This is a genomic window from Paenibacillus baimaensis (assembly GCF_025567575.1).
On sequence record NZ_JAOQIO010000113.1, the window covers coordinates 1 to 115,343 of the forward strand.

Annotated in this window: 94 protein-coding genes and 2 pseudogenes (1 of these 96 running past the window's edge); 72 read left to right on the plus strand and 24 right to left on the minus strand. The window is 47.6% G+C overall.

Translation table 11 applies throughout. The features are described 5' to 3' along the window. The first annotated feature begins 214 nt into the window (after positions 1-214). The 3 genes from OB236_RS33195 to OB236_RS33205 are packed head-to-tail and all read left to right on the plus strand — an operon-like array spanning position 215 to position 2,917. The gene (locus OB236_RS33195) at positions 215-1,021 is read left to right on the plus strand and encodes a GDSL-type esterase/lipase family protein (RefSeq protein ID WP_262687873.1); all 807 of its coding nucleotides are present in this window, start codon (positions 215-217) and stop codon (positions 1,019-1,021) included. A gap of 11 nt (positions 1,022-1,032) precedes the next feature. Further along, positions 1,033-1,944 (plus strand): ABC transporter ATP-binding protein, encoded by a 912-nt coding sequence (locus OB236_RS33200; RefSeq protein WP_262687875.1) that lies wholly within the window; start codon positions 1,033-1,035, stop codon positions 1,942-1,944. Next, positions 1,937-2,917, plus strand: a complete 981-nt coding sequence (locus OB236_RS33205) for an ABC transporter permease (protein ID WP_262687876.1) — start codon at positions 1,937-1,939, stop codon at positions 2,915-2,917. The genes OB236_RS33200 and OB236_RS33205 overlap by 8 nt, the downstream gene beginning before the upstream one ends. Positions 2,918-3,069: 152 nt before the next feature. On the opposite strand, the gene OB236_RS33210 is transcribed toward OB236_RS33205, so the two are convergent. Continuing rightward, positions 3,070-3,966 carry an SDR family oxidoreductase gene (locus tag OB236_RS33210; protein ID WP_262687877.1) on the minus strand — a complete coding sequence of 299 codons (897 nt, stop codon included), beginning with the start codon at positions 3,964-3,966 and terminating at the stop codon, positions 3,070-3,072. Between the two features lie 104 nt (positions 3,967-4,070). Next, positions 4,071-4,493 carry an Rrf2 family transcriptional regulator gene (locus OB236_RS33215; RefSeq protein ID WP_262687878.1) on the minus strand — a complete coding sequence of 141 codons (423 nt, stop codon included), beginning with the start codon at positions 4,491-4,493 and terminating at the stop codon, positions 4,071-4,073. Between the two features lie 207 nt (positions 4,494-4,700). Between OB236_RS33215 and OB236_RS33220 the strand changes: the two genes are divergently transcribed. From OB236_RS33220 to OB236_RS33285, 14 genes are all read left to right on the plus strand, one after another. Further along, the gene (locus tag OB236_RS33220) at positions 4,701-5,144 is read left to right on the plus strand and encodes a MarR family winged helix-turn-helix transcriptional regulator (RefSeq protein WP_317259405.1); all 444 of its coding nucleotides are present in this window, start codon (positions 4,701-4,703) and stop codon (positions 5,142-5,144) included. Positions 5,145-5,303: 159 nt separating this feature from the next. Continuing rightward, positions 5,304-5,930: a nitroreductase family protein gene (locus OB236_RS33225; protein ID WP_262687879.1), complete on the plus strand. Its 627-nt coding sequence runs from the start codon at positions 5,304-5,306 to the stop codon at positions 5,928-5,930. Positions 5,931-5,987: 57 nt separating this feature from the next. Next, positions 5,988-6,938, plus strand: a complete 951-nt coding sequence (locus tag OB236_RS33230; protein WP_262687880.1) for a ring-cleaving dioxygenase — start codon at positions 5,988-5,990, stop codon at positions 6,936-6,938. Next, positions 6,935-7,546 carry an alpha/beta hydrolase gene (locus tag OB236_RS33235; RefSeq protein ID WP_262687881.1) on the plus strand — a complete coding sequence of 204 codons (612 nt, stop codon included), beginning with the start codon at positions 6,935-6,937 and terminating at the stop codon, positions 7,544-7,546. Before OB236_RS33230 ends, OB236_RS33235 begins: the two co-directional genes overlap by 4 nt. Positions 7,547-7,711: 165 nt before the next feature. After that, a complete protein-coding gene (locus OB236_RS33240) occupies positions 7,712-8,116 on the plus strand; it encodes a winged helix-turn-helix transcriptional regulator (protein ID WP_262687882.1) in 405 nt (134 codons plus the stop codon). A 207-nt stretch (positions 8,117-8,323) separates the two neighbouring features. Next, positions 8,324-8,863 (plus strand): NAD(P)H-dependent oxidoreductase, encoded by a 540-nt coding sequence (locus OB236_RS33245; protein WP_076233905.1) that lies wholly within the window; start codon positions 8,324-8,326, stop codon positions 8,861-8,863. A gap of 195 nt (positions 8,864-9,058) precedes the next feature. After that, entirely contained in the window at positions 9,059-10,030 is a 972-nt protein-coding gene (locus OB236_RS33250) for an ABC transporter permease (RefSeq protein ID WP_408638549.1), read from the plus strand. Positions 10,031-10,078: 48 nt separating this feature from the next. Beyond that, positions 10,079-10,957, plus strand: a complete 879-nt coding sequence (locus OB236_RS33255) for a carbohydrate ABC transporter permease (protein WP_076233907.1) — start codon at positions 10,079-10,081, stop codon at positions 10,955-10,957. A 32-nt stretch (positions 10,958-10,989) separates the two neighbouring features. Continuing rightward, on the plus strand, positions 10,990-12,513 hold the full coding sequence (locus tag OB236_RS33260) for an extracellular solute-binding protein (protein ID WP_262687884.1): 1,524 nt from the start codon (positions 10,990-10,992) through the stop codon (positions 12,511-12,513). Between the two features lie 118 nt (positions 12,514-12,631). Beyond that, positions 12,632-14,938, plus strand: coding sequence for a helix-turn-helix domain-containing protein (locus OB236_RS33265; RefSeq protein ID WP_262687885.1), 2,307 nt, complete (start codon positions 12,632-12,634; stop codon positions 14,936-14,938). Positions 14,939-14,996: 58 nt separating this feature from the next. Then, the gene (locus OB236_RS33270) at positions 14,997-16,172 is read left to right on the plus strand and encodes an enolase C-terminal domain-like protein (protein WP_262687886.1); all 1,176 of its coding nucleotides are present in this window, start codon (positions 14,997-14,999) and stop codon (positions 16,170-16,172) included. Positions 16,173-16,391: 219 nt separating this feature from the next. Beyond that, complete coding sequence (locus tag OB236_RS33275; RefSeq protein ID WP_262687887.1) at positions 16,392-17,105, plus strand: polyphosphate polymerase domain-containing protein; 714 nt, start codon at positions 16,392-16,394, stop codon at positions 17,103-17,105. A 2-nt stretch (positions 17,106-17,107) separates the two neighbouring features. Then, positions 17,108-17,848, plus strand: coding sequence for a DUF4956 domain-containing protein (locus OB236_RS33280; RefSeq protein ID WP_262687888.1), 741 nt, complete (start codon positions 17,108-17,110; stop codon positions 17,846-17,848). A 28-nt stretch (positions 17,849-17,876) separates the two neighbouring features. Next, on the plus strand, positions 17,877-19,682 hold the full coding sequence (locus OB236_RS33285; protein ID WP_262687889.1) for a CotH kinase family protein: 1,806 nt from the start codon (positions 17,877-17,879) through the stop codon (positions 19,680-19,682). 94 nt (positions 19,683-19,776) lie between these two features. On the opposite strand, the gene gdhA is transcribed toward OB236_RS33285, so the two are convergent. Then, positions 19,777-21,156 (minus strand): NADP-specific glutamate dehydrogenase, encoded by a 1,380-nt coding sequence (gene gdhA / locus OB236_RS33290; protein WP_076233914.1) that lies wholly within the window; start codon positions 21,154-21,156, stop codon positions 19,777-19,779. A 682-nt stretch (positions 21,157-21,838) separates the two neighbouring features. Here gdhA and OB236_RS33295 point away from each other — a divergent pair. After that, entirely contained in the window at positions 21,839-22,861 is a 1,023-nt protein-coding gene (locus OB236_RS33295; RefSeq protein WP_262687890.1) for a fatty acid desaturase, read from the plus strand. 89 nt (positions 22,862-22,950) lie between these two features. Here the strand turns inward: OB236_RS33295 and OB236_RS33300 are convergent, their stop codons facing one another. Next, a complete protein-coding gene (locus OB236_RS33300) occupies positions 22,951-24,411 on the minus strand; it encodes an alpha-amylase (protein ID WP_262687891.1) in 1,461 nt (486 codons plus the stop codon). Positions 24,412-24,531: 120 nt separating this feature from the next. Then, on the minus strand, positions 24,532-25,410 hold the full coding sequence (cidR, locus tag OB236_RS33305) for a cidABC operon transcriptional activator CidR (protein WP_262687892.1): 879 nt from the start codon (positions 25,408-25,410) through the stop codon (positions 24,532-24,534). A gap of 144 nt (positions 25,411-25,554) precedes the next feature. On the opposite strand from cidR, the gene OB236_RS33310 reads away from it, so the two are divergent. The 5 genes from OB236_RS33310 to OB236_RS33330 all read left to right on the plus strand — a co-directional run bounded on the left by OB236_RS33310 (position 25,555) and on the right by OB236_RS33330 (position 28,954). Next, positions 25,555-25,923: a CidA/LrgA family protein gene (locus tag OB236_RS33310; protein ID WP_262687893.1), complete on the plus strand. Its 369-nt coding sequence runs from the start codon at positions 25,555-25,557 to the stop codon at positions 25,921-25,923. Positions 25,924-25,928: 5 nt separating this feature from the next. Then, positions 25,929-26,606 carry an LrgB family protein gene (locus OB236_RS33315; RefSeq protein WP_179097579.1) on the plus strand — a complete coding sequence of 226 codons (678 nt, stop codon included), beginning with the start codon at positions 25,929-25,931 and terminating at the stop codon, positions 26,604-26,606. Between the two features lie 405 nt (positions 26,607-27,011). Beyond that, on the plus strand, positions 27,012-27,170 hold the full coding sequence (locus OB236_RS33320) for a hypothetical protein (protein WP_262687894.1): 159 nt from the start codon (positions 27,012-27,014) through the stop codon (positions 27,168-27,170). A gap of 396 nt (positions 27,171-27,566) precedes the next feature. Then, on the plus strand, positions 27,567-27,764 hold the full coding sequence (locus OB236_RS33325) for a hypothetical protein (RefSeq protein WP_144026538.1): 198 nt from the start codon (positions 27,567-27,569) through the stop codon (positions 27,762-27,764). Then, a complete protein-coding gene (locus OB236_RS33330) occupies positions 27,761-28,954 on the plus strand; it encodes a winged helix-turn-helix domain-containing protein (protein ID WP_262687895.1) in 1,194 nt (397 codons plus the stop codon). Before OB236_RS33325 ends, OB236_RS33330 begins: the two co-directional genes overlap by 4 nt. A 124-nt stretch (positions 28,955-29,078) precedes the next feature. On the opposite strand, the pseudogene OB236_RS33335 reads toward OB236_RS33330, so the two are convergent. Then, positions 29,079-29,360, minus strand: a pseudogene (locus OB236_RS33335) (hypothetical protein); the annotation flags it as partial. A 381-nt stretch (positions 29,361-29,741) separates the two neighbouring features. Here OB236_RS33335 and OB236_RS33340 point away from each other — a divergent pair. Together OB236_RS33340 and OB236_RS33345 are read left to right on the plus strand one after the other, a co-directional pair. After that, complete coding sequence (locus OB236_RS33340; protein ID WP_262687896.1) at positions 29,742-30,245, plus strand: DinB family protein; 504 nt, start codon at positions 29,742-29,744, stop codon at positions 30,243-30,245. Between the two features lie 100 nt (positions 30,246-30,345). Beyond that, a complete protein-coding gene (locus tag OB236_RS33345) occupies positions 30,346-31,236 on the plus strand; it encodes a GNAT family N-acetyltransferase (RefSeq protein ID WP_262687897.1) in 891 nt (296 codons plus the stop codon). A gap of 57 nt (positions 31,237-31,293) precedes the next feature. Here OB236_RS33345 and OB236_RS33350 read toward each other — a convergent pair whose 3' ends face one another. After that, entirely contained in the window at positions 31,294-31,740 is a 447-nt protein-coding gene (locus OB236_RS33350; RefSeq protein WP_262687898.1) for a GreA/GreB family elongation factor, read from the minus strand. A 379-nt stretch (positions 31,741-32,119) separates the two neighbouring features. On the opposite strand from OB236_RS33350, the gene OB236_RS33355 reads away from it, so the two are divergent. Next, positions 32,120-32,323, plus strand: coding sequence for a sporulation protein Cse60 (locus OB236_RS33355; RefSeq protein ID WP_076235850.1), 204 nt, complete (start codon positions 32,120-32,122; stop codon positions 32,321-32,323). A gap of 528 nt (positions 32,324-32,851) precedes the next feature. After that, entirely contained in the window at positions 32,852-33,439 is a 588-nt protein-coding gene (locus OB236_RS33360; protein WP_262687899.1) for a GNAT family N-acetyltransferase, read from the plus strand. A gap of 184 nt (positions 33,440-33,623) precedes the next feature. Here OB236_RS33360 and OB236_RS33365 read toward each other — a convergent pair whose 3' ends face one another. Beyond that, positions 33,624-34,439, minus strand: a complete 816-nt coding sequence (locus OB236_RS33365; RefSeq protein WP_262687900.1) for a DUF6492 family protein — start codon at positions 34,437-34,439, stop codon at positions 33,624-33,626. Positions 34,440-34,627: 188 nt separating this feature from the next. Between OB236_RS33365 and OB236_RS33370 the strand changes: the two genes are divergently transcribed. The 9 genes from OB236_RS33370 (at position 34,628) to OB236_RS33410 (ending at position 46,789) form a co-directional block, all read left to right on the plus strand. Continuing rightward, positions 34,628-36,625: an elongation factor G gene (locus tag OB236_RS33370; protein WP_262687901.1), complete on the plus strand. Its 1,998-nt coding sequence runs from the start codon at positions 34,628-34,630 to the stop codon at positions 36,623-36,625. A 53-nt stretch (positions 36,626-36,678) separates the two neighbouring features. Then, the gene (locus OB236_RS33375; protein WP_262687902.1) at positions 36,679-37,596 is read left to right on the plus strand and encodes a DMT family transporter; all 918 of its coding nucleotides are present in this window, start codon (positions 36,679-36,681) and stop codon (positions 37,594-37,596) included. Positions 37,597-37,672: 76 nt separating this feature from the next. Next, the gene (locus tag OB236_RS33380) at positions 37,673-39,535 is read left to right on the plus strand and encodes a cache domain-containing sensor histidine kinase (protein WP_262687903.1); all 1,863 of its coding nucleotides are present in this window, start codon (positions 37,673-37,675) and stop codon (positions 39,533-39,535) included. Continuing rightward, positions 39,513-41,009: a response regulator gene (locus tag OB236_RS33385; RefSeq protein ID WP_262687904.1), complete on the plus strand. Its 1,497-nt coding sequence runs from the start codon at positions 39,513-39,515 to the stop codon at positions 41,007-41,009. Before OB236_RS33380 ends, OB236_RS33385 begins: the two co-directional genes overlap by 23 nt. 193 nt (positions 41,010-41,202) lie before the next feature. After that, a complete protein-coding gene (locus tag OB236_RS33390; protein WP_262688026.1) occupies positions 41,203-42,132 on the plus strand; it encodes an ABC transporter permease in 930 nt (309 codons plus the stop codon). After that, positions 42,126-42,986 (plus strand): carbohydrate ABC transporter permease, encoded by an 861-nt coding sequence (locus OB236_RS33395; RefSeq protein ID WP_262687905.1) that lies wholly within the window; start codon positions 42,126-42,128, stop codon positions 42,984-42,986. Before OB236_RS33390 ends, OB236_RS33395 begins: the two co-directional genes overlap by 7 nt. Positions 42,987-43,070: 84 nt before the next feature. Further along, the gene (locus OB236_RS33400) at positions 43,071-44,576 is read left to right on the plus strand and encodes an extracellular solute-binding protein (protein WP_262687907.1); all 1,506 of its coding nucleotides are present in this window, start codon (positions 43,071-43,073) and stop codon (positions 44,574-44,576) included. Between the two features lie 71 nt (positions 44,577-44,647). Continuing rightward, positions 44,648-45,892: an FAD-dependent oxidoreductase gene (locus OB236_RS33405; RefSeq protein ID WP_262687908.1), complete on the plus strand. Its 1,245-nt coding sequence runs from the start codon at positions 44,648-44,650 to the stop codon at positions 45,890-45,892. Positions 45,893-46,054: 162 nt separating this feature from the next. After that, complete coding sequence (locus OB236_RS33410; RefSeq protein ID WP_262687909.1) at positions 46,055-46,789, plus strand: SDR family NAD(P)-dependent oxidoreductase; 735 nt, start codon at positions 46,055-46,057, stop codon at positions 46,787-46,789. 21 nt (positions 46,790-46,810) lie between these two features. Here OB236_RS33410 and OB236_RS33415 read toward each other — a convergent pair whose 3' ends face one another. Together OB236_RS33415 and OB236_RS33420 are read right to left on the minus strand one after the other, a co-directional pair. Further along, positions 46,811-47,122 (minus strand): hypothetical protein, encoded by a 312-nt coding sequence (locus OB236_RS33415; RefSeq protein ID WP_076235840.1) that lies wholly within the window; start codon positions 47,120-47,122, stop codon positions 46,811-46,813. A 216-nt stretch (positions 47,123-47,338) separates the two neighbouring features. After that, positions 47,339-48,712: a sugar porter family MFS transporter gene (locus OB236_RS33420; protein ID WP_262687910.1), complete on the minus strand. Its 1,374-nt coding sequence runs from the start codon at positions 48,710-48,712 to the stop codon at positions 47,339-47,341. 272 nt (positions 48,713-48,984) lie between these two features. Here OB236_RS33420 and OB236_RS33425 point away from each other — a divergent pair, with 272 nt between their 5' ends. The 4 genes from OB236_RS33425 (at position 48,985) to OB236_RS33440 (ending at position 54,619) form a co-directional block, all read left to right on the plus strand. Beyond that, positions 48,985-51,561 (plus strand): DUF2339 domain-containing protein, encoded by a 2,577-nt coding sequence (locus tag OB236_RS33425; protein ID WP_262687912.1) that lies wholly within the window; start codon positions 48,985-48,987, stop codon positions 51,559-51,561. Then, positions 51,524-52,825, plus strand: a complete 1,302-nt coding sequence (locus OB236_RS33430; protein WP_262687913.1) for a DUF3999 domain-containing protein — start codon at positions 51,524-51,526, stop codon at positions 52,823-52,825. Before OB236_RS33425 ends, OB236_RS33430 begins: the two co-directional genes overlap by 38 nt. A 52-nt stretch (positions 52,826-52,877) precedes the next feature. Beyond that, positions 52,878-53,690: a hydroxyethylthiazole kinase gene (thiM, locus tag OB236_RS33435; RefSeq protein ID WP_262688027.1), complete on the plus strand. Its 813-nt coding sequence runs from the start codon at positions 52,878-52,880 to the stop codon at positions 53,688-53,690. A 155-nt stretch (positions 53,691-53,845) separates the two neighbouring features. Next, the gene (locus OB236_RS33440) at positions 53,846-54,619 is read left to right on the plus strand and encodes a TPM domain-containing protein (RefSeq protein WP_262687915.1); all 774 of its coding nucleotides are present in this window, start codon (positions 53,846-53,848) and stop codon (positions 54,617-54,619) included. Between the two features lie 76 nt (positions 54,620-54,695). Here the strand turns inward: OB236_RS33440 and OB236_RS33445 are convergent, their stop codons facing one another. After that, entirely contained in the window at positions 54,696-55,058 is a 363-nt protein-coding gene (locus OB236_RS33445; protein ID WP_076235835.1) for a winged helix-turn-helix transcriptional regulator, read from the minus strand. A 158-nt stretch (positions 55,059-55,216) separates the two neighbouring features. Between OB236_RS33445 and OB236_RS33450 the strand changes: the two genes are divergently transcribed. From OB236_RS33450 to OB236_RS33475, 6 genes are all read left to right on the plus strand, one after another. Continuing rightward, positions 55,217-56,437 carry an MFS transporter gene (locus OB236_RS33450; protein WP_076235834.1) on the plus strand — a complete coding sequence of 407 codons (1,221 nt, stop codon included), beginning with the start codon at positions 55,217-55,219 and terminating at the stop codon, positions 56,435-56,437. 78 nt (positions 56,438-56,515) lie between these two features. Next, on the plus strand, positions 56,516-57,358 hold the full coding sequence (locus tag OB236_RS33455) for an aldo/keto reductase (RefSeq protein ID WP_262687916.1): 843 nt from the start codon (positions 56,516-56,518) through the stop codon (positions 57,356-57,358). Between the two features lie 224 nt (positions 57,359-57,582). Then, a complete protein-coding gene (locus OB236_RS33460) occupies positions 57,583-57,987 on the plus strand; it encodes a Fur family transcriptional regulator (protein WP_076235826.1) in 405 nt (134 codons plus the stop codon). Continuing rightward, positions 57,957-58,712, plus strand: coding sequence for a winged helix-turn-helix domain-containing protein (locus tag OB236_RS33465; protein WP_262687917.1), 756 nt, complete (start codon positions 57,957-57,959; stop codon positions 58,710-58,712). Before OB236_RS33460 ends, OB236_RS33465 begins: the two co-directional genes overlap by 31 nt. A 145-nt stretch (positions 58,713-58,857) precedes the next feature. Next, the gene (locus OB236_RS33470; RefSeq protein WP_076235824.1) at positions 58,858-59,103 is read left to right on the plus strand and encodes a glutaredoxin family protein; all 246 of its coding nucleotides are present in this window, start codon (positions 58,858-58,860) and stop codon (positions 59,101-59,103) included. A gap of 66 nt (positions 59,104-59,169) precedes the next feature. Next, positions 59,170-59,745 (plus strand): peroxiredoxin, encoded by a 576-nt coding sequence (locus OB236_RS33475; RefSeq protein ID WP_262687919.1) that lies wholly within the window; start codon positions 59,170-59,172, stop codon positions 59,743-59,745. Between the two features lie 168 nt (positions 59,746-59,913). Here the strand turns inward: OB236_RS33475 and secF are convergent, their stop codons facing one another. After that, positions 59,914-62,067 carry a protein translocase subunit SecF gene (gene secF, locus OB236_RS33480; RefSeq protein WP_262687921.1) on the minus strand — a complete coding sequence of 718 codons (2,154 nt, stop codon included), beginning with the start codon at positions 62,065-62,067 and terminating at the stop codon, positions 59,914-59,916. Positions 62,068-62,630: 563 nt separating this feature from the next. Here secF and adhE point away from each other — a divergent pair. The 8 genes from adhE (at position 62,631) to OB236_RS33520 (ending at position 76,086) form a co-directional block, all read left to right on the plus strand. Then, positions 62,631-65,276, plus strand: a complete 2,646-nt coding sequence (adhE, locus tag OB236_RS33485) for a bifunctional acetaldehyde-CoA/alcohol dehydrogenase (protein WP_262688028.1) — start codon at positions 62,631-62,633, stop codon at positions 65,274-65,276. 41 nt (positions 65,277-65,317) lie between these two features. Beyond that, entirely contained in the window at positions 65,318-67,579 is a 2,262-nt protein-coding gene (pflB, locus tag OB236_RS33490) for a formate C-acetyltransferase (RefSeq protein WP_262687922.1), read from the plus strand. 20 nt (positions 67,580-67,599) lie between these two features. Beyond that, complete coding sequence (gene pflA / locus OB236_RS33495; protein WP_262687924.1) at positions 67,600-68,352, plus strand: pyruvate formate-lyase-activating protein; 753 nt, start codon at positions 67,600-67,602, stop codon at positions 68,350-68,352. A gap of 92 nt (positions 68,353-68,444) precedes the next feature. Continuing rightward, on the plus strand, positions 68,445-70,820 hold the full coding sequence (locus OB236_RS33500) for an ATP-dependent DNA helicase (protein WP_262687925.1): 2,376 nt from the start codon (positions 68,445-68,447) through the stop codon (positions 70,818-70,820). A 430-nt stretch (positions 70,821-71,250) separates the two neighbouring features. Beyond that, on the plus strand, positions 71,251-73,005 hold the full coding sequence (locus tag OB236_RS33505) for an ABC transporter ATP-binding protein (protein ID WP_262687926.1): 1,755 nt from the start codon (positions 71,251-71,253) through the stop codon (positions 73,003-73,005). A 254-nt stretch (positions 73,006-73,259) separates the two neighbouring features. Continuing rightward, the gene (locus tag OB236_RS33510) at positions 73,260-75,227 is read left to right on the plus strand and encodes an ABC transporter ATP-binding protein (protein WP_262688029.1); all 1,968 of its coding nucleotides are present in this window, start codon (positions 73,260-73,262) and stop codon (positions 75,225-75,227) included. A 349-nt stretch (positions 75,228-75,576) separates the two neighbouring features. Continuing rightward, on the plus strand, positions 75,577-75,780 hold the full coding sequence (locus tag OB236_RS33515) for a cold-shock protein (RefSeq protein ID WP_076235817.1): 204 nt from the start codon (positions 75,577-75,579) through the stop codon (positions 75,778-75,780). A 75-nt stretch (positions 75,781-75,855) separates the two neighbouring features. Next, positions 75,856-76,086, plus strand: coding sequence for a cold-shock protein (locus OB236_RS33520; protein ID WP_076235816.1), 231 nt, complete (start codon positions 75,856-75,858; stop codon positions 76,084-76,086). Between the two features lie 118 nt (positions 76,087-76,204). Here OB236_RS33520 and OB236_RS33525 read toward each other — a convergent pair whose 3' ends face one another. Next, on the minus strand, positions 76,205-76,420 hold the full coding sequence (locus tag OB236_RS33525) for a CsbD family protein (protein WP_076235815.1): 216 nt from the start codon (positions 76,418-76,420) through the stop codon (positions 76,205-76,207). Positions 76,421-76,608: 188 nt separating this feature from the next. On the opposite strand from OB236_RS33525, the gene OB236_RS33530 reads away from it, so the two are divergent. The 3 genes from OB236_RS33530 to OB236_RS33540 are packed head-to-tail and all read left to right on the plus strand — an operon-like array spanning position 76,609 to position 80,166. After that, complete coding sequence (locus tag OB236_RS33530) at positions 76,609-78,357, plus strand: ABC transporter ATP-binding protein (protein WP_262688030.1); 1,749 nt, start codon at positions 76,609-76,611, stop codon at positions 78,355-78,357. 52 nt (positions 78,358-78,409) lie between these two features. After that, positions 78,410-79,084 carry a response regulator transcription factor gene (locus OB236_RS33535; protein WP_076235814.1) on the plus strand — a complete coding sequence of 225 codons (675 nt, stop codon included), beginning with the start codon at positions 78,410-78,412 and terminating at the stop codon, positions 79,082-79,084. Continuing rightward, complete coding sequence (locus OB236_RS33540) at positions 79,081-80,166, plus strand: sensor histidine kinase (RefSeq protein WP_262687928.1); 1,086 nt, start codon at positions 79,081-79,083, stop codon at positions 80,164-80,166. Before OB236_RS33535 ends, OB236_RS33540 begins: the two co-directional genes overlap by 4 nt. A gap of 19 nt (positions 80,167-80,185) precedes the next feature. Here OB236_RS33540 and OB236_RS33545 read toward each other — a convergent pair whose 3' ends face one another. Together OB236_RS33545 and OB236_RS33550 are read right to left on the minus strand one after the other, a co-directional pair. Beyond that, positions 80,186-81,739, minus strand: a complete 1,554-nt coding sequence (locus OB236_RS33545; RefSeq protein ID WP_262687929.1) for a diguanylate cyclase — start codon at positions 81,737-81,739, stop codon at positions 80,186-80,188. A gap of 219 nt (positions 81,740-81,958) precedes the next feature. Then, positions 81,959-83,215, minus strand: coding sequence for an NAD(P)/FAD-dependent oxidoreductase (locus tag OB236_RS33550; RefSeq protein ID WP_262687931.1), 1,257 nt, complete (start codon positions 83,213-83,215; stop codon positions 81,959-81,961). Positions 83,216-83,491: 276 nt separating this feature from the next. Here OB236_RS33550 and OB236_RS39880 point away from each other — a divergent pair, with 276 nt between their 5' ends. Beyond that, positions 83,492-84,913: a M23 family metallopeptidase gene (locus OB236_RS39880; protein WP_317259406.1), complete on the plus strand. Its 1,422-nt coding sequence runs from the start codon at positions 83,492-83,494 to the stop codon at positions 84,911-84,913. A gap of 27 nt (positions 84,914-84,940) precedes the next feature. On the opposite strand, the gene OB236_RS33560 is transcribed toward OB236_RS39880, so the two are convergent. Then, the gene (locus tag OB236_RS33560) at positions 84,941-85,513 is read right to left on the minus strand and encodes an MFS transporter (RefSeq protein WP_262687932.1); all 573 of its coding nucleotides are present in this window, start codon (positions 85,511-85,513) and stop codon (positions 84,941-84,943) included. A gap of 282 nt (positions 85,514-85,795) precedes the next feature. Between OB236_RS33560 and OB236_RS33565 the strand changes: the two genes are divergently transcribed. Together OB236_RS33565 and OB236_RS33570 are read left to right on the plus strand one after the other, a co-directional pair. Continuing rightward, positions 85,796-86,998 (plus strand): MFS transporter, encoded by a 1,203-nt coding sequence (locus tag OB236_RS33565; RefSeq protein ID WP_076235808.1) that lies wholly within the window; start codon positions 85,796-85,798, stop codon positions 86,996-86,998. Between the two features lie 23 nt (positions 86,999-87,021). Continuing rightward, positions 87,022-87,924 (plus strand): aldo/keto reductase, encoded by a 903-nt coding sequence (locus OB236_RS33570; protein ID WP_262687933.1) that lies wholly within the window; start codon positions 87,022-87,024, stop codon positions 87,922-87,924. A gap of 132 nt (positions 87,925-88,056) precedes the next feature. On the opposite strand, the gene OB236_RS33575 is transcribed toward OB236_RS33570, so the two are convergent. Beyond that, the gene (locus OB236_RS33575; RefSeq protein ID WP_262687935.1) at positions 88,057-89,529 is read right to left on the minus strand and encodes a PAS domain-containing sensor histidine kinase; all 1,473 of its coding nucleotides are present in this window, start codon (positions 89,527-89,529) and stop codon (positions 88,057-88,059) included. A gap of 475 nt (positions 89,530-90,004) precedes the next feature. Here OB236_RS33575 and OB236_RS33580 point away from each other — a divergent pair, with 475 nt between their 5' ends. Both OB236_RS33580 and murI read left to right on the plus strand, forming a co-directional pair. Beyond that, on the plus strand, positions 90,005-90,730 hold the full coding sequence (locus tag OB236_RS33580; protein ID WP_262687937.1) for a 3D domain-containing protein: 726 nt from the start codon (positions 90,005-90,007) through the stop codon (positions 90,728-90,730). A gap of 156 nt (positions 90,731-90,886) precedes the next feature. Next, positions 90,887-91,666 (plus strand): glutamate racemase, encoded by a 780-nt coding sequence (gene murI / locus OB236_RS33585; protein ID WP_076235804.1) that lies wholly within the window; start codon positions 90,887-90,889, stop codon positions 91,664-91,666. Positions 91,667-91,807: 141 nt separating this feature from the next. Here murI and OB236_RS33590 read toward each other — a convergent pair whose 3' ends face one another. The 5 genes from OB236_RS33590 to OB236_RS33610 all read right to left on the minus strand — a co-directional run bounded on the left by OB236_RS33590 (position 91,808) and on the right by OB236_RS33610 (position 98,646). Continuing rightward, positions 91,808-93,388 carry a response regulator gene (locus OB236_RS33590; protein ID WP_262687938.1) on the minus strand — a complete coding sequence of 527 codons (1,581 nt, stop codon included), beginning with the start codon at positions 93,386-93,388 and terminating at the stop codon, positions 91,808-91,810. Positions 93,389-93,417: 29 nt separating this feature from the next. Then, positions 93,418-95,202 carry a cache domain-containing sensor histidine kinase gene (locus OB236_RS33595; protein ID WP_179097653.1) on the minus strand — a complete coding sequence of 595 codons (1,785 nt, stop codon included), beginning with the start codon at positions 95,200-95,202 and terminating at the stop codon, positions 93,418-93,420. A gap of 210 nt (positions 95,203-95,412) precedes the next feature. Continuing rightward, positions 95,413-96,792 (minus strand): ABC transporter substrate-binding protein, encoded by a 1,380-nt coding sequence (locus OB236_RS33600; RefSeq protein ID WP_262687939.1) that lies wholly within the window; start codon positions 96,790-96,792, stop codon positions 95,413-95,415. Between the two features lie 65 nt (positions 96,793-96,857). Then, a complete protein-coding gene (locus OB236_RS33605) occupies positions 96,858-97,688 on the minus strand; it encodes a carbohydrate ABC transporter permease (RefSeq protein ID WP_262687940.1) in 831 nt (276 codons plus the stop codon). Positions 97,689-97,692: 4 nt separating this feature from the next. After that, a complete protein-coding gene (locus OB236_RS33610; protein WP_262687942.1) occupies positions 97,693-98,646 on the minus strand; it encodes a carbohydrate ABC transporter permease in 954 nt (317 codons plus the stop codon). 190 nt (positions 98,647-98,836) lie between these two features. Here OB236_RS33610 and OB236_RS33615 point away from each other — a divergent pair. After that, positions 98,837-99,414 (plus strand): annotated as a pseudogene (locus OB236_RS33615) (histidine phosphatase family protein). A gap of 88 nt (positions 99,415-99,502) precedes the next feature. After that, positions 99,503-101,155, plus strand: a complete 1,653-nt coding sequence (locus OB236_RS33620) for a glutamine--tRNA ligase/YqeY domain fusion protein (RefSeq protein WP_262687943.1) — start codon at positions 99,503-99,505, stop codon at positions 101,153-101,155. Between the two features lie 167 nt (positions 101,156-101,322). On the opposite strand, the gene OB236_RS33625 is transcribed toward OB236_RS33620, so the two are convergent. Then, positions 101,323-102,420 (minus strand): CdaR family transcriptional regulator, encoded by a 1,098-nt coding sequence (locus OB236_RS33625; protein WP_262687944.1) that lies wholly within the window; start codon positions 102,418-102,420, stop codon positions 101,323-101,325. A gap of 181 nt (positions 102,421-102,601) precedes the next feature. Here OB236_RS33625 and OB236_RS33630 point away from each other — a divergent pair, with 181 nt between their 5' ends. Further along, complete coding sequence (locus tag OB236_RS33630) at positions 102,602-103,744, plus strand: glycerate kinase family protein (protein ID WP_262687945.1); 1,143 nt, start codon at positions 102,602-102,604, stop codon at positions 103,742-103,744. A gap of 150 nt (positions 103,745-103,894) precedes the next feature. On the opposite strand, the gene OB236_RS33635 is transcribed toward OB236_RS33630, so the two are convergent. Next, complete coding sequence (locus tag OB236_RS33635; protein WP_262687946.1) at positions 103,895-107,740, minus strand: S8 family serine peptidase; 3,846 nt, start codon at positions 107,738-107,740, stop codon at positions 103,895-103,897. Positions 107,741-107,994: 254 nt separating this feature from the next. Between OB236_RS33635 and cls the strand changes: the two genes are divergently transcribed. The 7 genes from cls to OB236_RS33670 all read left to right on the plus strand — a co-directional run. Continuing rightward, positions 107,995-109,482 carry a cardiolipin synthase gene (gene cls, locus OB236_RS33640; RefSeq protein WP_262687947.1) on the plus strand — a complete coding sequence of 496 codons (1,488 nt, stop codon included), beginning with the start codon at positions 107,995-107,997 and terminating at the stop codon, positions 109,480-109,482. A gap of 87 nt (positions 109,483-109,569) precedes the next feature. Next, complete coding sequence (locus tag OB236_RS33645; RefSeq protein ID WP_076235794.1) at positions 109,570-110,229, plus strand: serine/threonine protein kinase; 660 nt, start codon at positions 109,570-109,572, stop codon at positions 110,227-110,229. Positions 110,230-110,345: 116 nt separating this feature from the next. After that, complete coding sequence (locus OB236_RS33650; protein ID WP_076235793.1) at positions 110,346-110,810, plus strand: Dps family protein; 465 nt, start codon at positions 110,346-110,348, stop codon at positions 110,808-110,810. Positions 110,811-110,972: 162 nt separating this feature from the next. Further along, positions 110,973-112,112 carry a glycoside hydrolase family 88 protein gene (locus OB236_RS33655; RefSeq protein WP_262687948.1) on the plus strand — a complete coding sequence of 380 codons (1,140 nt, stop codon included), beginning with the start codon at positions 110,973-110,975 and terminating at the stop codon, positions 112,110-112,112. Positions 112,113-112,189: 77 nt separating this feature from the next. Next, positions 112,190-113,443: a PQQ-dependent sugar dehydrogenase gene (locus OB236_RS33660; protein ID WP_262687950.1), complete on the plus strand. Its 1,254-nt coding sequence runs from the start codon at positions 112,190-112,192 to the stop codon at positions 113,441-113,443. A 101-nt stretch (positions 113,444-113,544) separates the two neighbouring features. Continuing rightward, positions 113,545-114,750 (plus strand): class I SAM-dependent methyltransferase, encoded by a 1,206-nt coding sequence (locus OB236_RS33665; RefSeq protein WP_262687951.1) that lies wholly within the window; start codon positions 113,545-113,547, stop codon positions 114,748-114,750. Positions 114,751-114,974: 224 nt separating this feature from the next. Further along, a protein-coding gene (locus tag OB236_RS33670; RefSeq protein ID WP_262687952.1) for a methyl-accepting chemotaxis protein crosses the window boundary here: on the plus strand, positions 114,975-115,343 show its beginning. It continues 1,614 nt past the right edge of the window; 369 of the gene's 1,983 nt are visible here — the first part of the coding sequence; its start codon is at positions 114,975-114,977; its stop codon lies off the right edge, out of view.

Here is a 115,343-nt window from a genome sequence, read left to right on the forward strand (position 1 = left end):
GATACTGTTTCCATATAAACAAATCTAATCCCGTTTACATTTCTTAATGCGAGATTCGAGTGGAATAAACCCGGCACGGCGGACAAGTTTACATGGACGGTCATTTGATGATGCCGTGCAAAACCCCACTAACTTTCAGCCAGCTTTCAGCTTCATATGGTATGTTCAAAGCAGCATATAAACGTAAGCAGCGGAGGGTGGGGGCAGGGCTCGGATGAGAGAAAAGGCGATTCGATGGACAATGATCATGGGCTTGGTGTCGGGGCTGTTGTGGGTAGGCGGGCTTGTATTTGCGATGCATGATTATTTCACAGGTGCAGCGACCGCACAGCCTCCACCAGCACCTATAGAGCAGCCAGCAGCTGCGATTTCGGTACTTGCTCCCGTTGCAGTTAAGGAGGGCACCTTCCGGGTGCTGGCACTTGGCGACTCTTTGACCAAAGGGACAGGGGACCCGGAGCGGAAGGGATATGTCGGACATGCTGTAGCGGATATGAAGGCCAAGTCGGGTAAAGAGATTGTGTTGGAAAATCTCGGGATAGATGGGCAAACCTCTAATCAATTAGCGGCGTCTCTTGGACAAGCTCCCATTCAGGCCCAGGTCAAAGCGGCTGATATTATTCTCGTCAGCATAGGCGGGAATGATCTGTTCCGCGGTGGGCAGGCAATGGGAGATTTGTCTGAGACCCGAATCAAAGAAACCGAGGACGCGTATTTGCCTCAGCTCGATGGGATTTTGAAGCAGCTGCGGGAGCACAATCCTACGGCGAGAATCTTCCTCATTGGTTTGTATAATCCATTCAGCGAATTGAAGGATAGCGTCACAACGACCAAAATCGTGAGGGACTGGAACTATAAATCATCAGAAATTGCTGCCAAATATACGTTAACCGTGCTGGTGCCGACCTTTGATTTATTTCAATTGAAGGTACAGGATTATTTGGCCAAAGACTTGTTCCATCCGAATGCAGCCGGCTACCGTTTAATCGGGGACCGATTGGCTTCATTAATTACGTGGTAGGGGGTGGGCATATGGACGAGATCACATTGTCGGTAAAGGGTCTGAGAAAGGTGATAGGAAAGCGAGAAATTATTCAGAGTCTGGACTTCGATCTGAGGCGAGGCGAAGTATTCGGTTTCCTGGGACCCAACGGCGCTGGCAAAACGACCACGATTAGAATGCTTGTCGGTCTGATTCGGCCCACAGCCGGGTCGATTCAGGTGTGCGGCTACGATCTGCATACCCAATTTCCGGAGGCCATGCGGAATCTGGGCTGTATCGTTGAAAACCCTGAGCTGTATACGTATTTAAGCGGATGGAGTAACCTGCAGTATTTCGCGCGGATGATGGAAGGGATTGACGATGCGCGAATAGCGGAAGTGGTGAAGCTGGTCGGATTGAGTGCCAGAATTCACGATAAAGTGAAAACCTACTCGCTCGGGATGCGCCAACGGCTTGGGATTGCTCAGGCACTGCTTGGGAATCCGAAAGTGCTCATTCTGGATGAGCCGACCAATGGTCTGGATCCTTCAGGCATCAGGGAGATGCGTGAATTCATTCGTTATCTGGCGGAGAAGGAAGGCTTGAGCGTGCTCGTTTCTAGCCACCTGCTGAGCGAAATTCAGCTGATGTGCGATCGTGTCGCGATTATATCCAAGGGTCGGATTGTTCGGGTGGACAAGGTACAGAGTCTGCTGTCTCAGCAGGAGCGGGTAAGCTGGAGACTGTATCCTATGGATAAGGGCTATCAGGTGTTGAGCGGGCTGACCGATTCGGTAGAAACGCGTGGGACGCTCTTGATCACTCCCTATATAGAGCAGGAGATCGGTCGCTGGAATCAGATTCTCGTGGCGGCTGGAGTGACGGTAACCGAGATCAGCCGCAAGCTGCCGTCGCTTGAGGATCTGTTCATTGAGCTGACGGGGGGACAAGGCATTGACTAATCTGGTATTTAACGAGATGTTAAAGCTTACCGGCAAAAGAAGACTGCTGGTCATCGCGCTCATTTTGGGGATTCTGATCTCTGTATTTACGTATGCACAATATCGGCAAGCTGAGGAAAACCGTAAAAGGTTCGGGGATGTCAATTGGCGCGTAGCGATGGAGCAGCGTATTGCCAGCTGGCAGAATCGGATTACGAGCAGCCGAACGCCAGAGGCTACGCGCAAAGAGCTGGAGATTCGCATGAATCAGCAGAAATATTATTTGGAATACAATGTGAATCCGTCTGAGCCGGGTGCCCCGACGTTTGTCCGAGGTTTTGTAAAGAGCGGTATAAATCTGCTTCTGCCTTTGATGATGATGATTATTGCCGCTGATCTGGTTTCCTCCGAGCACAGCGCAGGCACGATGAAGGTGCTGCTGACGCACTCAGTACGCAGATGGCGCATATTGCTCAGTAAATATTTGGCCCTATTGCTGTCAGTGTCGCTGATAATCACGCTATTCGCCTTGCTGTCAGCCGTCATTTCCGGGCTCGTGTTTGGTTTTCAGGGGTGGGGGGCTCCGGTACTTACCGGCTTCAAGGTAAGTGGCGGGCAACTGGATGCATCAGGGATGCATTTGGTGCCGCAATGGCAGTATATTTTAATGGAGCTGGGATTGGCGTGGTTCGTATCGGCTGTGGTAGCTACAATTACGTTCATGTTCTCCGTTCTGGTGCGCAGCACTGCGGCGGTTATGGGCATCATGCTGGCCTGTCTCATTGCGGGGACGATTCTGAGTACGATGGTCGCCTCTTGGGAATCGGCTAAATATTTATTTATGGTTAATCTGCAATTGATCAGCTATTTGGAGGATGCTGCTCCTCCGGTCGAGGGGATGTCACTGGGCTTCTCACTGCTCGTGCTCTTGATCTGGGGCTCAGCTGCTTTGGTCATTTCATTCGTTTCGTTTACGAGACGGGATGTTTATTAGTAATCAGACAGTCCAAAGCAAACTATTTATCAGAAGAGAGTAAGATTGATGTCCTGATAACTGCTAATCATTTGGCAAATAACCCTGCAGCACCACGAGTCATGTGGGATGCAGGGTTATTTCTGATGGAATTGTCGCGCCGGATAAGGTTCTTATTCAGCACCCGTAAAGGCTGACTTGTTATCCGTTAAAAACTGTTTAAGGGTTATTGGAGATTTGCCTGTCAGCTGTTGAACTGTTGTAGATGTTTGCGCATATTCACCTCGGGCGGAGGCAGTATCAAAAGAAGCATACGCCTGAGCCAACCCGCTTGGAAGGCCGATAGATTCGAATATTTCAACTAATTTAGCTGTTTCCAACGGAACAAATTGAATGCTCTTTCCGCTGATTTCGCTGGCAATTTGTGCGAGCTCGCTTCCGGTAATGGCTTCCGGTCCTGTTACGTCTACTATCTGATTGTCGGTCGTAGTGGAAGCAAGTGCCGCGGCTGCGCTCCAGGCACAATCGTGGCGGGTCACATAAGCGGTTGCGCCTTCACCTGTTGCTGTACCAAGAATACCGCTTGCGACTGCCTGCTGCAGCGTTGGAATCAGATTCTCGCTGTATAAATTGTTACGCAGGATTGTGTAGGAGAGACCGCTATTCTTGATCAGCTCCTCTGTAGCGTAATGATCGGGTGCAATCAGGCAGGCCGAGCCTGGTTCGGAATTGGGAATCGATGTATATACGATGTGTTTGACACCTGCCTGTACAGCAGCGCTTAAGGCATCCTTATGCTGCTTAACGCGTTGGCCCGGAACTGCAATAGCGTCCGTGCTGATTAACAACAAACGCTGCGCCCCGTCAAATGCCTCGCTTAAAGTTTCCGGTTGATCGAAATCAGCTTTACGGACGATAACACCGCGGGCCGAAAGTGCCGAGAGCTTCTCGGGGTCGCGCGTAGTCGCGATAATCGGTCCCTCATAATTGGCGAGCAGCCAGTCGATAGCGATACTTCCTAAATGTCCACTTGCGCCTGTAACTAACAGGGTTTCTTGGTTCGTGCTCATTGTGAATTCCTCCTCATTATGGTCGTTCTTTAACAGCTATCCTGCAAGAGTGGTGTAACCGATTTGGTTACAACTAATTGAAAAAAAATAGCTCAATGATGAGCTTATTTCTCGTTGACGAGCTGGCGAGCCAGTTGTTGAACGGTAACCTCAGCCAGCTCGCGTTCCAATGCCAGTTGGGCTGTGACCATAGTGGCACGAAGCGCGGCTTCGATGTTGGCACCAACCGGACAATCGGGATTCGGATGCTCGTGAAAGTTAAACAATTCGTTATGATCCACGACTTCAACTGCCCTGTAAATATCCAACAGTGTAATTTGCGCCGCATCCACACGAAGCATAGCCCCGCCTGTTCCAGCTCGAACTGTGATCAGACCGGCTTTTTTAAGCTTCCCCATAATTTTACGGATAATGGCCGGATTCGTGTTCACGCTTCCCGCTATGACGTCGCCTGTAAGCGAAGGCATGACCGAAACGAGCGATATTATGTGTACGGCAATGGAAAATCGTGAGCTAATTTTTTTCATTAGGTTCACCCTCTTGTTGTAATCATTATAGTTACAACAGATATAGAAAGTCAAGAGCCTTTACATGGACGGTATCAAATAGATGGAACATTATTTTTCATCACTTTGATTTCAAAAATAGAGGCTTGACAATTACCTGCAAATAAAGTATCTTTAAATTAAGATAATAACTACAACGAACGACCGAACAACAAAGAGGTGAGAAATTTGGAAAGTTTGAAGAATGATTCGCTGGATCTTTTTATAGCATTATCCAGAGCGAGCCAGTGGGTAAATGCCCACGCGGATCGGGATATTCGCCAGCGGGGTCTGAACAGGACCGAGTTCGGTGTTCTGGAGCTCTTGTACCACAAGGGAGCGCAGGCTATTCAACAAATTGGCAGTAAGGTGCTGATGAGCAGCGGTAATATTACTTACGTTGTCGATAAGCTTGAGCAAAAGAAACTCGTTTCACGGAGAGCTTGCACCGAGGATCGCCGCCTCATCTTTGCAGAAATTACCGAGGCAGGCAAGCAGTGGATAGAAGAAGTATTCCCCGGACACACTGAGGTTATCGAACGAGCCGTGGACGGATTATCCGCTGAGGAGAAGCAGGCTGCCGCCCAATTGCTCAAAAAACTCGGCAAGTATGCGCAGGAAAGCTTTAAATAGAATTTTATACAGTCAGCAATCGTGATACGATCAGGAGTGGCAGATAGCAGCATAACAGGCTTGGATTGTTTATCTGCCGCTTCAATATCTCTAAATTAAGAATCTTAGTTTTTTATCATTTACATAGTCAATAACCAATCATACCGAGGAGGCATTATCATGAGCGATTTTATTAATTTATTGAAAGCACGAAGATCAGCGACTAAATTTATACCTGGGGTGGACATTACGGATTCTGAGCTGGAGGAAATTTTTAGTCTCGTGAAATTCGCACCCTCCGCTTTTAATTTGCAGCATGCTCACTATGTAGTCGTGAAGGATCCCGAAGTTAAAAATAAGGTGTACGAAGCCGCCTACAAACAATATAAAGTGCAAAGCGCCTCCGCAGCTATTGTTGTTCTGGGCAATAAAGAAGCTTACAAGGATGCCGGAAAGATCAATGAAGGTTTGTTGCATCTCGGTGTCATTAATCAACAGGAATACGATATGACCGTAGAGTCGGTTCACAGCTTTTATGAAGGAGGAGGCGAAACGTTCAAGCGTGAGGAAGCGATTCGCAATGCCGGTATTTCCGCGATGCTGATGATGCTGGTCGCCAAGGAGAAGGGCTGGGACACCTGCCCGATGATCGGTTTTGACCCGAAGGCTCTGAGTGAAGTGCTGAATATTCCAGATACGCATGTTCCGGTTTTGTTGATTACGATTGGAAAAGAAGATACCTCGAAGCTGCGGCCGCGCGGCTATCGTAAGCCTGTCGGCGAATTTGTCAGCTTCAACAAGTTTTGAATCGAAATAAGCAGGTTATAGAAAGATAATCTAAATGAAGATAAGGAGCTGGAGAAGATGAGCCAACAAACGAAAGGTATTCATCACATAACCGCATTTGTTAGGGATGCACAGCAAACCGTTGATTTTTACGCAGGAGTGCTTGGACTACGTTTGATCAAGAAAACAATTAATTTTGATGCGCCAGAGGTATATCATTTGTATTTTGGCAATGAATTGGGAAATCCGGGCACGATTATCACGTTCTTTCCGTATGCAGGATCGCGTAAAGGGCGAATTGGCGGAGGTCAGGTAGGTTACACAACCTATGTGGTACCAACAGGTACATTGAATTATTGGGAAGCACGGCTGAAAAGCTTTCAGGTCTCGGTAACGAAAACGGAACGGTTTGGCGAGGTATATGTGCAGTTTGCCGATAAAGACGGACTGCGGCTTGAAATCGTGGAGCGGGAAGCGGGACCGTTAAGTCAATGGTCGATTGGTGGCGTCCCGGCGGATAAGGCGATCAAAGGGTTTGGTGGTGCGATTCTGTACAGTATGGCACCTGAGCAAACCGGGAACCTGCTGGTTGAGGTAATGGGACTCACAAAAATCGCGGAAAATGAGACGTATACCCGCTATGAAGCGACAGGCGATCTGGGTAACCTTATCGACGTCAACATCAATCCGATGGAGCTGGGTGCCGGAGGAGCGGGAACCGTTCATCATATCGCTTGGCGCGCCAAGGACGATGTGGATCACGGACTGTGGAGAAGCCATGTTGAGCAGCACGGGTTTCATCCGACACCCATTGTAGATCGACAATACTTTAATGCGATTTATTTCCGGGAAACCGGCGGTATATTGTTTGAGATTGCTACAGATCCACCGGGCTTTACACGAGATGAGGAGCCGGAAGCACTTGGTGAGAAGCTGATGCTGCCCGAATGGCTGGAAGCCCATCGTTCACAAATTGAAACTAATCTGCCCCCTATTCAGGTACGGGCGTTGGAGGGGAATAACCAATGAAACATGTATTTCGACAGGGCTCAGACCCGAACGCGCCCGTGATGGTTTTGTTCCATGGTACGGGTGGTACAGAGCATGACCTGCTGCCGTTAGCGCAAAGCATCGCACCGACCTCGTCCGTACTTGGCATTCGGGGCAATGTGTCGGAGAACGGAATGAATCGGTATTTCCGCAGGCTGGCCGAGGGTGTGTTTGACGAAGAGGACTTAATATTGCGTACGCAAGAGGTCAAAGACTTTCTCGATCTTGCCGCCGCAGACTATGCACTGGATCACCGTAATTTCGTCGCTATCGGTTATTCCAACGGTGCCAATATCGCAGGCAGCCTGCTGTTCCATGTTCAGGATGTTTTCCGTGGAGCGATTCTGCATCATCCGATGGTGCCGCTGCGTGGACTGCAGCTGCCCGATTTATCGGCAATTCCCTGCTTCATCGGTGCGGGCAGGAATGATCCGCTTTGCACGCCTCAAGAAACCGAAGAGCTGGAAGGGCTGCTGAGCGGCGCGGGCGCTCCTGTAACTCTTCATTGGGAAAACGCAGGTCACCAGCTCACCAAAACCGAGGTGGCCGCTGCCGCGGTGTGGTACAACTCGCATTTTGCAGGATGAAAAATAAATCGGTGAAATCCGCTCCGTTCAGTGAGCGGATTTTTTTGAATCGATTGGCAAGAGCAATTTCTTTACAAAATCGCATAATTCCGATAGCATAATACTCAATAAGAAAGTACGCTGTCTAACTTTGATTAGGTGTTCATTAGAAGGGAAGTGTCATATTTGGAGGCTTCAAATGCCAGATACGAACTGAATGGCAAAAACTTTCAATGTCCGATAGAGCTTTCAGTCTCCGTCATTGCCGGCAGATGGAAACCATCGATCTTATTCAAGCTGTTGGATGGAAAGAAGCGATATGGAGAGCTGAAAAAACTGATTGAGGGCATAAATCATAAAATGCTAGCCGAACAGCTGCGGGATTTAGAGGAGGCTGGCCTCATTTCCAGACATGTTTACCCAGTTGTTCCTCCCAAGGTGGAATACGAATTGACTGCTCTTGGCGAAGGATTAAGAACGGCTATTATCTCCTTAATGCAATGGGGCGAGCAATTCCGGTTGGAAGGGACAGCTATACGCGAAAAGTCACCTGACCAGGATGAGCCAACACCCGTTTCTATACGTGCATAATCGGTCCCACACAGGGGTTTAATTACACGATAACGGCAGTCTAAGCATGATCATCATGCACGGACTGTCGTTTTTTTGTATGCGCTCGATAAGTTCCATTCTTTCCGTTTGGTAAGTATTAACCCAAAAAGTGCGTACTTACTAATTTAAAGCAGATAATATATGATTAGCTTGTTGAAAAATATAGATGAATTGGAGCGAATCCCAATGAAAACTTTAGTTATAGCAGCACATCCTAACCTTGCTTCGTCCCGTATTAATAAGGCGTGGATTGAAGAACTGCAAAAGCACGACAATGTGACCGTCCACTCCTTATATGAGGTCTATCCCGATGAAGCCATAGATACGGCTCGTGAGCAGGAACTGCTGAAGGCGCATGATCGTATTATTTTTCAATATCCGCTCTATTGGTACAGCACGCCACCACTGTTGAAAAAATGGTTTGATGCTGTGCTCCAATATGGCTGGGCTTACGGTCCGGGCGGCGACCATTTGCAGGGCAAGGAAATCGGAGCAGCGTTGTCCACTTACGGCACGAGCGAATCGTATCAGCCGGATGGCTCTAATCGTTTCACGCTGCCGGAGCTCGTCAGACCTATCGAAGCGCTTGTACATTTTGTCGGTGCCAACTACGTGCCGCCTTTCACGCTTAGCGATGTTACGAACGTAACCGATGAGCAGCTGGCGCAAAGCCAGGTCGATTATGTTCATCATATTACAACCGAGTCAGCGGCTTTGAAAGCATAATATTCAGTCTAGAATCATCGATAACCGCTGCGATAATCCGTTCCGAACAGGGAGCGGATTTTTTGCGTTTTCCTGATTTTCCGCGGTGTGACGGGTTTTTTTGAATTGAAAAAAAGTCTAATTGCGGAAATGTTTGCGTTCCACTAGGATGTGATTACTGCTGGTGCACAAAGCTGATGAGAAAGGGGGTGTAGTATGGAAATGAATCAAGATGTGACGTCTGGAATGAGACCGGCTGCCCCAAAGACGATGAGGAAAAGTCGTTCGCGAGTGTGGGCCATTCTGATGCGAGATAAGTTTTTATATTTGCTGGCGCTGCCGGGTATCCTGTATATCATTATTTTTAAATATGTTCCCATGTGGGGGATCGTTATCGCTTTCCAGGATTATTCTCCGTATCGGGGTGTGATGAACAGCGCGTGGGTGGGATTCGAGCATTTCAACCGGTTTTTCTCCAACCCGGACTTTATGCTGCTGTTTCGTAATACGATGGCGATTAATATTTTGAATTTGGTGTTTTACTTTCCGCTGCCGATTCTGGTGGCCCTGCTGCTCAATGAGGTGGTGGGTAATAAATTCAAAAAGACGGTGCAATCGATCGTCTATCTGCCGCATTTCCTGTCGTGGGTTATTATAGTCGGGATTACCATCCTGATGCTATCCAGAAGCGATGGTGTTATTAATAATATGATCGTGGCACTCGGATTTCCCAAGGTAGATTTCCTGACGAATCCTAATTTGTTCTGGGGATTGTTAACGGTGCAGTCGATCTGGAAGGAAGCGGGTTGGGGAACGATTATATTTTTGGCGGCAATGGCGGGGCTTGACCCTCAGCTGTATGAAGCGGCTCGAATGGACGGTGCCAAGCGGCTGCGTCAAATGTGGCATATTACGCTGCCAGGTATTCGTAATGTGATCTTGATCCTGCTGATCCTGCGTATCGGGAATATTATGGATGTCGGATTTGAGCAGGTATATTTGATGAAAAATGGAGCCGTGTCCGAGGTGGGGGATGTATTTGATACGTATGTGTATCGTCTCGGAATTCAGCAGGGGCAGTTCAGCTTTAGTACGGCGGTTGGTTTGTTCAAGTCGGTGATAGGGCTTGTACTCGTATTAATTGCGAACAGTCTGACGCGGCGGTTTGGTGAAGAGGGCGTTTACTAGGTCCTTTGTTTATTAGTGGGCGCTTATCCAGTAAGGCAGGGGGATACTATGAGGAAAAGCAAGGAAGATCTCCTTTTTCCGATATTCAATTATTTCTTGTTAACATTGATTAGTCTGATTACGATTTTTCCGCTCTATTATGTATTTGTCGTTTCGTTCACAGATCCTTCTGAATATGTAAAGGGCGGGATGCAGTTTTTCCCTAGCAAATGGACGTTGGTCTCCTACAAGTATTTGCTATCTACGCCAGCCTTCATGAACGCAACGTTTGTCAGCGGTTTTCTGGCAACCGTAGGAACAGCATGCAGTCTCATTGTGACAGCGGCTCTGGCGTATACTCTTTCTCGCAAAAGAATGCTGGCACGACGGCTCATTATGCTGCTTGTGTTATTCACGACACTGTTCAATCCGGGACTGATCCCTCCTTATTTGCTGGTACGGGATTTGCATTTAATTAATAGCCTGTGGTCGTTGATTATTCCGGTATTGACCAGCGGGTGGTATATTTTGCTGATGAAGGGCTTCTTCGACAGCATCCCTGATAGTCTGGAGGAAGCTGCACTGATTGACGGCTGCAATGATATTGGGGTCTGGTTCAAAATTATTTTACCGTTGTCGCTTCCGGCGATGGCTGCATTCGGTCTCTTTTATGCGGTCGGGTATTGGAATACGTTTTTCTCGGCGGTATTGTATATGAGCGATGCATCCAAATGGCCGCTTCAGGTATTACTGCAAAATATGCTGATTGATTCCTCAACAGCAGCGGGTGGTGCGGCAGCTCAGGAAATGATGAATGAGCAGACGATTCCCCCGGAAACCTTGAAAATGGCAGCGGTTGTGATTGCAACGGTACCGATCCTGCTCGTTTATCCTTTTTTACAAAAACATTTTGCCAAGGGTGTTATGGTAGGCTCGGTTAAGGGATAAGATAGCCAAACATATATGGGAGGGTTTATAGAGTGAAACAACAACAGCATGTTATAGTTAAAGGATCGACGCTGCTTCTGGCAGCGAGTATTGCCTTGACGGGCTGCGGTGTAGAAGGCGGCAAGACAGAGTCTCAGGGAGCGGCCACACCAAGCAAGCCGACAGACGTGTCGATTATGACCAACTTCAGCACGCCGGAGCCACCGGGTCCCGATAACGTGATCGTACAGGAAATTGGCAAGCGCACGAATACGAAATTGAATATTCAATGGGTGTCTCCCAACAACTATACAGAGAAAACGAAGGTAACGCTGGCCTCCGGTGATATTCCCGATTTGATGTTTGTCGATCCGTTCGATCCGCTGGTGCTGCAGATGGCCAGAGACGGGGCATTCTGGGAAATTACGCCTGATATGATCAAAAGCTATCCGAACCTTGCGGCCTACCCTAAGGAGGTATGGACCAATTCCAAGCTGCAGGATGGCAAAAATTACGGTATTCCGGCTGTACGTCCTTTAGGCGGCTGGTCGTACCCGAATATTCGTAAGGACTGGCTCGATAAGCTGGGACTTAAAGTACCTGAAACCATTGATGAGCTGTTCCAGACGATGAAAGCTTTTACCTTTAACGATCCGGACGGCAACGGCAAACAGGATACGTACGGATTGGCCGGCAATGTTGGAACGTTCCTGTTTGAGCCGCTTTTCAACTCAACACAGGGCAAATGGAAGATGAAGGACGGCAAGCTAACCCACATTTATCTGGAAACGGAAACACGCGATGCGATTGCTTTTCAGAAAAAGCTGTATGACGAGAAGGTCATTCCCGAGGATTTTGCAGTTCTGAAAACAAGTCAGTTTGAGGATATGGCGAAGGCTAACAAAGCGGGTATTTGGACCGATACAGTAGAAGCCTCATGGCGTCCAACGGAAGAGCTGAGAAAGACAATTCCGAACGCCGACATGATGCCGATTACGTATTTGATCAGCCCGAGCGGCAAAAAGATGGTGTACCAGTTCCGCGGTCTGAACGGGATTTATGTCATCCCCAAAAAAGTGTCTGATGCGAAGCTGAAAACGATTTTGCAGCTGATGGATTACGGCTCCTCCGAGGAAGGTGCGAACCTGGCCTGGTACGGACTTAAAGATGTGCATTATACCGAAAAAGATGGCATCAAGACAGCAACCGAGCAAGCGAAAAAGGATATCGTCTCGCAAAGCGCACTTGGCAAAATCTTCAGCCGCGACGAGAAATATTTGTGGGCGTACCGTACGGGCATGCCGAACGATATCTTTGAGCGCAACAAAAAAATTATCGACGAACGCGCCAAATACGCGATTCCGGATATCGGCTATGGCTTGTACTCGGAAACCGCGATCAAGCTGGGTGCGGAATTCGACAAGAAAACCGAGGATCTGAAGGTCAAGATCATTATGGGCAAAGAACCGCTTACCGCATGGGATGAATGGGCGCAGAAGCTGTCCAAGGACGCAGATTTCCAAAAAATTATTAAAGAAACCAACGATTCCTATCAATCGAGAATGGCCAATAAATAGGTAATGTATCGTATCATCATCATTTAGCGTGCTGGACTATTTATTGTCATAGGATATGACCAGGCTCATGGGAGGCATCTCTCATGGGCCTTACCCCTACTAGAATACAGGTGAATGGATGATACGAATCAAGTGGCGTAAACGAACAGATACCCGAACCTACCGAGGTCACGTTTTCCAGCGAAGTTTGATCCTGATTTTGCTGGTTACGATCATTCCAACCATACTCATATCAGTCAGCAGCTACTATATAGGGGTTCGGTATATTGAACGTGAGGTTGAAAGAACCCACAGCCTGCAGCAGGAATACACCATCAAACAGGTTAACGATGCGCTAAGTCATCTTCAGGTCAGTATGAATCAGTGGGCGCTTAATCCGATTATGAGCGAAAAGCTGCGAGGCATCGATTTTAAGGACAATTACGCGCTGACGATGGAATTCTATCAGTCACTGACCGTTATGAACAACAGCAGTGCGCTGATTGATCAAGTTTATGTGTATCTGGACAATCCGTCCAGACTCGTCTCCGACAGTCAAGGCATTCGCAAGCTCAGTACGGAGGAAAATGAGCTGTACCGTAAATTGATGACGAGTAAGGAGCGGCTTTTCTGGAGGAGCCTGGATGCTGCGGGAAAACCGGGCATGTTTGTTATTCACAAGCTTCCGGTTATCGGGGAGCCGTTCGGTGCAATTCTTGTCCGTCTGAACGAAAAGCAGCTTATGAACATCGCAGGTTTCGATGAAAGCCTGGGCGGGACGATTTTTATCCGTAATCTGGATGGTTATTTGTTATCCCGTGACCATTTCTCCCCCAGAATCAAAAGCTTGAATGAAGCGATTGAGCAGGAGATTCAAACGAGGACAGAGCCTTCTTCTTTTCGCTGGAGCTGGAACAACGAGCCTTTTTTTGTGTCAACCTCTACGATTCCATTAACCTCCTGGCAGCTGGTTTCGGCGGTACCGTTATCTGAATTCGTTAAACCAATTGTGATCGTATCCAGACTCATACTAGGAGTTGGGATTGTTGGGTTTATTTTGATATTATTCAGCTCGTGGTATGCTTCGGTTCGACTTTATCAGCCGATTCATCGCTTGGTCCGTACTTTCATCTCGCCTTCAGGCTTTGAGCCGCTGCTCGTTCCCAAGGATGAGATTACCTACATTGAGGATCAATGGCGGCACCTGAACAGCGAAAGCCATATGCTGCAATCGCGGCTGGAGGCGCATTATTCGACCTTGAAGATCGGCTTCCTGCTGCAGCTGGTACAGGGCCACTTATTACTGCTCAACGAGGATGAAATCAGACAACGGCTGGAGCAGTATGGCTGGGAAACGGAAAATAAGCGGTTTGTCGTTGTTGTCGTGCAGCTGCTTGGGTTTCAACAACTCAAAGGGGCATTTCGTGATGATGAGCAGCCTCTGGTTACTTTTGCGGCAGCGAACATCATTGAAGAGCTGACCCAGCACGACGATGTGTGTGTCATGAATCTGCACGATCTGTCCGTGGGCTTGTTTATTATGTTTCCTGACCGTATCTCCTCTTCAGAAATATCGAACCGCTTGAATGAAATGGCTGCTGAAATCGGTCAAAGCCTGCATCGGATTCTAAAGATGGATACGGTTGTAGGTTTAGGTAAAACGATGTCCTCGATCAGTCAGGTACCGAACGCGTGGGCAGAGGTGCAGCAAGCGCTGCGGCACAGAAAGCTGCATGAATCGAATCAAATTATAGATTTAAATGAACCGATGAATGAAGACAACAGCGCGGCCAAATACCCGTTTACGGTTGAAAATGACCTGATTCATTCGCTCTTTATCGGTCTTGGCGATGACAGCCGCAGGCTGCTGAACGTCTTTTTTCAGGAATTGAAAAAAAATTCCGAGCTGGAGCTGTTCCTGCAGCAGGGCAGTCTTAAGCTGCTCGGTTCTATTCAATCCTCGATTATGCAGTCGGGAATTATTCAGGCAGGCTCCTTGTATGATTGGGGCCAGCTGTACGCAGAGCTGTTAGCGCTGAAGGATATTGATGCGATGTGCACCTGGTTTGACGACAAAATCATCCAGCCGCTCATTACCGAGCTTGCGCATAACCAGAATCATAAAGCCCGACAGCTGATCGAAATTGCGATCGGTATGATTCGTGCCGAATATCATACAGATATTTCACTGGATCTGTGCGCGGACCGTCTCGGGGTTGCTGCGTCCAGCTTGAGTAAAATGTTTTTCCAGGTGACCGGCTTGCACTTTGTTGATTATATTACCAAGGTCCGATTGGATCATGCCAAGCACTTCCTGATGCACTCCGATCTGAAAATGCAGGAAATTGCCGTAAGGATCGGCTATCAGCCTGCTTATTTCAATCGAATTTTTAAGAAGATGGAAGGAATGACACCAAAGGACTTCCGCGAGCTCCACAAAGTTTAAAGCTGAATGACATGTTAATACATCCTATGAGAAGTGCAGTGAAGGGAGCTTTTTGACATTGAAGGTTTTAGAGCAGCTAAGTCAGATACAGCATCACATAGAGTCGATTGAGGTTTACCGTTATGATGTGGATGTACAGCGTAATTTTAGCCACGGTTCTTGGAGCAATCGCATCCACGGTTTTATCCGAATCACGGCCGCAGGACAATTCGGCTGGGGAGAAAATATTATTGCAGTGAATCAGGATCAGCTGGATTTGAAAGCGTGGCTGGATTCGTTTCAACCCTTAATCGGTATGCGTATTTCAGATGGCATTGCGTGGCTAATGAGCCATTTGCAGCAGAATGGGTCCAAAGCGACCGAAATGCTGGAGACGGCTTTGGTCGATCTGGCCGGAAAGCTGCTGGGTGTGCCAGCCATTGCCTTGTTGGGTCTGGAAGGGACCGAGGCTGTTCCCGGTTTGTATTGTATTCTGGAGAATGATACGGAAGTCGTGAAGGAGAAGGCACGGCTGTCGCTTGAGCAAGGCTATCGCACACATCTCAAGGTGAAGCTGTTCGGGGATATCGAGCTGGATAAGTCGGTTGTTCAAGCCGCTAGATCGGTCATTGGAGAGGAAGCCTTTCTTGTTGGTGATGTAAATGATGGCTACCGCAAGAAGCAAAGCACTGACAGTCTGGATGATCTTACGGCTGCGATGCTTCAGCTGTATGCGGTTGGGTTGAACGCTTGTGAGGACCCGGGGAGCTTGACGACTGAACAGTGGGTAGAGCTGCAAAATCGGGTTGGCGGGCTGCAGCTGCTTCCAGATGCGCCGCTGCGTCCTGCTGTCACAGCGATTCAGTCGGCTGCTCCGGGTATGGGCGGCATCTACAACATCCACCCGGGCTGCGCAGGCTCATTGATTCACGCCGTCGAATTGGCAAGAACGATTCAGGGCTTTGGTGCCAAGCTGATGATCGGCGATGACAGTCTGGTCGGACCTGCCTGCACGGTGTGGCAGCAGCTGGCGATTGGACTCGGGGCGGATTGGGTCGAAGCCTTGGAAAAGCCTGGTGAGTCTGAGGGCTTCGAGTCCTGCGTTCTGACACAAGCTACCTCGCGCAGTGCAGAGGGTCGAGTGTGCGTCACAGAACCGGCTGCAGGCTTTGGCTTGTTTATCGATCAGGAGCGACTGTTGGCAGTATGTAAGGACTACTATCACATTTCTCAAGAGCAAACGGCACAACAGTAACATACCCTCATGTAACAAGAGCGAAGCGTGGTCACCTCCTTGGAGGGACTGCGTTTTTTTGTGCACTCATTTATGTACGTAGAATTTTAATTTATTAAGGAATTGTAAATATTCAGTTCGTATTCAGTCACTGCTTAGAATCAGTTCAGGTAAGCAAGTTAAGATGTGTTTGTAAGCAAGAGTGCTGTGCAGGTGAGCTTGGATAGAAAGGGGTGCCGCATGAATAAGCAGCTGAAATATCGCCATGAACTGAAGTTTTTCATCAATCAGCATCAATTTTATTTGATCCGTCAGCGACTTAAAAGTCTGATGAGCCAGGACAGCAATGTGGGTGCAACAGGAGAATATCACATCCGCAGCCTGTACTTTGATGATGTGAGCAATAAAGCGCTGCATGAGAAGCTGGGTGGTATCCGGGATCGGGTCAAATACCGGATTCGGATCTACAATGTGCAGGACAATGTGATTCATTTTGAGAAAAAAATCAAATTCAATGATTACATCGCAAAAGTGAAGGAACCGATCAGCAGAGCAACGTATGAAGCTGTCATTGCGGGAAATTTTGAAATATTGAATGAACCTGACAAGCCTTTATTCATGGAATTGTATCAGGAGATGAAGCACAAGCTTCTGCGCCCCAAAGTGATCGTCGATTATGTACGGGAGCCGTATGTCTGTCCGAGCGGTAATGTACGCATTACATTCGATAAAGAATTAAGGACCGGTCTGCACGCTACAGACATATTCAATAAGGATCTGCAAGCGGTTCGGGCCATCGATGAGAATTTGATCATCCTGGAGGTCAAATACGATGAATATATTCCTGAGTATATCCGGGCAGCCATTCAGCTTGAAGGGTTGAATCGGCAATCCGCTTCCAAATATGTGATGTGCCGCAAGTTTCTGAAATTTAATACGTGGGAGGATTATTAATTATGGATACTGCAATTGCTGCAATAACGGAAACTGCTGCTGCCGCTTCTTCTACAGGTACGACGGCTACTACCTTTACCGATTTACTTAAAAAGTCGGTCGTCAAAAACTTCGTTTCTGATATCGATCTTACCAAAATGATACTTACTTTGGCGGTTGCCTTTTTTATCGGGTTCTTTATTTACCTGCTTTACAAACGGGTTTTCAGTGGTGTGCTGTATTCCAAGAGCTTCAACATTTCACTAATCGGGATGACCATGGTTACGGCAATGGTGATTATCGCGGTCAATTCGAATCTGGTGCTGTCACTCGGGATGGTCGGTGCCTTGTCCATCGTTCGTTTCCGTACACCGATCAAGGACCCTACCGATCTAATTTTCCTATTCTGGGCAGCTGCAGCAGGTATTGTATCAGGAGCCGGCTTCTACACCCTCGCTTTTGTTGGTTCAGCCATCATCGGTGTCATGATGTTTCTATTTATCAAAAAAACGTCCTTCGAAACTCCATACTTGCTGGTGATCAACTGCGATGGAGATGATACTGAGAAGCAGGTCCATACGGTTGTAGAGAAATTGGTGAAAAGATACAACGTGAAGCAAAAAACCGTAACTAACGGCAATATCGAAATTACGCTTGAGCTGCGCTTGAACGATAACGAAGGTGCTTTTGTCAATAAAGTTTCGGGATTGGACGGCGTCAGAAATGCCGTACTGATCAGCTACAGCGGCGACTACGTGTCTTAAACGGAATGACTGGAAAGGAGGTTGTATGATGAAAGCCAAGTGGATAGAGCTGCTGCTAGGTATCAGTCTTGTATTCGGATTAGCGGGCTGCACGGTAACAGACAGCATTTCAGGTGTGAGCAGCAGCGCCGTATCTTCTGCAGCGGTCAGCAATCAGCAGAACCAAGTGACCCATGTATTTCCCAAAGACCACGTGGTTGATGTGAAGATTACGATGGCTGCAGCCGATTTTCAGGATATGCTGGACAATGCCAGTCAGGAGGAGTTTAAAACGGCCTCTGTGGACTACAACGGACAGCACTTTGACAATGTAGCGATTCGAACCAAAGGAAACCTCAGCTTGAGAAGTGTAGTAAGCTCCGATTCCGACCGGTACAGCTTCAAAATCTCGTTCGACGAATATATATCGAGCCAGCAGCTGTACGGCATCAGTAAAATCAATCTGAACAACAATTACAGCGATGCCTCTTATATGCGCGAATTTTTAACCTATGAGCTGGCCGAACGATTAGGACTGCCGACTCCCGGATATTCCTTTGTAAATGTATACGTAAATGGGGAGCTCAAAGGCTTTTATTTGGCAGTGGAGCAAATCGGCGATTCGTATCTGGAACGTAATTTTGGCAATGCTTACGGTGCCCTGTATAAAGCCAACGGCGGTAACGGCAGCGAATTGACATGGCTGGAAACGATGGATGCCTATAAAGGACTGGATTTGAAATCTAAATCCTCGAACAATAACGTTATTCTCGACATGCTCAAGGAGCTGAACACAGGAACGGATTACAGTAAGGTGCTGGATGTCGATGAGGCGCTCAAATTCATAGCGCTTAATGTTCTGACCGCGAATATGGACAGCTATCTCGGTACCAACAAGCATAATTATTATTTGTATGAGAACAAAGGAATATTCTCGGTATTGCCTTGGGATTACAATATGGCGTTTGGAGGTCTTGGAGCATCGGGTATTCTCATAGACGAGCCAACCCAAGGCACACTTTCGGAGCGGCCTCTGATCGATAAGCTGCTGAGGGTGGGTGCTTACAAGCAGAAGTACCATCAGTATTTGACGGAAAGCATCGAGGGCTACTTATCGGGTGAAGCATTTGCAGCCCGTGTGCAGGAGCTGTCCCAGCTGATTTCAAGCTATGTGGAACAAGACCCAACCGCTTTTTACACCTATGATGAATATCAAAAGGGCGTGACTGAGCTGACCAGCTTTGCAGCTCAGCAGGTTGCCACGATTGCCAAGCAGTTGGATGGCACCTCGCCTTCCTCGGGTAATGGAAGCGGCAGCGGCGGTGGTATGGGAGGCGGCGGCGGTATGCGTGGTGGCATGGGCGGCAAGCCGGGTGCAGGCGCGGCAAATGTGCAGGATGCCGTAATAGCTTCGCAGACCACTCAGGCGGGGCAGGCCGTATTAGCAGCGCAAGCCGTCCCGTCAGTGCAATCGGCAACAGAGGTACAACCCGCACAGATGGCAGGAAATGGCCAAACGAGTCAGACTGCTCAATCACAGGCAGCAGGTGCAGCTAACCAAACCAATCAAAATGGTCAGACCAATCAAACAGGTCAAACGGGCCAAGCAGGGCAAATGGCTGATCGTCAGGGCGCACCAGGTGGTATGGAAGCAGGAGGACAAGGAGGTCTTCCCGGCGGTATGGGCATGGGTAGAGGTGGACAAGGGGGACCTGGAGGCATGGGAGGCGGTCCCGGTGGGCAGGTCAACCAACAAGAAGGCACGGTAAGTGAGGCTGTAGCTGCAGGCACCGCATTCGTTATTCTTTTATTATCCTGCGTCTTCGTTGCTCGCTATAAACGCAAACGGCTGTGAATTCAATGAATACACTATAAACAGCAAAAAAACAAGGACAACCGCTATGGGTTTGTCCTTGTTTTGTATGTGTAGCAGCAACAGACGCTATGAATTAAATAATACCTTGTGCAATCATTGTGTCTGCAACTTTAATGAATCCGGCGATATTAGCACCAACAACGAGGTTGCCGGGATATCCGTATTCTTCAGATGCTTCTACGGAATTTTTGTAAATGTTCTTCATGATCATATGAAGCTTGTCATCCACTTCGTGGAAGCTCCATGAATATCTCATACTGTTTTGCGCCATTTCAAGTGCAGATACCGCTACGCCGCCAGCATTGGCCGCTTTAGCAGGTCCGAACAGCACATCAGCTTCCAGGAATACGTCGATCGCTTCAAGTGTACAAGGCATGTTGGCACCTTCACCAATCGCTTTAACACCGTTGGCAACCATCAATTTCGCTGCAGCTTCGTCAATTTCATTTTGCGTGGCAGAAGGAAGGGCGATATCACACGCGATGGACCAAATATTTTGACAGCCTTCAAAGTAAGAAGCTGTTGGGTGCTCCAGTACATAGTCGGAGATACGCTTTCTCTCGACTTCTTTCAATCGGCGAACGGTATCAAGCTTAATGCCGTCCTTATCGTAGATATATCCATTGGAATCGCTGCAAGCTACAACCTTGGCACCTAATTGCGTAGCTTTTTGGATTGCATAAATTGCTACGTTACCGGAACCGGAAACGACAACTGTGCTATCTTCAAAGCTTAAGCCCTTGGAGTTCAACATTTCATTAACAAAGTATACTGCACCATAGCCGGTAGCTTCTGTACGAGCCAGGCTGCCTCCATAAGTAAGGCCTTTTCCTGTAAGAACACCCGCTTCATTGCCGCCGCGAATCCGTTTGTATTGTCCAAACAGAAAGCCAATTTCCCGGCCGCCTACACCAATATCTCCTGCAGGTACGTCGGTGTCAGGTCCGATATATTTGTTCAGCTCTGTCATAAAGCTTTGGGTAAAACGCATAACTTCGCCGTCGGATTTACCTTTGGGATCAAAGTCGGAACCGCCTTTACCACCACCAATGGGCTGACCGGTCAAGGAGTTTTTGAAGGTTTGCTCAAAGCCGAGGAATTTGATAATGCTGGCATTAACGGAGGGGTGAAATCTCAGTCCACCTTTGAAAGGTCCAATTGCACTGTTAAATTGTACGCGGAAGCCACGGTTTACTTGTACTTTACCTTTGTCATCTACCCAAGGTACGCGGAAAGAAATCATGCGCTCCGGCTCGACGATTCTTTCGAGCACACCATGTTCCATATATTTCGGATGCTTAGCGATGACAGGAATGAGGGATTCGAGAATTTCTTTAACCGCTTGATGAAATTCGCTCTCATTAGGGTTGCGGCTTACAACAGTTTCAAAGACGCTTTGCACATAATTGCGTGCTGTTACATCAGCTTCGTTCGTGGATTGAACAGTAATCACAGGGTCTAACCACCTTCATCGAGTAATTTCGTATTCCAAAGTCTACAGAATATATTTTCACATAATTTGAGTTCGGCGGCAACAATTATTTACAAAGCGTGTTATGTATGCATGGAACAAACCAACTGATTTTGGCACTCTGATTATTTGAAAAATGCAAAAGAACTGCAGAATTAAAGCATACGGGCAGATGATTTCCATAATTACAGACCGGAGACAAGCTTCTGCAAAATGTGACAAATATTGAACTCTTGAGGTTGGGGGAGTAGGTTCTGACTAATAATTTTGGAGGAATGTATATTGCGCTTATATGCAGTTAGGTTATAATTAAAGATGCTTACTAATGAGATGCCAACTCCGAAGGTCCCCCTCTATGATGGCGATATGCCACTCTAAGATGAAACTCTTTTAACTACCCACATGGTATTGGAATGAAAAGCAACAGAACTTGAAATCGTAAGCAACAGAATGGGAAAGTCAACGATTGAAGCTTGCAATCCCCAATCATTATGCGTATAATCAAGTTGAAAATGATAATCATTATCAATTGAATTGCGCTTCAGCAATGTACGGCTGTTCGATCCTATAAATAAGAAGTTGAAACTAAAACTGAGCTTCTACGTATACGACAACAGGTACACATATATCTACCATGGATTCGAAGAGAGGAAGATTTATTACAATGCTTCATAAGGAACAAGGCAGCTGGCGCAAAGACATCGCACCCTACGAAAGATCGCATCTCAAGCACAGTGTGTGGCAACTCCTGAATACCGTTATTCCTTTTTTCATTCTTTGGTATCTTGCCTATTTAAGTTTATCGGTTTCTTATTTTCTTACCTTACCGATAACGATCGTTGCAGGCGGTTTTCTCGTACGGATTTTCATTATTTTTCATGACTGCTGCCATAAATCTTTCTTCAAAAATAAACTTGCTAATGAGATAGTCGGAACGATAACAGGGATCTTGACCAGTGTTCCTTTTCGCCAATGGAGACACACCCACTCCGTACATCATGCGACCAGTGGTAATCTGGATAAGCGGGGCACGGGAGATATTTGGACGATGACCGTGGATGAGTATTTGGCTGCCTCGTTATTGAAGCGGATCATTTATCGTATATACCGCAATCCGTTCGTGATTCTTGGTATCGGTCCAACTTATATCTTTCTGATAGATTATCGCTTTAACCGTAGAAATATTAACATGAAGGAACGAATCAACACTTATATAACCAACATCGGTATATTCGGTTCAGCCGCTCTATTGTGCTGGACACTGGGCTGGGAAGCATTCCTGCTCATACAGGTTCCGATCTTTCTGGTTTCTGGTACAGCCGGTATCTGGATGTTCTACGTTCAGCATCAGTTCGAGGAAACCTACTTTGAGAATAACGACAAATGGGATTACGTAAAAGCGGCTATGCAAGGAAGCTCTTTCTATAATCTACCCAAAGTGCTGCATTGGATCACCGGAAATATCGGCTTCCATCATATTCATCATTTGAGTCCGCGTGTGCCAAACTACTATCTGGAAAAGGTTCATAATGTGAATCCGGTATTGCGGGATGTCGAGACGATTACACTGCGCACAAGCCTGCAGTTGCTTCGCTTCCGAATCTGGGATGAGCGGGATAAAAAGTTTATCACCTTCAAGGACATTAAACATCTGGCTATCAGTCGAAAAGTAGCAGAGGAAATGTAATCATACTGCCATTATTGCTCTTATAACGATTATAGATATGAAAAAGGCACCCATCGGGTGCCTTTTTCATATTGGCTGCATCCGATGAATTAACCCTCGTCAGCAAGCGCCCATACCGAGACACTGCCTCCATTCACCGGGAAGCTGGCAAACCCATCCGCTCCGATCGTAATTTTATCACTCCGCGTGTTGGTGAAGTCAATCCATACTTGACCCGCACGCTCCGGTCCGACACACATTCGTTTCTCGCCGTTGTCCCCGTTGGAGATGACCACAGCACAGCCTGAGCGCTCAATATCCGGCACGCCCCGGCGTACCCAGCCAATAGTATTCGGATGATCGAAGTAGTCCTCCTGGTCGCCATACGCTTTATGGTAGCGTGCATACAGCAGGGGATCGATGGCAGCTTTTTTGCTTGCAATCGATGGTTCACCGCCAATGCCATAATAATCACCGTAAAATACACACGGATAACCGTCTTTACGAAGCAGGATGATCGCGTAAGCGCTTTGCTTAAACCAGTCACCCACCCACGATTCCAGCGCCTGACCTGGCTGTGAGTCATGGTTATCGACGAAAGTAACTGAATTTTGTGGATGTGTGGCCACTAAGGAGTTTTTAAAAATCGTCGTCAGATTAAAAGCCTTGCCTGCTTGTGCAGCTTCATTAAAATTATAATGGAGACATACATCGAATAACGATATCCTGCAATCTACTGTGTCCATAAATTCCTGACATGCACCCGGATCCGAATTCCAGAATTCACCTACTATGTAAAAGTCGTCACCGCGTGCCTTCATGATTTGGGTCACAAAATCCTTAATAAACTCGCGGCTAATATGTTTAATCGCATCGAGCCGGAATCCGTTGCATTGCAGCGTATTAGCCAGCCATTGGCCCCACTTGATCATTTCTTCCTTGACCTTCGCATGGTTGTAGTCGATATTCGCGAACATTAAATAATCATAATTTCCGTAGGCATCGTCCACGTGCTCGTTCCACTTTTTATTTTCACCGAGAATCCGGAAAATTCCACTTTTATTTTGCTTGGCGTCAAAGTCGGTTCCGTTAAAATGCTCAAAGGTCCATTTGAAATCCGAATATTGATCGCCGCGGCCAGGAAAAGTAAATTTGGTCCAGCCTTCGATATCAAAGGGCTGGGAAATTTCCTCAGTCCGATTATCACCGTCAACCTGTATCACTTTAAAAACTTCCTTTTCGTCAGCACCGGCTTTATGGTTCATCACAAGATCGACGTATACGGCAACACCGTGCTCCTGACAGGCTTTGATCGCTGCTTCAAGCTCTGCTTTTGACCCGTATTTGGTACGGACCGTACCCTTTTGGTCAAATTCCCCCAGATCGTATAAATCGTACACACTGTATCCCGTATCCTCGACCGATTGGCCTTTGGTGACGGGTGGAATCCATACGGAATCGATCCCTCTTTCCTTCAATTCCGGGGCCAGCTTGGCCAGGTTGTTCCAATGGTTTCCGTCGGATGCCAAGTGCCACTCAAAAAATTGCATCATTGTGTGATTGCGTTCCATCCAGGTTTCCTCCCTAAGCTACGTACATATCGCGAAATCGATCTTTTAAGAGATTACCCATCCGGTTGTTCAGATAAACACGATACAGCCAAGGAATCGAACTTCTTCTATGAATGGTGCTTAAAAAAGACTTTGGGTGAATCGAATCCATTCCCGTGCGGCTAAAGAGAGGTAGCTGTTTTTGCGCCAAATCATCACCAAATGCCAAGGAATGGAGGGCTCAATCAAGGGGATCGCTTTGACGTGGGCAGGATCAAGCCTTTTGCAGATGGTTTCTGGTAACAAGGCAATACCGAGATTGGCCGCGGTCATCTCATGAATAAAATCCCACTGCGAGCTTTCATACAGCACATGAGGGTGGAAGCCACTGCGGACACATTCAGCGATGATCTGATCATGCAGGGCAAAATCCTTATGGAAAAGGATGAATGTTTCCTTGGACAGTTCCGAGAGAGCAACCTCATTACGCTGTGCGAGCCGATGGGAAGGATGGACGATCAGCTTCAAATTTTCCTGAATAATCAAGTGGGAATCGAACAGCTCCTCGTTCGTCGGCAGCAGCACGACACCCATATCGAGATGGCCGTTAGCAATTTCAATCTGCAGCTTCTTGGAGCCCTCTTCGACCATTTCTATCGTCACGCCCGGGTAAAGCTCGCGAAAACGGCTCATCACTTGAGGGAAAAAGCTCGACCCGACCATAGGCGGCAGTCCGATACGAATATGACCTTTATGTAAATTCGTCAGGTCACTCAGCTCTGATGTCAGGTTTTTGAACGAGCTTACGATATGCTGCGCCTGGGAGAGTATCGCTTGCCCCGCATCTGTTAATTCGACGCTCTTGCCGACTCGGGAAAAGAGGGTCAGGCCGAGCTCTTCCTCCAGGCTTTTGATCATCTTGCTCAATGTGGGTTGTGTAATATGCAGTGCCTGGGCGGCTTTGGTGAAGCTGTTGTACCGAGCCAGTTCCAGCACATACTGCAGCTGCCTGATATCCATCGGTGTACCTCCTGACTATAGATAAATGGAATGATAGGCATTCAATACATTCATTTTACCAATGACAGATGTTGAAGTACACTTTAAAAGTGCAGTGAATCGTGACATATTCACAGCACCTTTTGATGGAAGGATGGATTCACAATGAACAAGCTCCTGAAAAGTGTGCTTCAGATTGGTTTTTTTATGCTGGTTTCGATAGCTATGAATCAACTGGTAGTGCTGATGCATTGGCCGATTCCCGGCAGTATTTTGGGGATTGTGGTCGTTTTTATAGGTTTGCAAACGAAGCTGATCAAGCTGGAGTGGATTGATGCAGGCGCGAGCTGGCTGTTGGCAGAGATGCTGCTTTTTTTCATTCCACCTGCCGTCAGCCTGATTCAATATGAAGATCTGATCATGTCCAGCGGATTGCGGATTCTGCTCGTTATGCTGGTTAGCTCCATAGCCGTTATGGCAGGGGCAGGCTTCCTGGCACAATGGATGGTCAAAGACAAGAGGAGAAACCCATGATGCTTATACTGGCGCTAGGATGTCTGATCATAACGATAGCTGTATACGGGTTGTCCAAACGGCTGTATCGCGCTGTTCCCAAAGTGTATTTGTCACCGATCCTGCTCACTCCGACTGTTGTTATGATTGTGCTGCTGCTCACAGGGGTTCCTTACGAAACGTATCATATCGGAACTGAATGGCTGAGTGAGATGATCGGACCGGCGACAGTAGCCATGGCAGTACCGCTGTACAAGCATTTAGCGATACTTAAAAAACATGCGCTAACGATTATGGTAAGTGTCTGCTTTGGTTCGAGCCTGGCTATTGTATCCTCGGTGTGGCTGGCCAAGGAGCTGCATCTTCAGAATCAAATTATCGACAGTCTGGCTCTGCGCTCCACGACGACACCTATAGCAATGGCTATGACGGAGATGCTGGGTGGTACACCGGCAATCACGGCTATATTCGTCTTGATGACAGGCTTGTTTGGCATGATCGTGGGGCCGCTAATCATCCGGCTATGTCGGATTGAGCATGAGATAGCTCGTGGTGTGCTTTTCGGGACAAGCGCACACACGGCAGGTACCTCCAAAGCGTTCGAATTCAGTGTGGTCTCAGGCTCCATCTCTAGTGTAGCGATGATTGTGACAGCTTTCTTTACGCTCGGTACTGCACCCTTGGTATTGTTATGGCTGCTGTGACACCTGATTTGAAAATAACAAAAACAAACATACGTTCCTGAATTTGTGATATCATAGAAGGGTATAAGTTCACTCGGAGGAGGCGTTCGCTATACAATTGCTATGGTGTGCAAATTGCAGCTATGCTCATGATGCTGAACTATGGAAAGTGAAAGGATATAAGTATGGCTCATGTCCGAAATGTGGTCAGAGTGAATATCGATTCGCCAACAATTGGATAGTCCTCGCTGATTTGAACGGCTGGTTATTACCGATTAACGGAAATAAATACGAGGTTCGTCAATTAAATCTCGATTTCAATGAGTAAAGTGTAAGCGTATAGTTTGAAGACTTTAGCAATTGCCGAGATGATCTGATAGTTGTATTCCCTAACGGCTTTTTTTATTCAATTAGGGGCAGATCAGCGTGATCTTGGTGATCAATGGTGTTTATGTAGATTTATTAGAAGCAGGGCTGGAAGAAGAAAAAAAAGGTGTTTGTTCATTCCATAGCGAGAAAACTTATGGAATCTCATTTTTGAGAAATCAACGTCATAAAACCTGTAAGACAAACCGTAAGACGTAATTTTATTTTTGTCTCACAAGAAAATATCGTGAATTCGTAATATAACAGATTCGGAAACTGCCCAATTGACCCTATTCAAATTCGTCCAAATACCGGCTCAATCAGCGATTTTACTTCTGTGGAACAATGGCAAAAAAACAGCTCTGTTCGCATCATTTGCAGAAGAGCTGTTTTTTGTTTTTCTCGGGATTGCTTCGAATATCTACCCAAGTCACTGAAAAAGAGGGCTGGACATCTGAACAAAATAAAGATTTTTGTACATATGTCCAGCTGGGCGTTGAGCTAACTGGCAGTTATTTTTCAATAGCTCTTGTTTTTATGCTCGAGACAATGGTAACATTTAACAGGAACATGTGTTTGTTTTTTTGTATTTTCCAACGGATAGGGGGAATAGGCGTGGTTGAAATCATTGAAAAAGAGCAATTTTCGGTTATTGGAAATTTAGGAAAGGGGTTTGCTAATGAAGCTCCCCAATGGATACCATCATTATGGAAAGAAGCAAATAGTAACTTTATTGAGATAAGCAACCTCGCCATCCATCATCATGTGCAAGCTACTCCCGTTTGTTTCGTTAAGGAGCCGATGTGTACATGATCCAATTGACGAACCGCCAGGCACGACAATTTCTGCTATTGAAGCACGGACTGTTGGGCGAATATCAATTTACCGGAAAGCAGGGAGTATTGGATTTTGTGCGGCAGGTTGGCTGTATTCAATACGATCCCATCGATGTTTGCGGAAAAAACGCCGAACTGGTGTTGCAGTCACGAATCAAAGGTTTTACCAAGAACATGCTCGCCGAGTTGCTGTATCAAGATAGAAGCCTTGTCGATTATCCCGACAAGAATTTGGCCATTATTCCTGTCGAGGACTGGCCGTATTTTGAGCGGTACAGGCAGGCCGCCCGACAACATGCCAAGCGCTATCCCGAAATGGAAGCGTTGATAGAGCAAGTACGGGCTCACATCCAAAATCACGGTTCGCTAAGTTCGGATGATCTAAAATTGGATGGAAATTTCACTTGGCAATCGGCCATCCACTGGAGCAGCGGAAACAATTCATCCCGGTCGGTGCTGGAGCAGATGTACTCGACAGGCGAGTTGATTATACATCACAAAAAAGGAACGCGTAAATATTACGATATCGCCGGGAAGTACATACAGCCAAATCTGCTGAATGCACCGGAGCCGCTGGAGGGCGAGCATGAGCATCACAAGTGGCGGGTACTGCGTCGAATCGGCGCTGTTGGCCTTTTATGGAATCGCGCATCCGATGCCTGGCTGAACATATGGGGATTGAAAGCGGAGCAGCGCAACGAGGTTTTCCGCCAACTGTTGTACGAAGCTCGCATTGTTGCTGTTGCCGTGGAACAATTGAAGGATATACTGTACTGCCGCGCGGAGGACTTTCCGCTTATTGAAGCCGTTCTGCAAAATCCGGCGCCGAAATGGCGCTGCGAGCTGATCGCCCCACTAGATAATTTCATATGGGACAGAAAACTGATCAACGTATTGTTTGGATTCGATTACACCTGGGAGATTTACACGCCTGCAATCAAACGGAAATTCGGCTATTATGTGTTGCCTCTAATATACGGAGAAAGCCTCATCGGACGAGCCGAGGTAATCGCGGAGCGAAAAGCCGGGACGCTCGTTGTTAAAAACATCTGGTACGAGAACGACATAAAGCCAACAAAGCAATTGCGAACAGCCTTGAACAATTGCTTTCAAAATTTTGCATTATTCAACGGATGCGAGACGATTTCGACAGAGTCTATGAACTAATATTTCAAGTCCCCCGGTAACATTTGCCAACAAGTTTCCGTGTACGAAACAGGTAAGCCGACCGCGTCCGGTAGCGCCGTTGTATGTGTACATGAGTTTCTAGTGGGGGGTTCAAGCGCGGGGGCTAAATTAAACCAGCTAATTTTTGGTCTGTATCTTGGAAATCTGATTTGCTTTTTAGTAATGCATAAATCCAATGTAAAAGCTTATTAACACAAGCGATGATGGCTACCCTGAAGGGTTTACCTTCATTTCGTTTCTTATCGTAAAATTCTCTTAATCTTTTATTTCGTGGGATAATTTCTTCTGTCGTTTTCTTTTTACGAGCATCACGTATCCCGCATACTACTGCCATATATAAGGCGTGTCTTAGAAGTCTGCGTAAACCGCGGGCTCTTTTAGTTATCGGACAATGTCCGATTGCCGACGATTATGTTTCTAATCATAACAAGGGATCAAGTAGTGAGAGCTCATCTTGTTTCTGAAGGGCCAAGAAATAGGTGTATAGGTCTGAGCAATTTAACCATGTTATCAGCCGCTATAAACTAATAAGCCTATGTTTTATTGGATTAGTCCACGTGTGCCGTTAAGCTAACGGGCAGGCTAGCGTAAACAAAATGATCAAAAGTATTAACCATACGTAGATAATTACATTTCGGGATTAGCGGAATGATTTTCGGAGCTTCGTTTGGTTAACGGGGGTAGTTTAAGTAAATGTAAATATTTACTTGCGAACTAGCGTTCGGTATAATAAACTTGATTCCATTACAAAAAGGAGATGTTGGATATGTATAAACACATTAAAGATTTTGCCGCAACTTGGCAGAATGAAACGGAAGCAACAATGCGGACACTGGAGATGCTGACCGACGAGTCTCTTGGCCAACAGGTAACAAGCGATCATAGAACGCTTGGACGTGTTGCATGGCACCTTGTACAGACATTGCACGAAATGCCATCTCGGACGGGACTGTCTTTCGAAGGACCGGGCGAAGATATGCCGGTACCAGCTTCGGCAGCAGACATCGCGTCAGTCTATAAGAGGACCTCACAAGCGCTCCTTGATGCTATACAGTCCAGTTGGAAAGATGAGAATCTGCTTATCATGAGCGATATGTATGGTGATCAATGGTCAAACGGCTTAATGCTGGATATTCTCGTAAAGCATGAGATTCATCATCGTGGTCAGATGACAGTCCTGATGCGTCAGGCAGGCCTTCGTGTGCCGGATCTTTACGGCCCGACAAAAGAGCAGTGGGCCGAGTACGGAGCGCTACCTCCAGTAATTTAGAGTAAGATAGTTATCAGCTTTGTAAAGAAGCTATGGAACTGATGTTGGAATGATGATGAAAGGTGAATGCCCGAACTGAGGCATTTGCGCGGAGGAGCCTATGAACGATTTAAAGCTAATACAAGATTACAAGCAGCTGTCCGAATACCGGCTAAGCTTTAACGAGCTGGCTGCTCAGGTCTTTCATATAGATTTTGAACAATGGTACCAGCGGGGCTGCTGGGATGATACCTATACGTGTTATTCTTATATAGACGGAAATACCGTTGTTGCCAATTTATCTGTGAGCAGGCTGGAGCTTGTTTTGAATAGTCAACACTACAAGGCGATTCAAATCGGCACTGTCATGACGCATCCGGATTATCGCAGCAGAGGCCTCTCCAGAAAGCTATTGGAGTTCGTGCTGTCCGAATATGAAGCAAAGTGCGATTTGATGTATTTGTTTGCGAACAAAAGTGTGCTTGATTTTTATCCGAAATTTGGTTTCAGTCCCGTACATGAAGCCAGTTTTACAGTTCCTGCTTCTAATCAGGAGCCTAAGCGCTCAAGTCTGCGAAAGCTGGATGTCAATGTTGCCGCGGATTGGGAGCTGATTCAGACCCTTGCGGCAGAGCGCCAACCGATCTCGCAGCAGTGCGGAGTGATAGGGGCGACAGGAATCTTTTTGTGGTATTGTCTGAATGTTTTTGGTGAAGATATTTATCTGATTGAGGACACACAAACCCTTGTTATTGCTCAATATGAGGACAAGGAGCTGCATCTATTCGATGTGATCAGTAAAGAGCCGGTTGAACTGACAGCCTTGCTGGCTACTGTCATTAGCAGCGCGATCAGCAGCGTTCACTTTCATTTTACGCCGAAGTTTAACGATATCGAGGTTGCAGCTACGCCTTCCCTTGTTGAGCCGGATACTACACTTTTCATACGTTCCAATTGTGCTGGCATGTCATTGCCAAATCCCCTGCGATTTCCTCTATTGGCACAGGCCTGAGTAAATGGTAAAGCAGCCTTCTGGAATAGCAAGGCTGCCTGATTGGTTGTCTTTTATTTAATTGATGTCACCACTGTTCACATATTTGATGTCTTCGACTTTTACCGAAATGACCCCGGAGGGTACGGCTAGCTGATACGTCTCATTGATTTGAGACATAAGTAATTGAATCCCCATGGGAGACAAAAACGAGATCAGGTTGTGGTTAGGGTCGGCATGTTGGGGGAAAACAATGGTGAAGGATTCGATCCAATCATCGTTTACATACCGCAGCTCCAATCGGCTTCCGATCAAAGCAACGGAGTTTAGACGGTCTTCGTTAAGATCAGCGACGATTTTTTCGAGAGTTGAAGTATAATCTGATAATATCCGCTCAAACGCACTGCGCTTGTGATTGTTTTCCGGAAAATAATGATTCAAGAAATTGGTCTTTTCTTCATCAAAATAAACAAGCTGATTGATCAGCTGCAATCGTGAACCAACGAGCAGCGGACTACGGTTCATAGTAGATCTCGCCTCCTTCACGACTCACGAACTCTCTTGGATGGTTACAATCCATTTTCACACAAATCCCTCCCATATAAATAGAGGTCTCCCTTACGGAGACCTTGAGAACAGTATACCAAGTATTATATGTAAATCCAATCGATTCCTTTTTGCAAAAGGACAATTATTTAATTCGACATTCAATAACTTAGTTTGACAGCCGACCCGTAGGGTGCTAAGATAGCTTAAAGTGAAGGCATTCCGCAAGTATTGCGGAATGCCTCATTGTATTTTCACACCCCTCTTACATTAAATGTAACCGAATACAGGGGTGCGCGTCATGGAGTCACTTCTTGTGCTGCATGGCTGTAAAACCATTTGAAAAGGAGCTGCTGCAATGATCCAAGTTAAAGAATTTCTCGATACGGATAACTCTTATGCCGAGAACAAAGCTAACGAGTTTTTGGCCGGTTTAAAAGATGATCAATTGATTAACGTATGTTACGGTTCGGTCATCAAGTCAACACTTTCTGGTGTAGAGCACCAAAGAAGTGCGATTCTGGTCGTTTACAAGACGAACGAAAAAAAGCGAGTGACATAGAAAAGCCACTCGCCGAATAATGAGGTGGGCTGTGCAATGAATAAGAAACCATTTCTCGATTTCAACAAATTAAGCAAAGACAAAACCCGTTCATTTTTACTGTTAGTATCTGTATGCTCTACCGTGGTTCTGTAGTTTTCGCCATTTATGTTGTCCTTACAATTATTTTCAATAAATAGTTAATCAACAGGAGGCTGGTTTAAATGGAACCCTTAGTGTTATCGCATGGTGTACTTGCATCGAGAGTGATCTACAATGAACCGTAGTGAATCATCCAAAGCCGCAGGAACTATGTAACGCTGAGTCGATTCTACACGCGGCTCCTTTGCAGAAATTTAACATTGCCACTCAAATAGACATACCTTGATTCAAGGAGATCATGCCCTGTTGTTGAAGGGAGATGGTCTCTTTTTTTACGAGGCTGTCTCAGAAATTATAAATGGTACAATGGAAAGTTGATAAATTGGATCTATAGATAAGACCAATCTCTTGATATGATTGAAGAAAATGATTCAGGAGCGTGATCACTTGTTGGAAAAGGTGACTTTAACGGGGAAACGGGTCAAGCTGGTTCCGCTTGAGCAAGGGCACGTGCAGGGTTTGTTTGACGCCGGAAATGATCCGCAAATCTGGACATACCTTCCGAACAAAATGAATACACTCGAGCATATGAATGAGCTCGTGCTGGAAGCTCTGGAGGCGCAGGAAAATGGACTGCAGGTGCCTTTTACGATTATGGATGTGCAGACCAACGATATCATGGGATCGACACGATTTTTGAACATCTCGCTGCCCAACAAGAACCTGGAAATAGGCTGGACCTGGTATTCACCGAAAGTATGGCGAACCCATGTGAACACCGAGTGTAAGTATTTACTGCTGCGATATGGCTTTGAGGAGCTTGGACTGATCCGTATACAATTCCGAGCAGATGTGCGAAACGTAAGGTCCAATACAGCGATTCTCAGAATTGGCGCCAAGCATGAAGGTACCCTAAGAAAGGATCGTGTTCTTTATAGCGGTTTTATTCGAGATACTCAGCAATACAGTATCCTTGATGAGGAATGGCCAGAGGTGAAAGTGCGACTGGAAACTCAGCTCCTGAGAGTATATTGAGATTGGACTGAACAGATTGACAAGGTGGATGACGAAGGAAGGCACTTGGATTACCCTCTATGGGTAGCCTGAGTGCCTTCCTGCGTGTATCAGACTCTGTAGATAGCCAAACTGCAAGGTTACATTCATGAAGAGACGATGCTCCGGGCCATGTGTTCATGATTACAGGCTAGCCAGCTTGATGTTATCGCTTCGATTTTTTCGTATAACACTTCCGCTTGTGAAAGGAGATGGATCTGTAGGTCCTGGCCAGCTTCTTGATCCTTTTTTGGGGAATTCCAGCCGGATTCATGCTTAGGCTCTTGTTCAGTGCTTTTTTCAGAATGACACGTTTGGGGGAGCTGGCATACAGAAAATTCCCGTACGTCTCGAATTCGGAAAAACCAAACTGCTTTGATTTATTAATACTGCGGATGATCGCGGAATGCCAGCTGGTGTTGTGTCGGGCGGCGATCTTCTTTTTGAGTCGGGACAGCTTCGCTTTTTCAAACAACATATAGTGGGTGACGAAGGAGGACGGTCTGGGTGCACGCTTCCCCAGCAGCTTTCGATAGGTATTAAAGTATTCAGGCTGACTCCAGTTACGGCAATAAAATATTTGTTTGCCGCCTGATCTGAACAAATGTGGTCGTATAAGCACGGTGTCTGCGTCGATAACGAGATAAAATTTTTGGGAAACCTTCGAGCTGCCTCCAAATTTTAACAGCTGCTGGAACAGCCAGCCGGATCGGTCCCATTTACGGGAGCTGTAATGGATATTTTTTTTGGTTATCGGCAGGACGGTATTTTCATGAACAAAGATACAATTCTTCCGTGCGCAGAGGCTTTTGATCCGTTCGCTGTCCGGGGATACAATCATAATTTTCCCGATGGGATGCATCACATATTTTCTTACACTGTCAATAACGTAAGGTAACGTAGCTAAATCCTTATCAATGGCAGGGATGAGCACATCGATCTTCGTGCGGCTGCGCCGCTGAATCCGGGTTGCACTGGACATTTGGTCAACTCCATCGGCTATTGGTTTTGGGCGAAAGCGCTTGTGAGCCGATAATTATTGGACTCCACGCCACAGCCCTCTATGAATTAAGAGTATGTGGATGCAGCAGGTGGCGTTCCGAATAAGTCATGCAACTTTGGCCCAATTGCGCTAAAATGAAATCAAAGATGTTAAGGAGCCAAATATCTATGTTTAAGGAACAAGAGGCGAGACGTAATATTGGGATATTTGCTCATGTGGATGCAGGGAAAACGACGACGACGGAGCAGATGCTATATCAGAGCGGCCGCATTCGCACGCTGGGCAGCGTAGATACAGGAACGGCACAGACCGATTCGCTGGATGTGGAGCGGGAGCGGGGTATTTCTGTAAGGGCTTCCGTTACACGCTTATCCTGGCAGGGGGTTTCGATCAATCTGGTGGATACGCCAGGGCATGTCGATTTTCTATCCGAGGTCGAACGGTCACTGCGTGTGATGGATGGTGCGGTTTTGATTATTTCAGCCGTGGAGGGTGTGCAGTCGCAGACGGAGGTCATCTGGCAGGCTCTGCGTGATATGCGAATGCCTACGATTATATATATGAATAAAATGGATCGGGTAGGTGCAGATCCGCTCGCTGTTATGGAGCAAATTCGATGTCTGCTCACTCCCGGTGCAGTACCGATTCAAGCTCCAAATGGGGTTGAGGATACCTTTGTCGGTCCGGTTGATCTGCTGGATGTGAGCAGGACCGAATGTGAGGCATGGGCAGACCCTTACAGGAAGCTACTTGTCGAGTATGCAGCTGAGCAGGATGATACATTGATGCTGCAGTATATGGATACGGAGGATGTGCGTACCGCAGGGCTGCTGCCTGTCCTCCTTGATTCGGTACAACGTTCGCACTGTGTGCCTATATGCTTTGGGGCTTCGAATCGGGGCATGGGTGTAGCACAGCTGATGGACATGATGGTGCATCTGCTGCCAGCTCCTGCAGGTGTCAATGAGGCGGAGCTTTCCGGAATCGTCTTCAAGCTGGAAAAGGACGCGACGATGGGACGTATCGCTCACGTGCGCCTCTATAACGGGGTGATCCGCAATCGCGATACAGTGCCTAATCATACGCTTGGCATTGAGGAAAAGGTTACACAGATTCGTAAAGTAGAGGGACAGAAGACGATAGATACAGGGATTTTGCAGGCGGGCGATATCGCTTCTGTATACGGCTGGAGCCGGGCAAGAATTGGCGATATTATAGGTTCTCCGAAGGGCGTGCCGGGAGAGCAGCGGTTGGCGGTTCCACTGCTCACTGTGCAAGTGCATTGGCGCAATGAAGCCGAATATCCGGCAGTCGTAGCTGCCATGCAGGAGTTGGCTGATGAAGACCCTTTGCTGGATCTGCAGTGGCTGCAGGATGAGCGGGAGCTGCATCTCAAGGTTATGGGACGCATTCAGATGGAGATCATTACACATCTGCTAAGCAGCCGGTTCGGACTCGTTGTCACGCTGGGCGAACCATCGGTGATCTATAAAGAAACACCCGTACATGCGGGGGAAGGTTTTATGGCTTATACGATGCCTAAGCCCTGCTGGGCCATTTTGCGATTTCGGATCGAGCCTGGAGCCAGAGGTAGCGGGCTGCGGTACAGCTCGATAGTCAGAAATGAGCATCTGCTGGAACGGTATCAGAATGAAGTGGCACGGCGAGTGCCGATTGCTCTGGAGCAAGGATTGAGGGGATGGGAGGTCACGGATTTAATCATCACGCTGGTCGAAGGCGAGCATCATGTATGGCATACGCATCCGCTGGATTTTGTTATTGCGACCCCGATGGGGATTATGGACGGATTAGCCAACACCGGCACGAAGCTGCTGGAGCCGATGCTACGGTTTCGCTTGTCCTCACCGGAGGAATACGGCGGCAAGCTGATGAATGAGCTCGTGCTGATGCGTGGTCAGTTTGATACTCCCGTGCTGCGGAATGGACGGATGGACATAGAAGGTATACTTCCTGTCGCGACATCGCTTGATTTCCCTTCACGGCTCGGCTCACTGACCAAGGGGCGAGGGACGTTATCCGTGTTTTTTGCAGGTTATCAGGATTGTCCACCGGAGGTAGAGGTGGAACGTCAACGAAGAGGGGTTAACCCGCTCGATCAGTCCAAGTATATTCTTGCTGTTCGGAATGCGCTTACACAGCTGTAAAGAAGCCAAGAGAATGACATCCATTCAAGATGAAGGAACGAGGCGCTTTTTGCATGATACAGTCCTATGTACTGCTGATTTTGTGCGTGATCTGTTGGGGCAGTAACTTCGTATTTGGCTCGATGCTGGTTCATGAGTTTCCGCCGCTATTGTTGTCGGCTTTTCGATTAACGGCGACTTCGATTTGCCTGCTCAGCTATGCTTGGGGTACACGGAAGCTGGGTAAGCTGTCCCTTCGGGATTGGAAGCTGCTGGTTCCGCTCGCTATTTTCGGAACACTGCTCAACCAAACGGCGTTTTTTACCGGTCTTCAAACTGTTGATGCGACGACAGCTTCGTTGATTTTATCGTTGGCTCCGCTGACGATTGCTTTGCTGGCAAGGATTTTTCTGAAAGAATTAATTACCAAGCAAATGCTGGTGGGCTCTGTGATTGCGATTACTGGTATTTTCTTTGTGGTAGGCAGATCAGATGGTCTTCAGATTTCCATAGGGATGCTGTATGTTTTTATAGCGATGTTCACCTTCTCCGTGTCCGTCATTATTATGCGTAAGCTGACGGAGCGAATGGGGGCGTTTACCGCTACTGTGTATTCGACGGTTATCGGCTCGAGCCTGGTCATACCGGTAGCACTGATCAAAGAACCGCTTCATCAGGTGAGCCCGCATCTGTGGGCTTGGGTGCTGTTGTTTGCAACAGGCATTGTGATGCAGGGTGTTTGCTCGGTCATTTGGAATATCCAGTTAACGCGGGTAGGGGCGGGCAAGGCATCGGTGTTTTTGAATTTACAACCGTTTGTCGCAATGCTTGTGGGATTCCTGCTCCTTGGCACTGCGGTGTCTATCGTCCAGGTCGTCGGTGCCCTGCTCATTGTGGGTGGAGTGGTGCTGGCGACACTGCAAAGAAGGGTTAAGATTGATGGTGTCGGCAGGACGAGGGCTAAACCGGATTCTGTAAACAAGCTGATGTAGTGTATAGTGACTAAAATCAAGGAGTCAAAGTGGAAAATCTAATAATTAACGGGAAAACAGGAGAAAACATAACTTCATGGTGGGAGTGAGTTCCTTGAATCGGTTGATTCGATCCATCCAGCCCAACTCGTTAAAGTATCGCCTATTCTTTGCGTTCCTGCTTCTCATCATTTTGCCTTTTTTCGCTTTGCAGGTAAGGAACCATACACAGGTTGAACGCTTGTATGAATATCGGATCAGTGAGCAAAGCCAAAATCAGCTCGATCAAATGAAGCAATCCTTCGAACAGATCAAGAGCCAAATGCTGTTAGCCGCCCTGCAGTTGGAGAAGGAATCTACAGTCCAAGCTGCACTGAAGAAAGAAACGGATCCCGGAGCGATGCTCCCTTCTCAGTCGGGAATTATAGCTCCTGCCGGGTCGGGTAAAGAGGACGGTATCGTGGAGATTCTAACGGTATTCAAAAACAGGATGCTCCCGGTCGGTGAGCATCTCCACTATTCGCTCACCGACCTGCGCGGACATCTCTATGTTTCCTATGAACCGAAATCGAATGCGACCTATGGAACCTTTATGGAACAGCCTGCAGTGAAGAATCTGTTTGCGGGTCAGGAGCCGTATGCCTGGGTTACCGATGCAACTAATGATATGCAAACGAATGCTTATGAAAGCTCTCCGCTTATATCACTATATATGGTGTTCAAGGATGAGGACAATCATGCCGTAGGCTTACTGCGTGTTGGCTTTGCTTATCAGGGATGGCTGAAAAAGAATATGAGCAACTTCCTGATCCAACAGGACTATTACATTTTGAATGAAACCGGCCGGGTTGTATACGAGAGCAGACCTGACGGCATGCTTCCGGAGGATATCGGAGCTATCGTGAAGCGGCAGCAGGATAGCCTCGGCCGGAAGTACGAGGTGCATGAAGCCACTTCGTCGATAATTAACAGCAGCTATATCGGCTCTATGAATTGGTATTTGATCGCCCAGTTTCCGCTCGAGGTATTCTTCGGGGATATTCGTTCTATGAACCAGCAATTTTTCATAACCTTCGGGTTATTTACACTGCTATTTATCATCATTACTTTTTTTATCCTATCCACAATAACCAGGCCGCTTATGCTGTTGAAGAAGAAGATGTCCGAAATCATTGTGAAAAATTTCCTGACCTCCATTCCAACCGACAATTATAAAGGAGAGATTCTGGAAATTGCTGTAACGTTCAACAATATGGCCAAGGATTTGACCCAACTCGTGGACAGATTGAAGGTAGAGGAACGTCAAAAGGAAGCGATCCGGTTTCAAATGCTGTTGCAGCAGATGAATCCTCATTTTCTATTAAATACCCTCAATACGATCAAGTGGAATGTTTTGTCCAAAGGAGATCAAGCTAGCGCGGATATTTGTATCTCACTGGGCAAGCTGCTGGAGACAAGCTTAAACTCGGAAGCGGATCTAATTCATTTGCATGACGAATTGGAATTGATTGAGGCTTATGCCGCCATCCAAAATTTCCGTTATGACCAAAGGTTCGAGGTCCGTTACGAATATGAGGATTCCCTGCGTTATGCTTTGGTACCTAAGCTATCGCTTCAACCACTGGTAGAAAATGCGATACAACATGGCTTGGCAAAAATGAAAACGGGAGGGTGCATTCTGATACGGATCTATACGCATGTAAATAACCGTTTAATTCTGGAGGTCGAGGACAACGGCGCCGGTTTGTCTTACAAGCCTTCTGCCGACCCCCTAAGAAAGAGAAGTCGGATAGGTTTGAAAAATTTGAAAGAAAGACTGCAGCTTTTGTTCAGAACCACCGCTGATTTGGAATTGATCGAATTAGACAGGGGAACATTGGCACGTATGAGCCTCCCGCTTCTCATTTCGCCGCCCTATGAACATGGAGGACAAACACATGTGGAAGACCATAATCGTTGAGGACGAACCATTCGTTAGAAGGACGATTGTCCAATTGGTGGACTGGCGCGCCATGGGCTTTGAAATTGTCGGGGAAGCGGATGATGGGGAGATGGCGTTAGAGCAAATAAAGGCGCATCAACCTGATTTAGTCATCACCGATATCCTGATGCCAGGGATTAACGGCATCGAGTTGCTGCGTCTTGCGAAGGCTGAAGGCTTCGAAGGCGCATTTGTCATGCTGACCTGCATGAATGAATTTGAATATGCACGGCAAGCGTTGGAATATGGGGCAAGCGGCTATGTGCTGAAGCTGTCTATGAGCCAGGAGTCGATAAGTCTCACCTTGGACAAAGTAAAAGCTGAATTATCGCGAAAAGAACGGCAGCGATCAGAAGTAACCTTTAACCAAGCCTATACTGAGGCTTGGCATGCTTTTACGGCACATGGAGGCGAGTTGCAGAGCTTTGATTGGAAGCGGGAACCTGTATGGAGAGACCGCATGTACCGCTATTTATGTATTTGCTCAATACTTCACGGCAGCCGGGCACTTGACCAAGCACCGTATACGGATTGGTTTGGGATGACGAAGGACTCGATCCCGTCTGTACATTCGTTTACTTATTATGGGGTAACGAGTGTTTTCTGTTGGAGTGATAGTCCGCTAAAGCTGCAGATGGTTAAAGGTATATTGCCGCAAGGACCAGCGATTTGTTCGGGATTTGTCCCTGCTGAGCAATTCCCGGCAGTTTGGTTTGATGTACTTCGTCAGTTGAATTCGCACTGGTACAAGGGTCGTCCAGGACTTTACTGGCTTAACCCCGCAACCTTGATGCAGCCTGATTCGTCTCCATTCAACTGGAAGCAGGAAATGGAGCTGTATCATCATCTGGAAGAAGGGAAAATAACAGCAGCCTTGAAGCTGCTTCGTGAAGCTTGGACCGAAATGGAGCAAAAGCAGCCGCATTGGGTGAAGGTCAAAGAAATCGTTAGCCGTTTGGCTAATTGGCTCCAACGGCAATACCCTTCCATGCCGAAGGAAGCCCTGCGGCAAATGGCTGATAACGCCGGGCATGAGGAACTGCTCACGGTTGTGACCGACACCATTCAATTGCATTTGAAGGATCAGGCTAAGCGTAATCTTAGCCTTACGGACCATCCGGAGGTTAATGAGGCTATCCGTTATATTCACGAGCATTACGAAGAGAACGTGACGCTGAAGATAGTAGCTCAAGAGATTAACATGGATGAGAAGTATGTAAGCGGATTGTTTGCCAAAAAAGTAGGAGAGCCGATGATACAATATTTGCAGCGCGTCCGGGTGGATAAAGCGAAGCAGCTGCTGACGAAAACAGGGTTGACGGTGAACGAAATCGGCGAGCGGGTCGGCTTCGTGAACGCCAATTATTTCTATAAAATTTTTAAACGCAGGTCTGGGCTGACGCCGAACGATTACCGAAACCTGTATGGCGGCGAAGGCCAGACTGAAGAATAGGAGGAAGCCCAATATTCCGGTGACGGATATTGGGCTTTTTTTCCCTTGTACGGAATAAGTGGATTTTGTTCACTCTTTAAGAGGAGTTTGTTCATTATCGGAAAGCGATTGCACTGGTAATGTATGAAGTAGTTATTCCATCTTAAGGAGGTCGGGAATCATGAAACCCACTACAATCAGATCTGCGCCAACGATGTCCGCCTTGTCTCTACGGCTTCTACACCATGTTAAACAGCTGATGAGATTTAAAGCGCTGTATCTGATGATGCTGCCCGGCGTCGTTTACTATATCGTGTACCGGTATATTCCGATGTACGGTGTCGTCATCGCGTTTAAAGATTTTGACATTTTGGAAGGGATTCTGAGTAGCCCATGGGCTGACCCTTGGTACAAGCATTTTAAACAATTTTACGAATCGCCCTATTTTGCCGAACTGCTAGGCAATACTGTTTTAATTAGTATCTATAAGCTGGTATTTGGCATCGTTCCGCCAATTCTGCTCGCGCTGCTGCTGAACGAGTGCCGGACATACTGGTTCAAAACATTGATCCAAACCTTAAGTTACATGCCGCATTTCCTTTCGTGGATTATCATTTACGGAATTTCGCTGGTGCTCTTCTCGGAAAGCTCCGGTCTCATTAATTATTGGATTGTTAACAACGGAGGTAGCGCGATTCCGTTCATGACCTCCACAGAGTGGTTTCGAAGCCTTCTGGTTGGATCGGAAATTTGGCAGAATCTAGGATGGGGGGCGATTATTTATTTGGCTGCAATGACCGGCATAGATCCGACGCTGTATGAGGCGGCGCGTGTCGATGGAGCTTCCCGCATACGAATGATTTGGCATATTACTTTACCAGGTATTCGGCATGTCATCATCATGCTGTTGATACTAAAACTTGGCCATGTCATGGATGCAGGGTTTGAACAGATCTATATTTTTTACAATATTCACGTTTATCCGGTAGCGGATATTCTGGATACATGGGTATTCCGGACAGGCTTGGAACAGCTCAATTTCAGCCTGGCTTCTGCGGTGGGATTGTTTAAATCGGCGATTGGACTTGTGCTTGTGCTTGGTTCGAACTGGCTCGCCAAAAAATGGGGGCAAGGCATATGGTAAGAGGCACAGAAGACAAACTGTTTAATACTTTCATTTATATCATCTTGGGCCTTGTGGGTCTGGCGGCCGTCGTCCCTCTACTCTACGTAGTTTCCGTTTCTCTTACTCCGTATGGTGAAGTACTCCGAAACGGAGGCTACGTGCTGATCCCTAAAGCAGTCACCTTCCAGGCCTATATGAAGATACTGAGCGCCTCTGATATTTGGAGCTCATTCCGAGTTACGTTGTTCATTACCCTTGTCGGTACAGCTATTAGCTTGATTGTCACGATGCTGCTGGCCTATCCGCTCAGCCGTAAAGGGCTACCGTACCGCAAATGGTTTCTATTTATGATTGTATTAACGCTATTATTTAGCGGCGGTATCATACCTACCTATTTGATTGTCAAAAATACGGGGCTGCTGGACACCGTATGGGCGCTGATTCTTCCGAATGCGATCTGGAGCTTTAATGTGCTGATCATGAAAAGCTTCTTCGAGAATTTACCGGAAGAACTATTCGAATCAGCAAGGATTGATGGGGCAGGTGAATTCCGGATTCTTTGGCAGCTTGTTGTTCCATTGTCAATGCCTTCAATTATAACCATAGGATTATTTTATGCAGTTGGCCAATGGAACCAATTTTTCCAAGCTATTATGTATGTGACAGACCGCACGCTATTTCCGCTGCAGGTGGTGGTCAGAGAAATGCTGATGCTTTCCCAGCAAGCGATGGAAAATTCGGAAAATATGGTGCCGACGGTTACAATGCAGATGAGCGCTGTTGTGGTGGCCAGCCTGCCAATTATACTCGTGTATCCGTTCCTGCAAAAGCATCTCACCAAAGGCATGCTGCTAGGCTCAATAAAAGGTTGATCCCTGGGTAGGGTATCACGGGATTCTTAATCCCTTTCATATCAATCAACTCATTCATAGACGAAAGTAGGGGTAAGTATGAAAATGAAATTTTGGAACGCTTCAACAGGCATGTTCCTGGTGGGATCCTGCCTGTTGGCGGGCTGCTCAGGTGGAAGCCAGCCAGCTAAGGAAGGTGCTGCGGATGCGAAGAGTAAGGAGCCTGTGAAAATCAGCATGAGCTTAGAAGGAGCCGGTCTGCCGTCGCCTCAGGAGGACTGGATCAAAAAAGAACTCGATAAACGGTTGAACACCGATATTTCCGTAACCACGATTCAGGGTATGAATGACTATATGAATCAAATGAAAATACGCTCGGCGGCGGGGAATATGCCGGATTTGATGATGGTAGATCTGGCAACTCTCAATGACTTCGCCCAGAAGGGTCTGCTGCTGGATTTGACCCCCCATATGGACACAGATTTGAAGCAGGCCAAAGATTTTATGGGAGTTAACCTGCTGAAAAAGGGGATGGTTAACGGGAAAAATTATGCGATTACTCGAATTGCCGATGTACCGTTCTCTTCCTATTGGATTCGTCAGGACTGGCTTACTGCCTTGAATTTGAAAAAACCGACGACGTTGGAGGAGCTATATGCGGTCGGCAAAGCTTTTACCGAACAAGATCCCGATGGCAATGGCAAAAAGGATACTTATGGCTTTACGGGAGTGGAATTCAACACATTTGCCCCGATTCTTGGAAGCTATGGGTTGGGATTGCCCGGCAGCACCTACGTGAAGGACAACAAGCTTTTTAATGCCTACTACGACCCGAACATGCCGGCCGCATTGGAATATTTGAAAAAGCTAGTTACAGAAAATTTGGTCGAACCGCAATTTATGACCAATAAAGGCACGATGGCACGTGACCAAGCGATTCAAGGAAAAGCGGGCATTGTTTTCGCGGGCTGGACGGAGATAGGCAAGCAGGAGTTCATTGATCAATATAAAACAGTCAACCCGAAGGCAGACTGGGTACAGATGGAATCGCCTAAAGGTCCGAGTGGACAATTTGATTCCGCTTACGATATGGAGAAGCCTTCCAGATTACTTGTCATTCCCAAATCGGTCGATAAAAATCCGGAGAAATTGAAAAAGATTTTTGAATTACTGAATTACGTATCAGGAAAAGAAGGCAACCGGCTTGTCATGTATGGCATAGAAGGCAGGCATTATACCGTAAACGGGGATAAAATAGAATTGACTGAGGCGATGGCTAAAGAGGGTAATTATTTCCATTTGTATCAGATGACAGGTCGCCCTAATGAGGAATATTTGAAAGTTAAGTTTCCGAAGGAGGAAGCCTATATGAAGTTCGCATTGAAGCTTCCGCGTTTGAACAACATCGATAGTTCCATTATCCCTCCAGCTGGCTACAATGCCACGGATGCAGATCGCTACGGCAAGGAGGAAATTGTGAAGTTTATATATAATAAGCGTCCGTTAAGCGAATATCCGGCTTTTCTAAAAACGATGGAGGACACCTTCAAATACAAATTGCTGATGGATGAGGCGCAAAAACGTGCTAAAGAGCTGGAGTTTATCAAATAAGTAGGCTTGCTCATATGGTTTGAGGCGTGCTTCTAAAGGATTACAAAAAAATAGAGATGGAGTGTGGAATCATGACAAATTATACATTTCAAAAGGATGTAAGTGTTTACGACAGTACGGATATTTTGGTGGTGGGTGGAGGACCCGCTGGAGTGGCTGCAGCGATTTCGGCTGCCCGCCTGGGCAAAAAAACGATCCTGCTTGAACATACGGGACAATTGGGCGGAATGGGGACATTAGGCAATGTGAGTGTTTTTATGGGTGTCGGCAATGTGGTTGGGATTTACAGGGAGATCATTGCAGAAACGATGCCGGACCGGCTCCCCAAAACCCATACGGAATCCATCAAGCCGCAATTCGATCCTTTTATCATTCGTCATTATTTAAACCAGAAGCTGGCAAAGGAAGGCGTGAACGTATTGTATCATGCCAGCTTTGTAGGGGTAATCAAGAAGGACGGATTAGTCAGCGGCGTTGTAGTGAATACGCGGGAAGGCTTAATAGCGATTGAAGCAGGAATTGTAATCGACTGCACGGGAGACGCCAGAGTGGTGATCGATGCAGGTGCGCCTTATACAACCGGACGTGATGAAGATGGACTTACGCAGCCAATGACGCTGATGTTCATGATGCGAAACACAGGTAAGCCAGTAAAGCTTTATTTACCGGAGGATGGTTACTTTTACGAGCAAATATCTGAGCTTCCGCAGGGGCGTCGATTGTTTTGGGAGCAGGGGGATGAAGGGACTCTGCTGGTGAATATGACGCGTGTCAAAGGTAACGGAGCCAAGATAGAGGATATTAATTATGCAGAGAAAGAAGCGCTGCGCCAGGTGTTCTCGGTAGCTAATTACCTTCAGCGCAATGGATTTGAGAATTACGCATTAACTCACGTTCCAGGCCAGATAGGTGTCAGAGAGACGAATCAAATCAAAGGGCTGTATACCTTGACAGAGGAGGACGTCACCTCCGGTCGACGGTTCGATGATGTCGTAGCACAGACTAACTACGAAATCGACATCCACAGCCCGGACGGTAAGAAAGGCACGGATGAACGCCATGTCAGCGGATACGATATTCCATACCGTTGCCTGGTTCCTCAGGGAGTTTCTCGGCTGTTGGTAGCGGGAAGGTCAATCTCGGCCACGCATGTGGCGATGTCTTCGATGCGTGTGCAGGCGACCTGCTACGCAATGGGGCAAGCGGCAGGCGTAGCCGCGTCTCTAGCACTTGATGATCAATGTGAATTGGCCGATGTAGATATTTCCAAACTGCATTCAATACTGAAGGATCAGGACGTTATATTCTTGAAATAATCATGCATGCTGCTGTGCAGTACCACGATGAGATGAAGATGTAAGGGAACGAAGCTGAAGAAATTCTTCGGCTTTTTGTTTATTTATTAACATACCATTGATTTTGTCATGGATGCAGCGATACAATAATTATAAAATTTTAGATAATTAGGGGGTAACCTAGTGAAGGATCAAGTAGCATTAATTACAGGTTCTGCAACCGGAATAGGTAAAGCCGTCGCACTTCGTCTTGCCAGAGAGGGTGTCCATATAACGATCAATTATTCCAAATCGGACAAGGAAGCCGAAGAAACCCGGCAAGAAATTGAAGCGCTGGGCGTCAAATGTCTGTTATTTAAGGGTACCGTATCGGATGATTCGCTGGTGAGGCAGATGGTGCAGGCCACGATCAATGCTTTCGGGAGACTGGACATATTGGTGAATAATGCCGGAGTGACGGATTTTGTCAGCCATGATGATCTGGAAGGTCTCAAGGAAGAGTATTGGGATCGAGTGATGGATGTTAATGTGAAGGGGATGTTTTTCTGCTCACGTGCTGCATCGGCTGAGTTAAAGAAGAACAGAGGCTGTATCATCAATATCACATCGGTTGCAGGGCTTACTGGGCTTGGCAGCTCCATTGCGTATGCGGCTTCCAAAGCGGCGGCCAACAGTGTGACCAAATCATTGGCACGTGTGATGGCACCTGAAGTGCGTGTGAACAGCATAGCGCCTGGCATTGTGCAGACAAGATGGGTCGAAGGTCAGGAGGAGCATGTGAAGCGCTTGGGTGAAGGAACACCGCTGGGTAGAGTTGCCGCTCCTGAGGACGTGGCTGACGTGGTTTATGCGGTCATCGCGCACTCTCATTTTGTCACCGGTGAAATTATTAAAGTTGATGGCGGTATGTATATCTAGGAGACGGATCCCTTTTGCGTGCTAGTCGTATTTCTCATCGTCAATTCGGCTTCTGTTTTCAAGGATGAACTCTAGTTCGGTCTCGAAATTCAGCAGAAGCGGATCAGGCAGCACTTCGAGGATTTCCTTCACAACAGGTAATCCCATAGCTTCCTCAAGCGTTTGGGGCCGCTGCTCCAGCTCGTCAATCCAATCACGGACAGTCTCGATCCATACATAAAAAGAAGCTTGGAATTGATCTGCCGTTGACTCGGCTTCCTCACTATCCGACCCAGCCATCGAGTTCCAGTTTCTAATAACGGCAGCTAGTGCTTGCTTGATCTTCTCATTCATAGTGAGTCCTCCTGACATTTACCTGCGTTACACTAAATTATCATAGAGCAGCCTGAATGCAAAGCTAGAGTTCACAGCTTGGCAGGATAGGCTGCTCTTTTCTTATAACATAAGAATTTATAAGTTTTCAGCGGAGCTGAAGGATTCTTATGTTTCAAGAAAACCTACCTCTGAACCGTGGTCGCTCATCTTTGAATGGCCTCGATAGAGGTTTTCTTATGATTTGCTTTTCCACAGACGTTCAATTTGTTCAAGAGATTTACCTTTCGTTTCGGGAACGACTTTAGCACAGAAGATGACCCCTAATAATGAAATCACAGCAAACATCCAAAATGTTGCGGATGTTCCGATACCTTCAATAAGAGATGGGAAGGTTTGGGAAACAAGATAATCAGCCACCCATAAACATAGGGATGCGATGGCTGTAGCGCGGCCTCTGATTCGTGTAGGGAAAATTTCCGAAATCATGACCCATACGACCGGGCCCAACGAAATGGCAAAAGAGGCGACGTACAGAAGAATGAACAATAAAATCAGGTACCCAGGCACAGTATCGGAATGAAAGCCATAACCGACTATAAACAAGCAGATCGTCATGGAAATGGAGCCGATGAGCAGCAGCAGCCTCCGCCCGACTTTATCAATGAGCCAGAGTGCAATCAAGGTAAACACAAAATTGACAATGCCCACCCACACCGTTTGGCTTAGAGCGGTATCCGTCCCGGCACCCATTTGCTTGAAAATTTCCGGAGCATAGTACATGATCGCATTAATTCCGGTAATCTGTTGAAGAATGGCCAGAACGACTCCCACCAATAGTGGTATCCGAAGGGCAGGGCGAAACAACTCCCTGAGTGATGCTGTATCGTTGTCCTTCAAGTTCAGAATTTCCTGGAGGTCCGATTTTGCCGCTTCCTTGCCATTCATACGTTCAAGGACCTCCAGTGCGCGAACTTCCTGCTTTTGTTTCATCAGCCAGCGCGGTGTTTCCGGTATTAGCAGTAGGAGAAGCAAATAAATCACGCCCGGAGCAATGCCAAAACCAAGCATCCAACGCCAGCCATAAGCAATATCCCACGCTTCATCACCGAGTCCCGCAATAGTCGCATTAATAAAAAACGTCACGAATATGCCTGTAACAACGGCGAACTGGTAAATCGATACTAGACGTCCACGGTTTCTGGCTGGTGCGATTTCTGCAATATACAACGGAGACAATGTGGAAGCCATACCAACGCCCAGCCCTCCTATTATTCGGGCTATGATCAATCCGGTTACGCTGTTCGGTATTGCAGAACCAATCGAACCGACTACAAACAGGAAGGCGGACAGCATCAGTATTTTTTTGCGCCCGAATGTATCGCTCAATACTCCTGATAAGGCGGCACCTATCGCAGCCCCGACGATTAAACTTGAAACCATCCATCCCAGCATGCCTGCATGCAAATCGAACCGCTCTTTAATGAAGCCAATCGCGCCAGAAATAACAGCTGTGTCGTATCCAAACAGGAAACCGCCTATGGCCGCGATAATGGAATATAGTGTCGCAAATTGCGGAAAAGATTTACGCTTGGGGTTTGTAGTGGTCAACATCATATCTCCTTTACAATGGAAATGCCTGCAAATTGAAAACAAGAAGTAGTTTATTCTAACCCGTATTTCATCAAAATATTTGTATCTATATGACAAAGTAACTGCAATAATCAGCGTTTTTTTATTTATTGTTATACGATCGATCTACTAGGGTAAGAGCTCATAGAGCTGTGTTGCGAAGGGTACTAGATGAATTTAGTACTTTTTTTATGGATCTATTGTAGTAAAATGGAAATCAATCGAATATCACTGAGAACGGAGGGGAATTCATGGACGAATTTAAAGATCGGATGGTTTCGATCAAAGATAACCAGGCTGCGTTGATGAAGGAGTATCAGGCTTTAATCAATGAATACGAGTCTCATGATTTGATTCATGAAAACCAGATGCTTCGTCAGCAATACGAGGATTACAAAAGCCGATTATCTGAGCTGCAGGAGAAGTACAGGCATAAGGATGAAGAAAATGCCAAACTGCGAGTTTCCCTGAATGAGCAAATGCTGGATGAAAAGCTGAACCTGATCAAAGTGTCCCGTGAAAAGCTCAATACCTATTTCGCTGGCGCCGATCATGCTCATATGAATCGGTTGGCAGCCTTTGAAGCCGAAGCCAAGAAAAATGTCGACCAAATGATGCAGAGGGCCAACACAGAGCTGGGTGAGGAGAAGCAGGAAATCCTTAACAGGATTGTGCAGCTTTCCAGCGAGCTTAATGAGCAAATCACCGCCCATCGCGAGCGGCTGGCTGAGCAGGAGCGGCAGCGGCGTCAGGACGTTAAGGGCGGGTTTGACCGCTTGGAGGCTGAAGGGGTCAGCGAAGAGGTGATGCAGAAGCGCATCAAGCAAAACCAGTTTGAAATGAAAATCGGCTTGAATTGGATCAATAAGCTCGGTATTCTGTTAATTATTCTCGGAGTGGGCGCTGCTTTTCGATACACCTATTCCACCTGGTTTAATGACTATATGAAGGGCAGTGTGTTTTTCCTGCTGGGAGCGCTGCTGCTGGTAGGTGGAGAATGGCTGTTTCGCAAGCAAAAGCAAACGTTTGCGCTCGGGTTACTGGGCGGCGGGATTTCGATTTTGTATGGCTCGATCTTCTACAGCTATTTTTTACTTCATATTATAGATCTTTACGCCGGATTAACGCTGTCTGTGCTCGTTTCCTTAACGGCCGTGCTCTTATCGCTGCGTTATCAGTCGCAAACGGTATGCGCATTGGGTCTGGTTGGCGGCTTTTTGCCGCTGTTTTCTTACGCTGGAGCGATTGGTTTGGAGGGAAACGCCATCTATGCCGCGATGGGTTATTTGTTCCTGCTGAATCTCGTTATTCTGCTGGTTTCATTCCGTAAGCGGTGGACGATTATCAGCTATATCAGCTTTGCGTTTAATGCCCCCTCCATGATCGCTCTGGTGCTGTACGCACCAAGTGAAGCTGTAGGCATGCTCTACTCCGTGCTGACCTTTGTGATGTACGTGGGTGTCACCTTGGCTTATCCATTTCGATATCAAGCAAAGCTGTCGATCGGAGACGTATGTCTGCTGGCGCTTAATACATTAATCAGCTGTGGCATTCTGTATGGCCTGATGGGCAAAGCTGGATTGCAGGATTACATGGGCTTGCTGGCGCTGATTTTCTGCTTGATCTACATTGGCTTGGGCCGATTTATCGAGAAGGTCATGCAGCAGGAAAAAGCGACGATGATGCTGTTCTATGCGACCTCGCTGACGTTCGCCGTCCTGATGATTCCGTTTCAGCTGGGTGTTCAGTGGCTGGCGATGGGCTGGCTTATCGAAGGTGTCATTCTGATCATGTTCGGCCGCATTAACGGTTTGAATAAGCTGGAGGGAGCGGGCTGGGGTATATTCCTGCTGTGTCTGGGTTCCTTTTACTTATGGGATGCGGCGCTGCTTGAAGTACTGCTGTCCAAAGGCCGGTATTTTGATATCAAATACAGCTCTGTGATGATCGGCATGCTGCTGGTTATGCTGTTCTATGCTGTTGGTATCCATCGTGGGCAAGGCAACCCTCAAGAACCTTTGCGGTCGGCACACCCTATCGTCCGTCATGGTTTAACAGGCTTTAAATATTTCACGCTCGCGAATCTGTGGGTATTTCTGTTGATCGAGAGCAATAAGCTGTATGAGCATTGGGTGCCCTATAGATGGGTTCAATATGACTTTTACGAGCTGCTTATGGCGGCGATGATCACGATAGGGCTTGCTTATGGGCTGAGTCGAACGGCTGTGCTTTATGATAGGATCGTCAAATATTTCAGCTGGTTTCTATACATGATCGGGTATATCCTGTGTCTGGTTATTACAGTAGGAGAACCTGTGCTGCAGCCAAGCTATATGGATAATACGGCAGCCGACTATTTTGCCTTGGTACTGCTAATCGGGTTTCATGTGCTTGTATTTTTCAGTGCACGCGATTTCCTGCTTGCCGCACTTCGCCGCACGTATACCAATTCGGAGCTGTATCCGGTCATACTCGGTGTATATTTGCTCGGGATTACGACCGCGTTCCTTGATGTCCAGCTTCGTTTAGGCGACATCAGCCTGATGTTCAGCTTCCTGTACCTGCTGCTGGCTATCAGCTATATCGTATATGGATTCCGTTACAAATATGTATATATTCGCAGGCTCGGCCTCGGGTTGACGCTGTTTGCAACTGCCAAGCTGGTCTTCTACGATCTCAGCTTCATGTCGTCCGGCGGCAAGATGGTAGGCTACTTCTGCTTCGGTCTTGTACTGTTGGGTATTTCCTATGGCTATCAAAAGGTATCGAGTAAGCTGGAGGTGCCGCCTAATGATCACAATCCATCACAGCTGGCTCCCAAAGAGTAGTCTCATCAAGGTCATGGTCATCACGACTTTGGTGATCAGCGTGCTGCTCTGCCTCAGCAGCACCGGGTTCGCCGCGGAAGCTGCCAACCCTAGCAATTGGCGGTATGCGAAACCGATTGAGCTGCAGGGGAGCGGTAAATATGGGGCGCTGTTTCTGGATGACGAAGTGTATAAAGGCGCACGTGAGGATCTGGGCGACCTGCGGATTATGGATGATAAGGGACAATTCGTCCCTTATTATGTGGACAGTGGTGCTGCCAAGGCTGTGAATACACAGGTTGTCTATAAATCGAATGTGATCGATACGGTCAAGAAGAATAACGATACCTTGATCGATTTTCGAATTTCTCCGATTGATGCTACCAAGGATATACAAGGCAATGGGGTAGTACTGAGTCTGCCCGAGCAAGCCTTTCTCAAACATCTGGAGCTTTACGGTAGCTACGACGGCAATCAATGGGAGCTGCTGCACAAAGATTATGTGTATCGGACCGAGCAATTGGAGAAAAATACAGTGGTGCTCGACAAGACGGTGAAATTCACTTACTATCGTGTAAAGATTATCGATAATGTTGAAAATCTGGCATTCCCGCAGCTGCAGCTGATACACCGTACACGTGCAACGAGCTGGCAGGAATTTGCCAAGACAACCTCGCTGCTCTATGACACGAAGCAGGAACAGGGACAGACGTTATTGCAGGTTCGCAACGATAATCGGCTGCGGATTACGAAGGTGCAGTTGGAAGCGCAAGGAAGCTTTCGACGTTCCTATACGGTACAGACGGCAGATGGGCAGGATGTTCCTATCGAGGGAAAGCGGGAGCTTTATCGTCTTGACTTCAAGGATGTGCAGCTGCAAAATACGACGATAGTCGGGGCTGTGCCGATCACGAATCCAGCATTTACGATCAAAATCAATAATCAGGATAATGCGCCAATCCAGCTCACCGGCTTGAAGGTAGACTATGTGATCGATAAGCTGGTATTCGAGCGCCAAGAGGGACGAACGTACCAGTTGGTGTATGGAAATAGCGGCGCAGGTAAGCCAAGCTATGATATCGCCAGCTTCCGAACACAGATTGAGCAGGAGAATCCGACTCTTGCCAAGCTGGCGGTACAGACCGAAGCCCCTGAGGTAGCTCGTGGAGGGCAAGCGAATTCATCATGGTTCCAGACCAAAGCAGGATTTAATATGATTATTATTGCCGTATCCGTGCTGCTGGCTGTTATACTGGGTATGAAGCTAAGCAGGTCCAAAAGATAGTAGCAATTGCCATAAACCTACACATCGATCAAGGAGGAACAGGGAATTGAGCATTCATATCAAGCAGGTCATTGAAGTTTTGGACAAGGTGAGGGCAAACAATCCGCTTGTTCACAATATTACGAACGTGGTTGTCACCAATTTTACCGCTAATGGGCTGTTGGCTCTTGGAGCTTCCCCGGTTATGGCCTATGCCAAGCAGGAGGTGGCGGATATGGCCAAGATCGCTGGAGCGCTTGTGTTAAATATGGGCACATTGGATAAAAAGGTGATACGCGCTATGCTCATTGCAGGCAAATCAGCGAATACGCATCAGGTTCCGGTAGTTTTCGACCCGGTTGGGGCGGGAGCGACACCTTACCGTACGGAATCTGCTCGGCTGATTATGAAGGAGCTGAAGGTCTCTGTACTCAGAGGTAATGCGGCAGAAGTCGCTAATGTGATCGGGGAAGCATCGACAATCAAGGGTGTAGATGCCGCAGGTTCAGACAACGGGAATGCGGCCGAGCTTGCTGTCCATGCGGCTCGTACTCTGGGCTGTGTCGTTGTTGTGACTGGCAAGGACGATTATGTTAGTGATGGAGAGACCAGTTATAAGGTAAGCAATGGCACACCGCTGCTAACGAAGGTGACAGGCACAGGCTGCCTGTTAAGTTCGATTATTGGCGCTTTTGCTGCGGTTGAGCCGGATCTGGTTCTGGCCTCAGCCGCCGCGCTGGCCTATTATGGAGTTGCTGCAGAAGCAGCAGTCGCCGTGTCCGGTGCGGATCGTCCGGGAGCTTTCCAAATCGAGCTGATTGATGCTTTGCATCGCACAGGTCAAGAGGCGCTGCAGCAGGGCGCTGTGATTCAGCAGCTGGTGTAGCTGGTGAATAACGAAGCGGAAGCGAAGTACGAGTAGTACGAACAACAGCCCTGCCATCATGAATGGTAGGGCTGTTGTTTGTGCGCATCCCGTTTGTGGTAATAATGTATATACAGACATTTCAAGCTGTGCAATCCATAGGGGAGGGAATCAGAATGAGAACAATTCAACTGTTGGTTCTGCTGCTGCTCGTCTTTACTTTCAATTCATCCATTCATACCGTGTACGCAGCCAATGTACCTGAACGCTCGGGAGCGGTGACAGACCCTGCCGGACTGTTTACTGTCGAACAGGTCAAACAATTGCGTGAAACCTTGCAGGATCAAAGCTTTGAGCTGGTTGTTGTTACAGCAAAAGGTTTGGATGAGGAAGCGATTCAGCAATTCGGCAATGATGTGTATAACACATGGAAGTTGGGAGCCAATCAACTGCTGCTTGTTGTCACCGACAAGCCTGGCACGGCCCAGCTGGTTTATGATAATGAACAGATGGCGAAGGCAGTATCGAGAACGGACGCAGGTAATGCGCAAGGGATTATTGATCTTCAATATAAACCGCTGGCGGCAAAAGGTAGCATGATCGAAGGTATCAAGAGTGTCAGCAACTATGTGAATGGTCTGAATGTGCCGGTTACCAAGGAACCGTCTCCACAGCCTGTCCCGAGTGGGGTAGGGGTGACACCACCCGTTCAGCCTTCGGCCTCAGAAGGGGCTCCTGGATCGGTGACTCCGGTCCCACCAAAAGGAGAAACACCAACAGCACCAGTTGCTTCCTCCCCATCGGGTCATGTTGGGGGAACGGGTGCATCGGATGGGGCGAACCCCAATTCCTCGTGGACAGCCTCAATAGTTACCATTATAGTGAGCATACTGATTGTAATCGGTGGTATTGTGTATATGATTATGATGAAACGTTCCCGGAGAACGTAATAAATCATTCTACAAACGGTACAACGATAACCACGCCATGTTCTGATGGGGTGGTTTTTTGTTTTCTATTGAACAGTTATTTATTTAATATATTATCCTCTAATACTGCCGATTTATCCCCGTAAACCTTTGTAATATGAATTTCTCCCCAATTGCACAGTGCGCTTAATATACTGTCCAGACTCCATCCATATTCACTCAGCTCATATTCAACCTTCGGCGGAATTTGATGATAAATAATTCGCGTAATGACCCCATCATCCTCTAGTTCCCGTAACTGCTGGGTGAGCATTTTTTGTGTAATTTCGGGCATCAGGCGTTTCAATTCACTGGTGCGCTTTTTACCATGAGTTAGATGGCACAGAATGACGCACTTCCATTTCCCACCTATGACTTCCAAAGTCGCTTCGACTGATATATTATATTTTTTTTTCAGCATGGTGATCCTCCTTATTTATAGGTACTAAAAAGTGCCTATAGTACTTATTGGAGCCTATAGAACTTAAAAGTACGTACTTTTAATTATTGTCCATATAGATCATAATAACATTTGTCGACTCGTTACCACAACATCAAACAAGAATAGGAGGTTATGAAATGGTCCTGGATAAAAGAAGAAGCACACTAGCGCTGCTGGCTTTGGCGGTCAGTGCATTTGCGATTGGAACCACCGAATTTATTAGTGTTGGCTTGCTACCACTCATAGCCGAAGATTTACAGGTATCTATGACAACCGCAGGGTTAACCGTTTCGATATATGCGTTAGGGGTCACCTTTGGGGCTCCGGTATTAACGGCTCTCACCTCTAGTATGTCACGTAAATCATTATTGCTATGGATTATGGTCGTTTTTATTATAGGTAATGGCATTGCGGTCAGTGCTACCAGTATTGGTGTGTTACTCTCAGCACGGGTCGTATCTGCGTTGGCCCATGGTATTTTTATGTCGATTGGCGCTACAATTGCTGCTGATTTGGTACCGGAAAACCGCAGAGCCAGCGCGATCGCGATTATGTTCACAGGGCTTACTGTAGCGACAGTGACAGGGGTTCCCTTTGGAACGTTCATCGGACAACAATTTGGCTGGCGCTTTGCCTTCCTCATTATTGTTGTCATTGGTATTATAGCCTTGGTGGCTAACAGCATTCTGGTTCCGTCGGATATCAGAAAAGGCGCGCGTACCACCTTGCGTGATCAGGTCAAGCTGGTTACGAATGGTCGGTTGCTGCTTGTCTTTATTATTACGGCACTTGGTTACGGTGGAACATTTGTAGTGTTTACCTATCTGTCTCCATTGCTGCAAGAGATAACCGGTTTTCAGGCAAAAACGGTTGCGATTATTTTGCTTGTCTATGGTATTGCGATAGCTATTGGGAACACGATCGGCGGCAAGCTGGCTAACCGCAATCCGATTCAGGCTTTATTTTATATGTTTCTTGTACAGGCAGTAGTGCTTGTGATCCTGACGTTCACGGCTCCATTTAAGGTAGCGGGTTTAATTACGCTTTTTGTCATGGGACTGTTTGCTTTTATGAACGTGCCGGGACTTCAGGTGTATGTCGTGACGCTGGCCCAACGTTTTGTACCGAGTGCGGTTGATGTGGCTTCTGCTATCAATATCGCCGCGTTTAATGTCGGAATTGCCCTCGGTTCCTTCCTGGGCGGGATGATCGCTGATTCTATTGGACTCATCCATACAGCATGGATAGGCGGAGTGATGGTTTTTGCAGCTATGCTTCTGACAGGGTGGAGCCGCGCTCTGGAACGAAAGGATCAGCAGGTTCAAAAAGCTCAAGCGGCTCAAGCCGTAATCGAATAACACAATATTTAAGCACACAACTCAGTAGATGCTTACGAAGTAAGTTTTCTATCGAAAACTCTTAGGAGGTTTATCCAGATGACGAACAACTTACAGGATACGATTACTTTGCATAACGGTACAGAAATGCCGTGGTTGGGGATTGGAGTATTTAAGGTAGAAGAAGGGCCGGAGCTGGTTCAAGCTGTGCAAACCGCGATTGGGCACGGCTACCGCAGCATAGACACAGCGGCTATTTATGGCAATGAGGCTGGTGTGGGGCAAGGCATCCGGGAAGGGATCGAGAAAGCGGGTATTGCCAGAGAAGCGGTATTCGTCACCTCTAAGGTATGGAATGCCGATTTAGGCTATGAAGCAACATTAGCGGCCTATGAAGATAGCCTGAATAAACTTGGTTTGGACTATTTGGATTTATACCTCATTCACTGGCCTGTTCAAGGTAAATATAAAGAGGCATGGAGAGCGCTTGAGACGTTGTACCAAGCAGGGCGAGTGAAAGCTATTGGTGTAAGTAATTTCCAGATCTATCATCTGGAAGACCTGATGAAGGATGCAGTCATCAAACCGATGGTGAATCAAGTAGAATTCCATCCGCGGTTAACCCAAAAGGAGCTTCAAGCATTTTGCCGACAGCACGATATTCAACTGGCTGCTTGGTCTCCTTTAATGCAAGGGCAGCTGTTGGATGATCCTGATCTGCAGGAGATCGCCACGCACTACGGTAAATCTGTCGCTCAAATTATTATCAGATGGGACCTGCAAAACGGTGTTGTGACTATCCCCAAATCTACCAAAGAGCATCGGATTGTTGAAAACGCCGCGGTGTTCGATTTTCAATTAACAGATGCCGATATGCAGCGAATAGATGGATTGAATCTCAACCAGCGAGTAGGCCCCGACCCTGACAACTTTGATTTCTAAAAAGGGATGCAAGGACGGCGGTACTGCGGGGATAAGCCTCTGATAATACCCTCAACCCTGCAGTAGACTCTTTATATAGCTCACACCTCCAAGTAATAATCCTGAGTAGTTGAGGGTTATTGCTTTTTCTATGTAAGCAGCCTGGATGTGGAACGATGTATTGACTTCTCTCCATTTTATATTTAAACTTAATCTAAATATAAAAAATAGAGGGTGAGCTTGCGATGACACGAAAAGGAACACTAACCATACAGCGCAAGACGATTTTGGATATCGTAACGATGGCAACAGATCATCCGACTGCTGCCGATGTGATGGAGAGGCTAAAGGAACGCGGCTGTCAGTTCGCCTATGCGACAGTGTACAACTCACTTCGCTATTTGACAGACGAAGGGATGATTCGCGAGCTGAAACTCGATGGAGACTCCAGCCGCTACGACGCGCGAACGGAAGATCATCAGCATATCGTCTGTGTTTCCTGTGGCCGGGTCGACGAGGTATTCACCGATGCACCGCAGGAGTGGCTGCACCGTGTAGCGGAAGAGACCGGCTATGATATACAAGAGCAGCAATATTTGTTTAAAGGAGTGTGTGCGGCATGCAAAATATCAACCAAACCGATCCATTGAGTCCGAGTTCGCAGTCGATTCCACAGCAATCGGTAGCAGCAGACTACCCGATGGATGGCGACTTTTGCGTCACCACACGAAGAATTATGATCATCAGTCCATGGCCAGCCTCGCTGCACAGCTTGGTTGGGGAATTGACGGTCAAATGCTATGATGTTCTCTTATTTCACCATGCCGATGATTCGGCACTCAATTTGCTGCAGGGTGATCTGCTGCTGATTGATCAGACACGGGGCAGTATGTCGGGTGAAGAGATTCAGCATTTGCGTGCGCGCGGCATTCCGATGTTGTCCCTGGTCAGTAAAGGAACGCCACCGAATCAGGTTGGGAGTGATTTCATTGTGTGGCCTTCATCGATGGAGGCTCTCGTGGAGCGTATCCAATCGTTCGATGCTCCAAGCAGCCGTCCCGTATTCGGTGGCAATGATCAATTGCAGCACAAAGATATCAGGATGGACTTGAAACGGATGGTTGTATCCCGTGGAGAGGTGCGAATTGATTTGACCAAAACCGAGTTTGATTTGCTGAAGGTACTGCTCAGTGCTGATGGCAGCGTGCTGTCACGGCAGACGATGATGGATCTGGTGTGGGGAGATCAATATTTTGGAGGCAGCAATACTGTAGATGCGCATATCAAAAGCCTGCGTCACAAGCTGGGCGACGATCCGAAGCATCCGCAATACATTGTTACCGTACGTGGTGTGGGTTACAGATTGACCGATTAAGCTCTTCATGAAACATTCACGATACCTTCATTATACCTTCATGCAGCTAACTTGCTTGAATGGTATTCTTTTTTTAGCAAGTTTTTAAACTTAGTCTAAATTTAATAAAGGGTCAAACGAGACCCCATACAAGGAGTGAAATACTATGTCCACAGCTGCAGCGAACGTCATCGTCTACACCGGTAACCATTGTCCCTATTGCAATCAGCTCAAAAAATATTTAAACGAGCAAAATATCGAGTTCGAAGAACGCAATGTCGAAACCAACGACCAATATGCTGACGAATTGCAAAATATGGGGATGAGCTCTATACCGGTAACCGTCATCGGTGAGCACACCATTCTCGGCATGAACACAACACGAATCAAAAAAGCATTAGCCGGAGAATAAGCTGTTGAACGACCATCTGTTTAACCCCAATATATAACCCAAATTAACGATCAGGAGGAACATCAAATGACATTACTGACACAACCATTTCCAGTCGTATCGCAAGCCAAAATAGGGGAAAAAGCTCCAAGCTTTAATTTACCCTCCACCAAAAATTTAACGACTCTAGAGGAAAATGTCGCTTTAGAGGATTATGCAGGCAAATGGCTGCTGTTCTTTTTCTGGCCTTATGATTTCACTTACGTATGTCCGACCGAAATTATCGCCTTCAGTGATCATGCCGCGGCATTCCGCGAGCTGGATTGCGAGATCGTAGGCGCATCTGTCGACAGCGTGTATACGCACCGTGCCTGGATTCAAACGCCGCGTGATCAGAGCGGTATCGGCAGCATCCAATATCCAATCGCCTCCGACTTTACGAAGGAAACCGCACGCGCCTACGGTATTCTGGACGAAGCTACAGGATCTGCGCACCGTGGATTGTTCATCATTGATCCAGAGGGTGTGCTGCGTTATCAAGTCGTCACCGATATGAATGTGGGCCGTAGTGTCGAGGAAACGCTTCGTATCCTGCAAGCACTGCAAGCTGGTGGCTTATGCCCTGCCAACTGGAAGCCAGGACAAAAGCTGCTCGGTAAATGACAGCTGTGCTCCGAGGATGAAGCAACTAGCTATGAGCAACAATGCACATTTACACGAAAAGGAGCTGCCGCGGCAGCTCCTTTTGCTTGTACACAATGATTCTATTCGCTCTGAATATACACATACCCGAGCATGTCCATATTCATAATCCTAACAATTAGCCTCCTATTAACTCACACTTGAACGCCGTAATGGATCTAATAAACGTGGGTACCGTTTTACAATGACAAGCCACAGCTGTGCAGCAATGAAAATCGAAGAATAAGTTCCACTTATTAAACCAAGAATCAGAGCGAGGGAAAAAGAATGCAGCCCCTCTCCCGCGAACCATTGGAGCGACATGGCGCAAATAAAGACAGTCAAAACCGTATAGATCGAACGACGCATAGTCTGCCACAGGCTTCGATTGACGAGCTCGTCCAAATCTGTAACGGTCCACGACGGAGTTCTTTTTAAATTCGTTCTAATCCGGTCGAAAATAACGATGGTATCGTTAATCGAATAACCGACGATCGTCAGGATGGCCGCAACGAAGGTAGGATCGATTTCAATCCGGAAGAAGGCGAATAGACTGACCGGAATGAGTACGTCATGAAGCAGAGCGACCACACAAGCAATACCAAATGACAATTGAAAGCGAATCGCCATGTAGATAACAACCCCACCCGAAGCTATGAGTAAAGCCAAGCCTGCTTTTTTCACCATTTCTTGTGCAATCACCGGGTCCACCGTAACATCCTGTTTACTAACCTGGTCCCCGTATTTGGCTTTAAGATCGGTTTCCATCGCCTTTAAGCGGTCTGCTGCGACCGGCCGATCAAACGTAGTTGTAGCGTACAGATTGCTGTCGCCGTATTTCGTCACGGGTTTCATTTCCGATTCAGGAGCATTTGTATGAATAATATCAGCTACTGCCTGCACCTCGAAAGGCGTACCAACATAGACATCCAGCCGCGTCCCCGATTTGAAATCCACACCAAGCGTGAGTCCTTTAGCCAGAGTGGTCCCCGTGCCGCAGAGCAGAATAAACAAGGATACATACAAAAACCATTTTTTTACCTTCACAATATCCCAAGAGATTTTAGCTGCTGCTTTTCCGGTATTGTTGCTGCGGATTCCATACCATGTTAAGTGATTGAACCATCCAGTGCTCAGCACGATCCAGAGGATACAACGCGTGCCGAATACGTTCGTAATCATGCTTGCAATAAGGGTCATGATCAAAATCAGGGAAAAACCTTGCACCGAGCTGCTTCCTGCGTTCAGCAAAACAACAGCGGCAATCAGCGTAGTCATATGAGCATCCAGAATCGTTATAAACGAATCCTTCTGTCCCTTGCGAAAAGCCGACAATACACTCTTGCCGTCATGCAATTCTTCTAGTATTCGCTCAGAAGTAATAATGTTGGCATCAACGGCCATGCCCACAGCTAGAATGAAGCCCGCGATACCAGGCAGCGTCAATGCTGCATTCATGAAATCAAGTACAACCAAACATAGATAAATAAATCCGACTAATGATAGGATGGCGACAAAACCCGGCAGCCGATAAACGACCAGCATAAAGACGCATATGAATAAAAAGGCGAGAAAACCGGCAAACAACGTTTGCTGTAAGGCCATTTCACCGAGAGAAGCGTTAACGGATACAACTTGTTTTTCGATCAATTTGGCAGGCAGTGAGCCCGCGTTGATCAGCTCCTTCAGCTCATTGGCAGATTCTGTCGTAAAGTTACCTTCGATGGTCGCAGTTCCGCCAGAAATGGGCTGCAGAATTCGGGGAAAAGAGATAACCTCATCATCCAGGGCGATAAGCAATAGTTGCCCCACATGGGCCTGCGTAGCTCGTACCAGCTTGTCGGGATCCAAAAAAGTCACGGTAATAACCGGCCTGTTGAGATTGTCGTAGTTCAGCTTCGCACCAACGGGCGCCAAATCCCGTCCATCCAAAAGTAATTCGCCCGACGAGCTTTTAAAGGTAAGATTAGCGGGTTTTCCGATTAATTGTCGAAGCTGCTCTTCATTGGCGGCTCCGGCAATTTTCACTCTGATCCGATCTGTACCTTCAATCGTAATTTCCGGCTCGGATACCTTGCTGATGTTGACTCGCTTATCTATCATTTGCTCCATTGCGATTAATAGATCTGCATTCAAGGTTTGCTGCGAATCCAACGGTTCCACCTGATACAAGATTTCAAAGCCGCCTTTTAAATCCGATCCGAGCTTGATATTGCTGACAACCGTAGAGGTAGTCGAAGCAACGAGGGAACCTATGCAAACCAGAAACAGAAATAACCCACACAATCGGGCCCATTTTTTCATATTTAATTCTCCTTTTTTCTAAGTTTAATTTAGAAGAAAAGGAGCACACCTAAATAACGGGATTTATATTTAATGGGGAATAGAAGTAGAAGTCGCTTGAGCATAGCGGCGAATGCATATAAATGAGGCATCAACAATTGGGAGGGAAACAAGGGATATATCATCATAAACAACAGGCAAAAGAATATAAAAATCGACATAGGGGAAGAAACGAGGTTTGAACTTTCTTTGAGTACAGCATCGTAATGTAGAGTGTGATCGATACTTGCAAGCAGTGCTTGTTCGGACTGAACGTTTTGATCCAATGAAATTCCAAAAGGCACGACGCAGCACAGACAAAGCATAATGGCAGTCAGCAACAATTTAGTGAATCTTCCCATGGGCTCACCTCCTTTAACTATCGATACTTACCAAGATTATAGTTATGGTAGTCGAATTATACGGACAAGTCAATCACTGGAAATAGCAAAGTGAAATGTGAAATTATTCACGACTCTGTGATCTTTGTCATAGTTTGGTTTCCAAATCATGTTTAATCTAAAGGTAGAACAACAAGATGGTGGCTGCAGCATGATGAGAAGAGTATAGGAGTGGATGATAACATGACAGCAAAAGAAGCGAAAAAGATTGAACAGCTTTCTGCTCAAGACGAAGTCAACCAGCTGGTGGCCAGAGCCAGGCAAGCACAGCAGCAATTTCTTCAGCTCGATCAAAACCAGGTAGATCAAGTTGTACAGCAAATGGCATTAGCTGGTATCGAAGGGCACATGCAGCTCGCCAAGCTTGCTGTCGAGGAAACAGGCCGCGGTGTCTATGAAGATAAAATTACAAAAAATTTATTTGCTACGGAGTACATCTACCACAGCATTAAAAATATCAAGACAGTTGGCGTGATTGAGGAAAATGCTTATGAGTACTACCAGCTGGTAGCCGAGCCCGTTGGCATTATTGCGGGAGTTACGCCAGTTACCAATCCGACGTCAACAACCATGTTCAAGTCATTAATTGCGACCAAAACCCGGAACCCGATCATCTTTGCCTTCCATCCATCCGCGCAGCAATCGAGTGCAGCGGCTGCAGCGACGTTACTTTCGGCGGCTGTTCAGGCGGGTGCGCCAGAGCATTGTATTCAATGGGTGAAGCATCCATCTGTTGAGGCTACCCAGTTGTTGATGAATCATCCTGATGTGGCACTGGTTCTTGCTACGGGAGGGTCTTCGATGGTGAAAGCTGCCTACAGCACCGGTAAGCCGGCTTTGGGTGTTGGACCCGGTAATGTTCCCTGCTTCATTGAGAAAACAGCGAACTTGCAGCAGGCTGTTCATGATTTGATCCTATCGAAGACGTTTGACAACGGTATGATTTGCGCTTCTGAGCAAGCCGTCATTATTGAGGACACGGTATATGTAGAAACCAGAAAATTGATGGCAGATTCGGGCTGTTACTTTTTGAATCCGGAAGAAATCGAAGCAGTTTCCAAATTGGTGATTAACCCCGAGAAATGTGCGGTTAACGCTGTGATTGTAGGTCAATCTGCTGCCGCAATTGCCGAGATGGCTGGCATTCAGGTGCCTGTGGCAACAAAAATGCTGGTTGCTGAGTTAGCTGGAGTCGGTGAGAAATTTCCGTTATCAGCTGAAAAGCTAAGCCCCGTGCTCGCATGCTACAAAGTGAAGAATGCTGAGCAAGGAATTGACCGGGCTGTGGAAGTTGTCAAATTTGGCGGTATGGGACATTCGTCCGTTATTCATTCTCAGAATGAGGAGGTCATCCAGGCATTCTCCAATAAGCTTCAAACAGGACGTGTTATTGTTAATTCGCCTTCCACTCACGGTGCAATCGGCGATATTTATAATACAAATCTGCCTTCCTTGACACTTGGCTGCGGCTCTTATGGTCATAACTCGACAACCTCCAACGTGAGCGCCGTGAATCTGATCAATGTGAAACGGATTGCTTACCGTACCGTCAATATGCAGTGGTTCAAAATACCCCCGAAGATTTATTTTGAAAAAGGGGCTACGCAATATTTAGAGAAAATGCCTGATATTACAAGAGTGATGATTGTTACGGATCCGATGATGGTGAAGCTGGGTTATGTAGAGCGCGTAGAATATTATTTGCGCAAGCGTCAGCTGCCCGTGTATATCGAGGTGTTCTCGGATGTGGAGCCGGACCCGTCCGTTGACACGGTGGAGCGTGGTCGGGCACAGATGGCCAGCTTCCAGCCGGACTGCATTATTGCTCTGGGTGGTGGATCACCGATGGATGCGGCGAAAGCGATGTGGCTGTTCTACGAATACCCCGATACCAGCTTTGATGCGTTAAAGCAAAAATTTATGGATATCCGTAAACGGGTGTACAAGTATCCGCGTCTGGGGCGCAAAGCCAAATTTGTTGCGATTCCCACAACCTCAGGCACAGGTTCGGAAGTAACATCCTTCGCTGTGATTACAGATAAGGACAAAGGAAATACCAAATACCCGCTTGCCGATTATGAGCTTACACCTGACGTTGCCATTATTGATCCTGATTATGTGTACAGCTTGCCTAAGACAGCGGTGGCCGACACGGGTATGGACGTTTTAACCCACGCGATTGAAGCCTATGTGTCTGTGATGGCTAATGATTACTCCGATGGTTTAGCGATGAAGGCAATCCAATTGGTATTTCAGAATCTTGAAAAGTCATTTGCTACCGGTGATCCTGCAGCGCGCGAGAAGATGCATAATGCCTCAACAATTGCCGGTATGGCCTTTGCGAACGCGTTCCTTGGTATTAATCACAGCCTGGCGCATAAATGGGGCGGAGAATACCACACAGCTCATGGACGTACCAATGCTATCTTGATGCCACATGTCATTCGCTATAATGCAAGTCAACCAACGAAGCTCACTTCGTTCCCGAAATACGATCATTTCATAGCAGATCAACGTTATGCCGAAATTGCGCGTATGCTCGGGCTTCCTGCGAAGACAACGGAAGAAGGAGTGAACAGTCTCATCCAGGCAGTACGCAGATTGAACACCGTTCTCGGTATTCCTGAGAAATTTCAGGATCTTGGATTCGATGGCGAGCAATTCGAGACGCGAGTCGATTACTTGGCGGATCGGGCGTTTGAAGATCAGTGCACAACAGCCAATCCAAGGATGCCGTTAGTGACAGAGTTAGCTGATATTTATCGGAATGCGTTTTACGGCAGGTTTTAATCGTGCAATAAGTACACATCAATACTTCAGGAGGTGCCATTATGGCGATACGAGAGGGCGATATACAGACAGACAGTTATTGGCGAGGGTTTGCCAAGGGGAAATGGGAAACGGCAATCGATGTTAAAGATTTTATCGATACCAATGTCACGGTGTATACAGGGGATTCGGCCTTTCTAAAGGGTCCGACGGCAGCGACGGAGGAGCTGTGGCGTATGGTTAGCGAGCTAACCCGCCAGGAGAGAGACAATGGAGGCGTTTTGGATATCGATGTCCAGACGGTGTCCACGATTACATCGCATGCGCCAGGGTATATTGCACAGAGCATAGAGAAAATTGTCGGCTTGCAAACCGATGCTCCGCTTAAGCGATCCGTACAACCCTTCGGCGGTATTCGCATGGTTATCGATGCATGTGAAGCTTATGGCTTCAAGCTGCCGGAAGAAATCATAAAGGTGTTTACAGATATTCGCAAAACGCATAACCAAGGTGTGTTCGACGCCTACACCACGGAGATGAAAACAGCACGTAAGGCTGCAATCATTACAGGTTTGCCAGATGCTTACGGACGTGGTCGCATTATTGGTGATTACCGGCGTGTTGCTCTGTATGGTGTAGACCGATTGATCAAGGAAAAGAAAAAGGATCTGCTGCAATTGGAAGTGGATTCGATCACTGAAGAGGTCATTCAGCTGCGCGAAGAGCTCTCCGAGCAAATTCGCAGTCTGGGCGAATTGAAACAGATGGCTACAACCTACGGCTATGATTTGGCTAAGCCGGCTATGAATGCCTGTGAGGCTGTGCAATGGTTGTACTTCGCTTACTTGGCTGCGATCAAGGAGCAGAATGGCGCGGCGATGAGTCTGGGACGCGTATCCAGCTTTCTGGACATTTATATCGAACGGGATTTACACGATGGGACGTTAACTGAAATGGAGGCGCAGGAGCTTGTTGATCATTTTGTCATGAAGCTTCGTATCGTTAAATTTTTACGTACACCCGACTATAATGAGCTTTTCAGTGGAGATCCGACCTGGGTCACTGAATCAATTGGTGGCATGGGACTGGACGGCAGAGCGCGCGTGACGAAAAATTCCTTCCGTTTCCTGCATACCTTGTACAATCTGGGTCCTGCCCCTGAGCCGAACCTGACTGTGCTATGGTCGACTCAGCTGCCTGATGGCTTCAAAGCTTACTGTGCCAAGGTATCCGTCGAAACCAGCTCGATCCAGTACGAAAATGATGATCTGATGCGGCCTTATTTTGGCGATGATTACGGTATTGCTTGCTGTGTATCTGCGATGCGCATAGGCAAGCAAATGCAGTTCTTCGGCGCCCGGGCCAATCTGGCTAAAGCTTTGCTTTATGCGATTAACGGTGGTGTGGATGAGAAGCTGGGCATACAGGTAGGCCCTCGTTTAGCACCCATGACTTCTGACGAGGTTCTAAACTTTGAAGAAGTGATGGAGAAATTCGATACCATGATGGAATGGCTGGCAAAGCTGTATGTGAACACACTTAACGTCATTCATTTTATGCATGATAAGTACTGCTATGAGCGGCTGGAGATGGCGCTGCACGATCGTGAAATTGTACGCACGATGGCTACGGGTATTGCGGGACTCTCCGTAGTTGCTGACTCGCTTAGCGCGATCAAGTATGCAAAGGTCCGCCCGATTCGCAATGAAAGCGGGATTGCCGTCGACTTTGAAATTGAAGGTGAATACCCGCAGTATGGCAATAATGATGACCGTGTGGATGCGATCGCTGTTCAATTGACGGAAACGTTCATGAACAAGATCAGGAAGCATAAGACGTACCGCGGCGCAGTGCCCACGATGTCTGTGCTGACCATTACCTCCAATGTCGTGTACGGGAAAAAAACAGGATGTACCCCGGATGGCCGCAAGGCAGGAGAGCCCTTCGCGCCAGGCGCCAATCCGATGCACGGACGTGACCGGAAGGGGGCGTTGGCATCCCTGGCTTCTGTAGCCAAGATTCCTTATGAGCACTGCCAGGACGGGATTTCTAATACGTTCTCTATCGTGCCAAAGGCTCTCGGTCGTGAGGAAGATACACGTATTTCCAATCTGGTTTCACTGCTCGATGGCTATATGGCTAATCTCGGTCATCATTTGAATATTAATGTATTTGACCGTGCACAGCTCCTGGATGCGATGGAGCACCCAGAGCAATATCCGCAATTGACGATTCGTGTTTCAGGCTACGCTGTTAACTTTATCAAGCTGACGAGAGAACAGCAGCTTGATGTGATACATCGTACCTTTCATGGCTCGATGTAAATAGAGAGGGGGACAGAGCGATGAAAGGACGCATACATTCCTTCGACACCTTTGGCACCGTTGATGGTCCGGGCATCCGCTTTGTTCTTTTCATGCAGGGCTGTGCACTGCAGTGCAAGTATTGTCATAATCCGGATTCATGGGAAATGAATGCGGGCAGGCAGATGGAAGTTGAGGAGATTCTTGGTGAGATCGAACCTTATCTGGAGTACTATCTCCGGTCAGGCGGAGGCATTACAGTGACGGGCGGAGAGCCGACGCTGCAGGCTGCTTTCGTAGCCCGTTTGTTTAGCGCATGTAAAGCTCGCTGGGGGCTGCATACTGTGCTGGATACGAACGGCTTTTGTGAGCCTGAGCATGCACAGGAGCTGTTGAAGGTGACCGATTTAGTGCTGCTGGACCTGAAAATGATCAATTCGGATAAGCATATCGCGCTTACGGCACAGCCTAATGATCGTATCAAGCGCTTTGCTCATTATTTAAATGAGATCCGAAAAAACATCTGGATTCGTCACGTGCTGGTACCCGGATTTACAGACGGGTATGAGGATCTAAGCGAGCTCGGTCAGTTCATCGGATCATTGAATAACGTTAATAAGCTGGAGCTGCTTCCTTATCACAGAATGGGTGTCTATAAATGGCAGCAATTGGGGAAAGAGTATCTGCTTGAGCATTGTCCGACACCAACAGACCAAGAAGTAACCAGAGCCAGAGACATTATTGATCTTGGTATACGAGCACGTCAAGCAGATATGAAAGGAATAGGGGATTAAAGGTTCAACTATCCATACGAACATATGTGTGGTATAGTCGGAATAGATATTTACCTCGAACTGCTATTCCTGATTAATGGACAGGTGATACGATGCAAGGGAACGAACCGACCCAGCCCACAACACCCGTGAACCCAGCAATTTCTGAAGATGTACCTACACCGGGCGTATCTACTAAGCCTCCATTGCCGATCATACAAATAGCGGTACGAGCCTTGGTGGAATATGTGTGCCGCAGCGGAAGCATCGATTCCGGATTTCGGACGGTCAGCTCGCTGACCGAAGGCACGAAGGCCCATCAGCATATACAAAAGCAGTATGGCGAGAACGACTTGAAGGAAGTATACCTGACAACGGAGATCCCTTATGGCGATCTCCTGTTTGTCATTGATGGTCGATGCGACGGGCTGCTGCTGTCCGAGGCTGCATACACGATTGATGAGATTAAATCGACTGCGATGTCCATCGCACTCATAACCGAGGACATGTTCCCGGTCCACTGGGCGCAAGCCAAATGTTATGCCTACATGTATGCTCGTGCGCAGGGGCTGGAACGGATGTGCGTTCAGCTTACCTATGTACAGGTGGATACCGAGCAGCAGAAACGGTTCGTCAAGGAGGCAGCATTTGAGGAGCTAGAGCAGCATATGCAGGAGATGATCCGGCAGTATGCCCCCTATGCGCAAATGCTGCAACGGCACGTACGGCAAAGGGATAGCAGTATCCGTGAGCTGCAATTCCCTTTTAAGGCTTATCGTGAAGGGCAGCGCAAGCTGGCAGGTGCTGTGTACCAATCGATAGAAACGGGAAGCAAGCTGTTCGCCAAAGCTCCCACAGGTACAGGGAAGACGATCTCGACGATCTTTCCTGCTGTCAAGGCGATGGGCATGGGGCTATTGCAGCGTGTTTTTTATGTGACCGCGAGAACGACGACAAGAACGGCAGCGGAGGAATCCTTTACACTCATGCAGAGAGCAGGGCTGCATATTCATACGGTGACACTGACTGCCAAGGATAAAATATGCTTCAAGGATGAGGTCAGGTGTACGAAGGTGCATTGCGAGTTCGCGGATGGCTACTATGATCGGATTAATGGCGCGCTGCTCGATATGTTAACGCACGAAACACTGATCAATCGGCCCATCATCGAGCAGTATGCCCGTAAGCATCGGGTGTGTCCATTTGAAATGTCACTGGATGCTGCCTATGCCGCAGATGTCATCATCTGTGATTATAATTATGTGTTTGATCCACGTGTATCCTTAAAAAGGCTGCTCGCCGAGCAGAAGAAGCAGACGGCAATCCTTGTCGACGAAGCTCACAATTTGGTTGATCGGGCGCGGGAAATGTTTTCAGGTGTGCTGTATAAATCGGACTTTTTGAATGTTCAGCGGGAATTCAAGGCACTTAATCAGAGTGTCAGCAAAGCGGCAAAAGCCGTCAATGAGCAGTTCATTTCACTCAGAAAACAAAGCACGGAACCCATTCGAATTACTCAGGAGCCTCCGCAGGCACTACTCGATGAGTTGGAACATTTTATTGTCCACGCGGAAAGGGAACTCTCCTCCCACGGAGGGACGTCGGACCATTCGCTGCTGCTGGATACGTATTTTGCCGCTCAGAGCTTTGTAAGGATTGCCAAGCTATATGATGAACGCTTTGTAACCTACGCCGAATGCACAAAAAGCGAGGTAGAGATCAAGCTGTTCTGCCTTGACCCTTCCTACCTGCTGCAGCAGATGGGCAAAGGCTACCGTTCTCATATCTTTTTCTCGGCAACACTGGCCCCCTTCGCTTATTTTATGAGAATGCTGGGAGCGGGGGAGGATGATTACACGGTATCGATCCCATCTCCTTTTTCCAAAGAACAGCTTGACGTATACATTCAACCGCTCTCGACCCGATATCAGGATCGTGAACGTACGAAAGCGCCACTCACACAGCTGCTAAGCCAATTGATGGACACTACGCCAGGCAATTATTTGTTCTTTTTCCCTTCCTACGCCTATATGAATGAGGTGTACGAGGCTTTTACAGCCTCAGCGCCCCATAGAAAAACAATTTTACAGCAGGCGGACATGACGGAGGAAGATCGCGATAGCTTTCTGGGGGCATTTGATGCAGACAATCGGGAAGCCTTTGCTGGATTTGCCGTGATGGGCGGAATTTTCTCGGAAGGGATCGATTTGGTCGGAGATCGTCTAACAGGTGTTGTGGTCGTAGGTGTAGGATTGCCGCAGCTGGGTCTGGAGCGTAATATCATCAAGGATTATTTCAATGCAGCGGGTCTTCATGGCTATGATTATGCTTATGTGTTTCCGGGAATGAACAAGGTACTGCAAGCCGGGGGAAGATTGATTCGCTCGGAGCAGGACCGCGGACTACTTATGCTGGTGGATGACCGCTATCTCCAGCCTCAATATCAACGTCTGCTGCCCGAGGAGTGGAGGCATTATACGGTGCTGTGATTAGATGGCGATACAGCAGGTCCGTAATAAATACCCTTACGAGAAAGAACAATTATAGTTAATATTTCCATATAAAAGGATTGACAGCACTTTACGCGCCATGTTAACTTACAATATATCCAATCGATCTTATTGACCAATCAACCCAAGTATCCCTAATCGTTCAGGAAAAGGAGGAGTCTACGATGAATAACATGAATACAAGCACAGTCCATCTACATTTTGGCGATCACAGATTTGCCCTTAATTTCATAGTTGATGACGTGGCCTTCCTGAACTTTGGACGCAAGAGATGCAGTTAACCCAACATGGGTATTGCTGGTGAATCCAAGGCTCATGTCACGTTTTTCGTGGCATGGGCCTTTATTATATAAGGCGCATCGCATACGAGCGGTGTGCTTTTTTGTATTTAGAGATAGGAGAGTGACTTATGATTGATGTGCTGCACAAGCTGGGATGGTTTTTTAAGCTGGAGCGCAAGCGGTATACCGTGGCGATTATCCTGCTCACCCTGGCAGGTATTCTGGAAATTATCCCGCCGATGCTGGTCGGGCGTACAGTGGACCTGATTCAGCTCGGACAAGTGACATGGCAAAGCATTACGATGACGCTGCTTCAGCTGGCGAGTATTCTGGTAGGTGTTTATGTGCTGGCGTACTTTTGGCATTATCAATTATTTGGGGGTTCCTTTGTAGTTGAACGCATGATGAGGTCAAGGCTGATGAGTCATTTTCTGAAAATGACACCAACGTTCTATGAACGGAACCGGACTGGGGACTTGATGGCACGCACGACCAACGACTTGAAAGCTGTCGCACAAACGGCCGGCTTCGGGATATTGACGTTTATTGATTCCACCTTGTGGATGGCTACCCTGCTTGTCACGATGACCGTGTTTGTATCATGGAAGCTGACGCTGGCCTCGATTATACCGCTCCCGATTATGGCGATTCTGGTCAGCCTGTACGGGAAGTGGATTCATCAGCGCTTTATGGACGCGCAAAATGCTTTTGGACATATGAACGATGAGGTGCTGGAAACGATCTCCGGTATCCGCGTAATCCGCGCCTACACCCAGGAGCGTGAGGCAGAGCGGGATTTTGCCAATATTACGCAGGATGTGCTGGATAAAAATTTGGCAGTTGCCCGAATCGATGCTTTATTTGAACCGACAATCAAAATATTGGTGGGAGCCAGCTACCTCATTGGTCTGGGCTATGGGGCTTATCTGGTTTATCATAATGAGCTGACGATTGGTGGTCTGGTCTCCTTTAATGTCTATCTCGGGATGCTGATCTGGCCGATGTTTGCCATCGGTGAGCTCATTAATGTGATGCAGCGGGGCAATGCCTCCCTTGATCGTGTACACGAAACATTGGGTTATAAGCCGGATGTTCCGGAGCCTATGGCGAGTGAGACAACAGGAGTTGAGCAGCCTGGGCAAATTGAATTCAACCATGTGACCTTTCGTTATCCGTCTTCCTTATCGGACAATCTGAGGGATATCTCGTTTAAGTTGAAGCAGGGCAATACGCTTGGCATTGCGGGTCGCACGGGCAGCGGCAAAACCACGCTCATCAAGCAGCTGCTGCGGGAGTATCCGGCCGGTCAGGGGTTAATCTCCATCTCGGGTATAACCATTGAACAATTGGATATGGATCAGTTGAAATCGTGGTACGGGTATGTGCCGCAGGAGCCCTTTTTATTTTCCAGAACGATTCGAAACAATATTTGCTTTGGTAACGATATCGCAGAAGAGGAATTGGATCGTGCTCTCCATGCAGCGGCACTCAGTAAGGATTTGGCTTATTTGCCGAATGGACTGGAGACGTTGGTGGGGGAAAAGGGTGTTGCTTTGTCTGGTGGACAAAAGCAGCGTGTATCCATTGCCCGAGCGCTTATTAAAAATCCGCCTATTCTGATGCTGGATGATGCATTGTCTGCCGTAGATGCGCGGACGGAGGCGGAGATTATTTCCAACGTCCGTTCACTGCGAGCTGATCAGACGACGATTATTGCGACCCATCGTTTGTCGGTCATTCGACATGCCGAATGGATTATCGTATTGGATTCAGGACGAATTATCGAGCAAGGCACACATGAACAACTGATGCAGCTGCAGGGCTGGTATCAGGAGCAGTATGAACGGCAGCAGTTCGAAGCCGAAGGAACCGAAGGCGGGTGATCAAAATGAGCTTGGACAAGGAACGTAATGCGAAGAAAACGAACAGCACTAATGATACAGAGGGAGAGCTAGCCCAAGAAACGCAGGCTGGCAGCTCTGAGCCATATGGCACACAGCCTCCTATCAAGGACAAACCGCAGCCGGATGGAACTGATCTCTTGCTGGAGCTGGATAAGGAACCGCCCAAGGGCAGTAAAACGGCGACGATCCGAAGGCTTATCGCCTATGCCTTTCATTATAAAAAGCAGCTGCTGATGGCGCTGATTATGCTGTCGGTCGCCGTAGGTACGGACCTGGCGGGACCGTTCATAGCCAAACGGATTATCGATGTGCACATTTCCGGTATCAGCAAGCCTTGGTATACGACGGGAGTGGAAGGACCGTACACGGTTGCTTTTGAGGGTGTCTTGTACAAAAGAGCGGATCACTTTGCAGTGAATGAAGCTCATGGCGGCGAGGTGCGAGTGCTCCAGGTCGGCAAGGATTATTACTTTATCGCGGAGCCGGTCAAGGCAGATGGTTTGCGAAGCATGACGACTGAAGGGAGGATTTCGATTGACAGCGGCACGAATGTCAGCACCTATCCCGCAAGAAGACTGAATACCGGGGAGCTTTTCCGCTTCTTCGAGCCGGAATTCGGTGGATTGATTCGCTTGTGCGGGTTTTATCTCGGTTTGCTTGTGGTATCGGCTCTGTTCTCTTATGGACAGCGTTATTTCCTGCAAGCTTCAGCTAACCGGATTATTCGCCGCATGCGGACGGATGTGTTCGGGCAAATTAATCGGCTGCCGATTCGTTATTTCGATAATCTGCCTGCAGGCAAGGTCGTATCGCGTGTCACGAATGATACCGAAGCGATCCGCGAGCTGTATGTGACAGTGCTGGCGAACTTTTTTACAGGAACGATTTATATGGCTGGAATTTTTCTGGCATTGTTCCTGCTGGATGTGCGGCTGGCGGCGATTTGTCTGTTTATCCTTCCACTGCTCGTGCTGTGGATTTACGTATATGGCAAATTTGCCAAGCGTTACAACCGGATTATCCGCGCGGCGGTCAGCGAGATTAACGGGATCGTGAATGAATCGATTCAGGGGATGCCGATTATTAAAGCTTTTCGCAAGGAAAAAAAGATGAGCAATGAGTTTGAAGCGTTCAACACCGAGCTGTATAAGTATCAAAACAAGCTGCTGAGCCTAAACTCATTAACCGGACATAATCTGGTCGGAGTACTCCGTAATTTGGCGTTCCTCTCACTCATTTGGTATTTTGGCGGGATGTCTTTAAGCGGACCGGAGCATGTGATCACGCTTGGGGTGATGTATGCCTTCGTGGATTATTTGAATCGATTGTTCAACCCGATTGTCAACATCGTGAACCAGCTTCCCAATCTGGAGACGGCTCTCGTCTCCGCGGAGCGGGTGTTCGAGCTGCTGGATGTAGAAGGAACCGACGTAGCAGACGGCAAGATGGACCGCTATCAAGGTCATGTGCGATTTGACGATGTATGGTTCGCCTACAAGGAGGGTGAATACGTACTGAAGGGCATATCCTTCGAGGCGATGAAGGGGCAGACGGTGGCGTTCGTCGGGCATACCGGCTCCGGGAAAAGCTCGATCATGAACCTGCTGTTCAGGTTCTATAACGCGGAGAAGGGCGCCATCACGATAGATGGGATGGACGTAAACCGCCTGCCTCAGCAGACGCTGCGTGAGCATATGGGGATTGTGCTGCAGGATCCGTATTTGTTTACTGGTACGATAGCCTCCAATGTGTCCTTGGATGATCCTTCCATATCGAGGCAGCAGGTGGAAGCAGCCCTGGAAGCTGTTGGTGCCAATCGTCTGCTTGAGCATTTGCCTCAAGGCATTGACGAGCCTGTTATTGAAAAAGGCAGCACGCTTTCTTCGGGACAGCGGCAGCTAATCTCGTTTGCACGCGCACTTGCCTTCAATCCGGCGATTCTGATTCTGGATGAAGCGACCTCGAACATTGATACGGAGACGGAGACCGTCATTCAAGAAGCATTGGAAGTTGTGAAGAAAGGGCGCACGACCTTCGTGATTGCCCATCGATTGTCAACGATCAAAAGCGCCGATTTGATTCTGGTGCTGGACCGTGGACAAATCGTCGAGCGTGGGTCTCATGATAGCCTGATGAGTCAACGCGGCAAATATTATCAGATGTACCGTATTCAGCAGGGCGAGCTGCTGCCCTCAATTTGATTTAAGGATGAATCCATCCGGGAATTGTTAATTTCGAAGTAGAGCAGGGGGCAGATTGCTGCCCCTTTGCCCATTGATTTCGACGTATTTGACAAGAACACTTCGCTAGAAATGCTGACTGAAGTGCGACTGGAAGAGATGGAAATAATTTATATTTATTAAATCGCCAACCACAACTTGCTATCCTTAATTATGTGTGGTAAGATGAACTTAATAAAGAATCCGTAACCAATATTCACATATTGCAAAGGGTTATCATGCAAGATGGAACCTTTCGCAATGTGTGAATTTTTTATTTGTGGTAAACAATAAAAACAGCATGTTAATAAAATTTTGGAGGTCATTACACATGGCACAAACAGGTACAGTTAAATGGTTTAACGCAGAAAAAGGATTTGGTTTTATCGAAGTTGAAGGTGGAAACGATGTATTCGTACATTTCTCCGCAATCACTGGCGAAGGCTTCAAGTCTTTGGACGAAGGTCAACAAGTAGAATTCAACGTTGTTCAAGGCAACCGTGGACCACAAGCTGAGAACGTTGTAAAATTGTAATTTAAAAAGCTTTACAAGCTGCCCTTAACCTACGTTGGGGGCAGATTTTTTTTGAGATCATCGAGGAGGCTCATCATGTATTTTCGAAAAAAATCGACTGAGGATATCCCTTTGGAAAATATCGCGATTTGGTCATGCGAGAATGAATCCTGCATGGGATGGATGCGAGATAATTTTGCGTTCGAATCGGCGCCTGTCTGTAGCTCGTGTCAAGCCCCTATGGTCAGTGGTATGAGAATGCTGCCTATGCTGTCCAATACGAACAGTAATTTCAAATCGCTCAAAAAAGGTGTTCAGATTTCGTAGTCTTCGATCAGATGGTGTCATTCTTGACGCTTGCTCATAATAAAGAAGGATCGCTCCAATAGGGCGATCCTTCTTTGCATTGCAAAAGCAAAAGTAAACAGGTATCGAAAATCGTGTTTTACACGGTAGTTTTGGAATCATAGCTGGAGGACCACTCATGGTATTCCTTCTCAGCTCGGGCTTTTTCATAGCCATAGCGCTCCTGAATTTTACCGATCAGCTTTTCGCGCTCACCGTCAATAACATCCATATCATCATTCGTCAGCTTCCCCCATTGCTTCTGGGTTTCGCCTTTGATTTGCTTCCATTTGCCTTTAAATACGTTGCTGTCCATCGTAATCACTCCTTTTATAGTTTGAATGGATCACCTTGCTGCTCAAGATACTATTACCCGTAAGCAGCTTTTATTAATCATGATGGGGTAACTGGGGCAGATGTGGAATTGTCGTTTACATTGTGTTTATATAAATAGGGTATGTTCTTCTTAACGAATCCAGATGGATAGGGAAAGGTTGATATATGATGAAGCAAGCAAACGGGACCAGTGGCTGGAGAGAGTTCATCCAGCTGATCTGGCAGACGAAGCCGCCGCTCCTGCTCATGGGTATTGCGCTCGCAATGAGCATGGGCTCTACATTGGTTGGATTAAGTATTCCGCTATTCACCAAAAATTTGGTCGATAGCTTTTCACTGGCCTCACTAGATCGAATTCATATCATTGGTTTGGCTGCGGCTTTTATTATGCAGGCGGTTGCTGCGGGTATCTCGATCTATTTGTTGAACCGTGCGGGTCAGACGGTGGTTGCATCACTGCGGGATCGGCTGTGGAAAAAGCATTTGCATTTGCCGATCGCCTACTATGATAAGAATCAAACCGGGGAGATGATCAGCCGGATCATTAATGATACTGGTATCGTCAAAGGGTTGATCACAGAGAATTTGACCAATCTCATAACAGGCTCGATCTCGATCATTGGCGCAATAGGGGTACTGCTGTATCTCGATTGGAAAATGACGCTGCTAATTATAATGGTCATTCCGCTCTCCATGCTGTTCCTAATGCCGTTGGGACGCCGTATGTACAAGATATCCAAAGGCTTGCAGGAGGAAACGGGCAAGTTCAATGCCGTGCTGGGGCGGGTATTGACTGAGATCCGATTGGTGAAGGTATCGAACGCAGAACGGGTTGAATACGACAACGGCAAGCAGGGGATCGATCATTTATTCCGATATGGCTTGCGTGAGGGCAGGATTCAAGCGTTCATTGCACCGCTGATGTATTTTGTGCTGATGTTGTTGTTCGTGACCATCGTTGGCTATGGGGGGCTGCGGGTATCCTCAGGCGAGCTGACGTCTGGAGATTTGGTAGCCTTTCTGTTGTATTTGTTTCAGATCGTCATGCCGATTACGCAGGTATCGAACTTCTTTACGCAGTTTCAGAAAGCGATGGGTGCTACTGAACGGATTATTGCGACCTTAAAGGTAAATGAAGAAGTGCTGGACAGTGGCGTTACCTTGCAGGACAGTCAGCGGGCGATTCGGCTGGAGAAGGTATCGTATGCCTACGAGTCCGGGGAGCCTGTGCTCAAAGATATAAGTCTGACGGTCGAGCCGGGTAAGGTGACGGCCATTGTCGGACCGAGCGGCGGTGGTAAAACGACGCTATTCTCACTGCTGGAGCGTTTCTATGAGCCACAGAGCGGGATAATTCGGATGGGCACGGAATCCGTCAATGAGATGTCCCTGAAGTCATGGCGAAGCCAGATCGGTTATGTATCTCAGGAAAGTCCGTTGATTGCCGGTACGATCCGCGATAATATTACGTACGGTACGGAGCGGGAAATCAGCGAGCAGGAATTGCAGCAGGCGGCGCGATTAGCCTACGCCGATGTATTCATAGATGAGCTGCCCAAACAGTACGAAACTGAGGTTGGGGAGCGGGGGATCAAGCTTTCCGGCGGGCAGCGGCAGCGAATTGCGATCGCAAGGGCACTGCTGCGTGATCCACAGATTTTGATGCTGGATGAGGCTACGTCCAGTCTGGACAGCATGTCAGAAGTTGTTGTGCAGAAGGCCTTGAAAAATGTGATGCAGGGCCGAACAACCATTGTGATTGCCCACCGGTTATCGACCGTGGTGGATGCCGATCAGATCGTATTTATCGAGAAGGGCAAAGTGACGGGCAGTGGCACACATGAAGAACTGTATCAGTCCCATTCGCTGTATCGCGACTTTGCCGATCAGCAGCTGCGTATGCAGCCATTGGTTTAAAACGAGAGGAATCTGTGTCTGATGAGCCTGATGACAAGGGAGGAGTATCACGATGCCTGTGATATTAGTTGTTGATGATGATCCGCATATCCGCGAGCTGGTGCGCCTGTTTTTGCAGCGGGCAGGATTCGATGTGCTGGAGGCCGCTGATGGGCGAGAAGCCCTCCTCAAGCTGGAGGGAGCCAAGGCGGATATGGTGATTCTGGATATTATGATGCCGAATATGGATGGCTGGGAGCTGTGCAGAGAGCTGAGGGAGCACTACGATATGCCGCTTTTAATGCTGACCGCCAAAGGTGAAACGACTCATAAGGTGAAAGGCTTCGAGCTTGGAACCGACGATTATTTGGTTAAGCCATTCGAGCCTGCCGAGCTTGTAGCGAGGGTGAAGGCGCTCTTGAAGCGGTACCGGGTAGCGGCTTCCCAGGAGGTGCAGATTGGTACGCTGTACATGAATCGTCATACGTTCGAGGTAAGGCTTGGAGATCAAGCTTTGACGCTGCCCTTAAAGGAGTTTGAGCTGCTGTTCAAGCTGGCCAGCTATCCCGGTCGAACCTTGTCACGGGAGCAGCTGATCGAGGACATTTGGGGTTACGATTTTCAAGGAAACGAACGTACACTTGATGTGCATATTAACCGCATCAGAGAGCGATTTACAGATGGGGATCCATTATTCAAAATCAGCACGATCCGCGGGCTGGGGTACAGGCTGGAGGGTGAAAGGTGAAGAAGGAGAGGCTGCGGCATTTTGCAAAGGGCGTGCTGGGTACGCTTGTGGCACTGCTGACTGAGGTGTCCTGTTGTGCTCTGGCGTATGCGATTACCTCCTGGTTTTATGCGTATAGGGGTATAGAGGTACCGGACCTGATCAGTCAGCTCATTAACGTGGCGCTGGGATCGATGTTCGCGATATCTATTATTCTCATCATCGGCTTCACAACAAGGCCCAAGCAGATGCACTTTATTCATGTTGTGATGGAGGCTATGAGGCAAATAAGTCAAGGGAATTTTAATGTCAGTCTGGACAAGACGAGCCGCCATCAAGGTCACTTCGAAGTGTTCGTCGACAGCATCAACCATATGGCGCAGCAATTAAAGCATATGGAGGCCATGCGCCAGGAATTTATCTCCAATGTATCGCACGAAATCCAATCACCGCTTACGAGCATCAACGGCTTTGCGCAGGCGCTGCAGCAAGATCATCTTAGCGAGGATGCGAGAAGGCATTATTTGCACATTATCGAGACAGAGAGCAGGCGCTTATCCAGGTTAAGCGACAACCTGCTGAAACTGACCTCGCTGGAATCTGAGCATTATCCTTACAGCCCTGGGCGGTATCGGCTTGATAAACAGCTGCGCAATCTGGTATTAGCCTGCGAGCCGCAATGGCTCAGCAAAAAGATCGACATGGACGTATCGCTGGTTGATATGGAGATTGTCGCAGATGAGGAGCTGTTGAGTCAGGTATGGGTTAATTTATTGTATAACAGTATCAAGTTTACACCGGATGGCGGTACGATTACGGTTCGCTTGGAGAAGGAACAGGATCAAGTTCTAGTCAGCATTTCCGATACCGGTATCGGGATTGCCGAAGAGGATCAGACACGAATCTTCGAACGTTTTTTTAAAGCGGATGTATCAAGGAACCGATCGGTCAGCGGCAGCGGACTGGGCTTATCTATCGTGCACAGGATTATAGAGATGCATCAAGGAGCGATTACTGTAGGGAGCAAGCTGGGGACAGGAACGACCATTACTGTTAAATTGCCGGAGACAGCAGAACAACCACAACCGCAATCCCCGGAATAAGGGAGGTCAAGAACAGGCCTTAAGTGAAGCTTCTGACCTGATTCCGCCCCTCCTGCTTAGCCTGATACAGAGCCTTGTCCGCCTTACTGATCAATGATTCCTTGTCCATCTGCGGATAAGGAATCATCGTGGCTACTCCAACACTAATTGTCACGACGCTCTTTATCGACGAGCCTTTATGCTGAATGGCTTCCGCTTCAACCGCTTCTCTAATTCTCTCTGCGATCAGAAAGGCATCCTGTCCATTCGTTTGAGGTAAAATAATTCCAAATTCTTCACCGCCATAACGCGCGACAAAATCAGGCTTTCGGTAAAGTGATTTTTGGGCTATGGAAGCTACCCGTTTCAAGCAAAAATCACCGCCCAGATGACCATAGGTATCGTTATACAGCTTGAAATAATCAATATCAAACATAATTAAGGATAACGCCTCCGAGCTGCGCTCCGCTCTTTTCCACTCACGTTCCAAATTTTCCTCAAAGGATCGTCGATTGGCAATTTCCGTTAACCCGTCAATCATGGATAGCTGGTGCAAAATACGGTTGGCCTCCAGCAGTTTTTCCTCCGCCTGCTTCTTTTCCGTAATATCCGTACCTATGCCCAGATAACCGGTAATTTGATGATCCTGATCTTTAATGGAGCTGACAATCATATTGACATGCAGGTGGCTCCCGTCTTTGCGTACGTAGGTCCATTCTTTTTGTTGAGAGTCCGAATGTTGGGAGAAATCGACCAGGACCTCAAATCCTTCAATCGGACGCTTGTGCAGACGACTTAATTGCTCGCTGTACTCCTGTATTTCGGATGGCAGGTGCAGTACATAAGGTGTATGCTTGCCAATCAACTCTTCCGCCTGATACCCGAAAAGTCGTTGTGCTCCTGTGTTGTAGAGATGAATAATACCTTTGGTATCCGTTGCGATAATGGCGACATCTTGTGCAGCATGGAGAAGCGTATCATATAACGTAAACAGGCTGCGGTAGCGTTGTTCGTTTTGTTCAACCGTAACGAGCAATTGATCGGACTTTTCAAGAAAGCGGATCAAATAAGCCGCCAGCAGGCCGCTGGCTAACACCATAGGCAAATAACAGGGCAATATTTCAGCGCTTTGTGCGGGTAACAGGATAGTGACAGATGATATCGCAAGCAGCATATTTAAGGAAATCGAGCCTAACCATGCCTTCCAATAATGGGTTACTTTTCGAAAAATCAGTACAGATACGAAGGAAACCACTAGGGCGTTGAATGTCCCCATAAGGGAGGAAGGGTTGATGCCTCCAAACAGCAGTAAGCGTCCAATCGATATGATCAACGTCGTTATCAGGGAAGAATAAAGGCCGCCAAAATAGGCAGAAACGACGATTGTATTGTTCCTGAAATCAAAAAATGTCTGAGGTGAAACACTCACACTAAAATACATAAGTACAACGCCGAACAGTCCATGTAGGACACCGACCTTGACTTTATTGGACAACGACGAGGATCGGGCTGTTGGTTGGAGTTTGAATAATCGGCTGGAGAAAAAAAGAAAAGTTGTCAGGAGCGCCAAATTGGATAATAATGTCTGGATCATAGCTGCAGCCACCTATCGTTGATGTAAGTAAATTTCACAGATATTGGAACTTATTCGACATGTTTCGCTTATATCCTCCGTTATTTTTCTGTTTTCTCAAATAAATTAATAATGGCAGAAAGTGCTGCAAAGTGGTTGATTAACTAACATAAAAAAGAGACGATGCCGGATACGGCATGTCTCGGATGAATGTGAAAGCCAGCTTTTTGTGACTTGTGTTTAAATGGTATTGACGGCAGAGCTGTTTGGATGGGGAGGACGTTCAGGTGAGAGCAGAGCAAGCATAGGTTGCTCCAGCCCTAAGATGCGGTTACGCAGCATCTCTGCAGCGATCATACTGTAGACCGTGCCATTGCCTCCGCAGGACAACGCATGAAAAATTCCGGGCTGCTCGGAAGTTTCTCCGAGAAAAGGAAGATCATCCGACGATTCGCCGAAGGTTCCACACCAAGCGTACTCAGCCTCCCATTGTTTATCGGGAAATAGTCCCCTAAGCTCTTCAAGCAGCAGCCTGGTGCGATTAAGCAGATAGTTTGCTTCGGATACCGGATCGGCTTGATCCTCATCCATACCGCCTGCAATAATTCTCCGATCGGGTGTGGTCCGGAAATAAAAGTAGGGACGTGCTGTTTCCCACATCATACAATCGTAAGGCCACGAAGCGGGTAGTGAATTTGCAGGGGTGACCAGAGCATAGGAGCGTTTGAGGATCGGCTTGATGCGTGAGGAGCTTTCAATTCCCGGGACATCGCTGACGGCGCGTACAACACGACTGGCGATAATTTCGCCAAAATCTGTCGTAATCACGAACTTGTCACCCATTCGTTGGACGCCCTCTACTACGGTGTTTTCATAGATATGTGCGCCTTTATGTGCAGCCTCGGCAATTAAACCGTGAGCAAATCGGATCGGATTGATTTCTGCATCCCCATGTGTCACGAGTGCGGCGGGTTTACGGATCGGCAGGTGGTGGCCTGTATTATGCGGTGAGCCCCATTCGACAGGAAAGCCGTGCTTTCGCAGCATCGAATATTCCTTGAACAATCGCGGAACATCGCTGGATGTACTGGCACAGTACAAGCTGCTGCGTACATGAAATCCTGTATCGTAGGGGATTTCATCCGCGAGCTTGTACAGACGGGTTAAAGCTTTACGACATTCTCCATAAAACTGGACAGCGTCCGTTTCACCAATTTTATCGGCAAGCTCGCTTAACATTTTATCATTCGAAAACTGCAGCAGCCCTGTATTCGCGGCCGTACTTCCTGAAGCTACACGCTGACTCTCAACCAATACGGCCGGAATGCCGGCTCTTGCCAGGACAGCTGCACATAATGCACCTGTGATGCCGCCCCCAATAATAGCAACCTCGGTCGTGATATGTCCTTGTAAAGCCGGATAGCTGGGTACATGCGACAAAGTTGTCGGCCAGTAGAGGCTGCCGCTGTGTAATTTGTGGGAATTGTTGATTTGCATCGTAAGTCCCCCCTCTTCATTAATGGTAATCATCTATAATAGCTGCCAAGTGGTAGGAAATGTAATGGATACATACAACTTTTAACCATTTCTCTCACTTACTGAAACTATTTTCATGAAAAATACTTGACAAAATCTACTTTTATATGCTTGCACCTTCATGAGGGTTGTACAAGAAGTCATGGCAACCGAAATGGGAATATCGTAATATAGAGGAAGGGAAATCGGAAACAGCGGGTGAAGAGCCTTTTCCGCAGGTGAGGAGAGATAACGAAGATGAAGCTTGAGAGAAAAGCCGTACACAAGCGTGCCGCCGGGAAGCCTTCAATCCGATATCGGATAGGTTTAGGGGTATTGAGTGTATTGGTATGTGCGGCTGTCATAGTATGGTTTCGGTCCCCGGTAATGGCACCAGATGCGAGCGGCTCCGTTACGGCGGTTAACCCCAAAGCCGAGGTTAAGAAACGGGAATTGCTCGATTTTCACATGGATAACTTGACTCAGGGCTGGGTCCGTTACACCGATGGAATGATGACTACCAAGGATGGCGGTGTCCATTGGCTGACGTCTGCGTCCGATTCTTCTACTCATGCTGTGTTGTCTTCAGAGTCCGTTGTTGTTAGTGATGAGACGGTAAGCTGGATGAGTGGCAAGGAGCAGAATCCGTCTGTCATACATGTACAGTCCACAGATTACAAGGTGCTCAAATCGCAGTTTCTGACCCGCAATGTAGGTTGGGTACAGCTGGAGAATGGGACGAATGCAGAGGCGCCGCTGTGGGTGACGATTGACGGGGGTGCGACCTGGCATCCTAAGGTGACTGCGGATATAGCCAAGGAAATGGATGCGGAGCGTGTGCGAATACAGGCAGCTGTGAAAGAGGCGGCTTTCTATAATGAGCAGGAAACCGCACAAAAGGCCATGGAGGCCCAGTGGGCGGTGCTGCCGGAAACAGCCTCACCAGGGGATGTGGTACTCGTACGGCATGGACAGCCGGGAGAAATCACATGGGAAGGGAAGACCTATAAGCTGGAGCCCTTCGGTGCAGGCTATTTCACTTATTTGCCGATGTCGCTTGCGATCAAGCCGGGCAGCTACCCGATTGGTGACAGCATGCTAACCATCAAGGCCAAAAAGTTCCAAACTCAATACCTGCAGGTCACCAAGCAAATGGAAACCATGAAGCAGGAAACCAAACGTATTGATGAGGATCAGAAGAAAATCGATAAAGCACGGAGTGAGTCTCAAGGCGAGTTTCTGTTCAGCACGAACTTTATTAAGCCGATAGAAGGGATTTTAACAACACCCTATGGCTATACCCGTTATGTGAATGGGAAATTCGATAGCAGTCATCGCGCGCTAGATCTCGCAGCCAAGGAGGGTACGCCGATCAAAGCGACGAATGATGGCATAGTTGCCTTGTCGGAGCTGCTCTATTTAACAGGAAACTCGATTTACATCGATCATGGCATGGGCTTGTTTTCGCAATATGCGCATTTGTCCGAGCTCCGCGTGAAGGCTGGGGATCATGTGAAGCAAGGGGATATCATCGGACTTGTAGGCACTACGGGTTTCTCCACCGGACCGCATCTTCACTTTACATTTTGGGCTCATAATGTGCCGGTCAATCCGGATCTGTTTTTCGATACAACTCCATTTCACTGGCTGCCAGCACCGGGTGCTAACCCCCCGCAGTGAAACGGATAGAGGGATGAATTGTAGTTGCTATTGCGTTAAGTTCTGCTTGGTTGTGACCGACTTTGGTGTGTGCAGAATTTCAGCAGGTAATGCAGCTCGTGAATTGGAGTCTAGAAGCACCTGCGGATCAGTAAAGTGCTGAAGCTGTTCCGCAGTAGTGCCAGTCATGGACGGGCTTAATGTGCCCAATCCTGCAGCCATTTGCTGAGTAAGCAGCACTCCGAGCACGCTGACACCGATGGTTCCTCCAATGGATCTGAAAAATTGCGAGGATGATGGTTCAACTCCGCGCAGTGCGGGTACAACGGCATTTTGTGCAGATGTTCCAAGCACCGGATATATAGCTCCCATACCAAGCCCGGTTACAATCATATACAGTACGATCTCCAATCGTGTCGTTTCCAGATGCATATGACTCAGCAAAAGGAACCCGATTGCCATCAGGATCAGACTGGGGACGAGAATCACCCGATACGAAGCTTTGCTCATTAACCGTCCGCTTAACGTGGAGGTAACGGCTGCAGACAGCATAAGCGGTGTTAAAATATAACCGGCTATGGATGGGCTTACGCCTATGACTCCTTGTATAAATATTTCCATATTAGACTTACTTTCAGCTATATTTACATAAATGCTTATTTGAAAAAAATCCTCTGCTATCCACCCGCCGTTATACTACGCCTTCTGTATCAAGTCCTTTCCAATACCCCTCACACCCGATATGTAATTGCCCAAGTGCATGATGTAGTCAATTCATAGTTACCCATGCGTAACTTGCAATATTATCCATACCAACTGATCATTATTTCAGCTCTTCCTTCCATCGGTTATATTAGGTATGATTCGAGGTAATAGATCATAGCTTTACCGAAAGGAGACCGCATGACTTCGGCAGCTGCCCCACGTTCTTACCGTATTCCCTTGTTTTGTGCCGTGACGTTATTATTCTGGTTTTCGATGTACACCTGTGTGCCGATATTGACAGCCTATGTGGAGGAGCTAGGTGCCTCGCATAAAATGGCCGGCCTGATTGTCGGTATGTACGGCTTCAGCCAAATGCTGCTGCGTATCCCAGTAGGGATTATGTCCGACCGATTTCACAAAAGAAAGCTGTTTATTACATTTGGGCTCTTATTCTCGGTGCTGGCAGGGGCAGGTATTCTGGTGACTAACAGTGTGACCTGGATTTTGATCCTGCGTGCATTGGCGGGCGCAGCGGCTGCGACCTGGGTTGATTTTACAATCCTGTTTACCAGCTATTACAAGAAGGATGAAACGACCAAGGCAATTGGTACGATCAGCGTCTATAACACATTGGGGCAAATGCTCGGCATCTTGTGCGGTGGCTGGTTTGCTGACACGTACGGCTGGGAATCGTCATTCCTGATAGGTGCGGTTGTCGGAATGATCGGTATGGCCGGATCTTTCTTTCTCATTGAGAAGTTTGATGATAACGCACAAAAGATTACCGCCCGCGGCGTCATGGAGGTCGCAAGTGACCGCACACTGCTGGTCGTTTCGTCGCTCGCCATTTTATTTCAAATTTTGACCTTTGCAACCGTTTTCGGTTTTACACCGGTGTACGCCCAGTCGCTTCATGCAACGAAGCTCGATATGGGGCTGCTGACGTTCTTTTCTACGTTTCCAACGGCTGTAGCTGCATGGGTAGGAGGACGCCATCTGGCGCAAAAGTTCGGGGATCGATCGATTATTATTTTCGGTTTCGTGCTTAACGGGGTTTTCAGCATGATGATTCCGTTTACGTCGGATTTGGGGTGGCTGATCTTCACACAAGCGATTGCCGGATTTGGCAGAGGTTTGGCGACACCCATTTTGATGTCACTCAGCATCAAGCATATGCATCCGGATAAGCGCGCGACGGCAATGGGATTTTATCAGGCCATTTACGGATTTGGGATGTTCGTCGGGCCGTTTTTTATGGGGGTTGCAGGTGATTGGCTGACGTTAAAGGAAGGCTTTGTCATTATAGGGGCACTTGGCTGTGCATCTGCGGTGTTGACTCACTATTTATTAAGGCAAAAGCCAGTACCACAAAGTGCCGACAGCAAATCAATATCTAACTAATCTGAAACGGAGAGATGACTTCTATGGAAAAAAGAAGATTCGGCAAAACAGATATGTTTGTTAGCGTGTTGGGCTTTGGCGGTGCAGAAATCGGCTATCAGCAGGCTTCCCTATCCACGGTGGAGCGGCTGCTCGGCAGCGCATTGGACGCAGGATTGAATGTAATCGACACTGCAGAATGCTATAAATCCAGTGAGGAGCTTATCGGCCAAGCGGTCAAGCATCGCAGAAATGACTACTATTTATTTACCAAATGCGGGCATGCCTCAGGCTTCGACGCCAAGGATTGGGACCCCAGGATGCTGGCCGACAGCATCGACCGCAGCTTACAACGGTTGCAAACGGATTATGTGGATCTGATTCATTTGCACAGCTGCTCCGAGGCGATATTACGCGATGGTGAAGTCATTGCCGTCTTACAGCGTGCACAGGAAGCAGGGAAAACCCGTTATATCGGTTACAGTGGTGATGGACAGGCGGCATTGTATGCACTCCAGTGCGGAGCCTTCGACAGTCTGCAAACCTCAGTCAATATCGCGGATCAACAGGCTATTGAGCTAACGCTGCCAGAAGCCGTGGTCAGACAGGTAGGCGTTGTGGCCAAACGGCCGATAGCGAATGCGGCATGGATGTCCGGCAGTGAAAAGCCCAAGGAGGCCTATCACCATACGTATTGGGAGCGGCTGCAGCAGCTAAATTACGATTTCTTGAAGCAGGACGCAGCAGAGGGGATCGAACAAGCACTGCGGTTTACATTAAGTCAGCCAGCGGTGGCCACTGCTATTGTCGGCACGACCAAGCCTGACCGTTGGCTGCAAAATGCCGCTCTCGCTGATAAAGGAGTTCTCACGAATGCACAATTGCTATCGATACGTGCGCGTTGGAACGAGGTAGCGGCTGGTAAAGAGTGGGTAGGCCAGGGTTAATAAAGCTTAAAGCATTGAAATAGTATGCTGGACGTAGATACACCTAAAGACCATCCTTCTACATTGTAGAAAACATGGTCTTTTTTTTGCGCTCCCAGGATATTGAATGGAGTCCTTCATTCATCTCATCGTCTACAAAGTAATGAGAACCACAGTTCCGTGGTTCTCTTCGGATTGTAAAGTCAAGGTACCGCCATGCTTTTCCACAATAGTTAAACAAACCGCTAAACCAAGTCCCGTGCCTTTCTCCTTAGTCGTATAAAAGGGTTCAAATAACTGAGCCATTTTGGCTTCTGGTATGCCGCATCCCGTATCTGAAATTTGTAAAGCAACCTTACTCTCATTCTCCCTAGTGACGATGGTGAGGGTTCCACTCACATCCATCGCTTCCATTCCATTACGTATGATATTCAGAAGCAGCTGCTTAATCTCCTTATCGTCCAGAAGCAGGTCACTTATCGATTCGTCCAGGTCGAGCACCATCGTATGTCCTTGCAGATTGGCCTCTGCCGATAGGATCGGATAGAGTGTATGGATAATATCGTTAAGATTGCACATCTTTCTCTCAATCGTACGGTTTTTGGACAGCGCCAGGAAGTCGCTGATGATCTCATTAGCCCTATCTAGCTCATCCAGAATGATAGGATAATAGCCTTGTGGATCTGAGGTGTGTTTTTCACTGAGCAGCTGAATAAACCCGCGAATGGTCGTTAGCGGATTTCTGATTTCATGTGCAATACTTGCCGCGAACTGACCGATTGTAGATAGCTTGTCCGTTCTGTCCAACAGTTCATTCTGCTGCTCTCTCAGCTGTTCTAATTTCTTTTTATCTGTGATGTCTTCAATTTGTGAAATAAAATATAAAGGTTTTCCCGCTTCATTGTGAACCAGTGATACGCCGAGTAATGCCCATACGATCGATCCTTGCTTATGTATGTATCTTTTTTCCAAAAAATAATGGCAAGCGATTCGGTTTTTAAGTCGATCCATCGAATTTAAGTCTGTTTCTAAATCGTCCGGATGTGTAATATCCTTAAGACCTAGTTCCAGTAATTCCTGCTTGGAATAACCGATGATGCTGCAGAGGGTTCGATTCACCTTGAGACACTTTCCGTTTAAATCGACAATCGCCATCCCGATAGGTGCATGGTCAAAAGATCTCCGAAAGCGCTCCTCACTTTGGCGCAGCTCCTCTTCCGCCTCTTTTCGTTTAGTGATGTCCCTTCCGATGCTTATTATGTACTGAAGATCGCCTTCCTCATTTTTAATACTTTTAAAAGAGGATTCAAACCACACATAATTGCCATGCTTATGACGAAACCGGAAGATGAGTAAGCCACTCTCCTTGTTGACATCATAGGCTTGCAGCGCTTTCCTATCATCGGGGTGAACACAATCAAATGTTCTTGTTCCGATAAGCTCTGAAGTTTCATAACCAAGTAAAGTGTGAACAGCAGGAGAGATATATTTGCACAATCCATCCGGTGTATAGTAAGAGATTACATCGTAGGTGTTCTCGGTAATTAATCTGAATAATTCCTCAATTTCATACAGCCTTTTCTCGATGTTTGTATGACTAAATCTGTCCATAGGATTTGTTTCCATGTCTACTATTCCTCCACGTCTAGATGAATGCCAATGCGATATTGATGGTGGTTGCGAATACGCTTACAGGACTGTGTGATATATACGAACAAAGCCATACTTGAAAAACTATCTCTCTTAATAACTGCTTAGCAGCCTCACCTAAGATTTATGACTTGTAACTCTCATTTAATAATTATTTCGTTTCCTTGATGCAGGACCATTTTACCATTTTAAAAACATCTTGTCATGGTTCAGAAGCAAATAGCTGATCTTGGCGATACATGGATGTACTTGTGACAGGGTGTGTACAAATTGTGGATAATTTTGTGGATAACTGTGGAGAAGTCGAACAAACAGCGGTTTTTATGTGTGCATAACATTCGTTTTACATAATTAGGAAGGTTTATAGCTAATGAATTGGGGTAACTGTAGTCTAGTAAGTCTGAACTTATATGATTTACTATTTTGTTTGCCCCAAGGAGGAACCATTCGTATGTATCAAAGAAATATAAAGTCACTGTATGTTCTCATATTATTTATCTTACTGGGATGGAAATTGGACTTTCATTCTCATGCCAGCGGCATCTGGGAGCTGAACGCTGCTTCGTTGGCTGTACCTGATTCCAAGCCTGATCTACCTGTTCAAGGTCCCGTTTGGGAGCCAAGCCCAAAGTCTGAACTGAATGTGGGTATGCGGCCCATAGCACCGAAACGAATCATGTATCAGGTCAATGAGGGAGATACCCTTGAGCATATTGCGCAGCAGTTTGGTAATTCGGTGGAAACCCTGGCAATGGAAAATCAGCTGGAACCCTCACAGCTTCTCATTGTAGGTCAGCAACTGCATATACCATCCGCTGAAGCTGTGATCCCATTGCCGGATGATCAACCCAAGGTGATCAGTCAGGTGATGAATTCAACCTTAACGGCTTATACGGCAGGTGCGGAGTCTACAGGCAAGTCCGAGGGCCATCCTGAATACGGCATTACCTTTAGCGGAAGTAAAGCCGAGGAAGGGCGAACCATCGCTGTAGACCCGGCTGTGATCCCGATTGGCACTGAGGTGTTCATTGATGGAGTCGGTATTCGAACGGCTGAAGACACGGGATCAGCGGTACGCGGCGCCCGAATTGATGTGTATATGAATGATTTAGGAGAAGCCGTCAATTTTGGTGTGAAACGGAATGTGAAGGTGTATGTGCTGTCCGCAAGTCGTTAAGCATAAGCTGAAGCGGAGGAGCAATGACGAAATCATCCTTATGGTTTAAACAGCAGCTTGATTTGTGCAGTGTCTATTGGCTTTCCTGACAATAGGGGTATAATGTAATTTAGTGTTCCAAAAACAATTATATTCTTAAACGAATCAGGTGGAGAGATGAGAATAGCTTTTTTTGATTCGGGATTAGGCGGTATCACGGTTCTGCATGAAGGCATGAGACGCTTTCCCCAAGAGGATTTTTACTATTACGCAGATACGCTTCATGTTCCATACGGAACGAAGCCGAAGCATGAGGTTAAACAGTATATTTTTGAAGCGGTCGACAGGATGATGCAGCTGGATATTAAAGCGCTGGTTATCGCCTGTAACACAGCGACAAGCATTGCGATATCAGAGCTTAGAAGCGTCTACACCTCGATACCCATTATTGGTATGGAGCCGGCCGTAAAGCCGGCTGTACAGCTGAGCCGTGTGAACGGAAGGCGTGTGCTGGTGCTGGCGACGCCGCTGACACTGCGGGAGTCCAAATATATCGAGTTAGTGAACCGTATAGACGATCTCAGCATTGTGGATTCATTGCCGCTGCCTGAACTGGTCCAATATTGCGAGTCGCTGCAGTTTGATGAGGCCGTGATGACTGACTATTTCTCTGCCAAGTTTGCACCCTATGATCTGAATAACTATGGAACGTTAGTATTAGGCTGTACGCATTATCCCTTCTATAGACAGATTTTGCGGAAGCTGCTTCCCAAGCATATTCAAATTATCGACGGAAGCAGCGGAACGGTGAACCATCTGGCTGAGCTGTTAGTCAGCCACTCCTTGCTTGAGAACACGGGCTGTGCCGATGTACAATTTATTTGTTCCGATGATAGCCCGTCCTACTTGCAAAGAATGGAGCAGGCGCTCAACATTTATAGGACTCATCAAAGCTGATACAAGGCTGGTTTCACCCAAAGGTATCGTTGATGGTATAGTGTACAATTTCCTCAAGAGCCCCGAGATAGCAATCCATTCGCTGACAAAGCCCGTTGGGCCGTTTACGAGTATCAGTTATTCTATCAGGCAGGCGGAGTCTTAACTCTTCACCTGCTTAAATTCCGAAGGGGATATGCCGGTATATTTCTTAAAGCAGACGCTAAAATATTGCGGGTTGCGGTAACCAACCTTTTCGGCGACCTCATACGACTTGAGATCGGACATCCGCAGTAGCTCCATCGCTTTATTCATCCGTAGCTGGTAAAGGAAATCGCTGAAATTAATGTTCTTTTCCTTTTTGAAAATGATGCTTAAATAGGTGGGGCTGATGTGTACAACACTGGACACATCCTGGAGAGACAGCCCCTCTTGATCATAATGAAGCTCCATGTAGGCAACGGCACGATGGATAACCTTCTTCATCTGGTGGTCACGCTGATCGTTGACGATGGTGACGAGCTCGATGACAAGCTGGCGTATAGAGGCAAAGATTTCATAGACCGTTTGCATCTGCTGCTGCTTGGTGTAAACGGCATAGAAATCATCCAATTGCTTGGCCTGTTCCTCTAATTCCTTATACAGCAGTACCGTAATCTCTACACCAATCAGCCGCATTCGGGATAAGGAAACCGTGTGGCTCTTGATAATCGCCTGCTCCATGCTGCTCAATAAGGCAAGCGCCTCTCCCTCCAAGCCAAGCTTGACCTTAACGGCCAATTCCTTTTCCAGAACGTTCAATTCAACAGATTCCTTATGTGGAGCATCGCCGGTATCGGCTACGGTCAGGACACGATTGGTTCCTACTATATGCCGAAATTCAAGTGCAGAACGTGCGCCTTGATAAGAAAATGCAATTTCTGCAGCCTGCCCATAAGCGGACCCTATACCTGCGGTTACAGTGGTTTTCAAAAACTTCTCTACATTGCCGCGAATGGTCTCCGCAATCTCATAGGCATGCTGCTCGGCCTCTTCCTGTCCACCTTCGGTGCAAACAATGAGCACCACTTCATCCTCAAAGGAATTAAACACAAGCCCCCTGCCCAAGTTGGCCAGCGTTTCCTCGGACACGTTGAGTACACAATATTTAAGTACCTCTTTGCCGAAACGGTTCTGGTATTCAGGATAGCTGTAGTCATCAGCCTTCAGCAGAATCACTGCGTAGTGTGAGGCCGCAAGCTGAAGATCGAGAAAGTCGCTTCCGGAACCAATCTCCTTGGGCGTTAGCTTTCCGTCGATCAGCTTTTCGAGAAAGCGCTGCTTCAAAAGCGGCATGCCCTCGACGACTTTTTGCTTCATGGTGCACTCATATTCACGCTCCTTCATTGCCCGTTTGGCGGTTTCCAGCAATTTATCACTGTCAACGGGTTTCAGTAAATAGTCGAATACCTTCAGCTGCAGCGCTCGCTTGGCAAATTCAAAATCGTCATAGCTTGTCAGCATAATAATTTTGGTGTCCGGGTAATTCCTCACAACCTGCTCGGTCAGCTCAAAGCCGTCGACGAAGGGCATGCGGATATCGGTAATAATGAGATGAGGCCGCTGCTCGGCAATGAGCTTCAAGCCTTCCTCACCATCGGATGCGGAACCGACCAGCTCGAAGCCGTTCCCCTGCCAATCGATATTTTTGCTTAAACCGCGAATAATGATGACTTCGTCATCGATGATGGCTACTTTGTACATGTGGGGTTCGCGAGCCTCCTATCTGAAAGCTACTGCTTTCTAAATGTGACGATAGCTACGGTCCCTGTCTCGGGGCTGCTCTCATAGCTAAGGCCACAGGACGTGCCGTAATTCAGCTGCAGCCGCTTATGCACGTTGCACACGCCAAAGCCGACAGCTTCTTCGCCCTTCATCATGACCTCCTGCAGCGCACGCTTGATGTGTGCCAGCTGCTCAGCCGACATTCCCGGTCCGTTGTCCTCTACACGAATGACACCATTCTCGCCAAGGATCGTACCGACAATGCGAATGTGACCTTTCTTGCGGATCTGCTTCATACCGTGATAGATCGCGTTTTCAACGAGCGGCTGCAGCGTCAGCTTGACCATTTTAAAATCGAGCAGCTCAGGGTCGATCTCAATGCTGTACGTAAAGCTGTCGCCATAACGCATTTGCTGTATCGTAAAATAATGGTTGATATGCTCAATTTCCTGAGATACGGGAATAATTTCACTGCCTTTGCTGATCGAGATACGGAAAAAATCGGCGAGCGCTGACACCATTTGACTGGCTTCTTTTTTTTCGTCCATTTCGATCAGATGCTTGATGGAATAAAGCGTATTGTATAAAAAATGTGGCCGAATCTGAAATTGCAGCGCTGCCAGCTCAGCTGAGCGTTTCTTTTCCTGTTCTTCCTCAACCTGGACAAGCAACTGCTGGATCCGCTTGAGCATATCGCGCATGCCGCGGTTGAGCACGCCAATTTCATTGTTCGGATATTCCTTGAATTCGATATCGAGGTGGCCTTCTTCGATTGTATTGATTTTGCGGGTTAATTGAATAATCGGCTTCGTTATATAGTTGGCCATGACGTTGGAAAAGAGGACCACGATCACGAACAAAATGGACATGACTGCCAAGCTGAGGTATTTGATATAGCTGACCTTGTCCAGCAGCTCTTCCTTTGGAATAACGGCGGCGATTTTCCATCTGTTGATTCGGAGTGTATCATAGACGACCAGCATTTCTTTGCCGTATTCGTTGGTTATGGTCATTTGTCCAGACGGCTGCTTCGTTTGCAGGATTTGAGGCTGCAGATCGGCATCCTTGATATCGTATTTGTCGGCAATTTTTTTGTAGGAGATCAAACCGTCCTCGCTCACGAGACAGAGATAGCCATTATTACTGATAGTTGGCGTAGTCAGGATCGTCTTGAAAAAGGAGTCCTTGATATTAAAAAGAATAATGCCTTTGCTGTGATCTACGTCTTTACCGAGCAGCTTATACAGGCTGACGACCTTGCCGTTGTAATTTTTATTTAACGATGCCGCAACCGGATCGGTATGCAGGGTCAGCCAATGGATCACGGAGGTGGGATCGGTTGCCTGCCGAAGCTTGTAAGGCTCAAGAGAAATTCCGACCTGTACGGTCAGATCATCCTTTCTGTAAAATGCAGGGCGGTCATAATTGTAATAGAGCAGAGTCGAGTCGATCAAGGCACGGTCGGGAAAAGCACGGTTCAGTGCTTTGTTCAACAATAAATAATCATCAGAGTGCAGCTGGTATTCGGGGTTCTGAGTACGTATCGTAATATCGGATAAATCGGAATCGCTGTCAAGAATAGTCAGACTGGTAACCACATCCGTTAGTTTATCGTTCAAAAAGCTTTGGGTTTGCGATACGGTATCGGAAATACTCGTAAATGCATTTTGCTGCAGTTGGTCGGAAGCGAGCAGGTACGAGAACAAGCCGGTAATAAAGACGAACAATGTCATAATCGGGATAAATAATCGCAAAATGGATGATTTCAGTGAACGGTTGCGAATGAACGACAAGGCTAATCCCCCCATGGTTTCATGATAGCATAAGGCCTGATTAAATAGAGGGTTTAAAATGGGAAAAACAACCAAGCCGTAGAACAACGTCGACATCTACCCGGGAGAAGGGAGTTGCAGCGCTGTTCCAAAAGGTTGGCTTGGCAGCATTCAGCTTATTTTTTTTGACATGTATCCTTAATTGCTGAGCATGGCCGGAAAAGAAGCAGACTATTTTTTAATACTCTTATCGTATTCCGCTTTGGCCTTCTCCATCGCGCTGGCCCATCCATCGAGGAAGGCTTCCGCCGTCATGGACCCGGACATCACCTTCTGGAAGTTAGGCTCCAGTGTCTGAGCCAGGATGCTGCTGTAATCGGGTAGGTAGATCGGTACGTCCAGCACGACCGTATCTTTATCGGCCATGACCTTGGCACCGTCCTGGATATGCTGTGATTTCTTCACATAGTCGCTTTGCAGCGCATCTGCATGGATTGGCATTTGTCCGATTTTTTCATTCCAATAGGCTTGCGATTCACTGGAAAGGATGAATTTGAAAAATTCCCACGTTTCTTCCGGATGCTTGCTGTTTTTGAAAATTCCGTAGCCGTTAGCGCTTGGGGCTACTATAGTTTTGCCAGTGCTGGATTTGGGCAGGATCGTCGCTGCGAATTTGCCTTCACCAATCGATTGCACATGGTTGTTGTAGGAACCAAAATTATGCTGAACAATGGCAGCTGTTCCGGTATCGAACGTAGCGACCATTTCCTTGTAGGCGTTCGTAATATCGCTCGTTGGTGTATATTTCTTATACATGCCCACATATTTTTTGAGGAATTCAAGGTTCTTCGGATCGTTGACCGTTGCTTTACCCTTATCGTTAAAATAACGCTCCACACCGGAATAGGCGTACATCGCGGTTGTCAGCTGGTTAATACTGCCTACACCGCCGCGAATCGTATAACCGAACCGGTTCTTGCTGGCATCGGTCAGCTTCTCGACATCCTTGAAATAGTCATCCCAGGTTGTAGGCGGATTCAGTCCGGCTTCTTTAATCCAGTCACTCCGGTACCAGAACACATCCATATACATCGTGCCGGGAATTTGATACAGCTTTTTGTCAGGTACCAGAGTACGGTTGTAATCGATCAAACTCTTGGTGATTTTATCTTTGTCACTCCATTTATCGAAGTAAGGGTCGAGGGCAAGCAGTACCCCCTTGGCGGCAAAGTCAGAAATCCATATATTATTGACGCCAGCGATATCCGGTGTATCGTTGGAGGCGATAGCGACATCGTATTTCTGTTTGGCTGAGGTGCTGGGAATCCCGACGTATTCGACGGTGATGTTTGGGTTTTTAGCTTGAAAGCGCTTAATTATTTCCTGCAAATAAGGTGTTCGGTCCGGCCCGGCGTTCTCATCCCAGAAGGTGATCTTCACATTGTCAGCGGGCTTGGCCGGATCGGCTGGTTTGGCGGTGTCCGCAGGCTTGCTGCTGGCTGGAGTGCTGGCAGTACCACTATTCGCCGCAGTATCGCCACTCCCGCAGCCTGTCAAAACGGAGAAACCAATTGCCCCCAAAGTAAGCATCGAAGTCATTTTTTTTAACATGCGATCCACATCTCCCTTTCAATCTCCTACATGTATGCTAATCCCCGAGGGAAATTAGTTCAAGCTTAACCTTTGACGGCACCAGAGCCCATGCCCTGAACGAGATATTTTTGTACAAAAGCGAACAAAATGACGGCAGGCAGTAAAGAAATCAAGCTTCCGGCTGCAAGTGCACCGTAGTGGATATCGAATTCCCCCTGCATATACCTTAAACCGACTGGCAGTGTGAACAAGGCAGGCTTGCTGATAAACATCAGAGCGAACAGAAACTCATTCCAGGCACTGATGAAGGTGAACACGGTCGTGGCCACAATACCCGGCAGCAGGATGGGGAAGATCACGAGGAAGATCGCTTTTAACCGGCTGCAGCCATCTACCATTGCCGCTTCCTCCAACGCCTCGGGAATATTGCTGATAAACCCACTCATGAGCAGTGAATTGAACGGAAGCTGGAACGTGCTGTACGTAATAATGAGAGCGAACAGGCTGCTTGTCAGCCCGAGCTGCTTGAAAATCATGAATAATGGAATGAGCAGCATAGCGCCAGGCACAAATTGTGTACAGAGCAGCATGATCATAAAGGCACCCTTGCCTTTGAACGTAAACCGGCTGATCGCGTAGCCTACCAGTACTGAGCAGATCAGTACGATGATGACGGTCATGGCTGAGACGAACACGCTGTTTTTGAAAAAAACCGAGAAGCCGACATTGTTCCAGGCGACGAAATAATTTTCAAAGGTAACATGCTCCGGCCAATAACGGATCGGCAAACGAGTGATTTCGCCTTCCTGTTTCAGGGAGGTGACTACAGCCCAATAGAGGGGGAATAGGGTGAATACCATCGCTGCGAGCAGTGGCAGTCTTAATACGAATAAACGGTCCAAGCTTTTTAGCATCTGTCTAGCCCTCCTTGCCAAAACGACTCAATTTCAGATAACCCATAGCAAACACAAGCAGAATAAGAAAGCTGATGACGGTCAGTGCAGAGCCGTATCCGAAGTTTTGCGCAACAATCGCCTGATTGGCCACGTACATGGTCAGTGTTGTTGTTGCATTAGCCGGACCGCCGCCGGTCATCGTGAAGATCAAATCGACATTGTTAAATTCCCAGACCGCACGCAGGAGTGTGGAGAGGATAATTGAATTTTTGAGAAAAGGAATCGTAATGTGGATGAACGACTTCCATCTCCCTGCACCATCGACAGTTGCCGACTCGTACAAATCCTGAGGAATTGTCTGCAATGCGGCCAGCATCGTGATCGTGAAGAAGGGGATTCCCCGCCATAGCTCGGTAATAATAATCGCCGGGAAGACGGTATTGATATCCGCCAGCCAGGCAAAGTTCTTATCAATGAACCCAAGCTTGATAAACAGGCTGTTAATCAGTCCCATGTGCTCGTTGAACAGCAGCGACCACATGGTGGAGGTAATGACCCCGGAGACTGCCCAAGGCATGATCGCAATGGAGCGGAACAGTCCGCGCATGGCAAATGTCTGTGTCAGCAGCAGAGCAATCAGCAATCCGAACAGGAGTTGAAATACGACCTCGATGGTCACCCATTTAAAAGATATGAGCAGGCTCGAAGCGAACAGCTCATCGGTAGTGAAGATGGCCTTGAAATTGTCCAAGCCGATAAAGCCATTATAATAAGGCTTGGCTGGGTTAAAATTCTGAAAGCTGTAATAAAATACATTCGCCATCGGGTAAAACAGAAAGCCCATAATGAGCAGTACGGCGGGGGCAATCAGTAAATAGGGCATCCAATAGGTGCGAGGCCGTTTCTTTCGATGCCGCAAGTGCTGGTTTGCTGCGGTGGTCGGCAGCTTGTCAGTGTAGGTGGAATCGGTACTCATCAGGTTCCTCTCTTTCAGTAAGCTTTGATGTGTGATGAACAGTTTGGGTATGTAGTTACTATAGAGGTAATTCCCTTTATCTGGAATCCAAAATCTTTTTCGCTTTGTTAAATATCTTTTCATCTTTATAATAAATAGTAATCAAAAGCACTTATTTCAGCTGAGGTTGAATACGAGAGGAGACCCCCTTATGAATACGACGATTTATTGGGTACGGCACGCCAAGTCACCCTTTTCCCTCGAAAATGAGCGGCTGCGTGAATTGTCACCCGATGGCATGACGGCTGCGGAGTGTGTAACTGAAATTTTGGTGCAGGAGCAGCTGGAGGCTGTAGTGTCCAGTCCGTACACACGCGCCGTTCAAACAGTGGAGGGTGCCGCGGCGAAGCTTGGCTTACCCATTGAGCTGGAAGAAAATTTGCGTGAGCGACCACTGGCGAGTCTGGATCACGTTATTGAGGATCAGGATTTTATGGCTGCCATAGAGCGCGCCTTCACCGATCCTGATTATGCGCTGCCTGGCGGGGAATGGAAGCCTTGCAGCGCGTGATTGATCGTCATCAGGGGAAGCGAATTGCCATCGGTACCCACGGGAACATTATGACGATCCTGATGAGTCATTGGGACAAAGAAGCTTATGGCTTGGCGTTTTGGAAGCAGACCTCGATGCCTGATATTTATAAAATGACCTTGGATGAACAGCAGCAGTTGGTGGCCGTAAGTCGCTTATGGCCTGTCAATCAACAGATTTCCCCAATAAATTCATAGATTCATAGATTCAAGCATTATATTTCTCAGCGTTTTTGTGTATGATAGGGTATAAAACTAAACTACTGCATGAGAAAGGTTGATTGTATTGGAGAATCCGTCTGTTTCATCCCATTTTATTAAAAACATTGTCATTGACGACTTACAATCCGGTAAAGTCAACCATGTCGTGACACGTTTTCCGCCGGAGCCGAACGGTTATTTGCACATTGGACATGCCAAATCGATCTGCCTTAATTTTGAGCTGGCTGACGATTTCAAGGGTCGCACGAACCTTCGTTTTGACGATACGAATCCTCTTAAAGAGGATACTGAATATGTGGAAGCGATCAAAGAGGATGTCCGCTGGCTCGGCTTTGAGTGGGACGGGTTGTTTTTTGCTTCCGATTATTTTGAAGAGATGTATGAGCGGGCCGTACTGCTGATCCGTAAAGGAAAGGCATATATCGACGATCAATCGGCGGAGGAAATCCGTTTAACCCGCGGAAGCTTGACACAGCCGGGCCAAAACAGTCCGCATCGTGATCGCAGCGTGGAAGAGAACCTCGATCTGTTTGCGCGTATGCGGAGCGGTGAGTTCAAGGACGGCGATAAAATTTTGCGTGCCAAAATCGACATGAGCTCGCCTAACATCAATTTGCGAGACCCTGCGCTATACCGGATTTCCCACACAACCCATCACAATACGGGGGATGCATGGTGCATTTACCCGATGTATGCTTTTGCTCATCCACTCGAGGATGCGATTGAGGGTGTGACTCATTCGATCTGTACACTGGAATTTGAGGATCAACGTCCGTTCTATGATTGGGTCATTGCGGAATGCGAAATGGAGCATCAACCGAAGCAGTATGAATTCGCGCGGCTCAATATAACGAATACGGTCATGAGCAAAAGATTCCTGAAGCAGCTGGTCGATGAAAAGATTGTGGACGGCTGGGACGATCCGCGGATGCCTACCATTAGCGGTCTGCGCCGCAAGGGCTATACACCTGAGGCGATTCGCAGCTTTGTGCGCGAGGCGGGCGTAGCCAAAAGCAACAGTACGGTAGATGAGCGGATGCTGGAGCATTTTATACGTGAGGATTTGAAGCTCAAATCTCCAAGAACGATGGCTGTGCTGCGTCCTCTGAAGGTGATCATCACGAACTACCCGGAAGGTCAGGTCGAGATGCTGGAGGCGGAAAACAACTCGGAGAATCCGGAGATGGGCAATCGCGAGATTCCGTTCTCACGGGAAATCTATATCGAGCAGGACGACTTTATGGAGACACCGCCCAACAAATATTTCCGGCTGTTTCCCGGCAATGAAGTGCGCCTGAAAAATGCTTATTTTATCAAATGCCACGATTTTGTTAAGGATGAGCAGGGCAATGTGACAGAAATTCACTGCACCTACGATATTGAGACGAAGAGCGGCAGCGGGTTTACCGGACGCAAGGTCAAGGGGACGATTCATTGGGTCGAAGCCAGTCAGGCGCTGCCTGCTGAATTCCGTCTGTATGAGCCGCTTATTTTGGATGAGGAAAAAGGCGACAGTGACTCGTTCATGGAGCATATTAATCCGAATTCTCTGGAAGTGCTCCAAGGCTTTGTAGAGTCCAATATGAGCTCGGCGCAGCCTCAGGACAAATTCCAATTTTTCCGCCATGGCTACTTCAACGTCGATACCAAACGTTCTGAACCGGGCAAGCCTGTGTTTAACCGGATTGTATCGCTAAAAAGCTCGTTTGTCGTGTAGGATGAGTGAAGCCAGAATAAGCTGGCACATAGGTATGAATATGAACCGACGGTCCCTTTAACGGGTGATCGTCGGTTTTTCTTGTAGTGGTCAGCCGTGGATTAACAAAGGTTGTATGGCGCTCGGCGTCGTGGTGGGGCATAAGGATGCGGTTTACACAAACAAGTCTATTCCTTTGTTTTCTTTGCATCATAAATCCATATCGCCATTTGGAGCGCCGTGGCGTCCTGAAAGTTCTGTGGGTCGTATCCGGTCAGCTCTTTGATTCGTTTGAGCCGATAGATCAATGTGTTTCGGTGCACGAATAAGGCTTGTGCGGCTTCCTGGATATTCAGATTGCAATCAAAAAAAATCTGGAGCGTTCGTACCGATTGCTCGGATATATCGGGAAAAATCCGGTTCACGAACCTTTGTTTCACGTCAGCATCAGAAGTGTGAACAATGGTTTGCGGCTCCATCCCCGCATAGTTATTCCATGGAACCGCAGGACTGCCATGCCGCAGAGCCGCCTCTGCTTCTTGATAAGCGATGTGAACAGCAGTGAGCTCGGATACCTGCAAGGAACAGCCGATTTGAACCTGCTGCCTGGACGGCTTTAATTCGGTAGAGAGCCGTTCCAGCATGGCATTCATGCGGGTTTCATTCATCGTAGAGAGCAGAATAAACAGCCGATGCGTGTCCAATACGCCGACCAGTGTTTGTGTGCCACCAAGCCGATCCTCGATGGCTGCGGCAAGTGGGTCATTATAGGACAAGGTAAACTCCGTTCGCACGATAATCACAGTAAATGGTGGTTGCAGCTGTAGGCGCAGCAACTGTAAGCGCTCGTCCACTTTATGGGCATCAAAATCTGCCTGGATTAACGTCTCAATTACGATTTCCTTCGTGCGGTTGCGCCATTCCTTCTCGGACAGCAGGAAGGCTTGATTCAGCATCAGCTCTGTCGTCATCTTGACCAATGCTCCAAGCTCGGAAACCTCATCCGCTTGTCCTGTAATGCCGATAACTCCAACGATATGCTGGTGAAACCAAACCGGTATATTAATCCCGCACTGGCTGCCCTTCCACAGCTCCTTATTCGCTTCATTAATCAATAACGGTTTGCCGGAACGAATGGCCTCAATAGCTCCCATATGCCGCTCTCCCAGCCTTGACAGGTCACCAGAGGCGATAATTCGTCCATCTGTATCCATGATATTGATATTTCGGTGCAGCCGCTCCATTGTCTCCCGGACAATATGCTCAGCCATTTCACGAGTTAGCAACGTCCAACCTCCTATGCACAAAAAAAAGCCTGGATATGAAACTTTTTTTATCGTTTGTAACTGAATATTTCTAGTTTCCCATCCTTTATAATGAGAATGAAAGCAGTAAGCTGAAATCAGCATTGTTGTACTCCATATATGTATTATAGACGAATAAACCTGTAGGAAGGTGGATCATCCCATGAAAATTATTATTGCCCCCGATTCGTTCAAAGGCAGCATTAGTGCGAGTAACGCGGCCCAAGCGATAGAACGTGGCATCAAACGATATATGCCGCATGCACAAACCATCCTGGTACCTGTAGCTGATGGTGGGGAAGGCACGCTGGATTGCCTTATTGCCGCAGCTGGAGGCGTCAAAATGTCAGCCACGGTAACAGGACCGCTCGGAGCTCCCGTGACTGCCGAGTATGGATTATTGGAGCCGGATCAAACCGCCGTCATCGAAATGGCGACAGCCTCCGGTCTTTATCTGATCCCATCTGAGGAGCGCAACCCGCTTCTGGCGACAACTTATGGTACCGGTGAGCTGATTCGTCATGCCCTAGATGCCGGATGCCGCAGCTTTCTGTTGGCGCTTGGAGGCAGCGCTACGAATGATGGTGGTGCCGGAATGCTGCAGGCTCTTGGCATGAGGCTGTTGGACTCAGAAGGCAATTCTGTAGGCTATGGTGGCGGTACTCTGGACCGGATTGCCTCGATCGATGATAGCAATTGGGATCCCAGAATAGCTGAATCTCGTTTTCTGATCGCATCCGATGTGCAAAATCCGTTTATCGGGCCGGACGGTGCCTCGCGTGTATTCGGACCACAAAAAGGCGCCAGCCCTGAAATGGTGGAGCAGCTGGAGTTGAATCTGACGGCATGGGCGGATATCATCGCAATCAAAACGGGCAAGCGTGTGCATCAGTTACCGGGAGCCGGAGCGGCTGGTGGCATTAGCGGCGCATTCCTCGCGTTTTTTCCTGCCTCGATCAAACGGGGCATCGATATTGTCATCGAATACTCGCATCTGCGAGATCATTTACAGGCCGCTGATTTGGTTATTACCGGCGAAGGGCAAATTGATTTTCAGACAGCCTCCGGGAAAACACCCATGGGTATCGCGCAGGAAGCGCACAAATTAGGTGTTCCGACCATTTGCCTGGCGGGCTCGGTAGGCCGGGGTATCGAGGCTTTGTATGAGGTGGGTATTACGAGCGTTCACAGTATCGTGACGGGCCCTATGACCCTGCAGGAAGCTATGAGCCGAGCGTCTGAATTGCTGGAGCTAACTGCAGAGCAGGTGGTTCGTACCTTCCATGCATCCGCACAAAAGGATTAGCAGCCCTACGTATCATACCTCATCCATATACAATGAAATTATTATTTCTAGAATAAGTAAAACAACCTCCAAAACCACTGTGAAAGTGGGAATTGGAGGTTGTTTTGTATCTCAATATTGCATTGTGTATTGTGGGGACTTAATTACTGATTATTTGCCTGTTAAATCAAGCAGACGTTTGATAACAACTGCGGCTTCAGCACGACTGGCTGTATCTGAAGGTTTAAACGTGCCATCTGGAAATCCACTCAAAAGACCCACCCCACTAGCAAGTTGAACACTGCTCCGCGCCCAACTGCCAGTTTGGTTGTCGTCGGTGAACTTGACCTCCTGTGTAGTAGTGATTTCACTCACTGGTTTACCTGTTCCTTTGCTGTAGGCTCTGATGATCATCACCGCCATCTGCTCGCGGGAAATGAGCTGGTTAGGTGCAAAGGTCGTGGCATCCAAGCCTTCAATGATTCCGGCGTCATAAGCGTGATAAACCACATCGTTGAACCAGTCACCAGACTTCACATCCTGAAACGTCCCCGCGCTCTGTGACGTTTGGAGGCCAAGCGTTCTGACGAGCAGTGCTGCGAATTCGGCACGGGTCAGCTTTTGTTCCGGGCCGAATGTCTGGTTGGTAATTCCCGTTACAATAGTTTTTGACGCTAACAGCTCAACCTCGCTTTTAGCCCAATGTGTGGTCATGTCCGTGAACGTTTTATTGTTTTCGAATACCACATATTGTGAGAAGTGATTCGTAGAGAAAGTAAAGCTGCCATCAGCTGCAGCCTTCCCGCCTACATAATCCCAGCTTTGCTTGGCTTCATTAAAGGTGAACACCCCAACCTTGGGTAGCTGTACGTCCTGAGGGAGGTCAACCTTCCATTGGATGGAGAGTGGCTTGGTAAATACATGGATCGGCAGAGCACCGAGGGTCAGGCTGAAATCATAGACCGAAGAAATGTCTCTCGCCTGATTCGGTTTCTTGCTTAAAGCAGTCGTCCCCGTGGTCGGGATTACACTGAATGTAACGACAGCACTGCCGTCAGTGGCAGGAACAGCTCCTGGCGGGAGTTGAAACAACTGACGTCCAGTATCGATAACGATCGATTTATTTTTTTCGGTGGCGAGCATCAGGATAGAGGCATCAAATTCAATCTGCAGCCCAGTACCCGTATTAGATGTTTTGGCATCAATCGTGACTTGGGTAGACGCTGAAGACTCCAGTTCCTTTTTCAATTGCTCATTGGGAGCCTTCACTACAACGACAGCAGATGCACTCGTGTCGGTAGTAGTAGTTGTTCCACCCGTTGTAGGGATTATGCCAAATCCACCGCCACCGCCGCCACCACCACCGGCTATACCTGTGTTTGTCGCAACAGGACGAATCAAGGAGAACGTATAGGTTTTGGTATCGCCAGTCACCGCGTTTACGGTAGCTGTGAATGACGTATCGCCGGAATTCAATTGGACAACCCCCGAATTGCCTGCAGCCATTACCGTATCGTTCAATTTCACCGTAGCTGTGGATACCATCGGCTCCAGGTTGACGGTAATTTGGGTTGAGGTTGAACTGACCGCCGCTTGGTAGCTGGTCTGCTCTGGATTAAATGTAGGACTGATCGGAATCCCGCCGTCCAGTACGACACTTTTCAGCATACTGCCTAAAGATCCGCTCAATCGGATAATATTAAATGTATAGACACGTATCGTACCGTTAGGAGCTGTCACTTTAACTTGACGTGAATTGCTTCCGACCTGGAACGGTACGGTATTCCTGACTATAAGGCCACTGGCAACGGGTGTGCTGTCGATGACCATGGTAGAAGCTTTATTTTCCAATAGCGCTCCAAATCCGATGCTCGTAACCGAGTTATCGACATAAAGCGTGTAATTAAGGGTATCTCTGCTGAACTGCGGAGTTATAGACCCGGAATCATAATAGATGGAGCTGATATAGTTATTTGAAGGCAAGTATTTTCGGTAAATGGACACGGTGTAGTTTTGGGTCGTGAGATTTTCCGCTGTCACCGTAATCGTAATCGAGTTGTAACCCTCCTTAAGGGTTACGGTGCTTGAACCTTCTGCTGCACCTAATGCTTGACCGTTGATGCTGATTTTGGCGGCAGTTGAGTTTGCGGCTGCACTGACCTGAATGGACGTTACCGAATTCTCCTGATCCGATATTTCATAATAGCCACGTTCTGCCTGAAATGCAGGGGATAAAGCGATTTGCCCCTGATTCAAGCTGAGCGCTTTAAGGCTGCTATCTCCGGAAGGCAGCATGGCTTTGGAATAGAGCGGACTCGACGGTACATACAGCTGATTGCTTGCTGCTGATTGCTGCACGGCGCTCACGCTGTACAATTGATTATTCAGTGGCAGTTCCAGCCCGACGAAGGTGGTGCCTCCAGATAGCGAAACCTCGCGGTCAAGTGAAGGCACTGGAATCCATTGTCCGGTATTTGATTCATACTGGTTTACTTTCAACAGTACGCTGCCTGCCGAAGCAGAATGAATCGAGGCATTCACATTACCATTGTAATCGGTAGCATTAATGGTAACAGGCATATACGTATACGTATTCGTAGCCACAGTAGGCTGTGATGGCTGAAGGTACTTCAGTTCAAGTCGTGGTGTAGTGAACGCACGCACACCATCAATCAGGCCATTTCCATAAATATCATCCCTGCCGGGCACACCCAAGTCGGTTGCGGTGTTTATAATAATGGTTTGAATTTGATCTGCATTCAGCTTTGGATTGGCTGCCTTCAGCATAGCTGCTAAGCCGGTGACATAGGGAGTTGCCATGGAGGTACCGCTTTTCATATCGTTGGCTCCACCGGGCACTGTGCTGTATATGTTTACACCTGATGCGACAACCTTAAGCTCGGGACCTGTATTGGTGAAGTATGCATACCTATAGGCTCCTGTGTTGTTATTCGTAATATCGTCAGTTTCAGGTTCATCAATCGCACCGACACTGATTACACCAGGATAAGCAGCCGGATAAGCCACTGGAGCATGAACACCAGTTGCATGATTACTTTCATTACCGGAGGCAGCAACGACAACCGCACCTTTTTTCTGTGCATACTGAATGGCATCCTGCAAATAAGGATCGATGCTATCGCCGCCCAGGCTTAAATTAATAACACTGGCTCCGCGATCGGCAGCTTCGATAATGCCCAGTCCAATCGAACGGGAGTTGCCTGTACCCTTGGCATTGGTCACTTTAATCGGAAGGATGCGGACACCGCCGGCAACTCCTGCAATTCCAATGCCGTTGTTCGTAATGGCAGCAGCAATTCCTGCTACATGAGTGCCATGACCGTTATCATCATTCGCGTTCGCTGTCGGGAGGGATGGGTTAACGAAGTTAGCTCCCCGTTCAAGGCTGTCTTTAAGATCGGGGTGGTTCAAATCTACCCCGGAGTCGACAATGGCAATTATAATGTTTTTGCGCTTCTCTTCCGAAACCATTTCCCAAAGCGGGTCAAGATGGGATGCCTTGATGCCCCACTGCTGGGACAGCAGATCATTCGCATATACAGCGGAAGAGACGCTGGGTGCTGATAGCCTATACACGTACACGGGCTGCGCATATTCCACATCAGGATTGCTATGCAGCTCTTTGATCGTCTGCCATACATTAGAGCCTGTAGGCAGTTCTAGTCTGACCGCACCGATACTGGCATCGGTTTCCATGGATTGAGTCGAAATCTGCGGTGATGCCTGGGAAGGAGAATGGGCAGATGGGCTTCCTTTTTTATACTTCACGAGTACTTGGTCGGGCAGCATTGCTGCTTTATCGGTGACGGCAGTATACATGGAGTTGGCATTCAAATCGCTTGATGATCTTAGGGATGATTGTGCTGTCGTGCTGTCTGCAGCCCATGCCAAGCTGGGAGTCGTCTCTGTATCATACGATTGAGCATGAACAGGTGGGATACTCCAAATGCCCAACAACAGTAGTGCCGATAACGCGACATTTATGATCTTCTTCAAAATAACGCCTCCTAGGCTAATTTGTAAGTTTTACCTTACAAATAAAGGTATATATAGGTAATTTCTATAGATGACAATGGAATCCTGCATCAGTGCCCAAATAAGCTGAAAATAGTCGAATCGTGGCTGCTTATTGCAGTTCGAAGGAGGGTGCTATGCATGCTCAAAGTTTTTGTGCGTCGCACCAGATCGTCAGCTTTCGTTTTCCCACATCAGGTATGGTATCTTTAGAAGTATAGAGTTGGATAAGACCAATGATGGGGGTGCGGTGGTTGCCATTTATAGACGATTGGGTCGTTCCTGTATGGAAATTTATTAATAACTGGATTCCTGTCATTAACCTGTTATTTGCTGCGGTCATTATTTTTCTGGAAAGACGCAACGTGGGCGTTACCTGGGCGTGGCTCATGCTGCTGCTGCTGCTGCCGTTGATTGGCTGTATTATTTATATTTTTATTGGACAAAACCTTGCGCGCCAAAAGGTGTACAGGCTGAAACCGAGGATGGAGCGCTGGGTTCGGGAGGAATTGGAGGACCAGAGGGTAGCCATTGAAAATGAAACGTATGTGTACCATGATCCTGTGGTGTCGAACTTCCGTCATTTAATTTATATGAATCTGTTGAGCAGTGTTTCGCCATTGACCCAGAACAATGAGGTCACGCTGCTGACCGATGGCAAACGCAAGTTTGAGATGCTGCTGGACAAAATTGATCAGGCACAGCAGCATATCCATCTGCTCTATTATAAAGTGGGCAATGACGATACCGGACGACGGTTGATTGAAGCATTAACACGCAAAGCGAAGGAAGGCGTGGAGGTACGGTTGCTATATGACGATATCGGATCGCTTGACATCAGTCGCAAGCTGCTGTTACCGCTGAGGGAAGCAGGCGGGAGTGTATATTCTTTTTTTCCTTCCAAAATTCCGTACCTGAACTTTCGATTCAACTACCGGAACCATCGTAAAATTGCGATTATGGATGGGAAGATCGGTTTTATCGGCGGTTTTAATATCGGAGATGAATATTTGGGCTTGAACAAAAAAATAGGTTACTGGCGGGACACCCATTTGATGATATACGGGGATGCGGTGCATCGTCTGCAAATTCAATTCATGCGCGACTGGGATGTTGCTTCCAATCAGACGCTCTCCTTCGAGCCGGTGCTGTTCCCGGAGATGAGGGACGTGGCACGTACTGCGGTTCAGGTTGTGTCCAGCGGTCCCAATTCAGATAAGCAGCAGATCAAGAACGGTTATATCAAGATGATCTTTCAGGCGAAAAAACGAATTTATGTGCAAACACCTTATTTTGTTCCGGATGAGGGTGTGCTGAATGCACTGCGAATTGCGGCCTTGTCGGGTATTGATGTGCGGATTATGATTCCCAAAAAAGGAGACCATCGATTGGTCCAGTGGGCATCCTATGCGCATATCGGAGATTTGCTGCGAGCGGGCGCCAAATGCTATCTGTATGAAAAAGGCTTCTTGCATGCCAAAACGATAGTTGTGGATGGAGAAGCGGCCGCAGTGGGAACAGCCAATATGGACAACCGCAGCTTTGAGCTCAATTTTGAAATAACGGCTTTCCTGTACGGAACGGATGTGGCCTCAAGGCTCGAGGTAACGTTCGAACGGGATATGCAGGACTGTACCTTGATGACTTGTGAAAGCTATGATTGTCGAAATAAGCTGCTTCGTGCTGCAGAATCGGTTGCCAGATTGCTGTCGCCGATTTTGTGAAATTTTGATATGCTAAAGAAAAGGAATAATAAGGGAATGGATAAAACATTATTGGTCAGGATCACTAAGAGGGAGGAATCGCCGCCCATGTTGGAGGAATTGATTGAGCAGGTAGAGCGGGGACTAGTGCCGCACATACGTATTGAAAGTGTGGACCCATTAAATCCTATCGTAGTCCGTCAGGTTCCGCCTCCCTGGGTGCTGCTGGGTGCGGGCAATTATGCAGCCGTTGTGAGACATCCTGATTTTGAAGAATGGGTTGTTAAGGTATATGCACCCGGTCGTCCGGGGATTGAGGAAGAGGCAGAGGTATATCGCAGGCTGGGCTCGCATCCTGCATACTCGGAGTGCCTTCACGTGGGGGATCGTTATTTGGTATTGAAGCGTCTGAGAGGCTTCACCTTTTATAACTGTCTGCTGCGCGGTATCCATATTCCGAAACAGGCCATCAGGGATATCGATTCAGCGCTGGATTATGCCCGCGAACGTGGCTTACATCCACATGATGTTCATGGTAAAAATGTGATGCTGGACCACGGTCGAGGTAAAGTCGTCGATGTATCGGATTTTCTGAAGGAGGATCCCTGCACGATGTGGGATGATGTCAAGACCGCCTATAATCGGTTTTATTTCCCTGTCTTTCATAAGCTTCCTATACCGGAGCATCTTCTCAATATGATCAGAAAAAGCTATCGTTGGCTGGGCAAGAGCAGCCGCTTTCGAACGGGCTCGGGAAAAGACACATAGCGACGAGAAAATAGGAGATACTAGCATAAGCGTTTCAGATGAGATTTTAGTGGTTATATAAGAAGAGAGAGTTCAGTTCAGAAATGTACATAAACTATTTGAGGAGAGTGGCAATTATGGCTAATGCAGTAAAAGCTCCAGCTAGTCAATTGGAAAAAGTATTGAATCATCAGGTGGCGAACTTTGGTGTGCTGTATATCAAATTGCACAATTTCCATTGGTACGTTAAAGGACCTAACTTTTTCACTCTGCATATTAAACTGGAAGAGCTATATAATGAAACGACGCTGCATTTTGATGCGATTGCAGAGCGTTTGCTAACCTTACACGGTCAGCCGCTGGCCACAATGGCGGGATTCTTGAAGGAATCCGATATCAAAGAGGCACAGGGCACCGAAAAGGCTGAAGATATGGTCCGCGCAGTTGTAGCTGACTTCAATTTGATCAACGATCAGTTGAAGGAAGGGATGGAAATCGCAGAGAAAGCCGGTGACGAAACGACCGGAGATTTACTGCTCTCGATTCATGCCAGTCTGGAGAAACATACGTGGATGCTGGAGGCTTTTCTGGGCAATTCCTAACAACGACTCGATTAACGGTAAAATAATAGAAGGAGCACTGCTGCGGCAGTGCTCTTTTTGCTTGTTCATGCGCTAACGATAAGTAAGTGAAGTGTTTGCGATTGATCGGAGCAGCGTTTACAATGGAACTAAATCATAGATAAAACAGGGAGTGGAAGCAAGATGACAGCAACGGAGCACCAGCAACCGGATTGGGTAAAGGAAGCCTGGAAGCAAACAGTTAATAAGGTGAAGCGAACGAGCAGCCGAATTGGAGACGGATTTCCGCATGCAAGTGTGGATGGTGTGTATAAGCTGGAGCCGGCCTCCTGGTGGACGGCTGGATTCTGGCCGGGACTGCTGTGGCTTGTTTACCGCGATACGAAGGATGAGGCTTTAAAGCAGCTGGCCGAATCCTGCGAGCGGCAGTTGGATCAAGTGGTGACTGATTATTACAAGCTTGATCATGATATCGGCTTCATGTGGACACTTACAAGTCTGGCTCGCTACAAGCTGCTTGGTGCAGAGGATTCCAAACGCCGTGCCCTGTTTGCAGCCAATCTGCTCGCAGCCCGCTTTAACGTACAAGGTAATTATATACGTGCCTGGAATCCATGGCGTGAAGGTGAGCAGAATGCCGGATGGGCGATCATCGACTGCATGATGAACCTTCCGCTGCTGCATTGGGCATCAGTGGTCACAGGTGACCCCCGCTATAAGCATGTGGCGGTACGTCACGCCAATATGGCGCTCGAGCATTTCATTCGCCCGGATGGATCGGTGAATCATATTGTCATATTTGATCCGGAAACCGGAGAGAAGCTGGAAGTAAAAGGTGGACAAGGTTATGCACCAGATTCAGGATGGTCGCGCGGCACAGCTTGGGCGATCTACGGCATGAGCTTGAGCTATCAGTATACGGCTGACGAGAATTACTTGAATGCGGCCAAACGTGCGGCGCATTTCTTCCTGGCCAACTTGCCGGAAGACCATGTACCTCATTGGGATTTCCGTTTGCCGGAGGGTGTGCCTGCTTACCGCGATACTTCTGCTGGCGCTTGCGCGGCCTGCGGTTTGCTGCTGCTTAGCGATCAGGTGAGCGGTCAGGAATCGGCACTTTACCGTAAGGCTGGGGAGCGCATCCTTCACTCCTTGTATGTGAATTATGGAGCATGGGATTCGGAAACGGAAGAAGGACTTATTGTTCAAGGTACCTCACATTTCCCGGAAGGAAAAAATGTCAACGTGCCACTTATCTACGGCGACTATTATTTTGCTGAGGGCGTAGCACGGCTGGCTGGGCACCGTGACCTGTTCTGGTAAATGGGAGACGGAGGTCGGTATGGACTTTGCTGCCTCCAACGTTTTTATTCCTGACATATAGGGAGGGATGATGAAACATGAGCGGAATCAATAGCTTGAACGAATGGATAACCACTGCAGCGATTTCTATGGTGATTACATTGATAACGGGCTGCAGTGGAGCCTCCATCGATACGCAATCCCAACCGCCTGCCGTGACGGCCCCATCAGTGTCGGTGCCTGCAGCAGGAACGGGTTCCACTACATCGCAACCCAAACAAGGGCAAGCTGGAGCTGTGAATACGGCAATTCCCTATACACAAGAGGTATTTGCTTCGAAGCTGAATGTGCCTTGGGATATGGATATCGCACCGGATGGCCGAATTTTCTTTACGGAACGCGGAGGCGTTATCCGAGTCATCGATATGGGCAAACTCGTGGAACAGCCTGTTTATCGGTTCGAGAAGCCTTTTCTTCAGGAAGGCGAGTCGGGACTGCTCGGACTGGTGCTGGACAAGGACTTCGCGACTAATCATGCTATGTACGTCTACCATACCTACGAAGAAGGAGGAGGAACCCGCAATCAGGTGCTGCGCATGATCGAAAGCAACAATCGACTGCAGCTCGATAAAGTTATTATCGACAAGCTGCCTGGTGCCAGAACGCACGATGGTGGGCGAGTCAAAATAGGCCCGGACGGTATGCTGTACATCACCAGTGGGGACGCCGGTCAATCCTCGATTGCTCAGGATCTAAGTCAATTGGGTGGGAAAATATTGCGCATCCACCCAGACAGCACTATCCCCCGGGATAATCCGTTTCCCGATTCTCCCGTGTATTCATTGGGTCATCGGAACCCGCAAGGCCTGGCCTGGCACCCGGTGACAGGCAAACTGTTCAGCACAGAGCATGGGCAGTCAGCTCATGACGAGTTTAACTTGATTGAGCCCGGAGCGAACTACGGCTGGCCGCTTATCGAGGGCGACGAGTCTGAGATTGCGGCCAAGGACAAGAGCAAGCTCGGTCCGGGAACACTCAGGTTGCCTCTAGTGCATAGTGGCAATGAAACCTGGGCGCCATCCGGTATTACTTTCGTTACCAAAGGACCTTGGAAAGGGAATCTGCTCGCAGCCAATCTGCGTGGGGCTCAACTACTGCGGGTCGTACTGGGCAATGACCAGCAATCGATTCAACAGTTGGAGCCACTGCTCAAGAATGAGCTGGGTCGTATTCGCAATGTGATGGAGGGGCCTGATGGCTCGATCTATATCATGACGAACAACCGCGACGGTCGCGGTACCCCAGGTGCTGAGGATGACCAAATTATCCGGTTGAAGCCCAACTTCCAGTAGGATTCAATAAAGGTTAAGTCTGAATAGACGGTCGGATACAGTGAGTGAATTTTGAAGCACCGAAAGTATGGAAGAACAGAATGAACGGAGAAATGATATATATGTTATCCATGGAAACACTTGTTGACGAGGTCATAACCAAGCAATCGCTGATTCAAGGTACCTTTAGTCAGCCTCGTCCGAATAATCTCTCCGATTGCAGCAAGGTGATGGTGAAGCCGCTCATTTTAAAAGGAGAGCTGCAGTATCAGTTCAGCTCCTATTGTGGTAATAAAGTGCTGCATGACAACATGCGGCCCGATGCTGCAGCCGCTCAGATTCAACGATTGCTGTCAGAAGCATTTCGGCAAGGGCTGCTTCAGACTAAGGATGCCGATTATCAGGTGTTGATCAGCAAGAAGGGCAAGCTGGGTATCTTGACCAAGCCGCCCACGAAGAAGCAGGCTGCCGAACTTACCCACAATCGCAAGAAAAATTATTTGCTGGAGGAAGGCACGCCTGTGCCATTTCTAATCGAGCTTGGGATCATGAATGCCTCAGGTAAGGTGCTTGCACCCAAGTACGATAAATTTCGGCAAATTAACCGATTTGTCGAGCTGATCGCTGATATTGTTCCGCATCTGCCAACAGACCGAACATTGAACATTATTGATTTCGGCTGCGGAAAATCCTATTTGACCTTTGCGCTGTACCACTACCTGAAGGAGATACAGGGCTTCGATCTTCGCGTTATCGGACTGGATCTCAAAGAGGATGTCATCCGTCATTGCAGCGATTTAGCTGAACGCTTTGGCTATGAGGGCCTACAGTTTCTCGTTGGAGATATCGCTCAGTATGACGGGTTGGAGCAAGTGGATATGGTCGTCACCTTGCATGCCTGCGATACGGCTACCGATGCTGCGCTGGAGAAAGCCATCCGCTGGCAGGCTGGTGTTATTTTATCGGTGCCTTGCTGTCAGCATGAATTGTTTCGACAGGTGGAGGCTCCAGTACTAGCTCCGCTTCTGCAGCATGGTATCTTGAAGGAACGATTCTCAGCGCTTGCAACCGACGCGATTCGTGCCAGCCTGCTGGACCTGCTGGGTTATAAAACACAGCTGCTTGAGTTTATCGATATGGAGCATACGCCCAAAAATATATTGATCCGCGCAGTCAAAGCAGCCGCACCGAAGGCCGATGAACTGGCTGCAGCAGCTCGAAGCTATATGGAATTCCGCAGCTTGTTAAGCGCAGAGCCTTATCTGGAAAAAGCGATGAGCAAGGAACTACAGCCATTGTTAGCTGTCGCAGGTAAAATGGCGGAGTAACTTTTAACCAATCATTAGGAACGCGCATGTGAAAATTTACGACAAAGAGGCTCTGGTTATGTAAGGAGTCTCTTTTTGTAATGTTTGAAGTTAGAATATGTTCACAAAAAAATATATTTTGTCGAATGTTCATCTAAAAAACACATAGTTATTCCTTGTATTAGGTCTTTTAGCTTATATCATTGTATAATATTAATATTATAGCTCATTGCGGAGGTGTTACTGTGCTCAAGTGGACTCATTCATTAACTGCACGATTTATGTTATTTACAGGTGTTATTCTGCTAATATTGATCGGGGCTATTTATGCTTACGAGTGGAACAAGATTCGTGTCGATGCAGAAGCACAGCTTTTTGAAAAAGGGAGCGCCATGGTCATTTCTCTCTCCAAAACATTGCAAAGTATTGCTGAGGATGATATCAGGGACGGGACGATTTTGAAAAGCGGAAAGAAGCTCACTGGCGAGGAATTGAAGAAGAATTTGTTCAATGACAAGCTGCAGGTCGTACCGGAAAGCCAAAAGGAAGCCGAGAAGCGCTCTAAAGATCCCGCCTACGGAGACGTGAAGCAAAAGCTTTTTGATGGACGGATG

Bases quoted from the DNA above. Each gene is read 5' to 3' on its own strand.
- OB236_RS33425 (WP_262687912.1), top strand. From the start codon at position 48,985: ATGGACGAATTTAAAGATCGGATGGTTTCGATCAAAGATAACCAGGCT.
- OB236_RS33405 (WP_262687908.1), top strand. From the start codon at position 44,648: ATGACAAATTATACATTTCAAAAGGATGTAAGTGTTTACGACAGTACG.
- OB236_RS33230 (WP_262687880.1), top strand. From the start codon at position 5,988: ATGAGCCAACAAACGAAAGGTATTCATCACATAACCGCATTTGTTAGG.
- OB236_RS33310 (WP_262687893.1), top strand. From the start codon at position 25,555: ATGAACAAGCTCCTGAAAAGTGTGCTTCAGATTGGTTTTTTTATGCTG.
- OB236_RS33465 (WP_262687917.1), top strand. From the start codon at position 57,957: ATGCAAAATATCAACCAAACCGATCCATTGAGTCCGAGTTCGCAGTCG.
- OB236_RS33445 (WP_076235835.1), bottom strand. From the start codon at position 55,058: ATGCTGAAAAAAAAATATAATATATCAGTCGAAGCGACTTTGGAAGTC.
- OB236_RS33430 (WP_262687913.1), top strand. From the start codon at position 51,524: ATGATCACAATCCATCACAGCTGGCTCCCAAAGAGTAGTCTCATCAAG.
- pflA (WP_262687924.1), top strand. From the start codon at position 67,600: ATGAAAGGACGCATACATTCCTTCGACACCTTTGGCACCGTTGATGGT.
- OB236_RS33530 (WP_262688030.1), top strand. From the start codon at position 76,609: ATGAAGCAAGCAAACGGGACCAGTGGCTGGAGAGAGTTCATCCAGCTG.
- OB236_RS33450 (WP_076235834.1), top strand. From the start codon at position 55,217: ATGGTCCTGGATAAAAGAAGAAGCACACTAGCGCTGCTGGCTTTGGCG.
- OB236_RS33505 (WP_262687926.1), top strand. From the start codon at position 71,251: ATGATTGATGTGCTGCACAAGCTGGGATGGTTTTTTAAGCTGGAGCGC.
- OB236_RS33610 (WP_262687942.1), bottom strand. From the start codon at position 98,646: ATGAGTACCGATTCCACCTACACTGACAAGCTGCCGACCACCGCAGCA.
- OB236_RS33475 (WP_262687919.1), top strand. From the start codon at position 59,170: ATGACATTACTGACACAACCATTTCCAGTCGTATCGCAAGCCAAAATA.
- OB236_RS33300 (WP_262687891.1), bottom strand. From the start codon at position 24,411: ATGGAACGCAATCACACAATGATGCAATTTTTTGAGTGGCACTTGGCA.
- OB236_RS33655 (WP_262687948.1), top strand. From the start codon at position 110,973: ATGACAGCAACGGAGCACCAGCAACCGGATTGGGTAAAGGAAGCCTGG.
- murI (WP_076235804.1), top strand. From the start codon at position 90,887: ATGAGAATAGCTTTTTTTGATTCGGGATTAGGCGGTATCACGGTTCTG.
- OB236_RS33380 (WP_262687903.1), top strand. From the start codon at position 37,673: ATGGTGGGAGTGAGTTCCTTGAATCGGTTGATTCGATCCATCCAGCCC.
- OB236_RS33590 (WP_262687938.1), bottom strand. From the start codon at position 93,388: ATGTACAAAGTAGCCATCATCGATGACGAAGTCATCATTATTCGCGGT.
- OB236_RS33510 (WP_262688029.1), top strand. From the start codon at position 73,260: ATGGCGCTGATTATGCTGTCGGTCGCCGTAGGTACGGACCTGGCGGGA.
- OB236_RS33250 (WP_408638549.1), top strand. From the start codon at position 9,059: ATGGAAATGAATCAAGATGTGACGTCTGGAATGAGACCGGCTGCCCCA.
- OB236_RS33245 (WP_076233905.1), top strand. From the start codon at position 8,324: ATGAAAACTTTAGTTATAGCAGCACATCCTAACCTTGCTTCGTCCCGT.
- OB236_RS39880 (WP_317259406.1), top strand. From the start codon at position 83,492: ATGAAGCTTGAGAGAAAAGCCGTACACAAGCGTGCCGCCGGGAAGCCT.
- OB236_RS33350 (WP_262687898.1), bottom strand. From the start codon at position 31,740: ATGAACCGTAGTCCGCTGCTCGTTGGTTCACGATTGCAGCTGATCAAT.
- OB236_RS33355 (WP_076235850.1), top strand. From the start codon at position 32,120: ATGATCCAAGTTAAAGAATTTCTCGATACGGATAACTCTTATGCCGAG.
- OB236_RS33225 (WP_262687879.1), top strand. From the start codon at position 5,304: ATGAGCGATTTTATTAATTTATTGAAAGCACGAAGATCAGCGACTAAA.
- OB236_RS33665 (WP_262687951.1), top strand. From the start codon at position 113,545: ATGTTATCCATGGAAACACTTGTTGACGAGGTCATAACCAAGCAATCG.
- OB236_RS33345 (WP_262687897.1), top strand. From the start codon at position 30,346: ATGAACGATTTAAAGCTAATACAAGATTACAAGCAGCTGTCCGAATAC.
- OB236_RS33565 (WP_076235808.1), top strand. From the start codon at position 85,796: ATGACTTCGGCAGCTGCCCCACGTTCTTACCGTATTCCCTTGTTTTGT.
- OB236_RS33340 (WP_262687896.1), top strand. From the start codon at position 29,742: ATGTATAAACACATTAAAGATTTTGCCGCAACTTGGCAGAATGAAACG.
- OB236_RS33500 (WP_262687925.1), top strand. From the start codon at position 68,445: ATGCAAGGGAACGAACCGACCCAGCCCACAACACCCGTGAACCCAGCA.
- OB236_RS33400 (WP_262687907.1), top strand. From the start codon at position 43,071: ATGAAATTTTGGAACGCTTCAACAGGCATGTTCCTGGTGGGATCCTGC.
- OB236_RS33515 (WP_076235817.1), top strand. From the start codon at position 75,577: ATGGCACAAACAGGTACAGTTAAATGGTTTAACGCAGAAAAAGGATTT.
- OB236_RS33520 (WP_076235816.1), top strand. From the start codon at position 75,856: ATGTATTTTCGAAAAAAATCGACTGAGGATATCCCTTTGGAAAATATC.
- OB236_RS33215 (WP_262687878.1), bottom strand. From the start codon at position 4,493: ATGAAAAAAATTAGCTCACGATTTTCCATTGCCGTACACATAATATCG.
- OB236_RS33470 (WP_076235824.1), top strand. From the start codon at position 58,858: ATGTCCACAGCTGCAGCGAACGTCATCGTCTACACCGGTAACCATTGT.
- OB236_RS33575 (WP_262687935.1), bottom strand. From the start codon at position 89,529: ATGGAAACAAATCCTATGGACAGATTTAGTCATACAAACATCGAGAAA.
- OB236_RS33600 (WP_262687939.1), bottom strand. From the start codon at position 96,792: ATGTTAAAAAAAATGACTTCGATGCTTACTTTGGGGGCAATTGGTTTC.
- OB236_RS33605 (WP_262687940.1), bottom strand. From the start codon at position 97,688: ATGCTAAAAAGCTTGGACCGTTTATTCGTATTAAGACTGCCACTGCTC.
- OB236_RS33650 (WP_076235793.1), top strand. From the start codon at position 110,346: ATGGCTAATGCAGTAAAAGCTCCAGCTAGTCAATTGGAAAAAGTATTG.
- OB236_RS33195 (WP_262687873.1), top strand. From the start codon at position 215: ATGAGAGAAAAGGCGATTCGATGGACAATGATCATGGGCTTGGTGTCG.
- OB236_RS33560 (WP_262687932.1), bottom strand. From the start codon at position 85,513: ATGGAAATATTTATACAAGGAGTCATAGGCGTAAGCCCATCCATAGCC.
- OB236_RS33285 (WP_262687889.1), top strand. From the start codon at position 17,877: ATGAAAGCCAAGTGGATAGAGCTGCTGCTAGGTATCAGTCTTGTATTC.
- OB236_RS33440 (WP_262687915.1), top strand. From the start codon at position 53,846: ATGAGAACAATTCAACTGTTGGTTCTGCTGCTGCTCGTCTTTACTTTC.
- OB236_RS33395 (WP_262687905.1), top strand. From the start codon at position 42,126: ATGGTAAGAGGCACAGAAGACAAACTGTTTAATACTTTCATTTATATC.
- OB236_RS33645 (WP_076235794.1), top strand. From the start codon at position 109,570: ATGTTGGAGGAATTGATTGAGCAGGTAGAGCGGGGACTAGTGCCGCAC.
- OB236_RS33460 (WP_076235826.1), top strand. From the start codon at position 57,583: ATGACACGAAAAGGAACACTAACCATACAGCGCAAGACGATTTTGGAT.
- OB236_RS33660 (WP_262687950.1), top strand. From the start codon at position 112,190: ATGAGCGGAATCAATAGCTTGAACGAATGGATAACCACTGCAGCGATT.
- OB236_RS33375 (WP_262687902.1), top strand. From the start codon at position 36,679: ATGATACAGTCCTATGTACTGCTGATTTTGTGCGTGATCTGTTGGGGC.
- secF (WP_262687921.1), bottom strand. From the start codon at position 62,067: ATGAAAAAATGGGCCCGATTGTGTGGGTTATTTCTGTTTCTGGTTTGC.
- OB236_RS33365 (WP_262687900.1), bottom strand. From the start codon at position 34,439: ATGTCCAGTGCAACCCGGATTCAGCGGCGCAGCCGCACGAAGATCGAT.
- OB236_RS33275 (WP_262687887.1), top strand. From the start codon at position 16,392: ATGAATAAGCAGCTGAAATATCGCCATGAACTGAAGTTTTTCATCAAT.
- OB236_RS33390 (WP_262688026.1), top strand. From the start codon at position 41,203: ATGTCCGCCTTGTCTCTACGGCTTCTACACCATGTTAAACAGCTGATG.
- OB236_RS33265 (WP_262687885.1), top strand. From the start codon at position 12,632: ATGATACGAATCAAGTGGCGTAAACGAACAGATACCCGAACCTACCGA.
- OB236_RS33545 (WP_262687929.1), bottom strand. From the start codon at position 81,739: ATGATCCAGACATTATTATCCAATTTGGCGCTCCTGACAACTTTTCTT.
- OB236_RS33630 (WP_262687945.1), top strand. From the start codon at position 102,602: ATGAAAATTATTATTGCCCCCGATTCGTTCAAAGGCAGCATTAGTGCG.
- OB236_RS33385 (WP_262687904.1), top strand. From the start codon at position 39,513: ATGTGGAAGACCATAATCGTTGAGGACGAACCATTCGTTAGAAGGACG.
- cls (WP_262687947.1), top strand. From the start codon at position 107,995: ATGATGGGGGTGCGGTGGTTGCCATTTATAGACGATTGGGTCGTTCCT.
- OB236_RS33550 (WP_262687931.1), bottom strand. From the start codon at position 83,215: ATGCAAATCAACAATTCCCACAAATTACACAGCGGCAGCCTCTACTGG.
- OB236_RS33235 (WP_262687881.1), top strand. From the start codon at position 6,935: ATGAAACATGTATTTCGACAGGGCTCAGACCCGAACGCGCCCGTGATG.
- OB236_RS33455 (WP_262687916.1), top strand. From the start codon at position 56,516: ATGACGAACAACTTACAGGATACGATTACTTTGCATAACGGTACAGAA.
- cidR (WP_262687892.1), bottom strand. From the start codon at position 25,410: ATGGATATCAGGCAGCTGCAGTATGTGCTGGAACTGGCTCGGTACAAC.
- OB236_RS33525 (WP_076235815.1), bottom strand. From the start codon at position 76,420: ATGGACAGCAACGTATTTAAAGGCAAATGGAAGCAAATCAAAGGCGAA.
- OB236_RS33580 (WP_262687937.1), top strand. From the start codon at position 90,005: ATGTATCAAAGAAATATAAAGTCACTGTATGTTCTCATATTATTTATC.
- OB236_RS33330 (WP_262687895.1), top strand. From the start codon at position 27,761: ATGATCCAATTGACGAACCGCCAGGCACGACAATTTCTGCTATTGAAG.
- OB236_RS33295 (WP_262687890.1), top strand. From the start codon at position 21,839: ATGCTTCATAAGGAACAAGGCAGCTGGCGCAAAGACATCGCACCCTAC.
- OB236_RS33570 (WP_262687933.1), top strand. From the start codon at position 87,022: ATGGAAAAAAGAAGATTCGGCAAAACAGATATGTTTGTTAGCGTGTTG.
- OB236_RS33200 (WP_262687875.1), top strand. From the start codon at position 1,033: ATGGACGAGATCACATTGTCGGTAAAGGGTCTGAGAAAGGTGATAGGA.
- pflB (WP_262687922.1), top strand. From the start codon at position 65,318: ATGGCGATACGAGAGGGCGATATACAGACAGACAGTTATTGGCGAGGG.
- OB236_RS33535 (WP_076235814.1), top strand. From the start codon at position 78,410: ATGCCTGTGATATTAGTTGTTGATGATGATCCGCATATCCGCGAGCTG.
- OB236_RS33280 (WP_262687888.1), top strand. From the start codon at position 17,108: ATGGATACTGCAATTGCTGCAATAACGGAAACTGCTGCTGCCGCTTCT.
- OB236_RS33210 (WP_262687877.1), bottom strand. From the start codon at position 3,966: ATGAGCACGAACCAAGAAACCCTGTTAGTTACAGGCGCAAGTGGACAT.
- OB236_RS33255 (WP_076233907.1), top strand. From the start codon at position 10,079: ATGAGGAAAAGCAAGGAAGATCTCCTTTTTCCGATATTCAATTATTTC.
- OB236_RS33370 (WP_262687901.1), top strand. From the start codon at position 34,628: ATGTTTAAGGAACAAGAGGCGAGACGTAATATTGGGATATTTGCTCAT.
- OB236_RS33415 (WP_076235840.1), bottom strand. From the start codon at position 47,122: ATGAATGAGAAGATCAAGCAAGCACTAGCTGCCGTTATTAGAAACTGG.